Source organism: Mesorhizobium sp. KR9-304 (assembly GCF_040049215.1).
GTDB lineage: Bacteria > Pseudomonadota > Alphaproteobacteria > Rhizobiales > Rhizobiaceae > Mesorhizobium_K.
Map to the genome: position 1 here is coordinate 1 of NZ_JBDZDN010000001.1, position 112,096 is coordinate 112,096.

The 112,096-nt window shown below is 63.5% G+C and carries 104 protein-coding genes, 1 tRNA gene and 2 pseudogenes (1 of these 107 cut by a window edge); 36 read left to right on the forward strand and 71 right to left on the reverse strand.

Annotated elements, in window-relative coordinates; genetic code table 11:
• Window positions 1-129 precede the first annotated feature (129 nt).
• From ABLE71_RS00005 to ABLE71_RS00035, 7 genes and pseudogenes are all read right to left on the reverse strand, one after another.
• Window positions 130-1,317, reverse strand: a complete 1,188-nt coding sequence (locus ABLE71_RS00005) for a terminase family protein (RefSeq protein WP_348783606.1) — start codon at window positions 1,315-1,317, stop codon at window positions 130-132.
• A 49-nt stretch (window positions 1,318-1,366) separates the two neighbouring features.
• Window positions 1,367-1,921: a hypothetical protein gene (locus tag ABLE71_RS00010; protein ID WP_348781340.1), complete on the reverse strand. Its 555-nt coding sequence runs from the start codon at window positions 1,919-1,921 to the stop codon at window positions 1,367-1,369.
• Window positions 1,922-2,280: 359 nt separating this feature from the next.
• Complete coding sequence (locus ABLE71_RS00015) at window positions 2,281-2,886, reverse strand: hypothetical protein (protein WP_348781341.1); 606 nt, start codon at window positions 2,884-2,886, stop codon at window positions 2,281-2,283.
• A 497-nt stretch (window positions 2,887-3,383) separates the two neighbouring features.
• Complete coding sequence (locus ABLE71_RS00020) at window positions 3,384-4,364, reverse strand: IS1595 family transposase (RefSeq protein WP_348781342.1); 981 nt, start codon at window positions 4,362-4,364, stop codon at window positions 3,384-3,386.
• A gap of 197 nt (window positions 4,365-4,561) precedes the next feature.
• On the reverse strand, window positions 4,562-5,152 hold the full coding sequence (locus ABLE71_RS00025; protein ID WP_348781343.1) for a hypothetical protein: 591 nt from the start codon (window positions 5,150-5,152) through the stop codon (window positions 4,562-4,564).
• A gap of 196 nt (window positions 5,153-5,348) precedes the next feature.
• Window positions 5,349-5,627 carry a hypothetical protein gene (locus tag ABLE71_RS00030; protein WP_348781344.1) on the reverse strand — a complete coding sequence of 93 codons (279 nt, stop codon included), beginning with the start codon at window positions 5,625-5,627 and terminating at the stop codon, window positions 5,349-5,351.
• A 173-nt stretch (window positions 5,628-5,800) separates the two neighbouring features.
• Window positions 5,801-6,173: pseudogene (locus tag ABLE71_RS00035) on the reverse strand (transposase); the annotation flags it as partial.
• 122 nt (window positions 6,174-6,295) lie between these two features.
• Here ABLE71_RS00035 and ABLE71_RS00040 point away from each other — a divergent pair.
• A complete protein-coding gene (locus ABLE71_RS00040; RefSeq protein WP_348781345.1) occupies window positions 6,296-7,405 on the forward strand; it encodes a glycosyltransferase family 61 protein in 1,110 nt (369 codons plus the stop codon).
• 41 nt (window positions 7,406-7,446) lie between these two features.
• Here the strand turns inward: ABLE71_RS00040 and ABLE71_RS00045 are convergent, their stop codons facing one another.
• The 3 genes from ABLE71_RS00045 to ABLE71_RS00055 form a co-directional block, all read right to left on the reverse strand.
• Window positions 7,447-8,214 (reverse strand): prephenate dehydrogenase, encoded by a 768-nt coding sequence (locus ABLE71_RS00045; protein WP_348781346.1) that lies wholly within the window; start codon window positions 8,212-8,214, stop codon window positions 7,447-7,449.
• A gap of 249 nt (window positions 8,215-8,463) precedes the next feature.
• On the reverse strand, window positions 8,464-8,943 hold the full coding sequence (locus tag ABLE71_RS00050; protein WP_348781347.1) for a nuclear transport factor 2 family protein: 480 nt from the start codon (window positions 8,941-8,943) through the stop codon (window positions 8,464-8,466).
• 16 nt (window positions 8,944-8,959) lie between these two features.
• Window positions 8,960-9,337 carry a VOC family protein gene (locus ABLE71_RS00055; protein ID WP_348781348.1) on the reverse strand — a complete coding sequence of 126 codons (378 nt, stop codon included), beginning with the start codon at window positions 9,335-9,337 and terminating at the stop codon, window positions 8,960-8,962.
• Window positions 9,338-9,440: 103 nt separating this feature from the next.
• Here ABLE71_RS00055 and ABLE71_RS00060 point away from each other — a divergent pair, with 103 nt between their 5' ends.
• Window positions 9,441-10,301 (forward strand): AraC family transcriptional regulator, encoded by an 861-nt coding sequence (locus ABLE71_RS00060; protein WP_348781349.1) that lies wholly within the window; start codon window positions 9,441-9,443, stop codon window positions 10,299-10,301.
• 25 nt (window positions 10,302-10,326) lie between these two features.
• Here the strand turns inward: ABLE71_RS00060 and ABLE71_RS00065 are convergent, their stop codons facing one another.
• From ABLE71_RS00065 to ABLE71_RS00080, 4 genes are all read right to left on the reverse strand, one after another.
• Complete coding sequence (locus tag ABLE71_RS00065) at window positions 10,327-10,746, reverse strand: DoxX family protein (protein WP_348783607.1); 420 nt, start codon at window positions 10,744-10,746, stop codon at window positions 10,327-10,329.
• An 80-nt stretch (window positions 10,747-10,826) separates the two neighbouring features.
• The gene (locus tag ABLE71_RS00070) at window positions 10,827-11,618 is read right to left on the reverse strand and encodes a DNA-binding domain-containing protein (protein ID WP_348781350.1); all 792 of its coding nucleotides are present in this window, start codon (window positions 11,616-11,618) and stop codon (window positions 10,827-10,829) included.
• Between the two features lie 2 nt (window positions 11,619-11,620).
• Entirely contained in the window at window positions 11,621-12,496 is an 876-nt protein-coding gene (locus ABLE71_RS00075) for a DUF692 domain-containing protein (RefSeq protein ID WP_348781351.1), read from the reverse strand.
• A 63-nt stretch (window positions 12,497-12,559) separates the two neighbouring features.
• Window positions 12,560-12,841 carry a DUF2282 domain-containing protein gene (locus tag ABLE71_RS00080; protein ID WP_348781352.1) on the reverse strand — a complete coding sequence of 94 codons (282 nt, stop codon included), beginning with the start codon at window positions 12,839-12,841 and terminating at the stop codon, window positions 12,560-12,562.
• A gap of 179 nt (window positions 12,842-13,020) precedes the next feature.
• Between ABLE71_RS00080 and ABLE71_RS00085 the strand changes: the two genes are divergently transcribed.
• The 5 genes from ABLE71_RS00085 (at window position 13,021) to ABLE71_RS00105 (ending at window position 17,793) form a co-directional block, all read left to right on the forward strand.
• Window positions 13,021-13,557 carry a sigma-70 family RNA polymerase sigma factor gene (locus tag ABLE71_RS00085; RefSeq protein ID WP_348783608.1) on the forward strand — a complete coding sequence of 179 codons (537 nt, stop codon included), beginning with the start codon at window positions 13,021-13,023 and terminating at the stop codon, window positions 13,555-13,557.
• A complete protein-coding gene (locus ABLE71_RS00090) occupies window positions 13,557-14,192 on the forward strand; it encodes an NrsF family protein (RefSeq protein ID WP_348783609.1) in 636 nt (211 codons plus the stop codon). Before ABLE71_RS00085 ends, ABLE71_RS00090 begins: the two co-directional genes overlap by 1 nt.
• A gap of 208 nt (window positions 14,193-14,400) precedes the next feature.
• The gene (locus ABLE71_RS00095; protein ID WP_348781353.1) at window positions 14,401-16,551 is read left to right on the forward strand and encodes a PBP1A family penicillin-binding protein; all 2,151 of its coding nucleotides are present in this window, start codon (window positions 14,401-14,403) and stop codon (window positions 16,549-16,551) included.
• Between the two features lie 122 nt (window positions 16,552-16,673).
• Window positions 16,674-17,258: a DUF1214 domain-containing protein gene (locus ABLE71_RS00100; RefSeq protein WP_348781354.1), complete on the forward strand. Its 585-nt coding sequence runs from the start codon at window positions 16,674-16,676 to the stop codon at window positions 17,256-17,258.
• A complete protein-coding gene (locus tag ABLE71_RS00105) occupies window positions 17,251-17,793 on the forward strand; it encodes a DUF1254 domain-containing protein (protein ID WP_348781355.1) in 543 nt (180 codons plus the stop codon). Before ABLE71_RS00100 ends, ABLE71_RS00105 begins: the two co-directional genes overlap by 8 nt.
• A gap of 6 nt (window positions 17,794-17,799) precedes the next feature.
• Here ABLE71_RS00105 and ABLE71_RS00110 read toward each other — a convergent pair whose 3' ends face one another.
• A complete protein-coding gene (locus ABLE71_RS00110) occupies window positions 17,800-17,985 on the reverse strand; it encodes a hypothetical protein (protein WP_348781356.1) in 186 nt (61 codons plus the stop codon).
• Between the two features lie 195 nt (window positions 17,986-18,180).
• Here ABLE71_RS00110 and ABLE71_RS00115 point away from each other — a divergent pair, with 195 nt between their 5' ends.
• Window positions 18,181-19,158, forward strand: a complete 978-nt coding sequence (locus ABLE71_RS00115) for a DUF2336 domain-containing protein (protein WP_348781357.1) — start codon at window positions 18,181-18,183, stop codon at window positions 19,156-19,158.
• Window positions 19,159-19,161: 3 nt separating this feature from the next.
• Here ABLE71_RS00115 and ABLE71_RS00120 read toward each other — a convergent pair whose 3' ends face one another.
• From ABLE71_RS00120 to ABLE71_RS00130, 3 genes are read right to left on the reverse strand one after another with little or no spacing between them, the layout of a single operon-like run.
• Window positions 19,162-19,506: a DUF1491 family protein gene (locus tag ABLE71_RS00120; protein WP_348781358.1), complete on the reverse strand. Its 345-nt coding sequence runs from the start codon at window positions 19,504-19,506 to the stop codon at window positions 19,162-19,164.
• A 52-nt stretch (window positions 19,507-19,558) separates the two neighbouring features.
• Complete coding sequence (locus ABLE71_RS00125; RefSeq protein ID WP_348781359.1) at window positions 19,559-20,350, reverse strand: peptidoglycan-binding domain-containing protein; 792 nt, start codon at window positions 20,348-20,350, stop codon at window positions 19,559-19,561.
• Window positions 20,325-22,103 carry a PAS domain-containing sensor histidine kinase gene (locus ABLE71_RS00130; RefSeq protein ID WP_348781360.1) on the reverse strand — a complete coding sequence of 593 codons (1,779 nt, stop codon included), beginning with the start codon at window positions 22,101-22,103 and terminating at the stop codon, window positions 20,325-20,327. The genes ABLE71_RS00125 and ABLE71_RS00130 overlap by 26 nt, the downstream gene beginning before the upstream one ends.
• A gap of 444 nt (window positions 22,104-22,547) precedes the next feature.
• Here ABLE71_RS00130 and ABLE71_RS00135 point away from each other — a divergent pair, with 444 nt between their 5' ends.
• Entirely contained in the window at window positions 22,548-22,913 is a 366-nt protein-coding gene (locus tag ABLE71_RS00135; RefSeq protein ID WP_348781361.1) for a DUF5330 domain-containing protein, read from the forward strand.
• A 25-nt stretch (window positions 22,914-22,938) separates the two neighbouring features.
• On the opposite strand, the gene ABLE71_RS00140 is transcribed toward ABLE71_RS00135, so the two are convergent.
• Both ABLE71_RS00140 and ABLE71_RS00145 read right to left on the reverse strand, forming a co-directional pair.
• Entirely contained in the window at window positions 22,939-23,964 is a 1,026-nt protein-coding gene (locus tag ABLE71_RS00140; RefSeq protein ID WP_348781362.1) for a DUF1254 domain-containing protein, read from the reverse strand.
• 19 nt (window positions 23,965-23,983) lie between these two features.
• Window positions 23,984-25,420 (reverse strand): DUF1254 domain-containing protein, encoded by a 1,437-nt coding sequence (locus tag ABLE71_RS00145; RefSeq protein ID WP_348783610.1) that lies wholly within the window; start codon window positions 25,418-25,420, stop codon window positions 23,984-23,986.
• Window positions 25,421-25,609: 189 nt separating this feature from the next.
• Here ABLE71_RS00145 and ABLE71_RS00150 point away from each other — a divergent pair, with 189 nt between their 5' ends.
• Together ABLE71_RS00150 and ABLE71_RS00155 are read left to right on the forward strand one after the other, a co-directional pair.
• On the forward strand, window positions 25,610-26,290 hold the full coding sequence (locus tag ABLE71_RS00150) for a Crp/Fnr family transcriptional regulator (protein WP_348781363.1): 681 nt from the start codon (window positions 25,610-25,612) through the stop codon (window positions 26,288-26,290).
• A 94-nt stretch (window positions 26,291-26,384) separates the two neighbouring features.
• The gene (locus tag ABLE71_RS00155; protein ID WP_348781364.1) at window positions 26,385-26,810 is read left to right on the forward strand and encodes a SufE family protein; all 426 of its coding nucleotides are present in this window, start codon (window positions 26,385-26,387) and stop codon (window positions 26,808-26,810) included.
• Window positions 26,811-26,903: 93 nt separating this feature from the next.
• Here ABLE71_RS00155 and ABLE71_RS00160 read toward each other — a convergent pair whose 3' ends face one another.
• Window positions 26,904-27,686 carry a DUF6456 domain-containing protein gene (locus ABLE71_RS00160; RefSeq protein WP_348781365.1) on the reverse strand — a complete coding sequence of 261 codons (783 nt, stop codon included), beginning with the start codon at window positions 27,684-27,686 and terminating at the stop codon, window positions 26,904-26,906.
• Between the two features lie 2 nt (window positions 27,687-27,688).
• Window positions 27,689-28,114 (reverse strand): helix-turn-helix domain-containing protein, encoded by a 426-nt coding sequence (locus ABLE71_RS00165; protein WP_348781366.1) that lies wholly within the window; start codon window positions 28,112-28,114, stop codon window positions 27,689-27,691.
• Between the two features lie 217 nt (window positions 28,115-28,331).
• Between ABLE71_RS00165 and ABLE71_RS00170 the strand changes: the two are divergent.
• Window positions 28,332-28,592 (forward strand): annotated as a pseudogene (locus ABLE71_RS00170) (cytoplasmic protein); the annotation flags it as partial.
• A gap of 121 nt (window positions 28,593-28,713) precedes the next feature.
• On the opposite strand, the gene ABLE71_RS00175 reads toward ABLE71_RS00170, so the two are convergent.
• The 9 genes from ABLE71_RS00175 to ABLE71_RS00215 all read right to left on the reverse strand — a co-directional run bounded on the left by ABLE71_RS00175 (window position 28,714) and on the right by ABLE71_RS00215 (window position 35,779).
• Window positions 28,714-29,157, reverse strand: coding sequence for a MucR family transcriptional regulator (locus ABLE71_RS00175; RefSeq protein ID WP_348781367.1), 444 nt, complete (start codon window positions 29,155-29,157; stop codon window positions 28,714-28,716).
• Window positions 29,158-29,414: 257 nt separating this feature from the next.
• Window positions 29,415-29,804, reverse strand: a complete 390-nt coding sequence (mnhG, locus tag ABLE71_RS00180; protein ID WP_348781368.1) for a monovalent cation/H(+) antiporter subunit G — start codon at window positions 29,802-29,804, stop codon at window positions 29,415-29,417.
• Window positions 29,797-30,114, reverse strand: a complete 318-nt coding sequence (locus tag ABLE71_RS00185; protein WP_348781369.1) for a cation:proton antiporter — start codon at window positions 30,112-30,114, stop codon at window positions 29,797-29,799. The genes mnhG and ABLE71_RS00185 overlap by 8 nt, the downstream gene beginning before the upstream one ends.
• On the reverse strand, window positions 30,111-30,584 hold the full coding sequence (locus ABLE71_RS00190; protein ID WP_348781370.1) for a Na+/H+ antiporter subunit E: 474 nt from the start codon (window positions 30,582-30,584) through the stop codon (window positions 30,111-30,113). The genes ABLE71_RS00185 and ABLE71_RS00190 overlap by 4 nt, the downstream gene beginning before the upstream one ends.
• A complete protein-coding gene (locus ABLE71_RS00195; protein ID WP_348781371.1) occupies window positions 30,584-32,143 on the reverse strand; it encodes a Na+/H+ antiporter subunit D in 1,560 nt (519 codons plus the stop codon). Before ABLE71_RS00195 ends, ABLE71_RS00190 begins: the two co-directional genes overlap by 1 nt.
• Window positions 32,144-32,148: 5 nt before the next feature.
• Window positions 32,149-32,526, reverse strand: coding sequence for a Na+/H+ antiporter subunit C (locus ABLE71_RS00200; RefSeq protein WP_348781372.1), 378 nt, complete (start codon window positions 32,524-32,526; stop codon window positions 32,149-32,151).
• Entirely contained in the window at window positions 32,526-32,945 is a 420-nt protein-coding gene (locus ABLE71_RS00205; RefSeq protein ID WP_348781373.1) for a Na+/H+ antiporter subunit B, read from the reverse strand. Before ABLE71_RS00205 ends, ABLE71_RS00200 begins: the two co-directional genes overlap by 1 nt.
• Window positions 32,945-35,296: a putative monovalent cation/H+ antiporter subunit A gene (locus tag ABLE71_RS00210; protein ID WP_348781374.1), complete on the reverse strand. Its 2,352-nt coding sequence runs from the start codon at window positions 35,294-35,296 to the stop codon at window positions 32,945-32,947. Before ABLE71_RS00210 ends, ABLE71_RS00205 begins: the two co-directional genes overlap by 1 nt.
• A gap of 117 nt (window positions 35,297-35,413) precedes the next feature.
• Window positions 35,414-35,779, reverse strand: a complete 366-nt coding sequence (locus tag ABLE71_RS00215; RefSeq protein WP_348781375.1) for an SH3 domain-containing protein — start codon at window positions 35,777-35,779, stop codon at window positions 35,414-35,416.
• Window positions 35,780-35,894: 115 nt separating this feature from the next.
• Between ABLE71_RS00215 and ABLE71_RS00220 the strand changes: the two genes are divergently transcribed.
• Both ABLE71_RS00220 and ABLE71_RS00225 read left to right on the forward strand, forming a co-directional pair.
• Window positions 35,895-38,012, forward strand: coding sequence for a S9 family peptidase (locus tag ABLE71_RS00220; RefSeq protein ID WP_348781376.1), 2,118 nt, complete (start codon window positions 35,895-35,897; stop codon window positions 38,010-38,012).
• 77 nt (window positions 38,013-38,089) lie between these two features.
• Entirely contained in the window at window positions 38,090-38,473 is a 384-nt protein-coding gene (locus ABLE71_RS00225) for an SET domain-containing protein-lysine N-methyltransferase (protein WP_348781377.1), read from the forward strand.
• Window positions 38,474-38,511: 38 nt separating this feature from the next.
• Here ABLE71_RS00225 and ABLE71_RS00230 read toward each other — a convergent pair whose 3' ends face one another.
• From ABLE71_RS00230 to ABLE71_RS00250, 5 genes are all read right to left on the reverse strand, one after another.
• Complete coding sequence (locus tag ABLE71_RS00230) at window positions 38,512-39,159, reverse strand: VOC family protein (protein WP_348783611.1); 648 nt, start codon at window positions 39,157-39,159, stop codon at window positions 38,512-38,514.
• A 195-nt stretch (window positions 39,160-39,354) separates the two neighbouring features.
• On the reverse strand, window positions 39,355-40,305 hold the full coding sequence (locus tag ABLE71_RS00235; RefSeq protein ID WP_348783612.1) for a cytochrome c: 951 nt from the start codon (window positions 40,303-40,305) through the stop codon (window positions 39,355-39,357).
• A gap of 3 nt (window positions 40,306-40,308) precedes the next feature.
• Window positions 40,309-40,746 (reverse strand): cytochrome c, encoded by a 438-nt coding sequence (locus ABLE71_RS00240; RefSeq protein WP_348781378.1) that lies wholly within the window; start codon window positions 40,744-40,746, stop codon window positions 40,309-40,311.
• Window positions 40,747-40,899: 153 nt separating this feature from the next.
• Window positions 40,900-41,502: a superoxide dismutase gene (locus ABLE71_RS00245; RefSeq protein ID WP_348781379.1), complete on the reverse strand. Its 603-nt coding sequence runs from the start codon at window positions 41,500-41,502 to the stop codon at window positions 40,900-40,902.
• A gap of 101 nt (window positions 41,503-41,603) precedes the next feature.
• Complete coding sequence (locus ABLE71_RS00250; protein WP_348781380.1) at window positions 41,604-42,482, reverse strand: branched-chain amino acid aminotransferase; 879 nt, start codon at window positions 42,480-42,482, stop codon at window positions 41,604-41,606.
• A gap of 270 nt (window positions 42,483-42,752) precedes the next feature.
• On the opposite strand from ABLE71_RS00250, the gene ABLE71_RS00255 reads away from it, so the two are divergent.
• Window positions 42,753-43,469: a L,D-transpeptidase gene (locus ABLE71_RS00255; protein ID WP_348781381.1), complete on the forward strand. Its 717-nt coding sequence runs from the start codon at window positions 42,753-42,755 to the stop codon at window positions 43,467-43,469.
• Between the two features lie 12 nt (window positions 43,470-43,481).
• On the opposite strand, the gene ABLE71_RS00260 is transcribed toward ABLE71_RS00255, so the two are convergent.
• The gene (locus ABLE71_RS00260; protein WP_348781382.1) at window positions 43,482-45,077 is read right to left on the reverse strand and encodes a helicase HerA-like C-terminal domain-containing protein; all 1,596 of its coding nucleotides are present in this window, start codon (window positions 45,075-45,077) and stop codon (window positions 43,482-43,484) included.
• A 195-nt stretch (window positions 45,078-45,272) separates the two neighbouring features.
• On the opposite strand from ABLE71_RS00260, the gene ABLE71_RS00265 reads away from it, so the two are divergent.
• Both ABLE71_RS00265 and scpA read left to right on the forward strand, forming a co-directional pair.
• Window positions 45,273-46,715 (forward strand): methylmalonyl-CoA mutase family protein, encoded by a 1,443-nt coding sequence (locus tag ABLE71_RS00265; protein WP_348781383.1) that lies wholly within the window; start codon window positions 45,273-45,275, stop codon window positions 46,713-46,715.
• Window positions 46,712-48,832, forward strand: coding sequence for a methylmalonyl-CoA mutase (scpA, locus tag ABLE71_RS00270; protein ID WP_348781384.1), 2,121 nt, complete (start codon window positions 46,712-46,714; stop codon window positions 48,830-48,832). Before ABLE71_RS00265 ends, scpA begins: the two co-directional genes overlap by 4 nt.
• 56 nt (window positions 48,833-48,888) lie before the next feature.
• On the opposite strand, the gene greA is transcribed toward scpA, so the two are convergent.
• Window positions 48,889-49,365: a transcription elongation factor GreA gene (gene greA, locus ABLE71_RS00275; RefSeq protein ID WP_348781385.1), complete on the reverse strand. Its 477-nt coding sequence runs from the start codon at window positions 49,363-49,365 to the stop codon at window positions 48,889-48,891.
• Window positions 49,366-49,485: 120 nt separating this feature from the next.
• Here greA and ABLE71_RS00280 point away from each other — a divergent pair, with 120 nt between their 5' ends.
• On the forward strand, window positions 49,486-50,865 hold the full coding sequence (locus tag ABLE71_RS00280; protein ID WP_348781386.1) for a TIGR03808 family TAT-translocated repetitive protein: 1,380 nt from the start codon (window positions 49,486-49,488) through the stop codon (window positions 50,863-50,865).
• Here the strand turns inward: ABLE71_RS00280 and ABLE71_RS00285 are convergent.
• Genes ABLE71_RS00285 through ABLE71_RS00300 form a run of 4 tightly spaced genes read right to left on the reverse strand, consistent with a single transcriptional unit; the run spans window position 50,853 to window position 54,302 of the window.
• Window positions 50,853-51,869: an asparaginase gene (locus ABLE71_RS00285; protein ID WP_348781387.1), complete on the reverse strand. Its 1,017-nt coding sequence runs from the start codon at window positions 51,867-51,869 to the stop codon at window positions 50,853-50,855. The genes ABLE71_RS00280 and ABLE71_RS00285 overlap by 13 nt on opposite strands.
• 11 nt (window positions 51,870-51,880) lie before the next feature.
• Complete coding sequence (locus tag ABLE71_RS00290; protein WP_348781388.1) at window positions 51,881-52,378, reverse strand: hypothetical protein; 498 nt, start codon at window positions 52,376-52,378, stop codon at window positions 51,881-51,883.
• A gap of 23 nt (window positions 52,379-52,401) precedes the next feature.
• Entirely contained in the window at window positions 52,402-53,139 is a 738-nt protein-coding gene (locus tag ABLE71_RS00295; protein WP_348781389.1) for an SDR family oxidoreductase, read from the reverse strand.
• Complete coding sequence (locus ABLE71_RS00300) at window positions 53,136-54,302, reverse strand: acetyl-CoA acetyltransferase (RefSeq protein WP_348781390.1); 1,167 nt, start codon at window positions 54,300-54,302, stop codon at window positions 53,136-53,138. The genes ABLE71_RS00295 and ABLE71_RS00300 overlap by 4 nt, the downstream gene beginning before the upstream one ends.
• 153 nt (window positions 54,303-54,455) lie before the next feature.
• Here ABLE71_RS00300 and betI point away from each other — a divergent pair, with 153 nt between their 5' ends.
• From betI to betB, 4 genes are read left to right on the forward strand one after another with little or no spacing between them, the layout of a single operon-like run.
• Window positions 54,456-55,067, forward strand: a complete 612-nt coding sequence (gene betI, locus ABLE71_RS00305; RefSeq protein WP_348781391.1) for a transcriptional regulator BetI — start codon at window positions 54,456-54,458, stop codon at window positions 55,065-55,067.
• Between the two features lies 1 nt (window position 55,068).
• Window positions 55,069-56,067: a threonine/serine dehydratase gene (locus ABLE71_RS00310; RefSeq protein WP_348781392.1), complete on the forward strand. Its 999-nt coding sequence runs from the start codon at window positions 55,069-55,071 to the stop codon at window positions 56,065-56,067.
• Entirely contained in the window at window positions 56,060-57,712 is a 1,653-nt protein-coding gene (gene betA / locus ABLE71_RS00315; protein WP_348781393.1) for a choline dehydrogenase, read from the forward strand. The genes ABLE71_RS00310 and betA overlap by 8 nt, the downstream gene beginning before the upstream one ends.
• Window positions 57,713-57,752: 40 nt before the next feature.
• Window positions 57,753-59,216 carry a betaine-aldehyde dehydrogenase gene (gene betB, locus ABLE71_RS00320; RefSeq protein ID WP_348781394.1) on the forward strand — a complete coding sequence of 488 codons (1,464 nt, stop codon included), beginning with the start codon at window positions 57,753-57,755 and terminating at the stop codon, window positions 59,214-59,216.
• Between the two features lie 10 nt (window positions 59,217-59,226).
• Here betB and nadS read toward each other — a convergent pair whose 3' ends face one another.
• The 4 genes from nadS to ABLE71_RS00340 are packed head-to-tail and all read right to left on the reverse strand — an operon-like array spanning window position 59,227 to window position 63,682.
• Window positions 59,227-59,514 (reverse strand): NadS family protein, encoded by a 288-nt coding sequence (gene nadS, locus ABLE71_RS00325; protein WP_348781395.1) that lies wholly within the window; start codon window positions 59,512-59,514, stop codon window positions 59,227-59,229.
• Complete coding sequence (locus tag ABLE71_RS00330) at window positions 59,511-59,858, reverse strand: type II toxin-antitoxin system RelE/ParE family toxin (RefSeq protein WP_348781396.1); 348 nt, start codon at window positions 59,856-59,858, stop codon at window positions 59,511-59,513. The genes nadS and ABLE71_RS00330 overlap by 4 nt, the downstream gene beginning before the upstream one ends.
• A gap of 32 nt (window positions 59,859-59,890) precedes the next feature.
• The gene (locus tag ABLE71_RS00335; protein ID WP_348781397.1) at window positions 59,891-62,137 is read right to left on the reverse strand and encodes an AGE family epimerase/isomerase; all 2,247 of its coding nucleotides are present in this window, start codon (window positions 62,135-62,137) and stop codon (window positions 59,891-59,893) included.
• Between the two features lie 24 nt (window positions 62,138-62,161).
• A complete protein-coding gene (locus ABLE71_RS00340; protein ID WP_348781398.1) occupies window positions 62,162-63,682 on the reverse strand; it encodes a phosphomannomutase/phosphoglucomutase in 1,521 nt (506 codons plus the stop codon).
• 185 nt (window positions 63,683-63,867) lie between these two features.
• On the opposite strand from ABLE71_RS00340, the gene ABLE71_RS00345 reads away from it, so the two are divergent.
• Window positions 63,868-63,944, forward strand: a tRNA-Pro gene (locus tag ABLE71_RS00345).
• Window positions 63,945-63,951: 7 nt separating this feature from the next.
• Here ABLE71_RS00345 and ABLE71_RS00350 read toward each other — a convergent pair.
• From ABLE71_RS00350 to ABLE71_RS00415, 14 genes are all read right to left on the reverse strand, one after another.
• Complete coding sequence (locus tag ABLE71_RS00350) at window positions 63,952-65,568, reverse strand: ABC transporter ATP-binding protein (RefSeq protein WP_348781399.1); 1,617 nt, start codon at window positions 65,566-65,568, stop codon at window positions 63,952-63,954.
• Window position 65,569: 1 nt separating this feature from the next.
• Window positions 65,570-66,736: an ABC transporter permease subunit gene (locus tag ABLE71_RS00355; RefSeq protein WP_348781400.1), complete on the reverse strand. Its 1,167-nt coding sequence runs from the start codon at window positions 66,734-66,736 to the stop codon at window positions 65,570-65,572.
• Window positions 66,729-67,652, reverse strand: a complete 924-nt coding sequence (locus ABLE71_RS00360; RefSeq protein ID WP_348781401.1) for an ABC transporter permease subunit — start codon at window positions 67,650-67,652, stop codon at window positions 66,729-66,731. Before ABLE71_RS00360 ends, ABLE71_RS00355 begins: the two co-directional genes overlap by 8 nt.
• A 218-nt stretch (window positions 67,653-67,870) precedes the next feature.
• Entirely contained in the window at window positions 67,871-69,469 is a 1,599-nt protein-coding gene (locus ABLE71_RS00365; RefSeq protein WP_348781402.1) for a peptide ABC transporter substrate-binding protein, read from the reverse strand.
• Between the two features lie 230 nt (window positions 69,470-69,699).
• Entirely contained in the window at window positions 69,700-71,334 is a 1,635-nt protein-coding gene (locus ABLE71_RS00370) for an alpha-glucosidase (RefSeq protein ID WP_348781403.1), read from the reverse strand.
• Window positions 71,331-73,352: a glycogen debranching protein GlgX gene (gene glgX / locus ABLE71_RS00375; RefSeq protein ID WP_348781404.1), complete on the reverse strand. Its 2,022-nt coding sequence runs from the start codon at window positions 73,350-73,352 to the stop codon at window positions 71,331-71,333. Before glgX ends, ABLE71_RS00370 begins: the two co-directional genes overlap by 4 nt.
• Window positions 73,352-74,980 carry an alpha-D-glucose phosphate-specific phosphoglucomutase gene (locus tag ABLE71_RS00380; protein WP_348781405.1) on the reverse strand — a complete coding sequence of 543 codons (1,629 nt, stop codon included), beginning with the start codon at window positions 74,978-74,980 and terminating at the stop codon, window positions 73,352-73,354. Before ABLE71_RS00380 ends, glgX begins: the two co-directional genes overlap by 1 nt.
• Before the next feature lies 1 nt (window position 74,981).
• On the reverse strand, window positions 74,982-76,427 hold the full coding sequence (gene glgA / locus ABLE71_RS00385; protein WP_348781406.1) for a glycogen synthase GlgA: 1,446 nt from the start codon (window positions 76,425-76,427) through the stop codon (window positions 74,982-74,984).
• 27 nt (window positions 76,428-76,454) lie between these two features.
• Window positions 76,455-77,723, reverse strand: a complete 1,269-nt coding sequence (gene glgC / locus ABLE71_RS00390) for a glucose-1-phosphate adenylyltransferase (RefSeq protein ID WP_348781407.1) — start codon at window positions 77,721-77,723, stop codon at window positions 76,455-76,457.
• Window positions 77,724-77,738: 15 nt separating this feature from the next.
• Window positions 77,739-79,955 carry a 1,4-alpha-glucan branching protein GlgB gene (gene glgB, locus ABLE71_RS00395; protein ID WP_348781408.1) on the reverse strand — a complete coding sequence of 739 codons (2,217 nt, stop codon included), beginning with the start codon at window positions 79,953-79,955 and terminating at the stop codon, window positions 77,739-77,741.
• Between the two features lie 59 nt (window positions 79,956-80,014).
• On the reverse strand, window positions 80,015-82,483 hold the full coding sequence (locus tag ABLE71_RS00400) for a glycogen/starch/alpha-glucan phosphorylase (RefSeq protein ID WP_348781409.1): 2,469 nt from the start codon (window positions 82,481-82,483) through the stop codon (window positions 80,015-80,017).
• Between the two features lie 131 nt (window positions 82,484-82,614).
• Complete coding sequence (locus tag ABLE71_RS00405; protein ID WP_348781410.1) at window positions 82,615-83,391, reverse strand: ATP-binding cassette domain-containing protein; 777 nt, start codon at window positions 83,389-83,391, stop codon at window positions 82,615-82,617.
• Window positions 83,391-84,473 carry an ABC transporter permease gene (locus ABLE71_RS00410; RefSeq protein WP_348781411.1) on the reverse strand — a complete coding sequence of 361 codons (1,083 nt, stop codon included), beginning with the start codon at window positions 84,471-84,473 and terminating at the stop codon, window positions 83,391-83,393. Before ABLE71_RS00410 ends, ABLE71_RS00405 begins: the two co-directional genes overlap by 1 nt.
• Before the next feature lie 93 nt (window positions 84,474-84,566).
• On the reverse strand, window positions 84,567-85,601 hold the full coding sequence (locus ABLE71_RS00415) for a sugar ABC transporter substrate-binding protein (protein ID WP_348781412.1): 1,035 nt from the start codon (window positions 85,599-85,601) through the stop codon (window positions 84,567-84,569).
• Window positions 85,602-85,797: 196 nt separating this feature from the next.
• Here ABLE71_RS00415 and ABLE71_RS00420 point away from each other — a divergent pair, with 196 nt between their 5' ends.
• The 4 genes from ABLE71_RS00420 to ABLE71_RS00435 all read left to right on the forward strand — a co-directional run bounded on the left by ABLE71_RS00420 (window position 85,798) and on the right by ABLE71_RS00435 (window position 89,753).
• Window positions 85,798-87,027: an ROK family transcriptional regulator gene (locus tag ABLE71_RS00420; protein ID WP_348781413.1), complete on the forward strand. Its 1,230-nt coding sequence runs from the start codon at window positions 85,798-85,800 to the stop codon at window positions 87,025-87,027.
• A 1-nt stretch (window position 87,028) separates the two neighbouring features.
• Window positions 87,029-87,469: an RbsD/FucU domain-containing protein gene (locus ABLE71_RS00425; protein WP_348781414.1), complete on the forward strand. Its 441-nt coding sequence runs from the start codon at window positions 87,029-87,031 to the stop codon at window positions 87,467-87,469.
• Window positions 87,470-88,393, forward strand: a complete 924-nt coding sequence (locus tag ABLE71_RS00430; protein WP_348781415.1) for a carbohydrate kinase — start codon at window positions 87,470-87,472, stop codon at window positions 88,391-88,393.
• A 217-nt stretch (window positions 88,394-88,610) separates the two neighbouring features.
• On the forward strand, window positions 88,611-89,753 hold the full coding sequence (locus ABLE71_RS00435) for a DegT/DnrJ/EryC1/StrS aminotransferase family protein (RefSeq protein ID WP_348781416.1): 1,143 nt from the start codon (window positions 88,611-88,613) through the stop codon (window positions 89,751-89,753).
• A gap of 18 nt (window positions 89,754-89,771) precedes the next feature.
• On the opposite strand, the gene cysQ is transcribed toward ABLE71_RS00435, so the two are convergent.
• Genes cysQ through cysD form a run of 3 tightly spaced genes read right to left on the reverse strand, consistent with a single transcriptional unit; the run spans window position 89,772 to window position 93,425 of the window.
• The gene (cysQ, locus tag ABLE71_RS00440) at window positions 89,772-90,599 is read right to left on the reverse strand and encodes a 3'(2'),5'-bisphosphate nucleotidase CysQ (RefSeq protein WP_348783613.1); all 828 of its coding nucleotides are present in this window, start codon (window positions 90,597-90,599) and stop codon (window positions 89,772-89,774) included.
• Window positions 90,580-92,517, reverse strand: a complete 1,938-nt coding sequence (gene cysN, locus ABLE71_RS00445) for a sulfate adenylyltransferase subunit CysN (protein WP_348781417.1) — start codon at window positions 92,515-92,517, stop codon at window positions 90,580-90,582. Before cysN ends, cysQ begins: the two co-directional genes overlap by 20 nt.
• Window positions 92,518-92,519: 2 nt before the next feature.
• Window positions 92,520-93,425, reverse strand: coding sequence for a sulfate adenylyltransferase subunit CysD (gene cysD / locus ABLE71_RS00450; protein WP_348781418.1), 906 nt, complete (start codon window positions 93,423-93,425; stop codon window positions 92,520-92,522).
• Between the two features lie 319 nt (window positions 93,426-93,744).
• Here cysD and ABLE71_RS00455 point away from each other — a divergent pair, with 319 nt between their 5' ends.
• Window positions 93,745-95,073, forward strand: a complete 1,329-nt coding sequence (locus tag ABLE71_RS00455) for an O-antigen ligase (RefSeq protein WP_348781419.1) — start codon at window positions 93,745-93,747, stop codon at window positions 95,071-95,073.
• Here the strand turns inward: ABLE71_RS00455 and ABLE71_RS00460 are convergent.
• Window positions 95,045-95,833 (reverse strand): ABC transporter permease, encoded by a 789-nt coding sequence (locus ABLE71_RS00460; protein ID WP_348781420.1) that lies wholly within the window; start codon window positions 95,831-95,833, stop codon window positions 95,045-95,047. The genes ABLE71_RS00455 and ABLE71_RS00460 overlap by 29 nt on opposite strands.
• A 301-nt stretch (window positions 95,834-96,134) precedes the next feature.
• On the opposite strand from ABLE71_RS00460, the gene ABLE71_RS00465 reads away from it, so the two are divergent.
• Window positions 96,135-97,100: a hypothetical protein gene (locus tag ABLE71_RS00465; RefSeq protein WP_348781421.1), complete on the forward strand. Its 966-nt coding sequence runs from the start codon at window positions 96,135-96,137 to the stop codon at window positions 97,098-97,100.
• Window positions 97,101-97,187: 87 nt separating this feature from the next.
• Here ABLE71_RS00465 and ABLE71_RS00470 read toward each other — a convergent pair whose 3' ends face one another.
• Window positions 97,188-98,648: a DUF2793 domain-containing protein gene (locus tag ABLE71_RS00470; protein ID WP_348781422.1), complete on the reverse strand. Its 1,461-nt coding sequence runs from the start codon at window positions 98,646-98,648 to the stop codon at window positions 97,188-97,190.
• Window positions 98,649-98,949: 301 nt separating this feature from the next.
• On the opposite strand from ABLE71_RS00470, the gene ABLE71_RS00475 reads away from it, so the two are divergent.
• The 4 genes from ABLE71_RS00475 (at window position 98,950) to ABLE71_RS00490 (ending at window position 103,134) form a co-directional block, all read left to right on the forward strand.
• Window positions 98,950-100,812 (forward strand): nucleoside-diphosphate sugar epimerase/dehydratase, encoded by a 1,863-nt coding sequence (locus ABLE71_RS00475; protein ID WP_348781423.1) that lies wholly within the window; start codon window positions 98,950-98,952, stop codon window positions 100,810-100,812.
• Window positions 100,769-101,809, forward strand: coding sequence for a glycosyltransferase family 2 protein (locus tag ABLE71_RS00480; protein ID WP_348781424.1), 1,041 nt, complete (start codon window positions 100,769-100,771; stop codon window positions 101,807-101,809). Before ABLE71_RS00475 ends, ABLE71_RS00480 begins: the two co-directional genes overlap by 44 nt.
• 6 nt (window positions 101,810-101,815) lie before the next feature.
• Window positions 101,816-102,355: a sugar transferase gene (locus ABLE71_RS00485; RefSeq protein ID WP_348781425.1), complete on the forward strand. Its 540-nt coding sequence runs from the start codon at window positions 101,816-101,818 to the stop codon at window positions 102,353-102,355.
• A 74-nt stretch (window positions 102,356-102,429) separates the two neighbouring features.
• A complete protein-coding gene (locus ABLE71_RS00490) occupies window positions 102,430-103,134 on the forward strand; it encodes an ABC transporter ATP-binding protein (RefSeq protein ID WP_348781426.1) in 705 nt (234 codons plus the stop codon).
• 7 nt (window positions 103,135-103,141) lie between these two features.
• Here the strand turns inward: ABLE71_RS00490 and ABLE71_RS00495 are convergent, their stop codons facing one another.
• Window positions 103,142-104,158: a glycosyltransferase family A protein gene (locus ABLE71_RS00495; protein WP_348781427.1), complete on the reverse strand. Its 1,017-nt coding sequence runs from the start codon at window positions 104,156-104,158 to the stop codon at window positions 103,142-103,144.
• Between the two features lie 407 nt (window positions 104,159-104,565).
• Here ABLE71_RS00495 and ABLE71_RS00500 point away from each other — a divergent pair, with 407 nt between their 5' ends.
• Entirely contained in the window at window positions 104,566-106,875 is a 2,310-nt protein-coding gene (locus ABLE71_RS00500) for a polysaccharide pyruvyl transferase family protein (RefSeq protein ID WP_348781428.1), read from the forward strand.
• A complete protein-coding gene (locus tag ABLE71_RS00505) occupies window positions 106,872-107,642 on the forward strand; it encodes a glycosyltransferase family 2 protein (protein WP_348781429.1) in 771 nt (256 codons plus the stop codon). Before ABLE71_RS00500 ends, ABLE71_RS00505 begins: the two co-directional genes overlap by 4 nt.
• A gap of 57 nt (window positions 107,643-107,699) precedes the next feature.
• On the opposite strand, the gene rfbD is transcribed toward ABLE71_RS00505, so the two are convergent.
• From rfbD to ABLE71_RS00530, 5 genes are all read right to left on the reverse strand, one after another.
• On the reverse strand, window positions 107,700-108,587 hold the full coding sequence (gene rfbD / locus ABLE71_RS00510) for a dTDP-4-dehydrorhamnose reductase (protein WP_348781430.1): 888 nt from the start codon (window positions 108,585-108,587) through the stop codon (window positions 107,700-107,702).
• Window positions 108,584-109,651, reverse strand: coding sequence for a dTDP-glucose 4,6-dehydratase (gene rfbB, locus ABLE71_RS00515; protein WP_348781431.1), 1,068 nt, complete (start codon window positions 109,649-109,651; stop codon window positions 108,584-108,586). The genes rfbD and rfbB overlap by 4 nt, the downstream gene beginning before the upstream one ends.
• A gap of 59 nt (window positions 109,652-109,710) precedes the next feature.
• Window positions 109,711-110,265, reverse strand: a complete 555-nt coding sequence (gene rfbC / locus ABLE71_RS00520; protein ID WP_348781432.1) for a dTDP-4-dehydrorhamnose 3,5-epimerase — start codon at window positions 110,263-110,265, stop codon at window positions 109,711-109,713.
• Window positions 110,258-111,145, reverse strand: coding sequence for a glucose-1-phosphate thymidylyltransferase RfbA (gene rfbA, locus ABLE71_RS00525; RefSeq protein WP_348781433.1), 888 nt, complete (start codon window positions 111,143-111,145; stop codon window positions 110,258-110,260). The genes rfbC and rfbA overlap by 8 nt, the downstream gene beginning before the upstream one ends.
• A gap of 188 nt (window positions 111,146-111,333) precedes the next feature.
• Window positions 111,334-111,927 carry a biotin transporter BioY gene (locus ABLE71_RS00530; protein WP_348781434.1) on the reverse strand — a complete coding sequence of 198 codons (594 nt, stop codon included), beginning with the start codon at window positions 111,925-111,927 and terminating at the stop codon, window positions 111,334-111,336.
• A gap of 117 nt (window positions 111,928-112,044) precedes the next feature.
• On the opposite strand from ABLE71_RS00530, the gene ABLE71_RS00535 reads away from it, so the two are divergent.
• A protein-coding gene (locus tag ABLE71_RS00535) for an MBL fold metallo-hydrolase (protein ID WP_348781435.1) crosses the window boundary here: on the forward strand, window positions 112,045-112,096 show its 5' portion. 848 nt of this gene lie beyond the right edge of the window; 52 of the gene's 900 nt are visible here — the first part of the coding sequence; its start codon is at window positions 112,045-112,047; its stop codon lies off the right edge, out of view.

Consider the following 112,096-nt stretch of genomic DNA (forward strand, 5'->3'; position numbering starts at 1 on the left):
AAGACAATCCAGCTCCGACGCTTGCAGCACCGCAAGCTCGCCGCTTAACATCAATCCAAAATCGAGGCCAACACTCCGCTAAATCAAGCAGCCATCAGCGCCAAATGTTCAGACGACGGACACGCCAGCTCAGAAGTCGCGTATCCTCGGCACCGCGCCCGCCCTCGGCATCAACTCGCCGACCGCCCAGACCAGCGCGTCGACGCGGTCGGGCGAGCGGCCGCCGGATAGTCCGTCGGGGCCGAAGTCGCACATCTCGTCCTCCAGCTCGGCGAAGCGGCCGGCATGTTTCACCCGGCCCTGGCTGTAGAGCGCGGCAACAGGCTCGGCGCGCAGCCACTTTCCCCGGTTGGCCCTGACAGCCTTCACCGGCACCGTCGCATCCACGGTGCGGATCACCGCCGTCACCATGTCGCCGCCCTGGTTCACCTCGGCGACGATCGCGTCGGCCTCCAGCCGGTGGTAGAGCGCCACCGCCGCGCCCGCCCAGTCCTGCGGCTTGGCCGCCCTCACCGTCGCATCGGCCAGCACCACCGCCTTGCCGTCGGCGTCGAGCCCCGCCGCCACGATGCCGCAGGCGTCCGAGGTCTTTCGCGAACTCGCCGGCGGGTCAACCGCCACGACGATCCGCCGCATCTCGCCCGCCTCGCTGACCATCGCATCGGCCAGCATCTCGCGCGACCACAGCGCGTCCTCGCGGTCCTCGATCAGCTCGCCTTCCAGCTCCTGGCGGCCGAGCGGCGAGCCGCCGTAGCGTTTGGTCAGCGCCTCGACGAAGCCGGCGGCAAGGTTGCCCTTGTTCGCCTCGGTCGAAAGCCTGTCCGGCTTCACCTGGGGATCGGCGAGCAGCCTTTTCATCAGCCGCGTCGGCCGCGGCGTGGTGGTGATGATCTGCATGGGTTTGGGGCCCAGGCGCAGTCCGAACTGCAGCATGTCGTAAACCGCCTCCGCGTTTTTCCATTTGCCGAGCTCGTCGCACCAGGCCGCCTCGAATTGCGGCCCGCGCAGGCTCTCGGGGTCTTCCGACGAAAATACATGCGCCACCGCGCCGCTCGTCCACACCAGCCGGCGCCGCGTCGTCTCGTAGCGCGGCCGGTCCCTGCCCGACACCGCGAGGATCCCCGAGGGACCCTCGATCATCACCTCGCGCACGTCGCCGAGCGTCTCGCCGACCAGCGCGATCAGCCCGTATTTCTGCCTGGGGCGCGAAAAGGGCGGCAGCCCGCGCACCAGCCCGTCCACCCATTGGGCGCCGAGCCTCGTCTTTCCCGAGCCGCGCCCGCCCGTCACCAGCCAGCAAACAGGCGGTTCAGGCAGCGGATATTGTCTGGGATGCGCCTTGCCGAACCACGCGGCCAGCGCGCGCTCACCCTCCCGCCCCGTCAAGGCGCTCCGCGACCAGCCGTTCTGCGTAGTCTCGAGCCAACTCGACAATGCGCTCGTCGACGCGAGCGAGGATATCGGCGAGTTCGTCATCGCTTCTCGTTTCTTGTTCTTGGCCCTTTTCGGGCTGCAGTTTTCCGGCGCGCTCGGCGACCCGGATCATCGACCACAACGCGTCGGCGCGGGCCTTGTCGATGCGCCCGGTCCTGCGCGCCTCGGCCAGGGTCGCCCGCATCTCGTCCATCACGAGCGCGCCGATGTCACCGGGCGGCACGTCGGCCGCCGGATCGCTCATCGCCTCCAGGGCCTCCTCCCTCTCGTGCGCCGCTTCCTCGGCGAGCAGTTCCTTTATCTTGTGAACCCGCATGACGGTGCCGTGCGGAACGTGCAGCTTCGGCCAGTTCTCGCGGCTCGCGATCTCGCGTACCGTCGTGACGTGGACGCCGGCGATCTTGGCGATCCTGGGAAAGGTCGGCGGCAACAGGTCGCGCAGCTCACGCATACCCTCCCTCTTCTCCGCGCTGACGGGAGGATGCATGACAGTTTCTCCGATGAGGGGATTCTTCCTTCTCCCCTTGAGGGTGAGCCGCCGGTTCGCGCAGCGAATTCGTCATGCCAGTGGCATGACGAAAGGCCAGCGAACGCCGGGACGCTGCTTTAGCAGCGGGGACCCGGCCGGTGGCTCGGCGCGCAGCGCCGAGACGGATGAGGGGTACGGCGAAGGGGATCCCAAGACCCGCGACCCAGCCGCGCTTCCCACCCACACTTTTCCGACGATAGCAAAACACTACCAAACCACCGTCACGGCGTCAAGGCATATTTTCCTAATTATATACATGACAAAGCAACCCAAATCAGATACCGATTCGAGCCGACAGGCCGGCACTGAGACCGAGATTACGCCAAAGATGATTGAGACGGGCCTTGCTGTTTTTTTGGCCCATTCAGGCCGGGATTGTATTTTTCCAGCGTCGGATCGTGCAATGCTGCGCGAAATTTATCTGGCGATGGAGAAGTGCCGTCTAGGTGGTTGTTAAATCTGAACAGGTGTTGGTGCAGAGCATCCAAGGCATCGCTTAGGGCAGAGAGATCGGCCAAATCCTTTGGAGGTTTCGGAGGTTTATAGGGACTTTCCAATGGAACCTGCTGGATTGCGAAAACCCAGTCGTCCATTTCGACGGTCTGCCTAACCTCAAGATATACAGGGGTGTGGGCTACAAAGTTGCGGTGGGAAGAAAGCCAGAGAATGTATGAGTGGAGGACTTTCCAGTAGGGTCGCTCTTCGACGCACCGCGAACGAATTTCGAACAACTCATTCGTGAGCTTCAGTTGGTCGGAAAAATTGCGGAGGATAAAGAAATACAACTCTGGAACCCCGTCCACGTCATGGACCAGGATTTTGAATAGGCGAAAAACCTCGGTTTCAATCGTTGCCCATGTGCTGACAATGTGGCCGATTGCACGATATACGCTACGACCCTCGTCTAGGTAGTCTTTCACCATGACCACGAAATCCGATGACAAGAAATTCAACGATACGCTAAAGCGGATGCTGAAGACGCCGCCGAAGCCTCATGAAAAGGTTCCGCCCAAGGCGAAGCCCACGAAGAAGGCTACTGCAAAGTAGCGCCTTCCTCTTTGGAGGGCTGTGTCCTCTGTCGCTCAATCAGGTCCAACAAACCTTTCGCCATGAACTCGGCTTGTTGTAGGGGCATGACCAAGCGCCCTATGACCACTCGGTTTATGGGTCCGGGATTTGTGGCGTGATCCACCCGCCAAGATTCGAAGGTGATCTTGATGTTGCCATTAGCGACAAAAGTCCCCGATGCGGAGTCGGCATACACGTCGGGTGCATGGGGACTATCTAGGAATGCTGGCGAGTTGCTCATAGCTGTGTCCCCCCAAGGACGAGCGGTGGTGTACCGTGCTGCAACGGTAGATGATCCTTGGGGGCTTATCGAGTCTTCTTCCGAATCGAAAGAAGCTTCCTCGCCTTCTGCTTAGGCGTAATCGGCTTCACCAATCCGCCGATAGGTAAGACGCTTGCCTTCGATCATGGCGAGCAACTGGTCGTGGCGCTCGGTGTCAGTCACCTTGAGCGCAGCGCGGCGATTGTAGCGGAAATCGAACTCGGCAAGGTAGCGATGCAAGTGAGCTTCGCCACAGTGCTGATAGACGCCGACCATGCCGCGCTTGAACACCGAGAACACGCCTTCAATTGTATTGGAGTGGACAACCACATCGCCCTCGCGACGGGCATACTCGCCAATCGCGTGATTGGTAGTGCGGTGCGCGGCATATTCCTCGCCAGTGCGCGTGTAGAGGCGCGACGAGTCGGTATAGAGCGTCGTATCGCGCGACACGTTCTTGACCAGCACATCGCGCACGGTTGAGGCCGTGGCGTCGTTTAGATGGAACATGCGGGCTTTCCCGCCGCGCTCGACCAGACCGACGACAATGCGCTTCTGTGCGCCGCCAGACTTGCCACCCTTTGTGTAAGGCAACCCGTGGCGGTTTGGTGATTTGCGCGGCGTCTCGCGCTTGCCGATGTAGGTTTCGTCGGCTTCGACAGTTTTGCCTTCGCCACCAAGCGGGCCTGACGACACAACGTCCTCTTTCATCGCTTCGCGAATGCGGTGCGCCATAAACCATGCAGTTTTGTAGGTGACGCCCAACATGCGGTGCAGCTGGTGCGCTGACATGCCCTTCTTGCTGGAAGCGAGAAGGAACGTCGCCAGCAGCCACTTGTTCAAGGCGATCTTGGAACGCTCGAATACGGTCCCGACAGTCACTGTGAACTGTTCGCGGCATTCCATGCAGTTATAGAGGCCCGGACGGTGAGCCTTGCCATGCATGGCGGTAATGCGCGCCGGATCGATGTTGCCGCAATGCGGGCAGATCGGGCCATGCGGCCAGCGCTGAGCCTCAAGGTGCTCGCGGGCTGCATCCGGGTCGGTGAAGATTGGGCTGTCGAGTTTCATGGCAATTCCCCTATGCCGCGAAATTACGATCCGGCCCGTACTTTGTCAAGTATATAATTAGGCATATTTTCCTATTTCCGCGTGACATAGCAGACGTGACATAGCAGAATCGGCCACATACCCCAAACGAGACAGGCCGGCACTATGATCAAGGAACTTAGGAAAAGTTCCTATGACCGAAACGAGAGACGAGGTTGCTATAACTCCCAAGATGCGGGCTGCCGGTGAAGCGAAGCTATGGCAGTTGGAACGTTTTGTGGGTTCAGCAACACTGGTAACGGAGGTCTATCGGGAAATGGAGTTGGCTCGGGCGGATTGGCCGCGCCGTACAAATCGGGTCGCGGATAGTTTGAAGTGATGTGAACGAAAAGGCGGCGACCGAATCGGGACACGCTGTGCACCTCGTCGGCGATTTTTCGCAGTTTCGTAACGTCGAGCAAGTAGCGGTTCCAGTTAGTAGCGTCCTGCTTAGCGCCCTTTGTGAAAACAACCGCGATGTTTGCCCCGTCCTCAACGACTAGCGAAATGCCCGAGTGCATGAGGATGTTTCGATTCTGAGCCGCACGATCGAATGCATCACAGAAATGGTTGACACCCGAGATTATCTCGTCGCTTTCGCCCTTTTCGGCGACGGTGCGGCGAAGGAGATCAATGCGGAATGAGTTGTCGCGAAGCCTCGCAAAGAGGAAGGTCATCGTGTCATTGAACCCGAGGTAAGCCAGGAACAACCCTAGCAAGTGGTGTTCAGCGCGATTAAATGTAGCGGCAATCACGCCCAAGGCGTGCATCTGGTCCTTTACGTCAGGCAGATAGTGAGGCCATGGAGGATCGTGTGACACAGACGAAGCCCTCCGATGACAAGCGCAGTGATGCTGACATAGTCGCGTTGCGAGACGCTGCTGTTCGCCGCGCCCTCTCGACGCCACCGAAGCCTAAGCAAAACCCGGTGAATCAAAAAAGGGGAACGCTGGCAAAGAAGTCACGCTAGCGAACCTTGACGTGGCGATAGTCGGTTTCGCCGCACTCGCCACACGTCCAGTTTTCATGAACGATGCCTTGGCTGGTTGGTCCGCGCGTATCGGTAAGGCGGGCGGCTCTCGCCCCGCACATGCGACACACGTCGCCGGGCCACTTGTTGTTTAGCTTCGCCTCTAGGTCGGCGACTCTTTTCATCAATCCATCAACTTCGGCAGGCACTTCGCCCAGCCGCTTCCATATCGGAATGCGGTCTAGCATCTTATTGAAGTCTTCAAGGACACCCATGGATCAGCCCCTCCCGATCATTGAAACGATCAACGGCAGGATACAGGTTTCCTCAGCGGCAAGCGAATCGCAGCTTGGCCTGCTTGTGGAGCGCGACGATCTATTTTGCGGTGTGCTTCTTACGAACGCGCAGGCGAAGGAACTTGCGGGTCTTCTGCTTAGGCGTGACCGCTCTAGTAAGTTTGTTGATAAGTTAGCCGCTTGCCAACGCCGCCCTTGATCGCCGCTTCGGCGCGCTGACCATCGGTCCAGCCAAGCTTTGCGCGGCGATTGTAGCGGAAATCGAACTCGGCAAGGTAGCGGTGCAGGTGAGCCTCGCCACAATGCTGATAAACGCCGACCATGCCGCGCTTGAATACCGAGAACACGTTCTCAATCGTGTTTGAGTGAACCACAACATCGCCCTCGCGGCGGGCATATTCGCCAGCCGCGTGGTTGGTCGTGCGGTGCGTCGCATATTCCTCGCCAGTGCGCGTGTAGAGGCGCGACGAGTCGGTGTAGGGTCGTATCGCGTGACACGTTCTTGACCAGCACATCACGCCGGGTGGCGGCGGTATACGTGACAAAGAACCTGCAAGGGACTAATCCTGTAGCCAGGCCACCCAGATGAAACGAGCCCCGCTTGTCAGGCCGCGTTGCGTCTCAAACCCTGATGACGGACATCTTGCTTGAAGCTCTCCCGCCGCGCCCTACGATTTTTGCGAACGCTTCGCATTCTCCCGTCGGCAATCGACCTTTCCGACCCTATCATCGGAGCGGAGGCCGACGCTCACCCAGTTGTCCCTGAGTACTCTATCCCGCCTTTCGACGATCGCCCCATACGGCCCATAAGTACGCGCCCGAATGGCTGGGTGCGCATCTTTCGCGGCGATCTCCGGCTGGAATACACGACCGGGCTCATCTATTCCGGCCTCAGGCCGATCTTTGGTTCGACCGATGGTCTACACTCGGGCATTCCCCCAACCAGGCCCATTTCCATCTTCACCCGGCGCGTTCGGAAGCTTGAAAAGGCAGTTGTTCTCAAATCTCTATATGAGCAATCCTACTACCATTTTCTGTTCGACTTCGTTCCTAAACTGGAATTACTCGACCGGGCAGGAGTTGCAGATACTGTTCCGCTAATCGTCACGGAAGGACTTTCCAAAAGGAAATTCTTTTCCGAGGCAGTCGGGCTTGGACTCTTCGGCTCTCGGCCAGTCGTCGTGCAGGGAAAGAAAGAAGTCATCGCGGCCCGCGAGCTCTATGTCGTCAGGCCCGATGCCTATACCGAGCGGCAACTGAGTTTCCCGGCGAAGCGGCTCGGAGGCATTGCCGACTCGCGAGCTCGTGATCGGCTCTACGTCTCGCGCAGCGGCACGCCGGGTACAAGCCGGCAGATCGTCAACGAAGAAGATCTGGTCGCGCGATTGCGGGAACTTGGCTTTTCGGTGCTCGATCCCGGAACGATCTCCTTGGCGGACCAGATTGCCCGTTTTGCGCGTTCAAGCATCATCGTGGGGCCTCATGGCGCGGGTCTCGCAAACATCCTGTTCCGATACGGCGCTCCCATGGCCCTTGTCGAAATGATCAACCCGACAAAAAAGTATCATCACCATTTTTTCCAGATATCTGCCCATTGCGGGTATTTCTATCGCGCTACCCTGAACAATTCAGAGCGTGGTGACGAGCAAGTCGCCACGGCCAGTGCGGACATCGATGCGGTGGTCGCAGCGGTCCAGGAATCGATAGAATGGGAATCGTCTGTATACGATCGGACGATCGCCTCACCGTCGGGCTGACCTGCATTTGGCCGGAACGAGCCGCCGCGCACCTTGCTCCCCTATGCCTGCCCCTCCCCCAGCTCGGCTTCCAGCGCCGAAGCAAGCTGGAAAAATCGCCGGCGTACGTCCGCCGCATAGGGGTTCGCGCGCTCGATGGCCTCGAAAACCTCGGGCGCATCGTGGCGCACCATGCCGACGGCGGCGGTCAGCAGGTCGAAGCTCCTGGTGGTCATGCGGGTCGGCAGCGGTTCCATCTGCACCAGCACCTTGGCGATCAGATGCGTCAGCCCCTGCACCGTGGCCGCTTCGCGATCGTGGTCCTCGGGCGTGGTGACAATGACGTCGAGGCCAAGCCGCCTGCGCAGGAACGCGGCAAGCCGCAACCAGCGCCGGCCCCGTATCGGGCAGAGCGCGATCTTGAGGCCCTTGATGCCGCCTTGCGCGCTCTGCGGGCCAAACAGCGGGTGCGTCGCCACGATCTCGGCATGGTCGGGCAGCCCGCGCTGCATGATCGCGGCCGGCGCCACCTTCACCGATCCCACATCGAGCACCAGGGTTCCGGGCCGTAAGTGCGGCGCGACGGCGGCGACGATGTCCTCCATGCTCCCGACCGGCACGGCAAGCACCACGACCGCACAGCGCGCGACCGCCTCCAGCCCGGCCAGTTCGACGCCGAGCTGCGCGGCCACCGGCCCCAGCCCCGGCGCGGGATCGCAGGCAAGCACGCGGACATGGGGTCGGACATGACGCGCTATCAGTTGCCCGAACGCGCCGAAGCCTATGATGCCGACTGTCGTGCCGGATGTGAATCTGCCGCCCTCTGGCATGGACCGACCTCTCTTGCGGCCGCAAGGCCAGAGGCCGGAAATTCAACCGCTGGCCATGCAGCGGTTGAACAAATGACAATGCCCCGCCGCTATGAGAGCGGCGCGTAATAGATCCCGGCGATGAGGAATGCTGTTGTCATGGCGCGCTCGATAGCCACCCGGCAATGTCCTGTCAATTGTTTCGGGGCCGGGTAAGTGTCCGGCAAGGTCGCGCCTCGGCTCCATGAACTGTCCGGTCCCGTCCGGGCGTCATCGCGTAAGCTCCGGCACCCTCACCCCCTCCACCCACACGCTGATCACCGTCTCATCCCCCGGCTCCTTGCCGATGGCAACGGGCGTGATCTGCGCCTGGATGCATTTCCACGCGCCGCGCTCATAGACATAGGTGTCGGTATAGGTCGTCATGCCCGTCTCGTCGTGGCAGGGATGGCGCAGCACATGCTTGTTGGTGGCGCGCACCAGCGCGACGTTGCCGACCACGGATATCAGTTCGTCGCGCGTGTCCCAGTAGACGATGAAGCCGGGGTCGAACCCCCTCGCCCACGCCTTCAGATAGTCCGCGCGGCCGACCCGCATGCCGTCGCTGCGGATCGCGATGAAGCTTTGATGCAGCAGCGCGTCATGCGCCGCCACATCGTTGTTGATGAAGTTCTCGATGAAGCGGGCGTTGATCGCCCTGAGATCGTCGATCGCTTTCGGCGAGGCGAGATAGGCGTCGGTCGGGGTCATCGTCGCTCCGCCCAGATCACTTGGCCGCGCCGCAATAGGCTTCCAGCCGGTAGCCGTCCGGATCGACCACGAAGGCCGCGTAATAATCGTCGCCGTAGTCGGCACGCAGCCCCGCCTCGCCATTGTCCTTGCCGCCGGCGCCCATCGCGGCCTTGTGGAAATCGGCGACGGATTTTCTCGATGGCGCGTCGAAGCAGAAATGCAGGCCCGACGCCATGTCCGAAGGCACCGGCCGCTCGGCCTTCTGCACCCACAGCACCACCGACCCGTCGCCGTAACCCAGCGACGTCTCGCCGTCGCTCAGCAAACGGTAGCCCAGCGGCTTCAGCGCCGCGTCGTAGAATATCTTCGAGCGCGCGACGTCGCGCACCCCGATCGACACATGGTTGATCATCGTGTTCTCCATGGTTTTCGGCCGGCCTCAACTGCCGCCGTTGTGTCAGGAGCATGCCTGCGGGCGGTTTCCGGCGCTTGGGGAAAATTGCTATGTTCGGCCCATGAGCCAGATCGCCCGCGAGACCGTCGCAAACGCCGCACTCTCCTCCCGCCGCCTGGCCGGTGGCGCGGGCTGGTCGCTCTACGAGATCGTCTGCCACGCGGGTCCGCAAGACCGCCCCTTCGAGGAGCGCCATGGCGGCGTTTCGATCGCCGCGGTCGTCTCCGGCAGCTTCACCTACGCCTCGGATGCCGGCCGCGCCCTGCTCCATCCCGGCGCCCTGCTCTTCGGCAATCACGGCGCCTGCTATCGCTGCGGCCATGAACACTCGACCGGCGACCGCTGCGTTTCCGTGCAGTTCACGCCCGACTATTTCGGCGAGATCGCGGCAAGTGCGGCCGGCTCGTCGCGCTTCCGCTTCCCCGCCGCCATGCTGCCCGCGCGGCGCGGCGCGCTTCCCCACACGGTGCTTCTCGAAGCGCTGGGCGGCATGCGCGATCCGCTCGACATGGAAGAACGGGCCGTGCGTTTTTTCGCCGCCGCCGTCCGCACGCTGTCAGGCGAAACCACCGCGGTACAGCACGCCTCCGCGCAGGATCTCAGGCGCGTCAGCCGCGTGCTCGGCCACATCGAGGCGCATTCCGCCGAGCCGCTCGACCTCGACCGGCTCGCCTCGATCGCCGCGACCAGCAAGTTCCATTTCCTGCGCATCTTCCGCCGCGCCGTCGGCCTCACGCCCTATCAGTTCCTGCTGAACACGCGCCTGCGCCGGGCGGCGCTGCGGCTGCTCGCCACGCCCGACGCCGTGTCGGCCATCGCCTACGACACCGGTTTCGGCGATCTCTCCACCTTCAACGCCGCCTTCCGCGAGCGTTTCGGCGTCGCGCCGCTCGCCTTCCGGCGCAACGGCGCGCTCCACTGATCATGACTGGAAACGATGAGCCGATCTAGCGCCGGCGCTCCCTGAAAGCGTCGAGCGCGATCTTGCCGCCCCCGAACACGACCAGCGTCAGCGCCATCGCCGCCCAGGGCAGATGAAAATTCGCCCAGCCCTCCGGCACTGTGATCTGAATTACGGCGGTCATGACCAGCAGGCCGAATGCCGCGAAGCGCGTGAACAGGCCGGCCACCAGCAGGATCGGCAGCACGATCTCGGCGATGCCCGCGCCGTAGGCCGCGGCCATCGGGAACGGATAGGGATACTGGCTGCCGAAAATGTGCAGCTTGAATTCGGCGCCGAACAGGAACTCCGCGCCGCCCGAGAGCTGCAGAAAGCCGTCCCATTTGGTCAGGCCCGACTTGTAGAACGGCACCGCCAGCGCAAGCCGCAGCGCCAAGAGAGGCAGCGAGCGCGGGATAGCCGCCATCCAGCCCTCGACCCGCGCCGGCAGCGACGTCCAGCCGCTCCGCGCCGCCGGAGCCGTTTCGGCCGATGTCGTTTCGCTTATCATTTGATTTCTCCGTTGTCCGTCGCCCCGTTGTGGGTCGCGCTGAACGCGCCGAGCGACACGAGGCCGACCAGTGCGGCTCCGAAGTCGAAACCGGAATCGGAATCGGCCTCGATTGCCCTTTGCGCCGCATCGGCCAGCGTTTCGCCTGCCAGCAGCGCCCCGGCGAAGGCCGCGTCGCGCGCCGGCACCACATGCACCGACACATCCATCCCCGGCCGCACGACCAGCACTGCCTCGGCGCACCAGTGACGCACCGGCTCCACATGATCGCCCTGGTGGGCGGCCCAGATCGAGCCGGCCGGATGCGCCGACATCACCAGTTCGGCCGACGGATGCCGCGCCAGCCGCGTCCGGCCCAGCGCCTCCGGCGCGATCGTTGCGAGGCCGGCGGCCGTCATGGCGTCGGCGTCGGCGGCGTGATAGGCCCGCGTCCAGGCGGCCTCGACGCGGGCGACGTCGGCCAGGTAGGGCACGCCGCCAGCCGGCGGAAATGCGGCGATGAAATCGGCAAAGCCGTCACCGTAAAGAAACAGCAGCGGCGATCGCGGCTTGTGCGCGTCGGCATAGGCGCGCGCCATGCCGGCGAAGAATTCTTCCCCGACCAGCCGCGCGGTCACCGGAAAGCGCTTTTCCAGCGCCTTGGTTAGGCCGACGAACACGTTGTTGCGATAGACCGCGAAGCGCAGCGCATCGGGCTCGCCCCGCGCAGAGGTGACGCCATCCGGCACGCCGGCCCCGGTGTCGAGCAGCGCTTGCGCGAAGGCGTCCTGGCTGGCCTCGAATCCCATCGTCAGGCTGCCCGTGCGTCGCGTCGTGCGGCCTGCGCATCCAGCGCCGCGTCGACCCTTCGCGCCTCTCCATGCAGCGTGTCGAAACCGGGCACGTCATTGTCCCATTCCACCAGCGTCGGCAGCGGCCCGGTCCGCCTCAGCAGATATTCGTAGAGCGCGAAAACGTCGTTCCTCACCTCTGTCGCATGCGCGTCGATCAGCAGCCGATCCCCGGCCCCATCCGCCGTTTCGTCATAGCCCGCGAGATGCACCTCGCCGACCTTGTCGACGGGGAAGCGGTCGATATAGGCGTAAGGGTCGAGCCGGTGGTTCACCGCCGACACCATCACATTGTTCACGTCGAGCAGCAGTCCGCAGCCGGTCCTGTCCGCCACCGCCGCCAGAAAGTCGATCTCGTCGATCGTGCTCTCCGCAAACAGCACATAGGTCGACGGGTTTTCGAGCAGCATCCGGCGTCCGAGCGCCTGTTGCGTCTCGTCGACATGGGCACTCACGCGCGCCAGCGTCTCGTCCGTATAGGGCAGCGGCAGGAGGTCGTTCAAAAACCCCTCGTCATGCGTCGACCAGGCGAGGTGTTCGGAAAAGCTCTGCGGCCGGTAGCGTTCGACCAGCGCCTTCAGCCGCGCCAGATGCGCCTTGTCGAGCGGCCTTGCGGCCCCGATCGACAGCGCGACCCCGTGCAGCGAGAGCGGATAGCGCTCCCTTATCGCCTCCAGCCAGCGATGCGGCGGGCCGCCCGCGCCCATGTAGTTCTCGGCATGCACCTCGAAGAAGCCTATGTCCGGTTCGCCGTCGAGGATCGCCTGGTAGTGCTCGGGCTTCAGGCCGAGCCCCGCCCGGGCCGGCAGCCCAGTGCCTTTGTCCAACGCCTGCATGATGGCCTCCTTCCGGTGCGAAACGGGAGGCCGCCGTGGCGGCCCCCCGAAACGGTCGTCGCTTCACATCGCCTCGAGCATGCCCATGTGGCCGTCGACGTTCATCGTCGTGCAGGTGCCGGCCGGCACGGCCTTCCAGGCATTGGCCTGATAGTCCTTCGTCGAGGTGCCCGCGCAGGTCGTGCCCGCGCCGGCGGCGCAATCGTTCTGTCCGGCCAGCGAAATGCCGTAGCACTTCTCCTTGCCGTTCATGTATTCCGCCGACACCGGCGCGGCGTAGGCGGCGGTCGTCAGGGCCGCGGCGAGCGAGCCGGCGAGTGCGAGGGCGATCGTGTTGTGGTTCATGGTGAATACCTCCATCGATGAAACGCGCCGGCGAATGCGCGGCGGCATCGGGTCTTTCGTCCCGGCGGAGTCCGGCGTTACGCGATCACCGCTTCGTGATCGACTTTTGTCGGTTGGTGGAGGATATTCCGCGCCGATGTAACAAGCGCGGTTCGGGCGCGAATAGCGAGGGTGTGCGGTTGGAGGGCAAAGGAGAGACCGATCTTGCCGGGCTCCTGAACGCCGCCCTCCGGGGCGACGAGCATGCTTATGCCGAATTCCTCCGCCGTGCAGCCGGGCTGGTGCGCCGCTTCGCCCAGAGACGCATTACGCATGGCGGGATCGATCCGGAGGATGTCGTGCAGGAAACGCTGCTTGCGGTCCATTTGAAACGCCACACCTGGCGCACCGATGCGCCGGTGGGTCCTTGGTTGTTCGCGATCGCTCGCTTCAAGCTCATAGACGCCTTCCGCAAGGCCGGGCGCAGCATCGAAATCGTCATGGAGGACGGTTTCGATGCGCCGGCGCCGGAGCCCGAGGAAAGCGCCAGCGAACGGGAGATCGGCCGCGCGCTTGCTTCGCTGCCGCCGCGCGAACGGGAGGTGGTTTCGGCGATATCCGTGGATGGGCTTGAGATCGGCGATGCGGCCAGGGCGCTGAACATGACGGAGGTCGCCGTGCGCGTGGCCCTGCACCGCGGCCTCGCCAGGATCGCCAGGAATTTCGGACAAGGATGATGGAAACGGAACGGCTCATCAGGACATTGGCGCTCGACGCGCCGCGCGCCGCCCCCATGGGCCGGGCGTGGGCGGTCGCGCTCGCCGCCGCCCTTGCCGGCGCGGCGATCGTCTTTTTCTCCGTCGTCGGCCCGCGCCCCGACATCGCCGCCGCGGCCGAAACCTGGCGTTTTCTCTACAAGTTCGTGGTCACCATCGCCCTCCTGGCGGCCAGCCTCTGGGCGCTCGCCGCGCTCGCACGGCCCGGGGGGATGTCGCCCGCGCGCCTCGCCGCATTGCTCGTCGCGCCCTGCCTGCTCGCGGCTTCGGTCCTGATCGAGGTGGCGGCCCTACCTTCCGACCAGTTGGGGCCGCGCCTGCTCGGCAACAATGCCCTGCTTTGCCTGACCTTCATCCCGCTGATCGGCGTCGGCCCCGCCGCCGCGTTCCTGCTGGCGCTGCGCCACGGTGCGCCGACATCGCCCGCGCTCGCCGGCGCGGTGGCGGGTCTGGCCGCCGGCGGTTTGGCGGCGACGTTCTATGCCGCGCACTGCACCGACGATTCGCCGCTTTTCGTGGCCACCTGGTATCCGATGGCGATCGCCATTCTTGCGGCCGCCGGCGCGGCCGCCGGTCGCCTGGTCATTCGCTGGTGATGGAAGCAGCAAGTCGGGCCAACCGTATCCCTTTTGCCATAGCTATGCGGATTCCGCATAGCGCGGCGGGATAGGCCGCCATCCCCCTTGTCGTAGCGTCAAAAATCAGTGACAAGACGGCACTGATGGGGGACTTGCTTGGGTGCCCTGAATTAGCCTCCGTCGCTCTTCAGAATCGACCGCAAGCCCGTGCCGGATGCCGTCTCATATGAATCGCCCAGTGCCACCGCGTAGATCGAAAAGCCCTAAAGCCACTCGGCTGATGGCGATCGACGCGTGGATCGATTCGACGCTCTACGAGGCGGGCTTCATTGCCAGCGAGTTCTGGGAATCGCTTACCATCTTCTTCCGCCGCTTCCGTTTCACCGGCTGGAAGCGCGTCGGCTTCGAGCTCATGGGCGAAGGTTTCACCATGGGCGCGGCCGGCTGCGTCGTCATGCTGGCGCTCGCCATGCCCGCCTTCGAGGAGACCGAAGGCAACTGGCGCGCGCAGGATGACTTCGCCGTCACCTTCCTCGACCGCCAGGGCAACGAGATCGGCCAGCGGGGCATCATCATGCGGGAATCGATCCCGGTCGATGAAATGCCCGACCACGTCATCAAGGCCGTGCTCGCTACCGAGGACCGCCGCTTTTTCGAGCATTACGGCATCGACTTCCTCGGCCTCTTCCGCGCCATGTCGGAAAACGTGCGCGCAAATTCGGTGGTCCAGGGCGGCTCGACGCTGACCCAGCAACTTGCCAAGAATCTCTTTCTCTCCAACGAGCGCACCATCGAGCGCAAGGTCAAGGAAGCCTTCCTGGCCGTCTGGCTGGAGGTAAACCTCTCCAAGAAGGAGATCCTGCAGCTCTATCTCGACCGCGCCTATATGGGCGGCGGCACCTTCGGCATCACGGCGGCGGCCGACTTCTATTTCGGCAAGTCGGTCAAGGATCTGAACCTCGCCGAGGCCGCCATGCTGGCCGGCCTGTTCAAGGCGCCGGCGAAATACGCCCCGCACGTCAACCTTCCCGCCGCGCGCGCCCGTGCCAACGTCGTGCTTACCAACCTCGTGCAGGGCGGCTTCATGACCGACGGCCAGGTGCTGCAGGCGCGGCTGCGTCCAGCCGACATCGTCGATCGCGGCGACCGCAAGACCCCGGACCATTTCCTCGACTGGGCTTTCGAGGAAGTGAAGCGGCTGACCGCCAAGTCCGGCGTGCGCTCGATGGTCGCGCGCACCACCATCGACATGAACCTGCAGCACGCGACCGAGGAATCGGTCGAGTACAATCTGCGCCAGCACGGCAAGGAATACGGCGTCACCGAGGGCGCGGTGGTAGTCATGGAGGCCGGCGGCGCCGTGCGGGCCATGGTCGGCGGCCGCGACTACGGCCAATCGCAGTTCAACCGCGCGACCAAGGCGCTGCGCCAGACCGGCTCTTCCTTCAAGCCCTATGTCTACGCCACCGCTATGGAGCATGGCTTCACGCCCGACTCCATCATCTCCGACGGGCCTATCGTCTGGGGCAAGTGGGCGCCGAAGAACTACGGCCGCAGCTACGCGGGCGGCGTCACCCTGACCGAGGCGCTGGTGAAGTCCTTCAACACCGTGCCGGTCAGGCTCGCCAAGGACCACCTGGATATCCCGCCGATCAAGGCGATGGCCGAGGCGATGGGCGTGGAATCGACGGTGAGTTCGCACAAGACCATGGTGCTCGGGATATCGGGCATGACGGTGATGGATCAGGCGACCGGCTACAGCGTGTTCCAGAACAACGGCTATGCGGGATTGCGCCACGGCCTCACCCAGGTCCTCTCGCGTTCCGGCAAGGTGCTCTACGACTGGGAGAAGGACGCGCCGAAGCCGCGGCGGGTGCTCTCGCCGCTTGCGGTCGGCTACATGAACTCGATGATGGTCCAAGTGCCGGAACGCGGCACGGCGCGCCGCGCCGCGCTCCCCACCATCCGTTCGGCGGGCAAGACCGGCACGACGCAGTCCTACCGCGATGCCTGGTTCATCGGCTACACCGGCAATTATCTCGCCGCCGTGTGGCTCGGCAACGACGACTTCTCCGTCACGCGCCGCATGACCGGCGGCTCCCTGCCGGCCATGGTGTGGAACCGGCTTATGACCTACGCCCACGAGAACGTCGACCTGAAGCCGATCCCCGGCATCGAAAACCCGTTCGTCGACGCGCAGGTCGTCGCCAAGGCGGAGGCAAAGCAGCAGAAGCAGGAAGCCGAGATCAGCAATATCGAACGCCGGCCGGTGCTCACGGGGGCGACCACCAGGGCGTTGCGCGCCATCGCCGACATCTTCCACAACTCTCCTGTCATCGACGGGCCGCCGGAACCGGAGACGCTTTCGGCGCTCTGATCCGTTCGGTCCACCCGCCAGGATTGTCGGTTCCGCGCTTCGGTTCGCCTCCCTTGCCATCTATGCTCGCCGCGGGCTATCCGGGGCGGCGCAGTTCCAATCGGCGACCCCCCGGCGACCACATGCTGAAAACCGCCCTCGTCACCTTCGTCGTGCTCGCCGCCTCAATCGTCGGCGGCGGCGCCAGCGTCTGGTACACGCTGAAGGCCAATGAGAGCGTGGGCGCGGTGACTATCGGCGAGTGGACAGCCTTCCCCTCCATCGGCACGCCCGACGCCGACCCCTATTCCAAGGCTCGCGTCGCCCGCGAGGGGTTGCTGGCGCTCGGCCGCGCCGAGGGCCTCTCCTTCTCGGCGCAGCGCGATTCCGCCGGCGAGGCGTTGCTGCGCGATTGCATCTACCGCATCGAAGGCCCGGTGCCGGCGGCGCGATTCTGGACGCTCTACGCTGCGGACTCCGCCGGCGCCGTCATCCGCGCCGGCGAGCTTCGTTCCGCCGCGCTGCATTCCAACCAGCTCATCCGCCTCGCCGACAATTCGGTATCGATCACGGCAGGCGCGCGTCCCGCCCCCGGCAACTGGCTGGCGCTGTCGGGCGCCGGACCGATGACACTGGTGCTGACATTCTTCGACACGCCGATCGCCGCGGCCACCGGCGCCTCCGACATCGTGCTCCCCTCGATCGTCAAGGCCGGCTGCAATGCTTAGGCTGTTTTACCTTGTTCTGATCAGCCTCGTCGGCGCCGGCATCGTGCATATCGCGGTGCTGCTCCTGCTGCCGCGATTCTCCGAGCGCGACGCCTGGTCGAGCCTCGCCGAGGCGGGCGATTTCTACAAGGCCGTGCGCATCGACGCCGGCGATGGCAGCCCGCCGGTCGTGAAGGCCGTCGATCCGCTCTTCCACGCCGCGGCGTGCCGCTTCGATCTCGACGAGGGTCCGGTCCATGTCCGCGCGCCCGGCGCCGTGCCGTTCTGGTCGGTGTCGATTTACAACCGGGCCGGCCAGAACGTCTATTCGTTCAACGACCGCGCCACCGAAAACGGTGCGCTCGATTTCGTCGTCCTGACGACGGCCCAGATGATCGAGGTGCGCAAGCAGGTGCCCGAGGATTTCCAGCGCTCGATCTTCGTCGAGGCGCCGATCGGCGAAGGCATCGTCGTGGTGCGCAGCTTCGTGCCGGACCCGACCTGGGAAGAGACGACGTCCGAGTTCCTCGCCAGGATCGCCTGCACCAAGGAATAGGCGAAACTAGTGCCTCGGCCGCGGCCAGTTGCGCTCGGTGTTTTCGCGGTCGGCGGCGGTCTCGCCCGCCTCCTCGCCCTGCCGCTCGTAGCGTATGCCCGGAAAGATCACGATCGACGCCGTGTCGCCCGCGGCGAGCGGTTTTCGGTTGGTGGCCGCATCGCGCGGCGCAAATGCCAGTACGCTGCCCATGACTGCGATTTCCCTCGGCTTGACCCGGAGCAACCACGCAACGCCTCCGTCTTCATAAGGCCAGCAGACGGTTAACAGGACTTTAACGGATCGCGGCTAATTTGAGGCGGATCGGCGGATCGGCAGATCGGCAGATCGTTCTGCCTCCCTGCCCGGTCGGTCGTGTGTCGATTGGTGTTGCGTCAGGCGTACAGAGTGTCCTCTTCAGACTTCCGGCAGATCACCATCAAGAACGAGGCGCAGAAGGCCGAACGGCTTTTCCGCGCGGCGGTTTCCGCCTTCTGCTCGCTGACGCGTCCGTCGCGTCGAGAGATCGCCCAGGTTGATGATCTCGCCCTGCCGCTGTTCGACCTCGTTTCCGTGGAATCGAAGCGCTACGTCGCGGCCGCGCTCTCCGAATGCCCCTGCCCGCCCGTGGCGCTCATCAAGCGCCTTTGCGATGAAAGCGTCGACATCGCCGCCCCACTTCTCATCCGCTCGCCGGTGCTTACCGACGTCGACCTCATAGCGCTCATCGGCCGCCATGGTCACGGCCACGCCCGCGCCATCGGCCGGCGGCCCGGCCTAAACCCGGCCATTGCCAGGCTGGTCGCCGCGCTTGAAAACAAGGTCGTACCGCTCCGGCCCCGCGACGCGGCGCCGGTCCCGCAACCGGCCATGCCGTCGCAGGAACCCGCCGACGCCGGACCGGTGCTCGAAGACCCCGCGCCCGGCACGGCCGTCGAGGATGTCCGGCAGCGGCTGCGCGCCATGATGCGGCCGGCCTCGGCAAACTTTTCGGCAACCGCCCGCACCGTCTACGAGCGACTGCGCGAGACGGCGCTCAGCGGCCATGCGCCGTTTTTCCAGACGGCGCTTGCCGACGCGCTCGACGTGGAGTTTGCCGCGATCCGGGACAGTGCCGGCCAGTCCTCCTGCGCCTGGCTTCTCGACGCGCTGCGCATGCTCGACGTCGGCGACGAGAAGGCTTTCCTCGTCACGGCGGCCATCTATCCTTCGCAATTTGGCGACCTGCAGGCGATCCGCCTCTTCCTGTCGCGCTACGCCGCGATCAGCCGCGAGGAAGCAACCTTGCGCATTGCCCGCTGGAAGACGGGATCGGAACCGGAAGCGCCCGGTCTTCCGCCGCACGCCGATTCCGATCTGTCCGCCGAGATTCGTGTGGCAGGGTAGATCTCAGGACTCGGCCACCGAGATAAACTCCTCGACCGCCCCCTGCCCCGGCTCGATCTCGACCACCCATATGTCGGGATCGAAGCGCTTTTCCTTCTCCAGCCGCGCGTCAAAAGCGGCTTCGTCTTCCAGCGCGTAGCGGGTGAAATACCGTTCGTCGGGTTTGGCCGTATCGTAGCTCGTCTGCGGCGCCGGTCCGAAAAGCTGCGCGCCGCCCAGCCTGTCGCGCACGATCACGAACACGGCGCCGGCCTCGGTCGCGCCGCGCTTGACGATCGCCGCGAAGCCGCCGCCGGAAAAGACGCGCCTGACCAGCGCCGAAACCCAGAAATCCGTGGTGACCCGCATCGGCCTGCTCTAGTGGAGCGCCGCCCGGAAAGCCATAGCAGCCGAAGACCGCCTACTTGATCAGCCCGATTTCCTTCATCTTGGCATAGACGGCCCGGTCGGCTTCGCCCGTCACCTCCAGCCCGAAAAGCGACTGGAATTCCCTGATCGCGGCGGCGGTCCTTGCTCCCATCAGGCCGTCGACGTTGATCGCGTCATTGCCGAATTCCTTGAGGCCCGCCTGCACCTTGGCGATGCGCTCGTCGCGCACCAGGGCCGCCGGCTTGGCGGACGCATCTTCGCCCGCTTCAATCGCGGCGGGCCGCGCCACTGCCGGCTGGGCTGCCTCCTCGCGCGGCGCCGGCGACGGCAGCACGGCGGGCTTCTTCACCGAACCCGTGCCGAGCTGGTCGAGCAGGCTGTCGTCCACGGTTCCCGTAACCCTCAGGCCCATCTTGGACTGGTAGGCCGCGATCGCCACGCGCGTGTTCGGGCCGAACAGCCCGTCGACCTCGCCGCCGTAGAAGTTCAGCTCCCTCAGCGTCTCCTGCACCTCCTTGACCGTCGGGTCGCCCACGACCTGCCGCGGCTGTTGCGGCCGCTCGATCAGGATCGTCGTCTCGTCGGGCAATGCCGGCGCGCCGGGCCTGAGAAACTCGCGGGTGGCGAAGAAGGCGCCCGAATGGGCATGCGGCTGGTACCACAGCGCATTGGCCGAGACGAAGCTCAGCGCGACCAGGAAGGCGGTCGTGCCGCCGACCAGCGTCGGGTTGCGTGCGATCAGCCCGAGCAAGGCGCTCGCGCCGTCGGCGAGCGACCAGGCCCAGGGCTCGTGCTCGTCAAGCTGTCTTGCGGAACGTGCCATGGAAGTCCTCTTTGCCCGCCTTCATCGCTACGATTTCGGCCGTTTTTACGGCGCTCTCCCTCGGTGGCGCGTCGACCGGCAGGCTGATCGTCACCGTCGTGCCATGGCCGGGCTCGCTCTCGATCGTCATCGTGCCGTGGTGGAGCGCCACCAGCCCCTTGACCAGCGACAGGCCGAGACCGGCGCCCTCGAACCGTCGCGTATAGTCGTTCTGCACCTGCGTGAACGGCTTGCCGATCCTGGCGAGGTCGTCCGCCGACATGCCGATGCCCGTGTCCGACACCCAGAAATGCAGGCGCGAGCCGATGCGCTTGCCGCCGATCGCCACCGTGCCGCCGGCCGGCGTGAACTTGATGGCGTTCGACACCAGGTTGATCAGCATCTGCTTCACCGCCCGCTTGTCGGCGTGGACCTCGCCGATCTCCGGCGGGATGTCGACCCGCAGACCGAGTTCCTTGTCCTTCGCCTGCTGCTGCAGCATCGAACGGCACATCTCGACGGCGTCGCCGAACCGGAAGGGCTCAAGGTCGGCCGTATAGGCGCCGGATTCGATCTTCGACACGTCGAGGATCGAGTTCACCACGGCAAGCAGGTGGCATCCCGACTCGTGCACCAGGCCGACATATTCCTTCTGCCTCGGGTCGGCGAAGCCGCCGAGCATGCCGTGCAGCAGCATGTCGGAAAAGCCGATGATGGAGTTCAGCGGCGTGCGCAGCTCGTGGCTGACGGCGGCGAGCATGCGGCTGTTGGCCAGTTCCGAACTCTCCACGCCGTCGGCCGAAGCCGCGAGTGCGGCGCGCAGGGCAGCCGTCTCGTCATTGGCGCGCAGCAGCGCCGTGACGCCCGCGACATCGATTGCGGGCCGCATCATTTCGATGACGAAGGGACGGTAGTCGGCGGCGATGGCGCCGTCCGGGTCCGGAACCCTCACTCTCGCCTCGACGCGCCTGTAGCCTTCGTTCTCGCGCAGGTCGGCCAGCGCGCACAGATAGGCGACGCGGTCGGCGACATGCACCCGCTCGAACAGGCCGCCCGACAGCAGCAGTTCGGGCGCCACGCCGAGGATTCGGCGAGCCTGCGGCGAGGCGTCGACAACCTCCCCCGCGCCGTCGAGGCGAAGCGCGACGGCGTCGATGATGTCCTCCAGCGGGCGGGCCGCTGTGGCATCGTCCTTCTCGTCCAGCCACGCGACGAAGCGCGGAACGACGAAGGCGAGATAGCCGAGCGGGATCAGCCAGTGCGCGCCCCCGGCCACGGCGCCTGCCGCGAAATCCGATGCGAACAGCGCCTGCAGCGGCAGGGCGGCCAGCGCCGAGCCTACGCCCACCAGCGCTGCCTGCGGCGTGCGCCTTGTCCACCACGCTTCGAAGGGCAGCGCGGCCAGCGCCAGCGCCGCCGGCGAAGCGATGCCGCCGGCGGCGGCGGCGATCGCGGCCAGGGCGACGATGCCGAGCGCAAGCGCAGCCGTTGCCGCGACATGCGTCCTGCCGGAGACCGCGACCGCGGCGGCGATCAGGAAGGCCGCGCCGAAGATCGCGCCGACCGCGGCGAGCGTCGCCTGAATGCCGATGAGCGGCGGGAAGAGGATGGCTGCGGGCGCGGCGGTCAGGAAGGGGGCGACGAGCATGACGCCGATGAAGCGCCGCTGGCGAAGGCGCTCGGCCGGATCGCGCACCGAGCCGCGGACCAGGCGTTCGCAGCGCGCAGCGACGGCGTCAAGCAGCTCACCTGTTCTGGTCCCGGAAAGACGCACTCAACGCACCCGTACAATGCCCGCTTCGCGGGTCGCCTTGTTTGACATCGAAAGTCGCATCGAGCCTTTAAGGAATGAATAAAGGTCAAGGCTTTGACGCCCGCGGCGCGGCGAATATAGGGACTGGCGCCCCGCAAACCGCCAGCGATTCTTCCTATGGTAAACGGAGCATTGACCGTGTGCGGCCGCACCGCGACGCCGCAATATGCCGTGTCGGCCGGCCTGGTGGTTAAAAATCAAGGCTTTGCTTGGTCAATGAATGGTTACGAGCGGGCTGCGCATTTCCAGACGGTTCGACACAAAGCAGAATCGATAAACTCTGAATCGAATTTGCCTCGAATGTTATTCTGCCATGCAAGCCGTCCTTCGGCTGTCTGTGGCAAGGTTGCCGGCGATGAGACCTCTTGCGGCGTTTTCGCGGGCGAGAGGCAAGAGGGCGGACCAATGGGCTTCCTGATCAAAATGGCGTTCTGGTTCTCGCTGGTGCTGCTGGCGCTGCCGCTCGATCCGGCCGGCACGAACGGCGCCGGCGTGAGCCCCATCCAGGCTTTCTTCGCCGCCCGCGAGGCCGTCGACGACGTGTCCGGCATCTGCGAGCGCAAGCCCGGTGTCTGCGAGGTCGGCAAGGCCGCGATGCAGACCATCGGGGTCAGGGCGCGCGAAACCGCCCGAATCGCCTACGAGATGCTCGAGGAGAACGGCGCGCCGACCGACGAGATCGGCCGGATGCTCGCTTCCGAGGATGCCCCGACCCAGGCCGTCGAGCCGACCGATGGCGCCGCGACCGGCAGCGTGACCCTGTCGAACTGAGCCACGGACCCGAGCGAAAAAGCCATCAAGTCCTGGAGCTGGGCCGCGGCTCCGGGAATTGCCAGCTTCCATCCAGGATTTCCTTGCGCGGTCTGTATAGCCTGACGGTATAGTTCCAGCCCTTCATGACCGGCAGGCAGTTGGCGATCTTGCCGTCGCAGCCGCCGAACTGGATAGCGATCGCGCCGTCGCTGCCTTTCGTGCCGGTGATGCTGTTGACCGTGTAGGCGTCGTACGGGTTCTTCTCGAAGTAGCCTTCGCCGTTGTAGAGGCTGACCGACCAGAACGCGTCGACCGGCACCGCGCCGACGTCGAGCTTGTAGACGGTCGTGCCATCATTCTTGTCCGGGGTCACGTTCAGATAGACGGCGTCCTTGTCCGGATTGCCACCCCAGCCCATCGCGGAGCCGACCAGGTGCCGCACCGGATCGACCTCGTCCTTGGTGCCGAACGCCTTCTTGAAGTCGGGCAGTGCCGAGCCGAGCGACAGCAAGGCGTCGCGCGTGGCCTTCTGGCTCGCGGCATCCCAGTCGGGCAATACGAGCGAACCTGCGCCTTGCTGGCTGACCGAAATTGCGTCCTGCAAGGCGTGGACCTTGGCGAGGTCCTCCGGACTGCTGGGATCGACAAGCGTGCGAATGCCGAACAGGACATAGCGCGTCCCCACCCCGTCCTTGTCAAAGACATGCGGGCCGGCGCCGTAGACCGTGGTGGCATAGTGATCCTGGCTGACCGCCATCAGCGACATGAAGCGCGCGCCGGCGTCCGGCAGGGTCACCGTCACCGGGCCGGCGTCGAGGTCGAAGACCGCCGAGGAATACAGCGTATCGCGGTTGAGGCGGATCACCGTCTGGGCATCGATCGGGGCAGGTTCGCGATGGTGGAGCAGCTTTCCAAGTCCGCCGGCCTCCTTGGCCAGGTTGCCCATGTAAAGATCGGACTCCGCCCTTGCGAAGTTGTCGACCGTCACCTGCTCGGCGGCCGATGCCTGCTGCCCCGCCAATGCGGCGAAACCCGCCGCGAGCGCGAGCGCCTTCATGCTGATCCCCATAGGCGTCCCTCCACTGTAATCAGTTCACGCGCTTTAGCGGCGGCGCCTTCCATCCGCCGTCCAGCGCTTCCTCCTTCGGCCAGTAGAGCCGCATGACCATGAAGAACGGTCCTGCCGGCGCCGGCAGCCAGTTGGGTTCGTCTTCCGCACCGGGCGACTCGTGCTGGATGTGGAGCGTCAGGCCGCCGTCGGCGTCCTTCGCGAGGCTCGGCAGCATCGGCGAATTGATCAGGTAGCGGTCAAGCTTGTTGGCCGAAAGCAGGCTCTCCGGCAGCTTGTACATCGTCAGCGACCAGAAGGCGCTGACCGGCGGTAGTCCGTCCGGCGCGAAGCGCAGCGTGTAGCGGCTCGATCCGTCCATCGGCTTGTTGTCCGCGTCGACGAAATAGACCGGATAAAGCGCTTCATCCTTCGAATTGCCGTAGATGCCGAGGACGGCGGAGGACATGCGGGCGAGATAGTCGCCGTTCAGGAACGCGCGGGTGCCGAAGCCGTCGGCGCTGCTCTTCTTGCCGGTGTCGAGTTCCGTTTCCTTGAATTGTTTGAACGCGGCCCATGCGTCGGCCATGCCGGCCTCCACCGCGCCCCGCATCTCAGGCGGCAGCGCATCCGGGTAGAACGGCTTGCCGGCCTCGATGCCGAGCCTGGCGAAGCGCGCCCTCAATTCCGTTTCGGCCGGAACGGCCGGGCAGAATTGCATGACGAAGTTCAGCACGTCGAAGAACTTTGGCGAGGTCTTCTGTTCGTCCGGAGTGAGCGGCTTCATGAAATCGACGGCGGGGGCGGCCGCCGGCGCTGGCTGACCGAGGAAGGTCGAAAGCGTCTCAACCTTGTATCCCGCTTGTATCTTCTTGACGTTTTCGATGTCGTCGGGACCGAAGAGCTGCGTGCGATAGAGCACGAACGCCAGTTCGGTTTCGCAGTTGATCACGTCCTTGATGCCTGCCGGTTTCTCGCCATTCCAGCCCGGCCCGGCCAGCAGAAAGCTGCCCGCGCCGTTGCCGGTCGCGCGGCTGCCGACATAAGCGAAGTTGAAGGTGTACATGTCGATGAACTGGATCGAGTAATACCGGCCTTCCTCGACCTCGGGCACCGTCAGCACCAGCGGCTCCGCCCTCAGGTCCGCGCCGACGAAGGAATAGGGCGTGTCGGAGTTCGGCGTCTGGATCGCCTTGTCGTCAGGCGTATAGACGCGCGCCGTGTTGTGGATCTCGTTCCAGCCGCCTTTATATTCGGGGTTCTCGGTACCGACAAAATAGGAGTACTGGATGCGGTAGCTATCGACGAGCGGGAAGCCGTAGATATAGGCTTCCTTGGCGATCGCGCGGGCTTCTTCGGCAGATAGGTCTTGAGCGTGCGCCGGTGTCGGAGGCAGCGTGCGGCTCGCTGCAAAGGCCAGGACCGCGGCCGACCCGATCAGTGCGTTTCGGCGTGTGAGCAACAAGACAGGCTGCATTGAATCAGGAAATGTAGGCAACACTAGGCTCCGATTGGTAGCTGCATCAAACTAGGGTCTGTTGAGTATCAACAGACCCTAGAGCGAGCGCTTGTCAGGCGGACATTTTCTGCTCGACAACAGACTACTAATCCTACACGGAAAATATATCCTGATTGTCCCAAAGAGGACAGACGTGGAAATTTTTCGATGGCTCATATCGGCAAGGCAGCGGCTTCGCAAATTATGAGCGGCAGCGGATGGCTTACAGCCGTGCCGCCGGAGGTGCGGGCCGAAGTCCTGCGGCGGTCCAATCTCCTCCACTTTGCGGCCGAGGAGCCGGTTTTTCGTCTGGATGATCCGGCCGGCGGAATCTACGGTCTGGCAAGCGGAACAGTAAGCGTCAGCGTTGCACCCGCCGGCGCGACACCACGTCTTGTTCTCCTTGGCATTCCCGGCCACTGGACAGGGGAAGGTTGCTTCCTGACCCGCAAACCCCGGCGTGCGGACATGAAGGCGGTGGTCGACACGACCATGCTTCATCTTCCGCTGGACGCCATGGACAAGATGGCGGCAAAAAATCCGCATTTCGTACACCATGTCGCCCAGATCCTCATGATGACGGTCGAGTTCCTGTTCAGGGTGATTCACGACCTTCAAAAGGCGGATGCGGCCAAACGTATCGCGGCAGTGCTTCATCGTGCGACGTCGAGCGGCGAGACGCCCGTTCCCCTGACGCAAACCGAAGTGGGCATCATGGCGAACGCCTCGAGGAAACAGGTAAACGCGGCGCTTAGGAAGTTCAGTGAAACCGGGTGGGTTCAAAACGGTTATCGCGCGATCACCGTTACGGATGCAGTCGCACTTCGACGTTTCGCCGGATCCAACTGACCGCGTGGGAGACGCCGCTCGCGATGGCGATACGCACTAGCTGTCCCCGCCCTTTTTTCGTGACCTTAGCCTTCGCCGGGCCTATATCCTGAACATGGCGACCATTGAGGCGATCCGCGACGACTTTACCTTCCTCGACGAGTGGGAGGACCGCTATCGCTATGTCATCGATCTGGGTGCGGCGCTCCCCCCCTTCCCCGACGAAGCGCGCATCGACGCATACAAGGTGCCCGGCTGCGTCAGCCAGGTCTGGCTGACCACCAGGGTCGGCGGCGGCCCCGATCCGGTCGTGGAGTTCCAGGGCGATTCCGATGCCCATATCGTGCGCGGCCTCGTCGCCATCATGCTGGCGCTCTTCTCCGGCCGGCCCGCCAGCGAGATCGTCGCGACCGACGCCGAAGCCCTGCTCAAGGAACTCGGGCTCCACGAACATCTGACGCCGCAGCGCGCCAACGGCCTGCGCTCGATGGTCAAGCGCATCAAGCGCGACGCCGAAGCCGCGCTGAAGCAGACGGCGTGACGCAACCTCCTCTTCTCCCCGACGGGGAGAAGGTGGCCGCCCTGAGCCTGTCGAAGGGGCGGCCTGATGAGGGGACATCGAGACAGGTGCTTCCTACGTGATCGACGGCCGATAGTCCGCCGCGCCCCAGTGCAGCATTTGCTGCGGCCGCCTCGCGCGCCCGCTGTCGGGATTGTAGTGCCGGCTAAGGATGCCGAGCGCGGTCTTCAGAACGATCTTTCCCGAGCGCACCGGCCAGCCGCGTTCCATCTCAACCGTCTCCATTCCCTTCAGGAAACAGCAGACGTCGATCAGGATGCCGGACAGTTCCGGCCCAACCGCCCGGATCGCGTGTTCCACGCGGATTCGCGCGGCGAGTGCGGCATCAGTCAGTTCGACGATGCCGCCGTCGCGCCGACCAGACGAGACGCTGGCGACCCAGTTCGCGCCCATCCTCGGCATGATCTGGCCGCGCGTGCAGTCGGCGCGTAGCCGCTCGCCGGCCTGGAACTCCGCAGCGCTGAGAAAGGGGGAGCCGTCCCTGCCCTTGCGCCGCATCAGTTGGCCGAGCGGCGATTCCGACCAGTTGACGGCGACGATGTCGCGCCCAGTCTCCGTGTCGACCGTCATCGTGCCGATGTCGCGGCGGTTCTCCGCCTGCTTGGGCTCCGCCGTCGAGGCGAGTTCGATCTTCCCGCCTGCCATTCTTAGCTCTCCCTCCCGCACCATTTCCGCCAGGAGCTTGCGTTCGGCACAGACCGTGCCGCGTTCGCCAGCGTCGAGAAGCACGCTCCCTCTCGCGGCAGCGTCGGCGATCGTGGCGGTGCCCTGCGTCAAAAAGCGCAGGACGCGCGATCTCGCCCCGGCGTCGTTCCGTCCAGGCATGATCTTTGCCATCGTCACAGCCCCAGCCGGTTGCCGAAGGCGGCGAGCGCGACCCGCTCGGTCATGGTGATGATACGGTCGAAATCCGTATCGTCGCGTAGGTCCTCGACCAGATGGCAGGCATAGAGCACGGTCGTGCGATCGCGTCCGAAAGCGCGGCCGATGTCGGTCATGTTCAGCTTGAGCACGACATGCGCGACATACATCGCGACCTGTCTCACCCGTGATATGCCGAGGCTGTTGCGGCCCGGCTTGCGAAGCTCCTTGCTCGACACGTTGAACAGAGCTGCGGTGATGTCGATCATGCCCTCGCACAATTCGAGCGCCCGCTCGTCGCGCGGCCCCGCCGCCCGGTTTGCAAATATCGTCTCGGTGATGCCCTTCCACGGTGCATCCGCTATCTCGGAATCGTCTGCCGCTTTGATGGATGTGAGTCGCACTGAACTTTTCCCCCTCGTTGTGATAGGAATAAGTTCTTATACCGGCAAGCGTCACTCCTGTGAACAAACAAGGAACATCGAATCAACGGTAAACATTCTAACTAACGGTTTTTGTTCCGTATTTTTCGCAGCCGTTAAAAATTTTGCCCTGGTTTTCTCCCCGCTCCGCCGCCCGCGCTCATAGTCCGGCATCGGACAAACGCAGGGATTCATCGGGATGAGCGGACTTCGCGGGGACGTAGAGGCCTTTCTGGAAAGCAAGGAATCCAGGGCTTTGGAGGCAAGGCAGATGGCGGCGCTGCAGATCGCCTGCCATTTCGACCTCGCTCAGGCGCTGAAGACGGGGCCCGAGGCCCGCGCGCTGATCGTTTTGCGGCTTGAACGGATGATAGAGCGCGAACGGCAGCGCGGCATGCGCAAGCATTGGAGCTACGATCTCAACCGGCACATCGCGCTCAAGCAGGCGCTGGACAGGCTACGCCCGCCGGAATCGACCGCCCCACCGTCGAGGGCCTCAGTAGATCGCAGCACGAGAATTATAAAAAGAAGGCGGCACCCTGCGGCGCCGCCTCATATTTCTGCGAAAAGCTTGCCCGACACTAGCGGGACGACTTGGTCGCTGGCGATTTGCGCTTGCGCCCAAGACCCATCTTCTTAGCCAGCTGCGAACGGGCGGCGGCATAGTTCGGCGCCACCATCGGGTAGCTCGCATCCAGGCCCCACTTCTCGCGATACTGGTCGGGCGTCAGGCCGTAGTGCGTCATGAGGTGGCGCTTGAGCGACTTGAACTTCTTTCCATCCTCGAGACACACAATGTAGTCGTCATGTACCGAACGCTTCGGATTGACAGCCGGCTTCTGTTTGTCGGCCGGAGGCGGCTCGGTTCCGCCGCCCACCCGACCGAGCGCCGCATGTACGTCGGCGATCAGGTTCGGGAGTTCTGCGGCGGGCACCGGATTGTTGCTGACATAGGCTGCCACCACATCCGCGGTCAGCTCGATCAGCATCTCATTGTTTCTGGTAGGCGATTCGGCGATTTCCATGTTCTTCAGGCCCCAACTTGAAAGATCTCTTTTGCTTGCCCCTTTAATGTAGAGCGGGGCCGCGCGCGTGGTTGCACAGGGTTGTCCTATGATTCGCGTCACGTGCTCTTATGAAACGCGCGATAATGCAAGTCAATTGGATGTTGGATCACTATTGTAGGATAAATCCATCTTTTGCTGGTATATCCCGGCTATTTTTGGGTCCTTACTGAAACTCTTGAGAGGTTTCTTACGTAGGCGCCGCCCTTTACCCTAGGTCAGGGCTGGCTAGAGTTCCGTAAATCAGCGACCGACGCCGAACTGGCCTCCTGCTCCAGAGCCGTTTGCAATTCATCGCGCTCTGAATGTTCCCACAAAGCGTAGCCGGCGCGATGCGCCGCCTTGGCCAGCAGATGCGACGAAATGGGCACGGTAAGGAGGAAGAATACGATACCGGCCAAAGCCCTCAGCGAGATTGCCGGGTCGTCCGCATGCACGGCGAGCGCGAGAAGCACCACGCAGGAACCCAGCGTGCCCGCCTTCGAGGCTGCATGCATGCGCGTGTATAGGTCCGGCAATCTCAGCAATCCTACCGATGCGGTGAGCGAGAAGGTCGAACCGACGAGGATCAGTGCGGCAGCCAAATAGTTCTGGAGTGCGTCAATCATGCTTCTTCTCTGTCAATACTTCCGAAGCGGCCTTGCTTCGGCTCAAGACAAAGCGCGCGAACGCCACCGTCGCTAGAAATCCGACCAATCCAAGCGCGATGGCGATGTCGACGTTGAAGGTCACGCCGCTGCCAATGCCGGTCACCGCGAGGAATCCGACGCCTATTGCGACCAGCATATCGAGCGCCAGAATCCTGTCGGGCAGTGTCGGCCCCTTCAGCACGCGCAAGACGGTCAGAAGGAAAGACACGCTCAGAATGAGCAAAGACATCAGAACGACAGTCCCGAGGAAGCCTTCTGCAGAAATCATCGAAACGCCTCCTCGATCTTGCGTTCGAAACCATACCTGATTTCGCGGATGTTCTTCTCTACGTCCGAACAATCGATGGCATGTATGAAAAGGGTCGTCCTGTCCTCGGAAACATCGACCGACAGGGTTCCGGGGGTGAGCGTTATCAGGTTTGCGAGCAAGGTGATTTCGAAATCCCGGTCGACCGAAAGCGGATAGGCAAATATGCCCGGCCGAATTTGCATTTTTGGTGACGTCACCAGAGTAGCCACGCGCCAGCCCGAGAGAACGAGTTCTTTGATGAACAGTACCGCAAGCGATACTATTTTGCCGCCGCGGTAGGTTCCCTGACGCGTCTCCAACTGCTCGCGGACGAGATAAAGAGCGAGCCGGCCGAGCAGCAGGCCGAGCACAAAGTTCGCTAAAGTGAAGGAGCCGGTCAGCGCCGCCCACACGAGCGCCAGCAATATGTTGTTGAGGTAGCGCGACATCAGCTTCCTCCCGCCGGAAAAACCGCCCGAACATAGGCCGTGACGTCGATCAAGCCGGCCGAAGCAAGCTCGGCAATGCGGATGAACTGCTCCGGGATAATGCCAAGTACGACGATCGGGATCGTCAGCGAGACGAGCGGAGCGTAAATCGCCAGCCTCGGAACTGACTTGATCGTCGAGTCAACCGGTCCGGCTTTCTGCGCGTCCCTCCAGAACGCCAGCACGAAGACGCGCCCCAGCGCGATCGAGGTCATGAACCCGGTGGCCAGGATGGCGCCGGCAAGCAGCCATCCGCCGCCGTCGATCGCAGCTTTGGCAAGCATCACCTTCGGCCACAGACCAGAGCCCGGCGGCAGGCCGGCGGCGGCGAGAAAGATCAGGAGGGCGACGGCCGTGAGAAAAGTGCTCTTGCGGTAAATCCCGCCAAGTTCGGTGAGCAGGAAGCTGCCACCCATTTCCCTCATCGCACCCGCCAGCAGGTAGAGCGCCGACATGACCAGCATGGAGTGGACGGCATAGAGGATGGTTCCCGAAACGCCGAGCGGACTGCCGAGCGCCAGTCCCGCCAGCATGATGCCAACGCCCGAGATGACCAGGAAACCGAACATCCTTCTCACGTCCGTCTGCGCCAGCGCGCCCATGACGCCGCAGATCATCGTCAAGATCGCCACCCATTCGATGACCTCCGAAAGGGCCGCCCGCTCGACAGGAAAGATCATGACCAGCGAGCGCAGCAGCGCATAGACCCCGATCTTGGTCAAAAGCCCGCCGAAGAGTGCGGCCGTCACCAGGCGCGGCGTATGATACGCGGCTGGAAGCCAGAAATTGACCGGAAACGCCGCTGCCTTCATGCCAAAGGCGAGCAGGTAGAGCGTTGCGATCGTCATCAGCGGCGCAGAACCGCGCAGGCCGGCAGCCTTCACGGCGATGTCTGCCATGTTGAGCGTACCGAAAGCCCCGTAGAGATAGGCCGTGGCGATCAGGAACAGCGCGGTCGCGAGCAGGTTCAGTATGCCGTACTTTGTGGCTCCGTCGATCTGCGCGGGTTCGGAGCCGAGGATCAGAAGACCGAACGAGGCGATGAGAAAAACCTCGAACCAGACGTAGAGGTTGAAGATGTCGCCGGTGAGGAAGGCTCCGTTGACGCCGGCCATCATCAGCATCAGGAACGGGTAGAAGCCGTACCGCCGGCCCGTCGTGTCGATATCGCGTGCGGAGGACAGGGCGCAGATCAGGGCAACGAAGGTCGCGACCACCGCGAAGCTGGCGCCGAGTGCGTCGGCGGCAAAGGAGATGCCGAAGGGGGGCAGCCAGCGCCCCATGGTCATTACCAACGGGCCATCTGACAGGACGCGGACCAGAAGTGCGGCGTTGGCCGCCAGCATCAGCAGAAGACAGCCGGACGCATATGCCGCCTGCCATCGCAGATGGTGCCTCAGCATCAGAAGCAGTGCCCCGGCGGCGATTGCGATGACCACCGGCGCGATTACCAGCCAATCGCCTGAGGCAACCGGCCCTGAGAGCACGGCTCCGAGCGCGCCCGGGTCTGTCGCGGCCATTCGAACTAATAGCCCATGGGCGGAAGCGCATCGTCTCGCGGTTCCGAGATGCGCATGCCGATCGTGTCGTCGACGCCGATCTCCTGATAGGCGCGATAGGCGAGCACCAGGATGAAGGCGAAGAACGAGAAGGAGATCACGATGGCGGTCAGGATCAGGGCCTGCGGCAGCGGATTCGCGGCGGGACCCGGCAGCAGATCGAGATTTCCAGGAATAATCGGCGCGGTCTCGCGCATGATCCGCCCGCTGGTAAAGATCAGCAGATTGACCGCGTTTCCGAAGATCGCAATGCCGAGCACGATGCGGATCACGTGACGCGACAGGATCAGATAGATTCCGACCCCGAAGAACAGCGCGACGAGCAGCGAGAATACCGCTTCCATCAGCCTTCCTCTCTGTCCTCGAGCGCCAGCGCGATCGAGGTGATTGAGCCCACGACAACGAAATAGACGCCGATGTCGAAGAGCATCACGGTGGAAAGATCGACTGTGACGCCAAGGATCGCCGGCGAGATCCATAGGCCGGTCAGGAACGGCACGCCGAAGGCGCATGAAACCAGGCCGGAAAACGCGGCGAGCAGCAAACCGAATCCGGAAATCGCCATCGGATGGAAGTGAAGCGCACGGCGCACGGTCGGCACGCCGTAGGCGATACCGTGGATCGCGAAGGCCGACGCCGCGATCAAGCCGCCGATGAACCCGCCCCCCGGCTCGTTATGTCCTCGCAGGAGAACGAAGACCGAGAAGAGCAGCATCAAGGCCGTCAGGTATGGCGCGGCGGTGCGGAAAATCAGCGACCGCATCAGCGCTTCTCCATGACGGCTTGCGGATCGGCCGCGGGGACCGAGCGCACGCGGATCAGCGCCAGGATCGCCAGCCCCGCCACCATGACGACCGCGATCTCGCCGAGCGTGTCAAGGCCGCGGAAATCGACGATGATGACATTGACGATGTTGCGGCCATGCGCGAGCGCCAGCGAATGCGCCTGGTAGAACTGCGACAGCGTGTCGTCGAAGGGAAGTTGAGTCACCTTGAGGAGCAGGAGCCCGAAGCCGGCGCCGCAAGCGGTCGCCACGGTCAGGTCGAGCGCCTTTTCCCGCGCTGGCCGATGGTCGGAGGGCGACAGCTTCAGCCGGGTCATGACGAGCGCCAGAATGACCACCGACAGCGTCTCCACCATGAACTGGGTGAACGACAGGTCCGGCGCGCCGAAGAGCATGAACAGCAGCGCGACGGCAAAGCCCTGGATGCCGAGAGACACGATCGCCGTCAACCTGTCCTGCGCGTAGAGCACGGCGCCAAGCCCGATCACGGCGATCACGACGATGGTCCACTCGTGCAGCAGCAGCCTCGGGACCTCCGGCATGGCAGGCAGTTCGCCATAGGCGACCATCGGAACGAACAGCGCTATCGCCACGATGACGAAGGTGACGGTCAGATAGATGTCCAGCCGACCGTTCTGGACGACGCGGGTCACAGCGAAGGAGAGGCGCAGCAGCCCACGCATGACCTGGTCGAATCCGCGATCGGGACCCCAGCCGATAGCCGCAAGAATGTTCGCCATGCTCTGGCGCAGACGATCCTGCGACAGATATGCGGCAACGCCCAATACGATGGTGGCGATCGACAGGTAGAGAGGCAAGCCGGCATGAGGCACCGAGGATGCCGTGACTTCGACGGTTGCGCCGACAACCGCGCTCGCCATGGGGCTCGATCCGAACGCATGAACCGTGCCGGAAAACAGGCCGGCCCCTAGTCCCGAAACCGCGAGCACAAGCGGCCCGCTCCAAAGCAGCAAGGAGCCTTCGTGCGGATTCTTCGGCATGTTGCCAGTTGTGCCGATAAAAGGTTTCAGCCCGACCGTAAAGGCGATGGCGAACATCAAAGCATTGCCGACGATCGCAACCCCGCCCAAAAGCATCGGCCAGGTTTCTCCTACGGCAAGTCCTGCGTAGATTTCTTCCTTGGCGACAAATCCGAAGAACAGCGGCAATCCGCCCATTGAAAATGCTGCCAGCAATCCTGCGGCAAACGTGATCGGCATTGCACGCGACAACCCGCCGAGACGCCTGATATCGCGCGTGCCCGCCTCATGACCGATCGAGCCCGCCACCATGAAGAGCGAGCCCTTGAAAAGCGAATGCGCGACGAGATAGAGCACCGCGGCCTCTATGGCCCTCTCCGAACCGAAGCCGGTCAGCATGACAAGTAGTCCGAGGGACGCAACGGTCGTATAGGCGAGCATCATCTTGAGGCCGGTCTGCCTTATGGCAAGCGTCGCGCCGACCAGCAGCGTCACTCCACCGAACATCGGAAGCAGAGTTTCCCAGGCCACGGTGTCGCCGAGCACCGGATTGAGGCGCATCAGCAGATAGACGCCCGCCTTCACCATGGTCGCCGAATGGAGGTAGGCCGACACCGGCGTCGGGGCCTCCATAGCGTTTGGCAGCCAGAAATGGAACGGAAACTGCGCCGATTTGGTGAAGGCGCCGCCGAGCACGAGCAGGAGTGCTGCGAGGTAGAGCGGGCTTTGACGGACCAACGGACCCGAGGACAAAAGCGACGACAGTTCGGTCACGCCGGTGATCGACGCTATCACCAGCAGCCCGGCAAGCAGTGACAGCCCGCCCATGCCCGTCAGCACCAGCGCCTGCAATGCGGCGCGCCGCGCGGCTTCCCTGTCGTGATCGAAGCCGATCAGCAGAAAGGAGGTGATCGAGGTCAGTTCCCAGAACATGAAGAGCATGATGAAGGAATCGGAGACGACCAGTCCCAGCATCGCTCCCATGAACAGCAGGATGAAGGAGAAGAACCTGCCTTGGTGAGCATGGCCCTTCAGATAGCCGCCCGAATAGAGGACGATGAGGGTCCCTATCCCCGTGATCAGCAGGGCGAAGGTGAGCGACAGCCCGTCCAGGTACCATGAGAAGCGCACGCCGAGGCTTGGGATCCAATCAAAGCCGCCGGCCACCGGCCTTCCCTGAGCGATCGGTTCGAGAAAGCCGACCAGGTGCAGGAAGATGAACAGCGGCACTGCCGCTAGCGGCCAGGCGGCGTTGTGTTTGAGCGCACGGCAAAGCAAGGGCGCCGCCAAGGCCCCCAGGAACGGCAGCAGCAGTGCCAGAAATGTCAACGAATGCGCGCCTGTCCCCATCCCTCTTTCCAGCCTGCAGGCCGATGCCGGCCTATCCTCCTTCCCCCGGGATAACGGGTCGAACTGGATGCGACAAGCAATTGGGGGCTGTTAGCGCACAGAATATGGCTGCCAGGCTCAATAAGGCGTGATGTACCTGCCATAGACCCAGCCGGTCACGAAATTGCCGTTCCGGGCCGGGTCATGCCAGATCTGGCACCAGAGATAGCGCACCAGCTGCTCCTGCTTCCATTCGGGCTGGCCGGAAATATCGAGCAAATTCACGCCGCCGGTGCATTTTCCCGTCATCTGCAGCACCGTGCCGTTTGGATAAGCGGCCTGCTTCTGCGACTCCCCCGACGGATATTTGCGCACGTTCAGCGTGTCGCCGAAGGACACGTTGGTCACCTGCCAGGCTGCGAAGGTCGCAGCCGTTGCGTGGGCTGTGGCAAGGCCGACCGTCGCGATGGCGAGTGCGGCCACGGTTCTGAGACGGGAAATCATCGTTTCTCTCCTTGGGTCTCCCCGTTGGTATGCAAGGAACCTAGACATCGGCCCTTGAACCGGCACTGATCGGCGTGTTCATTCGGCATTCAAGAATCTTCGGCAGCGAGACGCAATGACCGGCCAGCCACTTTTTCCAGATATCGAACCGCCGAAAACCGACGAGCGCCCGGTCAAGGATACGCATCACGGCAACACCCGGATCGACGAATTCGCCTGGCTGAGGGCCAACAACTGGCAGGAGGTGTTCAAGGATCCGTCGGTGCTAGATTCGGCCATCCGGGTCCATCTGGAAGCCGAGAATGTCTACCAGGCCGCGATGATGGCCGACACAGCGGACCTCAGGAAGCAGCTCTTCGACGAGATGAAGCGCCGTATCAAGGAGGACGATTCCACCGTTCCGATGAAGGACGGGCCGTTCGCCTATGGCTCTTCATATAAAAAGGGTGGCGAACAGCCGCGCTTCTTCCGCACCCCGCGCGACGGCGGGGCCGAGGAGATCATCCTCGACGGCGACGCGGAGGCCGAAGGAAAGGCATATTTCCGCATCGGCGGCAGCGATCATTCGAGCGACCATCGCCGCCTGCTGTGGGCCTTCGACGACAAGGGTTCCGAATTCTACTCCCTGCGCGTCCGCGACATCGCGACAGGTCGCGACATGGGCGACGAAGTTCCGGACACGAGCGGCGGCGGCGTGTGGAATGCGGCGAACGACGGTTTCCTCTACACCCGGGTCGACGAGAATCACCGCCCCTCCAAGCTGTTCTTCCACGCTTTGGGCGCCGATGTTGCACAGGATCGCCTGGTCTACGAGGAAAGCGATCCGGGCTTCTTCATGGATGTCGACGGCTCGCGCACGAACGAGTGGATATTCGTCTCGATCAACGACCATGAGACTTCGGAATTCAGACTGCTGAGGACCGACGATCCGACCGCTACGCCCAAGCTGGTCGCCGCGCGCGAAACCGGGCTGCAGTACGATCTTGAAGAAGGCGGAGACGTCTTCTTCATCCTCACCAACGCCGACGGCGCCAAGGACTTCAAGATCATGACCGCGCCGGTTCCCGATCCGGCACGCCCGAACTGGCGAGAGCTCGTGGCCCACAAGCCCGGCCGCCTGATCCTGTCGCTGCTGGCGTTCAAGGATTTCCTTGTCCGTCTCGAACGCGAGGATGGGCTGCCGCGCATCGTCGTCCGCGACCGGGCGACAGGCGCCGAGCACAGCATCTCCTTCGACGAGGAAGCCTATTCGCTGAGCTTGCTCGGCGCTTACGAGTACGACACCGCAATCATGCGGTTCTCCTACTCGTCGATGACCACGCCCGCGCAACTCTTCGACTACGACATGCGCACCCGCGAACGCACGCTCCTGAAAACACAGGAGGTCCCTTCCGGCCACGACCCGGACCACTACGTCACCCAGCGCGTAGTGGCCCCGTCGCATGATGGCGAGCTCGTGCCCGTGTCCCTGATCTACCATCGCGGCACTCGGCTCGACGGCTCCGCGCCGGCGCTGCTCTACGGATACGGCTCTTACGGGATCACCATCCCGGCTGGTTTCAACACCAATATCCTGTCGCTCGCCGATCGAGGCTTCGTCTACGCCATCGCCCATACGCGCGGCGGCAAGGACAAGGGATTTTCCTGGTACGAGGACGGCAAGCGCGAGAAGAAGACCAACACCTTCCTCGACTTCGTCGCCGTGGCGCGCCATCTCGTCTCGGCCGGCTATACCTCGCATGACCGCATCATCGCGCAGGGCGGCTCGGCCGGCGGCATGTTGATGGGCGCGGTCGCCAACATGGCGCCCGACGCGTTTGGCGGCATCATCGCGGAGGTGCCGTTCGTGGACGTCCTGACGACGATGCTCGACGACACGCTGCCGCTGACGCCGCCCGAATGGCCCGAATGGGGCAACCCGATCGCTTCGGAAAATGACTACAGGATGATCGCCAGCTACTCGCCCTACGACAATGTCTCAGCACTGGACTACCCGCCCATCATGGCGGTCGCGGGACTTACCGATCCGCGCGTCACCTATTGGGAGCCCGCCAAGTGGACCGCGCGTCTCAGGGCGCGAAAACGTGGAACGAATCCGGTGCTGTTCAAGATACACATGGATTCAGGCCATGCCGGGGCCTCCGGACGCTTCTCCAGGCTGGAGGAGATCGCCTACGTCTACGCTTTCGCCCTGAAGGTTGTGGGCAGGATGAACTGGGAAAAACTGGCCTGACCTGGTCTGTTTGAACTCGCCATCGCAGCGTCGAGACGATAGGAGGCGCAATCGCCTGCCAGCTCCGGAATCTCCCAATGCTTCTCATCGACACCTATCTCGACAAATCGCCGATCCAGGGAATGGGCGTGTTTGCAAAACATGACATCGCCAAGGGCACCGTGATGTGGCGGCTCGACGAACGCTTCGACCGGCTGATCGAGGTCCATGTCTATGAAAGCATGACGGGGCCGGTAAAAAGCTATCTCGACCGCTATTGCTATCCGCGCCGCAGCGATCCGCGCTTCATCGTCTTCGAGGCGGACGATGCGCGCTACATGAACCACGCCGACGATCCGAACTTCGGCTTCGTCTCCGAAAACGAGGCGGTCGCGCTGCGCGATGTCACCGCCGGCGAAGAACTCACCTGCGACTACAATGTCTTCTTCGAAGACGGCTTCGACTTCCTCGGCGACCGCTAGCGCCCCTTGGGGCGGTGCCCGGAGATTCGAGGATATGTTCAATCGGCCGGACCGGCAAACAGTATGAGATTTCCGTCCGGGTCCAGAACAATAAAATTTCGGGCCCCCCACGGCTCTTTCTTGAGCGTCTGGTGAAAATCCACTCCGGCGACTTGGAAGTCCAGAAAGAGTCGCTTGATCTCGCTTGCTGTGTCGACCGTGATTGAGGCTGAGAGCAGATGTTCACGTTGTCGTATATCGTCAACAAACACAGGCTCGCAGACCAGCCGCATTGCGATCTGCGCTTTGTCACGTATAACCTGCCCGTAAAATGGTGGGTCCCCATAAACGAAATCGATTGCAAAGCCGAGTTTGTCCTCGAAAAAGCCACACGACGCTTTGATGTCAGAGACGAACAGTTGCGCGGAGGCGGAACTCAGAATGGGGCGGGGTGCGGTCTGTCTGCTTTCAGTGGTCATGGCATGGGCTCCTGATTTGAGCGCCTGCCACCCCTCGAATCCCAATTGACGCGCGACAAGTTCTTGCGCGTCATTTAGCTTGAAGCTGGATTTCAGTATCTGAGTATCGTCGAGGTGCTGAAATCGTGGCAAAGCAGCCCGTATCTGGGCCGCGACCGGATAATACCGCTCGCGATGCCACCGCAAATACTGCTTGGCTTGCTTCTTAAGGTTTTCGAGGTTCGGCATAGGCGCTACCTTTGAAATTCGCAGGCGGGCATTGCCCAGTCGGCCAAGGCCGGTGCACCCTACGTAGCGCGCGATTTCAAAATGCAAAATTCGCGTGAGATCGTCAAGAACCACGCCTTAGTGCTCTCCTGCGACCAATAGTGCGAAACAGAACTTAGGATTTTCGCGACAATCTCATTCACGCTCGCCCTGGGCTTAGCCAGCAGGCGAGGCCCTCGCCGGGTAACCGTTCGGATGCGGCGGGATGGCCTTCAGATAGGCGGCGATCGCCTCACGGTCGGCAGGTTGCAGCCGCGCCAGATTGCGCTGCACCTCGACCATAGTGCCGCCCACCGAATCGAATTCCGGCGTGAAGCCTGTTTCGAAATAGCTTGCTATGTCGCTTTGCGACCAGTCGCCGATGCCGCCCTCGCCCGAAGTGATGTTGGGAACGATGCCCTCGCCTTCCGCGGCCGCGGCGCCCGACAACCAGCGGGTCTTGTCGGCGCCTCCAGCAAGATCGCGCGGTGTGTGGCATTCGCCGCAATGGCCGGGTCCCTCGGCCAGGTAGCGGCCGAGCGCGACCTGTTGCGGCGCATCGGCGGCAAGGGCGACGACCGGCTCATCGCTCAGATAGAGCAGCTTCCACAAACCAAGCCCGCGCCGGAGGTTGAACGGAAACGAGAGCCTGTGGTCAGGCGCATCGCCGGACACCGCCGGCAGTGTCTTCATGAAGGCCTGGAGGTCGGCGACGTCAGCTGGATTCATGCGCGCGTAGGATGTGTAGGGAAACGACGGATAGAGGTGGCTCCCGTCGGGCGCTACGCCGCGCATCATCGCGTTTGCGAAATCCTCCTGCGACCAGTTGCCGATGCCGAACTGCGGATCGGAGGAGATGTTGGGCGCCACAAAAGTTCCGAACGGCGTATCGAGTTCGAGCCCGCCGGCAAGCTCGAGCCGGGCATCGCCTTCGGACTTCGGGCGCGCATGGCAGGAGGTGCAGCCTCCCGCCCAGAATATCCGTTCGCCTCGGGTCGCATCGCCGGCGCCCAGTTCGGCAAGGGTCGCGGCATCAAGCCTTTTCGGCTCCGTCAACAGCCAGAACGCCGCCGCGCCGATGCCGCCAAGCACCAGCGCGGAACCGATCAGCTTTCGCCAAAGGCCCAGTGGTCAGCCTTTCTTGACGCGGAAGGCCTCGTGGCAGCTCTGGCAGCTCTGGCCTATCGAACCAAGTTGCGGTTTCAGCGCTTCCAGATCTTGAGCCGGAGCGGCAGCCGCGGCAGCCGTGACTTCCTTGAACTTGTCCACCTGAGCCTGGAACCCGGCCGGATCTTCCCAGATCTTCGGGGAAGCGGTCGTATCGCCCGTGTCACTTCCGGGAGGGAACGACGCGGCGACGTCTATCAGCTGCACACTGTCGTTGAGTGCCGTCAATGCCGCCTTGACGGCCTCGGCATCGAAGTCGGCCTCGCCCTGGACCATCTTGACCAGCACGCCGACCTGCTTTCCATTCTCCTTCATCACCGCCTTGCGGTCAGCGATCACATCGGCGAATGCCGCGGTCGTTGCGAGCGCGAGAGCCGAGATGGCGAGTATAAGCTTTCTCATTAATCCCTCCGGGTTGTGGTATCTGGTAGTGGCAAGACGCTAACGAAAAAGCCGCACGGAAAAACCCGAACTCTCCTTCACGGTTGCGTGATGTTCACGACGCACCGGGGCCGGGAATAAAAAAAGCCCCGGACGAACCGGGGCTGAGAGAAGTCAGCCTTTGGCCGCTTCGTACATTTCCAGCACGTGATCCCAGTTGATCAGGCTGTCGACGAACGCTTCCAGATATTTCGGCCGGGCGTTGCGGTAGTCGATGTAATAGGAGTGCTCCCACACGTCGACGCCGAGGATCGGCCTTGCGCCGTGGACCAGAGGGTTCTCCCCGTTCGGGGTCTTCGAGATCGCGAGCTTGCCGTCCTTCACCGACACCCATGCCCAACCGGAACCGAACTGCGTGGTGCCGGCTGCGATGAAATCGGCCTTGAACTTGTCATAGCCGCCGAGATCGCTGTCGAAAGCCTTCTGCAGCGCGCCCGGCAGCTTGTTGCCGCCGCCGCCCTTCTTCAGCCACTTCCAGAAGTGGATGTGGTTGTAGTGCTGTGCGGCGTTGTTGAAGAGCGGTGCGTTCTTTCCGAACGACTGCTTGACGATCTTGGTCAGCGACAGGCCGCCCATCCCGGCTTCGGCTGCGAGCTTGTTGCCGTTGTCGACATAGGCCTTGTGGTGCTTGTCGTGGTGATATTCAAGCGTCTCCTTGGACATGAAAGGCTGCAATGCCTCGTAGTCGTAGGGCAAAGGGGGCAGTTCAAAAGCCATGATGATACTCCTTCTATGACATAATCCCGGCATCTGCCGGATATGTTCGGGGGAATTGCCGGGACAACTCTCCCCGAGTGGTTCCGTTCCTTATCCGACGCTCAACCCGCGAGCGTCGAATGCGCCCATTCCCAATACAGCTCCCGCGCCCTCTTGGCGACCGGACCGGGCTGGAGATGACGATCCTCGATCCGGGTCACCGGTACGATCTTGGAATGGTTGCCCGTCGAGAAGATTTCGTCGGCCTCCAGGAAATCGCGGACGCAGAGTGTCTTTTCTGCAGTCTGGACGCCATGCTCAGCAAGCAGCGAAATGGTGCGCGCCCTCGTTATTCCCGAAAGAAACGTTCCGTTCGGCGCAGGCGTAAGCACCACTCCATCCCTGACCAGGAAAATGTTGGAAGAGCCGGTCTCGGCAACGTTGCCCAGCATGTCGAGCACGAGTGCATTGTCGAAGCCGCGCAATTTGGCTTCGAGGATGGCGCGCCCGTTGTTCGGATAGAGGCAGCCGGCCTTGGCATTGGTGGGCATCGTCTCGATGGTCGGGCGGCGGAAGGGCGAAACGGTCAGCGAAAACCCGTCCGGCGAGATCATCGGGGACTCGTAGAGGCAGAGGCAGAACCGGGTCGACGCCGGATCGGACGGCACACCCATGTAGCCACCGTGCTCGGCCCAATACATCGGCCTGATATAGACCGCGGTCTTGCCGTCGAACCTCTTCAGCCCCTCCCAGGTGAGGCCGACGATTTTTTCCGGCGCCATGGTGGGCTTCAGGCCAAGCGCAATCGCCGACGAATTCAGGCGTTTCGCATGAAGGTCGAGATCTGGCGCCACGCCTTCGAACCATCGCGCGCCATCGAAGACGCTCGACCCCAGCCACATCGCGTGGCTGCGCGGACCGAGCAGCGCCACGTTGCCCTCATACCAGTCGCCGTCAACGTAAGTCCAGGTCGTCGTCTGCGCCGGGGTCGCCAGGGTCATTGGAGGAGCATCCGTCTGTCGGTGGCGGTTATGACAATATTTTCTTGCCTCGCGTCAACCATGCTCGCGCATGAATCGTTGAGGCCAGGCGGCGTCCGGCGACGCCTCCGCGGGCCGCACGTTGCCGAATGGCAACACGCGCGTCCAATCACAGCTTTGCCTTTCTTTGCCCAAGCTGAGGACAGAATTGGAACCGCCTATCGCCCTCGTCGCTTAATGGGACGCGCCGATACTCGGCAGCCGCCGTTTCAGCAGAGAGCAAGAAGATCGATGTCCGCAGACGCCTCCATTCCCCGCCTTACTCGACGCGGCTTTCTCGGCCTCGCCGCGGTCGGCGGCGCTTTCGCGCTGTCGGCTTGCGCAACCGTCGACCAAGGCCCGGCCTATATCGAGCCGCCGGAGGACCTCGGTCCATCGTTCGGCAGCTACGTCACCATGTACGGGCCTATGTACGATGAGGGATTCGAGATACCGGCCGTGCCGATCGAGCGGATGGACGCACAATTCCTGCGTCAGGTCGTTCGCGACCCCACCGGTGAGCCTGCCGGCACGATCGTGGTCGATACGTCTTCGCATTTCCTCTACCTCGTACTCGGCGGCGGCCAGGCCATGCGCTATGGAGTCGGGCTCGGCCGCGCCGGCTTCGAATGGGCCGGGCGCGCCAACGTGCAATGGAAGCAGAAGTGGCCGAAGTGGACGCCCCCGAAGGAAATGATCGCGCGCCAGCCCGAGCTGGCAAAATACAGCGAGGAGAATGGCGGTATGCCGCCCGGCCTCGACAATCCGCTCGGCGCGCGCGCCCTCTACATCTTCCAGAACGGCGAGGACACGCTCTACCGCGTGCACGGGTCGCCGGAATGGAGCTCGATCGGGAAATCCGTCTCGTCAGGCTGCGTGCGCCTGATGAATCAGGATATCATCGATCTGTACGACCGCGTTCCGGGCCAGGCGCCGATCCTGGTCACCAGCGGGATTGGAATGTCCTGAGCTGTCTGCAGCTCAGAATCCTTTCTTGAGGCTGCCGAGTATTCCCCTCACCAGCGCGCGCCCGACCGACGACCCGACCGAGCGCACGACGGATTTGATCGCGGCTTCCGCGACCGTCTGCCGGTTGGACGGGCGTGGGGTGCTGGTGCGGCGGCGCGGTGCGGGCTGCCGGTAGTCGTCATCCTGTCTGTAACGATCGTCTGTCGGCTGGCTGCCGCCGCCGAAATCCGGCAGCGTCCAGCGGGTGCGGCCGGTTTCCGGCTGCTGATCGCGCTGCGAGGCCTGCTGTTCGGCTTCCTGGGCGTCGGCGGCTTTCTTCTGCAGGATTTCGAAGGCCGATTCACGGTCGATCGTCTTGTCGTACTGGCCCGCCACCGGGCTTAAGGCAATCAGCTTGGCGCGCTCCTGCGGCGTGATCGGGCCAAGCCGCGATGCCGGCGGGCGAATCAGCGTGCGCTGGACAATCGACGGCACACCCTTGGCTTCGAGGGTCGAAACCAGCGCCTCGCCGGTGCCAAGCTGGGTGATCGCCTTGGCGCAGTCGAAGTCCGGGTTGGGGCGGAATGTGTCGGCCGCCGTCCTCACCGCTTTCTGCTCGCGCGGCGTGTAGGCCCTGAGCGCATGCTGCACGCGGTTGCCGAGCTGAGCCAGCACGGTTTCGGGCACGTCGAGCGGATTTTGCGTGATGAAATAGACGCCGACGCCCTTGGAGCGAATCAGCCGTACCACTTGCTCGACCCGGTCGATGAGAACTCTCGGCGCCTCGTCGAAAAGCAGATGGGCCTCGTCGAAGAAGAAGACCAGCCTCGGCTTGTCGGGGTCGCCCACTTCGGGGAGCTCCTCGAACAGCTCCGACAGAAGCCAGAGCAGGAAGGTCGAGTAGAGGCGCGGGTTCATCATCAGTTTGTCTGCGGCGAGCACGTTGATGGCGCCGCGTCCGTCGCGCGTGGTGCGCATGATGTCTGCAATCTTCAGCGCCGGCTCGCCGAAGAAATTGGCGGCGCCCTGCTGTTCCAACACCAGCAGATTGCGCTGGATCGCGCCGACCGACGGTTTCGTGACGTTGCCGTAGCGGCCGGATATTTCGTCGGCGCGGCCGGCGATGTTGGCGAGCAGAGCCTGCAGATCCTTCATGTCGAGAAGCAGGAGGCCTTCCTCGTCGGCGATCTTGAAGGCGATGTTCATGATGCCTTCCTGGGCCTCGGAGAGGTTCATCAACCGTGACAGGAGAAGCGGCCCCATCTCGGAGACCGTTGCCCTTATGGGATGGCCCTGCTCGCCGAACAGATCCCAGAAGATGACCGGAAATTCCTGGAACTCGTAAGGGTCGAGCTTCACGGCCGCGGCCCGGGCGACGAGGAAATCCTTGGGCTCGCCCATCATGGCGATGCCCGAGAGATCGCCTTTGACGTCGGCGCAGAAGACCGGCACGCCCTGGTTGGCAAAGCCCTCGGCCAGGATCTGCAGCGTCACCGTCTTGCCGGTGCCGGTCGCGCCGGTCACCAGACCGTGCCTGTTGCCGTATTTGAGAAGCAGTTGCTCCGGCTCCTGATAGCTGTCGTCCGGCTTGCGGCTAGCCCCGATGAAGATGCTCGTGTCGTCCGCCATGTACCGCTTCTCCAATGCTTCGACGCGCGCAAACTAGCCCTGCGCATCTCGGTAAAACGTATAGTTGCGCATGCGCGGAGCGACAATGGCAAAGCTTGCAGCGGTCGCGGCCGGGTGTCGAGTTTGCATTTGCGGCGCCGCTGCGCTGGCTTTAGTGTCTCGGGCGCCGGTCGAAGCGGCGGCAGCGAGGATGGAATGAACTTGGCTAAAGTGCTCGGCGGTCTCGATTTTCCGGCCGCGAGTCGTGAGAGATGGCAATCCCTTGCCGAAAGCGCACTAGCAGGAAGCAGTTTCGAGGATGCGTTGGTCACTCGCACGGATGACGCCATCCGCATCGAGCCGATCCATGCGCGCGACACGGATGCGCCATTTCTGCCGCGCCGGCGCCCTGATGCCCCGTGGCTCGTCGTGCAGCGCATCGACGACCCGGACCCCAAGCGCGCCAACAGGCAGGCGCTTGAAGACGTTTCGCATGGCGCGACCGGCCTGGCTCTTGTCTTCGAGGGCGCGCCGAACGCCTTCGGCTACGGCCTTCCGGCGGCGCCCGAAACGCTCGACGCCGTGCTCGCCGGCATACCGCTCAATCGCATCCACCTTCGCATAGACGTGCATCCCGCGAGCCGGGCGATGGCGGACTGGCTGGTCGCCTACCTCGCCAGGCAGCGTGCGGAACCGGCCAAGCTCAGCCTTTCCTTCGGCATCGACCCGGCGGCGATCTTCGCCGGCACCGGGCGGCTTTCAATGACGATCGAAGCCTTGCAGGCGTCCATGCCCCAATCGCTGGCGCATTTCTTCGCGGTCGGCGTACCCGGCGTGCTGCTCGAAGCCGATGGCCGCGTCTTCCACAATGCGGGCGCGACCGAGGCGCAGGAACTAGGGGCGATGCTCGCATCGGCCGCCGATCACCTCAGGCTGTTCCAGGATGCGCGGCAGGCGCTTGTCTACGCCGCGCCTCATATCGGATTTGCCGTCAGCGTCGATCAGGACCAGTTCCTGTCGATGGCCAAGATACGGGCGCTGCGCAAGCTGTGGGTGAGGATGCAGGACGTTTGCTCGATACCGCCATCCACGGCGACCATTCACGCGGAAACATCCTACCGTATGTCAACTGCGGCCGATCCGGAGACCAACATCCTGCGCTCCACGATCGCCTGCTTCGCGGCCGCGGCCGGTGGCGCGGACACTATCTCGGTGCTGCCGCATACGATCGCGCACGGCCTGCCAGCGAGCCTGGCGCGCCGGATTGCTCGCAACACGCAGCTCGTCATGGCGGAAGAAAGCCGCATCGGCTTCGTCGCCGACCCGGCATCCGGTTCCGGCAGCGTCGAGGCGCTGACCGATGCGCTGTGCGAGAAGGCCTGGGACGCGTTTCGTCTGATTGAGACGGAAGGCGGCATCCTCAGAAGCCTTGCCGGCGAACATCTGCAGCGCCGCATCGCCGCCGCCCGCGACGAGCGCGTGCGCCAATACCGTGCGGGAGAACGGGAGGTCGTCGGAACGACCGTGTACCGGCTCGAGAAAGAGAAGCCGGCGGACACGCTTGCCGCGGAAAGACGACCGATGCCGACCGACGGCGCCGTCTTCTGCGAGCGCCTCGACAGCCTGCGGATCGACCAGTTGATCGCGGAGCAGTCATGATACCCGATTTCGGCGGCATCGCATGGCGCGATCCAAAATCCACCCGGCGAAAAGTCTCGGGCGCGGACTGGGATACGCCGGAGGGAATCCCGGTGAAGCGTGCCTACGGCGAGCGGGATCTCTCCGGCCTGCCCTTCCTCGACACCTGGCCCGGTATCGCGCCCTATATCCGCGGCTCCTACGCGACCATGTATGTCCGGCAGCCCTGGACGATCCGCCAGTACGCCGGCTTCTCGACAGCGGAAGAATCCAACGCATTCTACCGGCGCAACGTAGCGGCTGGACAGAAGGGGCTTTCCGTCGCCTTCGATCTCGCCACCCATCGCGGCTATGACAGCGACCATCCGCGCGTTGCGGGCGATGTCGGCATGGCCGGCGTCGCCATCGACTCCATCCTCGATATGCGCCAGCTCTTCGACAAGATCCCGCTCGGCGAGATGACGGTGTCGATGACCATGAACGGCGCGGTGCTGCCAATCCTGGCGCTCTACATCGTCGCCGCCGAGGAACAGGGGGTCGCCCAGAAGGACCTCGCCGGGACCATACAGAACGACATCCTCAAGGAGTTCATGGTCCGCAACACCTACATCTATCCGCCGAAACCCTCGATGCGGATTGTGTCCGACATCTTCGCCTACACCTCGCGCAAGATGCCGAAATTCAACTCGATCTCGATCTCCGGCTATCACATGCAGGAAGCCGGGGCGACCGCCGACCTGGAACTTGCCTACACGATTGCCGACGGCATCGAATATGCGCGCGCCGGGCTGGCGGCAGGCCTCGGCATAGACGATTTCGCGCCGCGGCTTTCCTTCTTCTTTGCGATCGGCATGAACTTCTTCATGGAGGTCGCCAAGCTGCGCGCCGCGCGCCTTTTGTGGTCCGCCCTCGTCCAAAAGAATTTTTCGCCAAAAGATCAGCGTTCGCTGTCGCTGCGCACGCACTGCCAAACCTCGGGCTGGTCTCTCACCGCGCAGGACCCATACAACAACATCGCGCGCACGATGATCGAGGCGATGGCTGCCACCCAGGGACACACGCAGTCGCTGCACACCAACGCCTTCGACGAGGCGCTCGCACTGCCGACCGACCACTCCGCGCGTATCGCGCGCAACACGCAACTGATCCTGCAGAAGGAGTCGGGAACAACGCGCGTGATCGATCCGTGGGGCGGCTCTGCCTATGTCGAGCGGCTGACGCATGAACTCGCAGCCCGTGCCATGACCCACATCGAGGAAGTCGAGGCGTTGGGCGGCATGGCGGCGGCCATCGAGCAGGGCATCCCCAAGGCGCGCATCGAAGAGGCCTCCGCGCGTACGCAGGCGCGCATCGATTCCGGCGCTCAGTTGTTGATCGGCGTCAACGCATGGCGTCCGGACAAGGACATCGCGGTCGACGTGCTGAAGGTGGACAATGCCGAGGTGCGCGCACGCCAGCTCTCGAAGCTGCAATCGCTCAAGGGCACGCGCGACGTCGCCTCCGTCGAGCAGGCGCTCGATGCGTTGACGGAAGCCGCACGAAGCGACGGCAATCTGCTTGAGTTTGCCATCCGCGCGGCGCGCGCCAGCGCCACGGTCGGCGAAATATCGCTCGCGCTGGAAAAGGTGTTTGGCCGCCACGCGGCGACGGTCCAAACAATTTCCGGTGTCTATCGCAAGGAGTTGGGAGACAATCCCGCAGCCGACCGCGTCGCCGCCAAGGTTGAGGCCTTCGAGCACAAGACCGGCAGGCGCCCGCGTATCCTCGTGGCCAAAATGGGACAGGACGGCCACGATCGCGGCCAGAAGGTCATCGCCACGGCCTTCGCCGATCTGGGCTTCGACGTCACCGTCGGCGCGATGTTTCAGACGCCCGCCGAAATCGCGAAACTTGCGGTCGAGCACGACGTCCACATTGTCGGAGCGTCGTCTTTGGCCGCCGGGCACCTGACGCTCATCCCGGAATTGCGCGAAGAGCTCGACAGGCTGGGCGGGGATGAAATCGCCATCGTGGCCGGCGGCGTCATCCCGCCCCAGGACTACGACGCAGTGCGCAAGGCAGGCGCGGCGGACATCTTCCCGCCCGGAACGGTGATCCCTGAGGCGGCGGAGAGGTTGATGGATAGGCTGCTCGGCTGACTTCTTGCGGGATCATGTCGTGAACGTGGAAGAGTGAATGACCTGCGGGCTGACGCTCAATCTCGTGGCTCCATCCCGACAATCTCCCATTCCTTGCCGTTGACCACGGCCACATCCCCCAAACCCTTGCCAAACAGCGCCCGCGCCATCGGCGAGACATGCGAGACGCTCCCCTTGGCGGCGTCGGCTTCGTCCTCGCCGACGATCTTCCAGTCCTTCCGGTGTCCGTCTTCATCCTCGATCGTCACCGCCATGCCAAAGCGAACGACCTTGCTGTCGGGATCGGGCGCAGAAAGTTCCGCGCTCTCGCGGCGTGCGGACCAATAGCGCAGGTCGCGCGACAGAACCGCGATGCGCTCGCGGTCCGAACCGGCCTCCGCTTTCGCCAGGTCCTCGCGCAGCCCAGCGATCGCGTCCTCGATCATGGCAAGCCCCTTCGCCGTGACAAGGTTGCGCTCCGCACTGACCGGACGCTCGCCGATGTCGGCGGTCGCAGCCTCGTTGTCGTCCTCGCGGGTGAAAGCCCTGCTCATCAAGGCAGCTTATTCCCTCCGCCGCGCAACTCAAGCTCGTATGGAGGGCCGTTCCGTATCCTGGCCGATATCCTGGCACGCTTCCTGCGTTGCACGGACAAGGCAAAGGAACCTGTGCCGATGTTGAACAGACGTGGTCTTCTGAGCGCCACAGCCGGATTCGCGGTGGCCGGTTTGGCGCTGCCCGACAAGCTGCTGGCCGCCGGCCTGTCCGGTATCGAGCTTGCGGCAATGCGCGGGTCGATCGACGCGACCGACCTGGGCGTCCGGCCCGGAGCGTTCGACGACCAGAGCAAGGCTTTTGCGAAGATGCTGCAGCAGGCGGCGGATCGCGATGCGCTGGTCTTCCTGCCCCCCGGAACCTATGCGGTGTCGAACCTGACGCTCCCGAGGCATGTGCGGCTGTCGGGCGTGCCGGGCGCAACGCGCATCGTCTATGGCGGCGACGGTCATCTGATGCAGGCCGAGGACGCCACCCATATCGAACTGACCGGCCTGGTGATCGACGGCGCCAACCGCTGGCTCGGCGATCACGCTCAAGCCATTGTCGATTTCCGCCGCGTCGAACACGCCGTCATCGACAACTGCCGCATCGTCGGCAGCGGCAAATACGGCATCGCCTTCGAGCGCGTCGGCGGCCGCATCGAGCGGTCGGCGATCTCGGGCGCATCCGACGCCGGCATCTATTCGGTGGGCGGGACGGGCCTTGCCGTTACCTACAATACGGTCTCCGATTGCGCCAATGGCGGCATTCTCGTCCACCGCTGGCAGGCCGGCGACGATGGTACGATCGTCACCGGCAACCGCGTCGAACGCATCGCCGCGCGCAGCGGCGGGACCGGCCAGTACGGCAATGGCATCAATCTTTTTCGCGCCGACAAAACAGTGGTTTCGGGAAACATCGTGTCGGATTGCGCCTTCTCCGCGATCCGGGCCAACAGCGCGAGCGACATCCAGATATCAGGCAACACCTGCTCGCGCTCCGGCGAAACCGCGATCTACGCCGAGTTCGCCTTCGAAGGCGCCGTCATCCACGGTAACATCGTCGACGGCGCGGCGAACGGCATATCCATCGTGAATTTCGACAAGGGCGGTCGAATGGCCGTCTGCTCCGGAAACGTCGTGCGCAATCTCTCGACCGAAGGTCCCTACCCCGCCGACGCGCCTGGCTTCGGCGTCGGCGTTACCGTCGAAGCGGATACGGCCGTGACGGGCAACATGGTGGAGAACGCGCCGCTTTACGGCATGAAAATCGGCTGGGGACCCTACATGCGAAACGTGGTCGCGACCGGCAACGTCATTCGCAGGGCCGACACCGGCATCGCGGTCACGGTGGTCGACGGTTCAGGCTCCGCGGTCATCTCCGACAACGTCATTTCCGAGGCTCGGAAAGGCGCAGTGGTCGGTTACCGGTGGTCGGATGCCGTCACCGGAGACATGGCTTTGAATGGAAATGCCGGCTACGCCCACCTGACCGTCGAGCGCAATCACGTGAGCTGACCGGAAATCGCCTCGGTCGGCTGCACCCGTCCGACCGGCTCGCCCTTTCGGCTTGGGACGGCGGGCCGGGCCAGCACGGCAAGTCTTTCCGACAGCGCCTCGTCCGACTTGAGCAGCATTGCCAGCACGGCGGCAACCATCGCCTCGGCGGCGCGACCGGCGCCGTCGTCGCATTTCAGCGCGATGCCCAGCCCGAGCTCCGGCAAAGCCGCGCAATAGACTCCCTCGGCGCCGGTCTTGACGAAAATGCTTCCGGGCGCCGCCTGCATCAGCGCCAGATCCGCCGCCTGCGAACCGGAGACGAGGAACGGCTCGGCCATGCATGCCGCGACCAGTCGCTTCGCGGCCTTCGCTCGCGCCGTCGACAGGCCCTGCCCCGTCGCCAGTCTTGCAAAACCGAGGGCAAGGCTGCTGATCGGGATAGCGTAGGTCGGGATCGAGCAGCCGTCGGTCGCACTGTTATCGGCATCGTGCGGCGCGCCCGTCACATTCTTCATCACCTCGCGGATAGTGGCCTGATACGGGTGCTCAAACGAGACATAGCCCTGGTGCGCCAGGTTCATGTGTCTGCACGCGCACAAAAATCCTGAATGCTTGCCGGAACAGTTGTTGTGCAACTGGGACGGCGACCGTCCTGAACGCGCAAGCACTACGGTGGCCTCATGGGCGAGCGGCCAATGGGCGCCGCATTCCAGCGCCGTTTCATCGAGCCCGATTCTCGCAAGCATCGAAGCGGCGAGATCCACATGGGCGCTTTCGCCCTTGTGGGAGGCGCAGGCGAGCGCCAGCTCCCTGTCGCCGAAGCCGAAAGCGTCGGCCGCGCCGCTCTCCACCAGCGGAAGCGCCTGGATCGCCTTCACCGCCGAGCGCGGGAAGACGGGCTGCGAGACGTCGCCGATCTCGACAAGCAGCTTTCCTGCGCCGTCGCAGACGGCGATCGCGCCGCGATGGGCGCTCTCGACATGCTCGCCGCGCAATATCTCGACCAAAACGGGATTGGACATGGCGCCTCGCTCTACTGGTCGAACGCGTCGAAAAGCACGCGCCGCAACCCCTGGTCCTGCTCGCCATCGGCGACATTGGCGAAAACAATGTCGTCGATCAGCAGCCTGTCGCCCACCGCCACCAACGTCAGCCGGTCGGTCCAGTTGGCTTTCGGCGTCTTCGGAAACAGGTAGTTAATCTCGATTTCGAGGCGGCCCGATTTGTCGGTGATCTCGCCCGCCTCGCAGCCTTGCGCCACATCGGGAAACGCCTGGTAGGGAATACCGTCGCCGAAAGGCGGCTTCTCGTCGGGCGTCGCCTTGGCGATGACATCGTTGCGCGCCTTCGCCTCATCGACCAACTTCGCAAGAGAAGGCGTCAACAGCGCGAGCGTCGCCGCCTCGTCGTCACCCAGCCGCGCCTTGCAGAAAGCTGCGCCGACATCGCGCGGAGCCTCGGCCGCGAAAGCGCCGGCCGAGGACAACATCGTCGACGCGAACAGTGCCCCGACCAAGACTGCAAATCGCATCAGCTTCTCCCGAGGGCGCTTCCTTAGCCGATGATCCCAGCGGAAAGGAAGCCGCCATCGACCGAAAGCGTATGGCCGTTGATGTAGCTTGCTTCGGGCGACAGCAGAAACGCGACCGCGGCGGCGACTTCTTCGGGCTCGCCGTACCGGCCCTGGGGAATCTGGCGCATCCACAGCTTCCTTTCATCCGGTCCATGCAGCTTCGACACCATCGGCGTCTCGATCGGCCCGGGCGCGACGCAGTTGACGCGCACGCCGCGGTTGCCGAACTCCAGCGCCAGCACCTCCGACATCAGCTTGAGCCCGGCTTTCGAGGCGCCATAGGCCACGCGGCCCCGGTTGGCGCGCATGCCCGAAACCGAGCCGACATTGACGATCGAGAGCGATGCACCCATGCGCTCGAGCGCGGCCCGGGCGGCGATGAACGAGCCTACCAGATTGACGTCGAGTATCTCGCGGAACAGTTCCGCGCTGGTTTCGTCCGCCGGCAGGTCGCGCACAATGGCCGCGGAGTTGACCAGCCCGCCGATCAGGCCGAGCCGGTCGACGATCTCGTCGAAGGCCGCGCCAAGATCATCCTCGTCCGTAACGTCGGCGGAGAGGAATATCGCATTCTCGTCCGCGAAGGCGCTTTCGACCGAGGCAAGCGCCTCTTCGTCGGCATCGACCACCGCGACCGGCCAGCCGTCGTCGAGCAGCCGCTTCACCACGGCCATGCCGATGCCCGACGCGCCGCCCGTCACGATCGCCGGGTGTTTCATTTCACTCTTTCGAGGATCGAGACGTAGTTGGCGACCGCGGCGCCACCCATGTTGAAGATGCCGCCGAGCGTCGCCCGCGGCACCTGGATGCCATCCGCCTCACCCATCAGTTGCATGGCCGTCAGCACGTGCATAGATACGCCCGTCGCGCCGATCGGATGTCCCTTGGACTTCAGCCCGCCGGATGGGTTGATCGGGAGGCGTCCATCCATCCCGGTCTGACCTTCCAGCGCGACACGCCCGCCCTGGCCGCGCTTTGCCAGGCCCATCGCTTCATATTCGATCAGCTCGGCGATGGTGAAGCAGTCATGCGTCTCGACGAAAGAGAGGTCGCCGAGCGTCGCCCCTGCTTTGTCAAGCGCCCGGGACCATGCCTCTGCACAACCTTCGAAAAGCAGGATGTCGCGTTTCGACATCGGCAGGAAATCCTGCACATGCTCGTTGGCGCGGAAGCTGATCGCGCGGCGCATGGCTGCGGCGCTTTCGCCGTCGGCAAGGACGATTGCCGCCGCGCCGTCCGAGACAGGCGAGCAGTCGGTTCGTTTCAGCGGTCCGGCGACGAACGGGTTCTTCTCGCTTTCCTGCCGGCAGAAGTCGAAGCCCAGATCCTTGCGCAGCTGCGCGTAGGGATTGCCGACCCCGTTCCGGTGGTTCTTGGCCGCGATCGTCGCCAGCGCATCCGACTGGTCGCCGTGCCGCTGGAAATAGGCCTGGGCGATCTTGCCGAACACGCCGGCAAAACCGGCCGGCGTATCGCCATCCTCCGGAAGATAGGACGCCTTGAGCAGGTTCTTGCCGACCTCCGGCCCCGGCGTCGTGGTCATCTGCTCCGCGCCAACCACCAGTGCGATGCGCGCCGCGCCCGCATCGATGGCGCGAATTCCCTGCCGAACAGCAGCCGAACCGGTGGCGCAGGCGTTCTCGACGCGGGTCGCCGGCTTGAAGCGCAGCCGGTCATCCGCCTGCAGCACAAGGCTCGCGGTGAAATCCTGCGGCGAGAAGCCTGCATTGAAGTGCCCAAGCACTATCTCGTCCACGTCTTCGGGACCTATGCCGGCATGGTCGAGCGCATCGGTGGCGACCTTGATGATAAGGCTCTCGAGTGTCTCGCCATCCAGCTTGCCGAAGCGCGAATGCGCCCAGCCGACGATACAGGCAGTCATCTTTCTCTCCCGGCGCCGGGAAGCTTGTGGCGCCAATGCCAAAATGGACGCGCGGGCACGGCTCGTAAAGGGGCGCAAAGTTCATAGTCGCTGACGGAATTTTTGTTGATTGACCAGTCAATAAAAAATAACTTTGCCGGCAGGAGATTTTTTATGCCGAAAGTCGGAATGGAACCGCTGCGCCGCCGGGCGCTGATCGACGCGACGATCTCGGCGATCGGCGAGCGCGGCTCGCTCGACGTGACCATGTCCGAGATAGCGGGCCGCGCCGGCGTGTCTTCGGCACTCGCGCATCATTATTTCGGCGCCAAGGACGAGCTGCTGCAGGCGACGATGCGGCATCTGCTTGCCGAGCTGAATGCCGACACGCGCAAGGCACTCAACTCGGCGCAGACCCCGCGCGGACGCATCTCGGCCGTGATCGCGGTCAGTTTCTCCGACAAGCAGTTCCAGCCCGAAACCATAGCTGCCTGGCTCTCCTTCTATGTCGAGGCGCAGAAATCTATGGCGCTCAGGCGCCTGCTGCGCGTCTATGCACGCCGGCTCCACTCCAACTTGATGAGTGGCCTTGCCGACCTTCTGCCGCGCTCAGCCGCCGACCACGCCGCGGAAGGCATCGCGGCGCTGATCGACGGGCTCTACATCCGCCGCGCGCTGAAGGACGGCACGCCCAACGCCGCAAGCGCCGTCGGACTCGTCGAAGACTATCTCGAAACCAGGCTGTCCGGCTTCCGCGCCGGCAAACACCGATCCGGAGGCAAGTAGCATGCCTGTTGTCGTTCCCACCCTCGATCATCTCAGGCGTGCCTACGCCGTCACCTCGCAGGCCACGCAGGTCACCCCGCTGCTCGAATCCGCAGCCCTCGCCAAGGAAACGGGCGCCGCGCGTGTCTTCGTCAAGCCGGAATCGCTGCAATGGGCGGGCTCCTTCAAGGTGCGCGGCGCCTACTGGCGGCTGAAGCAGCTTTCGGCGGATGAAGCCAGGCGCGGCGTGGTCGCCTATTCGTCGGGCAATTTCGCGCAGGGGCTCGCCGCTGCCGGCCAGGCGCTCGGCATCCCGGTCACCATCGTCATGCCGATCGACGCGCCTGCCGCCAAACGCGACGCCACCGCCGGCTACGGCGCCACCGTCGTGCTAACCGATCATGGCGAGCGTGCCCGCGAGGAAGTCGCGTCCGAGCGCGCCCGCCAGATCGCCAAGGAGGACGGCCTCGTCCTGCTCCATCCCTTCGACGATCCGGAGATCGTCGCCGGCCAGGCAGGGGTCGGGCTCGAAGCGCTCGACCAGCTTGCGGCGAAGGGCGTGCGGGCCGATATCCTCTTCTGCCCGGTCGGCGGCGGCGGCCTGATCGGCGGCGTCGCGCTCGCCTTCCATTACCTTTCGCCGAAAACCGAGCTCATCGCGGTCGAGCCGGAAGGTTTTAACGGCATGGGCACGTCACTTGCGCATCATCAGATCGAAACCATGCCGCTCGGGCCAAAGTCGATCTGCGACGGGTTGATGGCGCGTCGGCCGGGCGAAGCGCCCTTCGCTGCCGTCAGCCCCACCGGCCTGCGCGGCGTCACCGTCACCGACACCTCCGTGCGCAAGGCGATGAAGACGGCCTTCGAGCGTTTGAAGCTCGCCTTGGAGCCCTCTGGCGCCGCCCCGCTGGCGGCTCTCCTCGACGGCAAGGCGGACGTCAAGGGCAAGACCGTCCTCGTCATCGCCAGCGGCGGCAACGTCGCGCTAGCCGACTTCCTGAAGCACGTCGAAAATGCTTGAGGCGGACTACGTCGTCATCGGCTCCGGCTCGGCCGGTTCCGCGCTCGCCTACCGGCTGTCGGAGGACGGCAAGCACTCGGTCATCGTCATCGAATATGGCGGCAGCGATTACGGCCCGCTGATCCAGATGCCGTCGGCGCTGTCGATCCCGCTCAACATGAGCCGCTACGACTGGGGGTTCGCCAGCGAGCCGGAACCGCATCTCGGCGGCCGCGTGCTGGCGACCCCGCGTGGCAAGGTGCTAGGCGGCTCCTCCTCCATCAACGGCATGGTCTATGTGCGCGGCCACGCACGCGACTTCGACCATTGGGCCGAGCAGGGCGCGACGGGCTGGGGCTTCGCCGATGTGCTCCCCTATTTCAAGCGAATGGAACACGCCAAGGGAGGCGAAGACGGGTGGCGCGGCGGTGCTGGGCCGCTCCACATCCAGCGCGGTCCTCGCAGGAATCCGCTCTACCAGGCCTTCGTCGAGGCGGGGCGGCAGGCAGGTTTCGAAACGACCGACGACTACAATGGCTCCAAGCAGGAAGGTTTTGGCGCGATGGAGCAGACCATCCATCTCGGACGCCGCTGGTCAGCCGCGAATGCCTATCTGAGACCCGCGCTCAAGCGCAAAAACGTGAGTCTCGTCAGCGGCTTCGCGCGGCGGGTGGTCATCGAGAATCAACGCGCGACCGGCGTCGAAATCGAGGCTCGCAAAAAGATTCAAGTCGTTAAGGCAAAACGCGAAGTCGTCATCGCCGCCTCGGCCGTCAACTCGCCCAAGCTGCTCATGCTTTCCGGCGTCGGACCGGCGGAAGAACTGAGGCGTCATGGCGTAGAGGTCGTTGCCGACCGCCCCGGCGTAGGGCGCAATCTGCAGGACCATATGGAACTCTACATCCAGCAGGAATCCATCCAGCCGATCACCCTCTACTCGGTCCTCAATCCGCTTTCCAAGGCGCTGATCGGCGCCGAGTGGCTGTTCTTCAAGACCGGGCTGGGCGCCACCAATCATTTCGAAGCCGCTGCCTTCGTACGCTCCGCGCCCGGCGTCGACTACCCCGACATCCAGTATCATTTCATTCCGGCCGCCGTGCGCTACGACGGCAAGGCCGCTGCCAAATCGCACGGCTTCCAGGCACATGTCGGGCCGATGCGCTCGAAATCGCGCGGTACGATCACGCTGCGCTCGCCTGACCCATGGGCGAAGCCGGAGATCCGCTTCAACTACATGTCGCACCCGGACGACTGGCGCGACTTCCGGCACTGCATTCGACTCACGCGCGAGATCTTCGGCCAAGCCGCCTTCGACCCCTACCGTGGCCGCGAGATTTCACCGGGCAGCCATGTCCAGAGCGACGACGAGCTCGACGACTTCATCCGCCAGCACGCCGAGAGCGCCTACCACCCCTGCGGCACCTGCAAGATGGGCAGCCTGTCCGACCCGACCAGCGTCGTCGACCCGGAATGCAAGGTCATCGGCGTCGATGGCCTGCGGGTCGCCGACTCGTCGATCTTTCCGCGCGTCACCAACGGCAATCTCAACGGCCCATCGATCATGGCCGGCGAGAAGGCAGCCGACCACATCCTCGGGCGCGCGCCGCTGCCGCCGTCCAATCAGGAGCCATGGATCAATCCACGCTGGCGGACGAGCGACCGCTGAACATGCTACACAGGCGCGACCGGCGCAAAGGAGTGTTCCGATGAAGGCCCAGCCTAAGGCATCGCACTACATCAACGGCAGCTTCGTCGACGACGAGCGCGGCGCGACCATCCCCGTCATCTACCCCGCCACCGGCGAGACGATCGCGATGGTGCATTCAGCGACGGAGAACATCGTCGAGCTTGCCATAGAGGCCGCCCGAGAGGCGCAGCCTGCCTGGGCCAGGTTGAAGCCGGTCGAGCGCGGCCGCATCCTGCGCCGCGCCGCCGACATATTGCGCGCCCGCAACGCCGAGCTCGCACGGCTGGAAACCCTCGACACCGGCAAGGCCATCCAGGAGACGCTGGTCGCCGACCCGGCGTCGGCCGCCGACGCGCTCGAATATTTCGGCGGAGCGGTTGGCAGCTACAACGGCGATTATGTCGATTTCGGCGGCTCCTTCGCCTATACGCGCCGCGAGGCGCTCGGCGTCTGCGTCGGCATCGGCGCCTGGAACTATCCGATCCAGGGTGCGGCGTGGAAGTCCGCCCCGGCGCTCGCCATGGGCAACGCCATGGTCTTCAAGCCATCGGAGAATACACCGCTCTCCGCACTGGCGCTCGCCGAAATCTACACAGAAGTAGGGCTGCCCAACGGCCTCTTCAACGTCGTGCAGGGTTATGGCGACGTCGGCGCCGGGCTCGCCAGCCATCCCGTCGTGGCGAAAGTATCCCTCACCGGCTCGGTGCCTACCGGCCGCAAGGTGCTCGGCCTCGCCGGCTCGCTGATGAAGCACGCGACGATGGAGCTCGGCGGCAAGTCGCCGCTCATCGTCTTCGACGACGCCGATGTCGAGAACGCCGTCGGCGGTGCCATGCTCGCCAATTTCTACTCGACCGGCCAGGTCTGCTCGAACGGCACGCGCGTCTTCGTCCAGGACGGACTGCACGATCGCTTCATCGACCGCCTGACCGAGCGCACCAAGGCTATCCGCATCGGCGATCCGCTCGACCCCGAGACCCAGATGGGACCGCTCATCAACAAGGCGCAGCACGAGAAGGTGCTGTCCTACGTCGAGATCGGCAAGCAGGAGGGCGCGACCCTGCAACATGGCGGCGCCGTACCGTCGCTGCAGGGCTTCGAGGCCGGCTTCTTCGTCGAGCCGACCATCTTCACCGGCGTCACCGACGGCATGCGCATCGCCCGCGAGGAGATATTCGGGCCGGTCATGTCGGTGCTGAAATTCGAGCGCGAGGACGAGGTCGTCACCCGCGCCAACGACACCGAGTTCGGCCTCTCGGCCGGCGTCTTCACCCGCGACCTGCCTCGTGCCCACCGCGTCATCGCCGATCTGCAGGCCGGTACTTGCTGGATCAATAATTACAATCTTGCGCCGGTGGAAATCCCGTTCGGCGGCTTCAAACAGTCGGGCATCGGCCGCGAGAACTCGCTCGCCGCGCTCGGCCACTATTCGCAGTTGAAATCCGTCTATGTCGAGACCGGCGACGTGATCAGCCCCTATTGAGGGGCGGCGGTTACCTCGCCAGGGCTTCCTCGACCACCTCAGGCGCGCGGTCGATGACCCGCAGAAGATTGGCAGCGATCCGATCAGGCGTACGGCGCTTCTGCTCCCAGTCCCTCAGAGTGGCCAGAGAAAGCCTGAACCGCTCCGCAAACTCCGCCTGGGTCAGTTTCTGCTTTTTTCTGATTGCGGCAACGTCGATCGCTTCGAACTCGATCGTGCCCGCAGGCTCAAGCCGTCCCTCTGAAATCGCGATGGCTTCGCGGGCGCTCTCGAGAAGTTCTTTGCCGAAGCGGCTCATTGTCTTCTTCCTCTTCCGTAATTCTCCGCCAGGACAGACAATTCTTTCGCCAGTTCGTTCACTTCGGCCCTGCTCAAATTGGCTCGCTGGCCTTTGTCGATCAGCGCCAGCAGGAAAACAGGGATATTCTCGCCTGCGAAGTAGTGGATCGTCCGATAACCGCCGCTCTTGCCCTTGTTCCGGCCTGCATGCCGCAGCTTTCGGGCGCCTCCGCTTCCAGCGATCAAATCTCCCGCTAGCGGATTCATGGCGATCGTCGCTGCGATATCGAATATATCCTCGAAAGTGAGTCCGGCAGCCTTAGCCTGCCTTTCGAAAACCGGCGTCCAGCTTACAGTGTGCATCTCATATACGGCACAGCCGTACCCCATTCAAGTCACAATCGCTGACTTCCAGTGTCCTCCGTCCCATCCAGATACTGCGTCAGCGCGCTGACCAGATGGTAGAAGATGCTGGCCGGCACTTCGGTCGCCAATGACCTGCCGCGCTCGTCTATCGGATCGATCCAGAGCCCGGTCGGGGCCGGGTCGATATGCCAGCGGAACAGTCGCCCGACGCGCGCCTCGACCTCCGGCTTGAGGTCCGGCCCGCCGCTCCTGTCCAACGCTAGCGCAGCCTTGATCACCTCGGTCTGGGGCCAGCTGCGCGACACGCGGTCGAGCGGGATGCCCTGACGCGACACCGCGCCATAAGCTAGTCCCGTCGCACGGTTCAGGCCGTTGGCGATCGCCGACGCATAGAGTTTTCTCGCGTAAGCCGTCATTTCGGGCCGGCCGCTCTTCTGCGCATAATCGACCAGCAGCGAGGCCCATTCGAAATGGTGGCCAGGCTCCGTCCATGTGCCCGCCTCGCCGGCTTCCGGCTTCCAGCTTTCGTCGAAGAACTCGCCGAGCGTCCAGCTTTCCGGATCGAAGAAGTGTTTTCGGAACAGCTCGACGATGCGCTCGGCGCGCTTCAGATGCGCCGGGTCGCCGGTCGCTGAATGCCAGGCGAGGAAAGCCTCCAGCAGATGCATATGCGGGTTGGAGCGTCGCGTCTTGTCGCGTGTCGGCGTCTCCAGATAGCCGCCGGCCTCGCCGTCTTGCAGATGCCCGTCGAGGAAGGCAAACGCCTCCTCGCCCAGCCGCAGCGCGTCCGGGTTGCCGCAGAGATGCGCCCAGGCGAGCGCCAAGAGCACGCAGGAATGATCGTAGGCATCCTCGACCGGATCGGCGACGCTGCCGTCGACATTCAGCGTGCGCACCCAGCCACCGCGTTCGGTGCGGCCGTTGCGCCCCATGAACTCCAGACCGTGTGCGATCAGCCGGTCAGCGGGTCCGTCCCAGCCGCGCGCCCTGGCGACCGCGAAGGCATAGACCTGTCGCGCCATGGTGCGCATGCGCTTCGGCTTCGCGATCGGCAGGCCGTCGAAGCCGAGCGCCTCGTGAAACCCGCCGTGGAGATCGTCGACGCCCTTGGTCGACCACAATGGCAGCGTCTCGTCGAACAGCCAGTGATGCACGCGCCGCCGCCAGGCGCCGCTAACCAGCACGCGATCGGGCGCCGGCGTGAAGCGCGTCTCCAGCCGGCCGCTCTTTTCGAGTTGCTCGACAATCTTCTTGACGTTCTGGCTGTGGCTCACCGGGGCGACGAAGGTCGCGTCCGGGGTCGAAACGATAGCCACATTCTTCAACCCGATCGCCGACAACAGGCTGCCGTCGCTGCGGAAATAGGAGTTCTCGCAATCGATGGCGACAACATCGCCGACGATCACATTGCCTTGCCTGTCGGCCGGCCCGGCGTCGAGCAGCGATTGCCACGAGCCGAGGTCGTTCCAGCGGAAACCTGCCGGGACCATGGCGATGCGCTCCGCCTTCTCCATGATCGCATAGTCGACCGAATCGGACGGGACCGCCTCGTAAAGGTCGAGCGGCATGTAGAGGCCGGAGAGATCGCTGGTCGCGGCTGCGAACGCTTGGCGCGCCGCATCCCATATTTCGGGCTGGAGCTTCATGAAAGCGTCGCGCATCGCGCCCGCCCGGAACAGGAAGATACCGGTGTTCCAGTAGAAATTGCCGCTGGCGAGATACTTTTCCGCCGTTGCCAGGTCCGGCTTCTCGACGAAACGCGACACATCGTGCACAGGGCCGCCTTCACTCACCTCGATATAGCCATAGCCGGTCTCGGGCTGCGTCGGCTTGATGCCAAAGACCACGATCCGTCCCTCAAGGGCGGCCGGCACGCCTTCTTCCACCGTCCGCCAAAACTGGCTGTCGGTGGAGATTTCATGATCCGAGGGCACCACCAGCATGACCGCGTCGCCATGCTCGGCCAGCGTCTGCAGCGTCGCGACGGCTACCGCCGCAGCGGTATTCCTGCCCACCGGTTCGAAGATAGCGCCGCCACCTGCGACGTCGACCTGCGCGAGATCGGCGCGGACGCGGCGCGAATGTCTTTCGGACGCAATAAGGTAGATCGGAGTCGCGCCAGCCGGCCTCGCCGCCAGCCGCCTCAGCGTCTTGGCCAGCATCGAGCCATCGCCTGCCAGGTCGTGGAACTGCTTCGGATTGTCCTCGCGCGACAAGGGCCAAAGCCGCGAGCCGACGCCGCCGCTCATCACGAAGCCGACGATCTTTTCGCTCATGTCCTGGCCACGGATTTCCGACCCTCAGAACGTCTGGTTGTAGGCGCCGACTTCCGGGTTCCGGCGCAGCACCGAGTCTATTGCCTCGAACATCTCCCGCCGCCTTCCTGCCGACACCGGGCTTTCCACCACCACCACCATCTCCGGCTTGTTCGACGACGCGCGCACAAGCCCCCAGGTCCCGTCTTCGGCCACCACCCGCACCCCGTTCACCGTGACCAGATCGGCGATCTTCTGGCCGGCGAACATCTCGCCTGCCGCCTTCATCGCCCTGAAGTCCGCCAGCACCCGATCCGCCACTTCATATTTCAGGTCGTCGTCGCAATGAGGCGACATGGTCGGCGTGCCGAATGTGGGAGGCAGAGCCGCGTAGAGTTCGGCCATCGACTTGCCGGGATTGCGATCGAGCATCTGGCACACGGCGATTGCGGTGACAAGGCCGTCGTCATAACCCCGTCCGATCGGCGGGTTGAAGAAGAAATGGCCGGATTTCTCGAAGCCCGCGATGGCGCCTAGCTCCGCGACGCGGCGTTTGATGTGCGAATGGCCGGTCTTCCAGTAGTCGGTCGAAGCACCGTTGGCCCTCAGCACCGGATCCGTCTGGAAAAGACCCGTCGATTTGACGTCCACGACGAATTTCGCGCCGGGGTGCAGCGACGAGATGTCCCGCGCCAGCATAACGCCGACCTTGTCAGCAAAAATCTCGTTGCCGAGATTGTCGACCACGCCGCAGCGGTCGCCGTCGCCGTCAAAGCCCAGCCCGGCATCGGCGCCCGTCTCCAGCACCTTGTCGCGGATCGCATGCAGCATCTGCATGTCCTCCGGGTTCGGATTGTAGCGCGGGAACGTATGGTCGAGCTCGATGTCTAGCGGGATTACCTCGCAACCGATGCGTTCCAGCGCTTCCGGTGCGAAGGCGCCGGCCGTGCCGTTGCCGCAGGCTGCGACCACGCGCAGTTTTCGCGCGATCTTCTTCCCCATCGTCAGGTCGTCGAGATAGGTTTTCCTGAAGTCGGCAACGAACTCGTATGAGCCGCTTCCGGCCAGGTCGAAATCGCCGTCAAGCACGATCTCCTTCAGCGCCGACATCTCCTCCGGCCCGAATGTCAGCGGGCGCTCAGCCCCCATCTTGACGCCGGTCCAGCCGTTTTCGTTGTGCGAGGCCGTCACCATCGCGACGGCCGGCGCATCGAGCGCGAACTGCGCGAAATAGGCCATCGGCGACAGCGCCAGTCCAACGTCCTTGACCCGCGCGCCCGCCGCCATCAGCCCCGATACCAGCGCCAGCTTGATCGACAGCGAATAGCTGCGGAAATCGTGCCCGGTGACGATATCCTGACCAACGCCAAGCCGCCGAATCAGTGTTCCGAGCCCCATGCCGAGCGCCTGGACCCCAACCAGGTTTATATCCGGCTCGCGCTGGGAGCCGGGATGGCCGAACCACCAGCGCGCATCGTATTCGCGAAAACCCGTCGCCTTGATCAGTGCGCTGGTCTCGAAGGCGAAGCTGTTCGGGCTTGCCTCTGCGACGATCTTGAACGACACGGGCAGGAACTCCAGATCAGAAACACGTTTCGGGTCCGCCGCAGCAGGCGCCGCTCGCCCCCGTATAGGCGGTGTCGCTTCGTCTTGGAACCGAAAAGCCGCGGCGAAACGCCCGACGCCCCGAAAACCAAGCCATTCGCGCTTGCAGGATCAGAACGTCGCGGCTATAAGCCCGCGTCTGGTCGCGGAGTGTAGCGCAGTCTGGTAGCGCACGTCGTTCGGGACGACGGGGTCGCAGGTTCAAATCCTGCCACTCCGACCAGTTTTCCTCACATTTTCAGCTCAGCAAACCGAGCTTGATCGACGGCGGCCGCCATCAGGGCGCGGGTATAGTCTTCGGCCGGCTGGTCGAATATCTGGTCCGTCGTCCCCTCCTCCACGATCTTGCCGGCCCTCATCACCACGACATAGTCGGCCATCGCCCGCACGACGGCGAGATCATGGCTGATGAACAGGTAGGACAGGTCGTGCTTCGCCTGCAGGTCGCGAAGCAGGGCAACGATCTGCTTCTGCACCGACCGATCGAGCGCCGATGTCGGCTCGTCGAGAATAACCACGCTCGGTTTCAGGATGATCGCCCGGGCGATGGCGATGCGCTGCCTCTGCCCGCCGGAGAACTCGTGCGGATAGCGATTGCGCGTGGAGGGATCGAGTTGAACCTCCCGCAGCGCCTCGACGGCCCGTTGGTCGCGATCGCGGCTGGACAGCGACGGCTCGTGGACAAGAAGGCCCTCGCTCACGATCTGCCCGACCGTCATTCGGGGCGACAGCGAGCCGAACGGGTCCTGGAAGACCAACTGAATGCGCTTGCGCAGGGGCCGCATTTCGCTGCGGTGGAGATGAGAGATATCGCGGTCGCCGAAGCGGATCGCGCCTTCGCTGGGTATCATGCGCAGCAGCGCGCGGCCAAGCGTCGACTTGCCTGAACCGGACTCGCCGACGACACCGATGGTCTGGCCGCGCTGCAGCCGGATCGAAACGCCGGCAACCGCGCGGATCACCAGCTTCTTTTCGAGAAAACCACCGCCGACATCGAACGTCACCGAGACGTCGCGTCCCTCGAGCAGGACCGGCGAGGATGGCGCTGGCGGCGGCTTGCGTCCTTCCGGCTCGGCGGCGAGCAGCATCTTCGTGTACTCATCCTCGGCAGCCGTGAAAATGCGCTCCGTGGTTCCCTCTTCGACGACCAGGCCCTGCCTCATGACATAGACGCGGTCGGCAAGGCGGCGAACGATGTTGAGGTCGTGCGTGATGAAGACGATCGCCATGCCGAGCTTCGCCTGCAATTCGGCAAGCAGCGTCAGGATTTGCGCCTGGATGGTCACATCCAGCGCGGTCGTCGGCTCATCCGCGATCAGGATGTCGGGACCGTTGGCGAGCGCCATGGCGATCATCACCCGCTGCCGCTGGCCTCCGGACAACTCGTACGGATAGGATCGCAAGCGGCGTTCGGGGTCGGGGATGTGCACGAGCGCAAGCAGCCGCAGCGCCTCGGCGCGGGCATCTGCCCGCGAAAGGTCCTGGTGCCTTCTTATCGCTTCGATCAACTGGTTCCCTATCGAGTAGAGCGGGTCGAGCGACGTCATCGGCTCCTGGAAGATCATGCTGATCTTCTTGCCGCGGATAGCGTTGATCTCCGATTTCTTGAGCGTGAGCAGGTTCTGGCCCCGGTAGTCGATGTGTCCCGTAGCCTTGCCGTTCGACGCCAGGAGCTGCATCGCCGCCATCATCGCCTGGCTCTTCCCCGAACCGGACTCGCCGACGACCGCGACGGTTTCGCCGGCATTGACATGCAGGTCGACGCCCCGAACCGCCTCCACCGTGCCGTCGATGGTGGCGAACGAGACCCGCAGGTCCCGGATCGACAATATGGCCTCTCCGGTCATCTCAGCGGTCCTTCGGATCCAGTGCGTCGCGCAGGCCGTCGCCCACGAAATTCAGCGCGAAGAGGGTCGATACCAGGAACACCGCCGGATACATCAGGAGCCAGTTGGCGCTGCCGATATTCGCGGCGCCGACGGAGATCAGCACGCCCCAGCTGGTCATCGGTTCCTGAACACCCAAACCAAGGAAAGACAGGAAGCTCTCCAGCAGAATGACCTGCGGCACGAGCAGTGTCATATAGATCACGACAGGGCCGAGCAGGTTCGGGATGATATGGCGCTTCAGGATGCCCCATTGCGAAACGCCCATGACTTCCGCCGCCTGCACGAACTCCTGACGGCGAAGCGATAGAGCCTGGCCGCGTACGATGCGCGCCATGTCGAGCCACAGCACCGCGCCCACGGCAATGAACATCAGGACGAAGTTCCGGCCAAAGAAGACGACCAGCATGATCACGAAGAATATGAACGGCAGCGAATAGAGTACGTCGACGATGCGCATCATGATCTCGTCGACCCTGCCGCCGATAAAGCCAGAGGCAGCGCCATAGAGGACCCCGATGGCCACAGCGACGAAGCCTGCGAGAAGTCCGATGGCCAGCGAGATGCGACCGGCGACCAGCGTGCGGGTCAGCAGGTCGCGCCCGATATTGTCAGTGCCGAACAGAAAATACTGCTGCTTCACCCCGGCGCTGAACACGGCCTCCTTGCCGTCTGCCGATTTGCTCTCGATCTTGGCGTCGTCGAACGTGTCCGAACGGTCGAGATAGCGGATGTTGCGGTCATCGATCTCGCGCGAGGATGTGACCGTGACGAACACACGCTCGCCTTCCTGCCGCCACTCCTTCAGGTCCAGCCGCATGCGCTTCACCACGTCGGTCAGCGACGTCTCGATAGTGTCCTCGGCGGGATAGGGAGAGAGACTCGGCGGCGTCCGGACGTAGTCCGCATAGATGGTCGAGTAGTTGTGCGGCGAGAACCATGGGCCCGCGACGCACACCACTCCCATCGCAATCAGGTAAAATAGGCTGATCATCGCCGCTCTGTTGGCCTTGAGCCGCAGCCATGCGTCGCCAAACGCCGAGCGGCCAGCGACGGCTACCTCGACCTCGGTCGGCGACGTGGGGCTTGGCCCGTCCGGGGAAACCGGGGTCGCGGCAACATCAGTCATAGCGAACCCTCGGATCGACGAAGGCGTAGAGAATGTCCACGATCAGATTGAACAGAATAGTGAAGACCGCGATCAACACCACGGTTCCCATGACGACGGTGTAGTCCCGGTTCAGCGCCGCCTGGACGAACTCGCGCCCGACGCCGGGGATTGCGAAGATCGTCTCGACGATGACCGAGCCGGTCATCAACGCGGCGGCAGCCGGGCCGGCATAGGACACGATCGGCAGCATCGCACCGCGCAATGCGTGCTTGACCACGACAGACCAGTCCGACAGGCCCATGGCTCGCGCCGTGCGGATGTGGTGCGAGCGCAAAGATTCGATCATCGAACCCCGCATAAGACGGGCAACGATGGCCATCTGCGGCAAGGCCAGGGTCAGGACCGGGCCTATCTTATTGATCAGCGCGCCGTCACCCCAGCCGCCGACGGGCAGAAGCTTCCAGGTCAGCCCGAACAGGAGCTGGATGAGCGGCGCTATGACAAAGGTGGGGATCGTGCTCCCGGCGGTGGCGGTGGCGATGACTGCATAGTCGCCGGCCTTGTTCTGGTTGAGTGCGGCGATGACGCCCAGCGTGCCGCCGACGAGCAGCGCAAAGACGAGGGCCGAGAAGCCGAGTTGGATCGACACCGGCAGGCCCGCGGCAAAGCGCTCTGCGACGGTGAAGTTCGGCAGCACGTAGCTCGGCCCGAAATCGCCGTGCAGCACGTTCTTCAGATAGCTCAGATATTGCGACACAAGCGGCTGGTCGAGGCCGAACTGACGCTCGATGTTCGCCTTGATCTCCGGATGGAGACCGCGCTCCTGGTTGAACGGGCCGCCAGGCGCGACACGTATCAGGAAGAACGCCAGGGTTACGATCACGAACAGCGTCGGAATCGCCGTCAGGAGACGCCGAATGACGTATAATATCATGGCCTAATTCTCCGACCGACGGCAGTGCACCAGCCACCGCGATCCACCGGCGCGACAACAATGCGCGGCCGGCCCAAACCGTTGCAGGAACTGCGCAGGGATCGTCTGGGCACGTCCACTCGAGTCGCGGCGCTTGGATCGGGTGCGAGACAGACAGGCGCCCCATCTCAAAGATCCAGGGGGCCGACGCACGGAATGCGCCGGCCCACCCACAAAGCTTACTCGGTCTTGCTGATGAACCGGGTCGGATGGCGATCCATCACATTGTCTTCCCAACCCACGATCTTCGGGGAAACCGCGTTCTTGAAGCTGTAGTAGAGCAGCGGAATCTGGCCAACCTCGTCGATCAGGACACGTTCAGCCTGCGACAGCAGATCGAGGCGCTTGGCCGGATCTCCGCCAGCCGCGGCGGCTTCCTTCATCAACGCCTCGAACTTCTCGTTGTTGAAGTTTGAATAGTTGTTGCCGGAGGCCTTCACCGAGATGCCAAGGAAGCTCTCGGGATCGCTGTAATCGGCGATCCAGCCGGCACGCGCGACATCGAAGTCACCCTTCGACTCGAGATGGGCGTAGTGCGTCTTGGTATCGGTGTTGAGCAAGGTCACTTCGATGCCGAGCGGCTTCAGTTGCTCCTGGATGGCGACCGCCGTGTTCTTGTGGTTTTCCGAGGTGTTATAACGGATTTCCATCTTCAGCGGCTTGTCGGGGCCGTAGCCAAGCTCTTCGAGCACCTTCTTGGCGTCGTCCTCTCGGTCGATCTGCGACTTCTCGGCGAAATCGGCCATGGCGGACGTGTAGCCCTCGATGCCGGGCGGGACCATCGAATAGCCGGGCAGCATCGAGTTGGACCAGACCTTCTCGGCCAGGAAGTCGCGGTCGATCGCCTCCGATACGGCATGACGAAGCTTCACGTTGTCCCAGGGCGCCTTGTCGGTCTTGATGGCGTAGTAATAAGTACCAAGGTACGGTCCCACGCGGATCTGGTCGCCGAATTTGGCCTTCAGATCGGCCAACTGCTCCGTCGGCAGGTCGGCATAGGTATCGATCTCGCCAACCTCGAAGCGCTTCATTGCAGCGGAGCGATCTTCGTTCGGGATATAGTTCACCACGTCGATCTTGACGTTGTCGGCGTCATAGAACTTCGGATTCTTGGTCAGCTTAATGTGGTCGTTCGGCACGAACTCGGTCAGCGTGTAGGCGCCGTTGGTGACGAGATTACCCGGCTTGATGAAGTCCGCGCCGAACTTCTCGACGTTGGCCTTGCTGAGCGCATAGGTTGACTGGTGCGTCAGCATTTCGATGAAGTAGGGCGTCGGGGACTTGAGCGTGACTTGCAGCGTGTTCGCATCGATCGCCTTGACGCCGAGCGTATCGGGCTGGGCCTTGCCGGTGTTGATTTCCTCCGCGCCCTGGATGACGTACAGCATCGAGGCATATTCCGCGGCCGTTGCCGGGTCCTGAAGGCGACGCCATGAGAATACGAAATCGTCGGCTGTGACCGGCGCGCCGTCCGACCAGGTCGCGCCTTGGCGCAGCTTGAACGTGTAGACCTTGCCATCGTCGGAAACCGTCCAGCTTTCGGCCGCGCCGGGGATCGCTTCGGACTTCACGTCCTCGGTCACCAGGCCCAAGAAAATGTCGCGGAGAATATCGGCTTCGTAGATGGTCGAGGTCTTGTGCGGGTCGAGCGATTCCGGATCGGCGGCGCTGCCGCGATTGTAGACGACCTCGGACCAGGCAGGCGCAACCAGCGCGCTGCCGGCCAGTCCCAGGCCGAAGGCGAACACGGTTGTCGCCTTAAGTAGAGATTTCAGCATTTTGGATTCTCCTCATGTTGGGTGCCCCCTCAGGGCACCGACGGCTGCTTAGCAGAGCCAGGCTCTTTGACCCGGGCTCCTGAGCGCCATTCTGCCGCCAACCTATCAGGCGCGCTTGCGATTTCAACAGAGTTCGAAGTTACGCAAAGGCACAGGGCGTCCGGCGACAGGCGCAAGAGGAGGTTTCGCCTTACTATACTTGCCATGGCGCGAGCGCACGAAAGATACTGCTAAAGGACCCGACCCAGGAAACATCCCAGAGGCTGCAGCTTGATGGCCGGGCCGTCCAGCCTTGCATTTCGCTCGGGAAGTTCGAACTCGTCGAAGACGAGCACACCCGGCGGCAGCGTCCACCGGCGCTCCTCCTGCGAGAAATTGAACACGCAGAGCAGCTTTTCGCTGTTGGCCTCACGAAAGAAAGCGAGCACGTCATCCTGACCGTCGATGAAGGCGATCGAGCCGCGGACGAGCGCCGCGTGACGTTTGCGAAGCGCAAGCACCGAGCGATAGCGCGACAGCACCGATATCGGATCGCCCCACTGGACATCGGCCGCGCGCCTGCGGTGTTCGTCCGGCACCGGCAGCCACGGCTTGCCTGTCGAGAAGCCGGCATTGGGCTTTTCTGCCTCCCAGACCATCGGCGTACGGCAGCCGTCCCTTCCCTTGAAGCCAGGCCAGAACCTGATGCCGTAAGGGTCGCGCAGATCCTCGAAGGCGATCTCTGCCTCCGTCAGTCCAAGCTCCTCGCCCTGATAGAGGCAGATCGAGCCGCGCAGGCACGCAAGCAGCGTGATTGCGAACTTGGCGAGGGCGTCGCTGTCTTCGCCCGGCCGTGTCCAGCGCGAGACGTGGCGCACGACATCGTGGTTGGAGAACGCCCAGCATACCCAGCCGTCGGCGACCCCCTTCTCGGACGCTTCGACGCAGCCGCGCACATGCGCGGCCGAGAATTGCTGCCCGAGCAGGTCGAACGTGTAGCACATGTTCAGCCGCTCGCCACCGCTCGTGTAGGCCGCGACGGTTTGCAGGGAGCGTGTTTCGTCGCCGACCTCGCCGACCGAGGCGCGCCCCTCATATTCGTCGAGCAACGCGCGGAACCGCTTCAGGAAACCGAGGTTTTCGGCTTGCGACTTGTCGAAGAGATGCGACTGATAGAGGTAGGGATTCGTCTCGGCGATCGTGCCGGCCATCGCTTCGGCAAGCGGCGGATTGTTGCGCAGCCAGCGGTCGTTGAAATAATAGTTCACCGTGTCGAGACGGAAGCCGTCCGCGCCCCTGTCCAGCCAGAAGCGAACCGTGTCGAGCAGCGCATCCTGCACTTGCGGATTGTGAAAATTGAGGTCCGGCTGCGCCGCCAGGAAGTTGTGCATGTAGTATTGCCGGCGCACCGAATCCCATTCCCAGGACGAGCCGCCGAACACCGAGAGCCAGTTATTTGGCGCTGTCCCGTCGGGCTTGGCGTCCGTCCAGACGTACCAGTCGGACTTGGCGTTGGTGCGGTCGGCGCGGCTTTCGACGAACCAGGGATGCTTGTCGGAGGTGTGCGACAACACCTGGTCGATGACGACCTTCAGCCCGTGCCGGTGTGCCTCGGCCAGCAGCGCGTCGAAGTCATCGAGGGATCCGAACATCGGATCGACCGCGCGATAATCGGAAACGTCGTAACCCATGTCCGCCATCGGCGACTTGAAGAAGGGCGACAGCCAGATCGCGTCGACGCCAAGCGAAGCAATATGGCCGACGCGTTGCAGCACGCCGTTGAGGTCGCCGCCGCCGTCGCCGGTGGTGTCCTGGAACGAGCGCGGATAGACCTGATAGATCGCGCAGCCGCGCCACCAGTCCGGATTGCGTCCCGCCTCGCTCATCGCCCGCCCTTCCCGCCAGCCGCCGCTTCCTCGATCGCCAGAGCGACCGTGCGGCCGGCAATCGTCCAGTCGCCCGACCCCCGTCCCTCGGGCAGGAGCCGCTTCCACCGGAATTCATCGCGCAACGGCAGGACGAAGGAAACCCCTTCGCGGTCGCCATTCAGCATGACTGCCAAGCGTCCGCCGTCGGGCGTCCCGTTGGCCAGGACCATCGAGAAACGACGCCGTCTCGGATCGGTCCACTGTTCGGTGCCGAGCGGCCGGCCGGTTTCGTCGAGCCAGGCCACGTCGGCGACGCCGCCGGCCGCCTCGCCGGTGAGTAACGCCATGTTGGCAAGCGCCGGCGCTGCCTTGCGGATTGCTGCGAGCGCGATCGTAAACTCCTCGATCGACTGATCTCGGCCGGCCCAGTCGAGCCAGGTCAGCGCATTGTCCTGCGCATAGGCGTTGTTGTTGCCCTTCTGCGTGCGGCCGAACTCGTCGCCTGCCGTCAGCATGATAGTGCCGCGGGACATGAACAGGGTGGCAAGCAAGGCGCATGTGTCATGCGCCCGCTGCACCTTCACCTTTGGGTTCGCGCTTTCGCCCTCTGTGCCGCAGTTCCAGGAAAAATTCTCGTCGTGGCCGTCGCGGTTGTTCTCCCCGTTGGCCTCGTTATGCTTTTTCTCATACGCGCTCATATCGGCGAGCGTCATGCCGTCGTGGGCGGCGACGAAGTTCACCGTACGCGTCTCCTTGGCCCCCCCGCTGGCGAAAATATCCGACGAACCGGCAAGCCGTGTCGCCAATGTGCCGATCGTATCGTCATCGCCTCGCCAGAAGCGCCTGATGTCATCGCGGTAGCGGTCGTTCCACTCGAGGAAGTTTTGGGGGAAATTGCCGAGCTGGTAGCCGCCCGGACCGATGTCCCAAGGCTCCGCGATCATGATGCGGTCGGCCAGCACGGGATCGGATCCCATCGCGGCAAGCAGCGGCGCCTGCGTGTCGAAGCCTTGCGGTTCGCGCCCGAGGATGGTGGCGAGATCGAAGCGGAAACCGTCGACGCCCGCATGACGCACGAAATGCCGGAGCGAATCGAGGATCAACTCCTGCACTACCGGCTGGCTACAGTCGATCGTATTGCCCGTGCCGGTGTCGTTGACCAGAGATCCGTCGTCCCGGTGGCGATAATAGGTTCTCGCGTCAAGGCCACGCAGCGAAAGCGTTGGGCCGAACACGTCGCTCTCGCCCGTATGATTGAAGACCAGGTCGAGGATCGTGCCTATGCCCGCTTCGCGTAGCGCCGCGACCGTATCCCTCAGCTCCAACAGCCCGCCCGGCGCGAGCCTCGGATCGAGCGCCATGAACGTCACCGGGTTGTAACCCCAGGAATTCCTCAGCCCCAGCGCCGACAGGTGCCGCTCATCGATCCATGCCGTCACCGGCATGAGTTCCACCGCGGCGATCCCGAGTTTCTGCAGATGCGCGAGGACGGCCGGATGGCGAAGGGCGGCAACCGTTCCCCTCATGCGTTTGGGGATCGCCGGATGCAGCATGGTGAACGCGCGGACGTTAAGTTCGTAGATCAGGCCGCCCGGGCGGAAGAGGGGCGGCCGAGGCGAGACTGGTTCCGGCAAAGCCCTGGCGATGGCCTTTGGCATCAGCGGCGCGGTGTCGCCGCCCTCGCCCCGCCGCGCCGACAGCCTGGCATCGAAGACATATTGCCGATCCATCTCGATCGCGTAGGGATCGGCGAGCAACTTGTCGGGATCGAACCACAGACCGCGCTCGGGCGCATACTCCCCGTCGGCGCGCAAGCCGTAGCGCGCGCCTTCCTTCAGACCGTGCACGAAAGCCGAGAAGACGCCATCCGCGCCGCGCGAAAGCTCGATTCTGTCGGTTTCGCGGCTCCCGCGCGCGTCGAAGGTCGACACCCACATGCGCGGGGCAGCCCCGGACCAGATGGCGAAACGGATGCCGTCCGGGGAGACATGCGCGCCAAGCCGCGGTTTTATCGCGGCCGCCCGCCCCACTTGCATCAGGTGATGACGCTTGGCTTGTTGCGGCCGGTGTGGCTGCGGATGCCGGCGATGTCGTCTGCGGCCGCGATCAGTGCGGCCAACGCCTCCTGCGTATCGAGGCCGTGCCGTGTCTTGTCTGGCTCGTATCGCTCTATGTAGACGCGCAGCGTCGCACCCGACGTACCCGTACCCGACAGGCGAAAAACGACGCGCGAGCCGCCCTCGAACAGAACGCGTATGCCCTGGTTCTTGCTCACCGAGCCGTCGACGGGGTCGTGGTAGGCGAAGTCGTCGGCCGCTGTGATCTTCATGCCGCCCACGCTTGTCCCGGGAAGTGCCGCCAGCTTGCCGCGCAGGCCTGCCACAAGCGCGTTGGCGCGGTCGGTTTCCACCTCTTCGTAGTCGTGGCGGGAGTAGTAGTTGCGGCCGTAGGTCGCCCAGTGCCTTTCCGCGATTTCCTTCACGCTCTCGCCGCGCGCGGCGATGATGTTCAGCCACAGGAGAACGGCCCACAGACCGTCCTTCTCGCGAACATGGTCGGAGCCGGTGCCTGCGCTCTCCTCGCCGCAGATCGTCGCCTTGCCCGCGTCCAGCAGGTTGCCGAAGAACTTCCAGCCGGTCGGCGTCTCGTACATACCGATGCCGAGCTTCTCCGCCACCCTGTCGGCCGCGCCGCTGGTCGGCATCGACCGCGCTATACCCTTCAGTCCCTTCCTGTATCCCGGCGCGAGACGCGCATTGGCCGCGAGCATGGCCAGCGAATCCGACGGCGTGATGAAGATGCCGCGGCCGATGATCAGGTTGCGGTCGCCGTCGCCGTCGGATGCCGCGCCGAAATCCGGCGCGTCGGGGCCCATCATCTCGTCATAGAGATGCTTGGCGTGGACGAGGTTCGGATCCGGATGATGCCCGCCGAAATCGGGCAGCGGCACGAAGTTGCGCGCCGTGCCCTTCGGCGCACCGAGCCGGTTCTCGAAAATCTCCTTGGCATAAGGCCCTGTCACGGCATGCATCGCGTCGAAGCGCATGCGGAAGCCCGCCTTAAACATTTTTCGGATCGCGTCGAAATCGAACAGGCTCTCCATCAGTTCGGCATAGTCCGAGACCGGATCGATCACTTCGACCATCATGCCGCCTGCGGCGACCGCGCCAATCCTGTCGATGTCGATCGGCTCGAGATCGGCGATCCTGTATTCGCTTATCTTCTTCGACCGCTCGAAGATCGCATCCGTCAGCTTCTCGGGCGCCGGGCCGCCGTTCTCGGCGTTGTATTTGATGCCGAAATCCTCGTGCGGACCGCCGGGATTGTGACTCGCCGACAGGATGATGCCGCCAAAGGCCTGGTATTTGCGGATGACATTGGATGCCGCCGGCGTCGAGAGGATGCCGCCCTGCCCGACCATCACCTTGCCGAAACCGTTCGCCGCGGCCATGCGGATGACGATCTGGATCACCTCGCGGTTGTAGAAGCGCCCGTCGCCGCCCAGCACCAGCGTCTTGCCTTCGCGACCCTGCAGGCTGTTGAAGATCGACTGCACGAAGTTCTCGACGTAGTTCTTCTGCTGGAAGACCGGCACCTTCTTGCGCAGGCCCGACGTGCCGGGCTTCTGGTCGTCGTAAGGCGTGGTCGAAACCGTCCTTATCATCTCATGCAGTCCTTCTCGCAACGAGCGAACGATAGAGCTCGATATATTTCGCCGCGCTCCGGTCCCATGAAACGTCGGCTTTCATTCCCTGACGCTGCATCGTGGACCAGGCCGCGCGGTCGGTATGAACCGCGATCGCGCGCTTGACTGCATCGAGCAGCGCATCGCTGCTCTCCGGATCGAACTGGAAGCCGGTCGCCACCCCCGCCGACAGAGCGGCCTCGTTGGCGTCGATCACCGTATCGGCGAGGCCACCCGTGCGCGCCACGACCGGCACGCAGCCATAGCGCAGGCCGTAGAGCTGGGTCAGGCCGCAGGGCTCGAAGCGCGACGGTATCAGGATCGCGTCGCAGCCCGCCTGCATCAGATGCGACAGCTCCTCGTCATAGCCAATGATGATGCCCACCCTGCCGACGTGTCGTGCCGCGCCGGCCAGCAACGCGCCCTCCAGCGCCGCGTCGCCCGAACCCAGCACGGCAATGCGGGCGCCGGTGGCCACGATGTCGTCCAGCGCTGCGACCAGTATGTCGATGCCCTTCTGCCAGGTCAGCCTGCTCACCACGCAAAAGAGCGGGCTATCGTCATGTACGAGGCGGAACCGCTCCTCGACGACCTTTCTGTTGGCTGCCCGGTTTTTCAGTGTCTTCTGCGAATATTTGGCCCTGAGGTGGATGTCGGTCTGCGGGTCCCAGATCGCGGTGTCTATGCCGTTGACGATGCCGTGCAGGTCGGCCGCGCGCAGCGAGACCAGCCCGTCGAGCCCCATGCCGAACGCCGGCGAGCGTATCTCCTGCGCATAGGTCGGGCTCACCGTCGTGATCGCCCAGGCCGCCTGCAGCCCGGCCTTCAGATAGCCGACGCCGCCGTAATATTCGACGCCGTCGAGGCTCATGGCGGCCGCCGGCAGGCCGAGTTCGCCGAAGATACCGGCGCCGAAACGGCCCTGGAAGGCGAGGTTGTGCACCGTCATCACCGAGGGCGTGCCCGCCGCCGGGCCGTAACGCATGTAGGCGAGAGTCAGCGCCGCCTGCCAGTCATGCGCATGAACGACGTCGGGCCGATATTTCGCGATCGCGCCCGCCGCGATGTCGGCTCCCGCAAAACTCAGCGCCGAGAAGCGCCGCCAGTTGTCGGGCCAGTCGGCGCCGATCGAATCGCCATAGGGTCCGCCCGGACGGTCGAAGAGATGCGGCGCGTCGAGCACCAAAAGGTCGAGGCCGGCGGAGGACGCGGCGAAGATCGTGGCCTTGCCGCCATGCATGGCGGGATATTGATGCAGCGGCGCGCTCGTCTCGACCGCCTTCAAGACCTGCGGATAGCCGGGAACGAGCGTCTTCGTCGCGACGCCCTGCTTTGCGAGCGCGACGGGCAGCGCCCCCGTCACGTCGGCCAGCCCGCCCGTCTTGATGAGCGGGAAGATCTCCGGCGTGACCGCTAGAACCTGCATTCAGTCCATTCCGTTTGCATACCGATCCTAAACTCCCAACTTGTCGATCATGTCCTGCGTGATCAGCGCTATACCCTTTTCCGAAACCCGGAAGCGCTTGGCGTCGAGAACCGGATCTTCTCCGACCACCAGGCCTTCGGGGATGCGCACGCCATGGTCGATGACTACCCGCTTCAGGCGCGCCTTTCGCCCGACATGGCAGTCGGGCAGCATCACAACCTGGTCGAGCGTCGAATAGGAATTGATGCGCGCGCCGGTGAAGATCAGGCTGCGCTTCAGCGAGGCGCCGGACACGATGCAGTCGCCCGAGACCAGCGACGACACCGCCATGCCCCGGCGGCCGTCGACATCGTGCACGAACTTCGCCGGCGGCTTCAGCTCGGCATAGGTCCAGATCGGCCAGTCGCGGTCGTAGAGGTCGAGTTCCGGCTCCACGTCGGTCAGGTCGATGTTGGCTTCCCAATAGGCGTCGATGGTGCCGACGTCGCGCCAGTATGCTTCGCGTTCGGCGCTGGAGCGGACGCAGGACTTGCCGAAGCGATGCGCCACCGCCTTCCCGTGCTCGACGATGTAGGGGATGATGTCCTTGCCGAAATCGCGCGTCGATTCAGGCTCTATGGCGTCGCGGCGAAGCTGATCCATGAGGAACTTCGTGCGGAACACATAGATGCCCATGGAGGCGAGCGCGAAATCGGGCTTGTCCGGGATGCCCGGCGGATCGGCCGGCTTTTCGACGAAGGAAATGATCCGGTCCGCCGCGTCGACATGCATGACGCCGAAGCCGGTCGCTTCCATGCGCGGCACTTCGAGGCAACCGACGGTGACATCGGCCCCCTGGTCGACGTGCTGGCGCAGCATCTGCTCGTAGTCCATCTTGTAGATGTGGTCGCCGGCCAGGATGACCATGAACTCCGGCCCGTAGGACTCGATGATGTCGATGTTCTGGAAAACGGCGTCGGCCGTGCCCTCATACCATTGCGTCTCGGAGACGCGCTGGCTGGCGGGAAGGATGTCGAAGCTTTCGTTCCGCTCCGGCCTCAGGAAGTTCCAGCCGCGCTGCAGGTGGCGGATCAGCGAGTGCGCCTTGTACTGGGTGGCGACGCCCATGCGACGAATGCCGGAGTTCAATGCGTTCGACAGTGCGAAGTCGATGATGCGCGTCTTGCCGCCGAAATAGACCGCCGGCTTGGCGCGCCGGTCGGTCAGTTCCTTCAGCCTGCTGCCGCGGCCCCCCGCAAGCACGTAGGCCATGGCATCGCGCGCCAGCGGTTGCGTGCTCTTGCTTGCCTCCACCATCCTTACCCTCCCAGGTCATTCATCCGTAGTCAGTTCGAGCATGATCGTCGACAGCGGCGGCAGGGTAACGACGGCCGACACGGCTCCCCGTCCGCCGGCTTCCGCCTTCACCGCGCCGTGGTTGCCCATCCCTGAGCCGCCATAGTCGACCGCGTCGGTGTTGATGATTTCGCGCCATGTTCCCGCCGCCGGCAGCGGCACGCGATAGTTCTGCCGCGGCACCGGCGTCAGATTCGAGATGACGGCGACCGGACTGCCTTCCGGCGCTTTGCGCAGCCAGGCGTAGACCGACGTCTCCTTCTCGTCGGCGAGCAGCCATTCGAAACCCTCCGGCTCGCAGTCGCGGGCATGCAGCGCCGGCCGCGAGCGGTAGAGATAGTTGAGGTCGCGGATCAGCCGCTGCACGCCCTGGTGCGGCGCAAACTGCAATTCGTGCCAGTCGAGCGCCCTCGCCTCGCTCCATTCGTTGCGCTGGGCGAATTCCTGGCCCATGAACAGCAGCTTCTTGCCGGGATAGCCCCACATGAAGGCGTAATAGGCGCGCAAATTGGCGAACTTCTGCCAGTCGTCGCCGGCCATCTTGGTGAGCAGCGTGCCCTTCCCGTGCACGACCTCGTCATGCGACAGCGGCAGCACGAAATTCTCCGAGAAGGCGTAGAGCAGGCCGAAGGTCAGCTCGTTGTGGTGGTGCTTTCGGTGGATCGGCTCGCGCGACAGATATTCGAGCGTGTCGTGCATGAAGCCCATGTTCCACTTGAACCCGAAGCCCAGGCCACCCTCATGGACGGGCTGCGACACTTTCGGCCAGGACGTCGATTCTTCCGCGATCGTCATGACACCCGGATGATGGCCATAGACCTCCTTGTTCATGCGCTGCAGGAATTTCACCGCTTCGAGATTCTCGCGGCCTCCCTTCTCGTTGGGGATCCACTCGCCCGATTTGCGCGAATAGTCGAGGTAGAGCATCGAGGCGACCGCATCGACCCGCAGCCCGTCGATGTGATATTTCTCGGCCCAGAAGAGCGCATTGTTGACCAGGAACGAGATCACCTCGCGGCGGCCGAAATTGTAGATCGCGGTGTTCCAGTCGGGATGGAATCCCTTGCGCGGGTCGGCATGCTCGTAGAGCGCGGTGCCGTCGAAGAGTGCCAGTCCGTGGGCATCGACCGGAAAATGCGCGGGCACCCAGTCGAGGATGACGCCCAGGCCGGCGCGATGGGCGCCGTCGACGAAACGGGCGAAGCCTTCCGGTTCGCCGAACCGGGCCGTCGGCGCGAACAGTCCGGTCGTCTGGTAGCCCCAGGACGGATCGAACGGGTGCTCCGAGATCGGCATGAACTCGATATGCGTGAAGCCGGTTTCGACCGCATAGGGGATCAGCCGGTCGGCAAGCTCGTCCCAGGACAGGAACGAGCCGTCGTCGTGCCGCTGCCACGATCCGGCATGGACTTCGTAGATCGAGATCGGCTGGCGGCGCAGATTTGCGGCTCGCCAGAAAGCGCGGTGCGCCTCGTCGCCCCATTCATGCGCAAGGGGCCCCGCCGTGATGGAGGCGGTGGCTGGGCGGAGCTCGGAGCGGGCTGCGTAGGGATCGGCCTTCAGCGGAACCAGCTCGCCATGCGCGCCAACGATCTCGTATTTGTATGCACGGCCCGGCGCGAGGTCCGGTATGAAGATCTCCCAGATGCCCGTATCGGCGCGATTGCGCATCGTGTGGCGGCGCCCGTCCCAGTCGTTGAAGTCGCCGACCACCGAAACGCGTTTGGCATTGGGCGCCCAGACGGCGAAGTTGAACCCCGTCGCGCCCTCGTGGTCGATCAGATGTGCGCCCAGCTTGTCGAAGAGCCTGAGATGAGAGCCTTCGGCGATATAGTAGTCGTCCATCGGGCCGAGCACCGGGCCGAAGGAATAGGGGTCCGTCACCCACCAGTCGCCGCCCGCGTTGCTCAGACGGTAGCGAACCGGCTGGCGCTCGCCGATGTCGATCCTGCCCTCGAAGAACCCGGCGTCGTGACGGCGCGCCAGTGCGCCGACCTCCTTGCCTTCCAGGGTAAATGCAGTCGCCGTGTCCGCATGCGGCACGAAACAGCGGGCAATGAACCCGTTAACCGTCTGCTGCACACCGAGCACTGCAAAAGGATTGCCGTGCACGCCGGCCACGATGGCCTCGACATCGCCGGAAGCTGCCTCAAACGATCGGGCTTTGGTCGCGACGGTGCGCGGCTTCTTCATCTCCCGACGATCCTCCCTGGACCTGGCAGCTTTCTCTGAGCTTGCCTCATGCAATCATATCATACGGCCACGTTCCAGATTTCATTCGCATACTGGCGGATGGTCCGGTCGGAGGAGAACCAACCCATCCGCGCAACATTGCGGATGGCGCGCGCGTACCAGTCGGGACTGTTGCGCCAGACCTGCTCGACCTCGCGCTGGGTCTCGGCGTAAGCGTCGAAATCGGCGGCGACCATGAACCAGTCGTGTTGGTAGAGGCCATCCAGAAGCTCGCGGTAGCGCTGCGGATCATCTGGCGAGAAGACGCCCGACGAGATCGCGGCCAGGGCCTGCGACAGTTCCGGCGAGCCTTCGATCACGCTGCGCGGTTCGTAGCCGTTGGCGCGCCGCTCGTCGACCTGTTCGGCCGTCAGCCCGAAGATGAAGATATTGTCGTCGCCGACATGTTCCTTGATCTCGACATTGGCGCCGTCGAGCGTACCGATGGTGAGCGCACCGTTCAGCGCGAACTTCATGTTGCCGGTGCCGGATGCCTCCATGCCGGCGGTCGATATCTGCTCGGAGAGGTCCGCCGCCGGCATCATGATCTCGGCCAGGCTGACATTGTAGTTCGGCATGAACACGACCTTGAGCAGGCCCCGGACCGCCGGATCGCGGTTGATCACTTTCGCCACGTCGTTGGCGAGCTTGATGATCAGTTTGGCGTTGTGATAGCTCGGCGCCGCCTTGCCGCCGAAAAACTTCACGCGGGGCATCCAGTCGCGTTCGGGGTGCGAACGGATCTGGTCGTAGAGCGCCACCGCTTCGATGATGTTCAGGAGCTGGCGTTTGTATTCGTGGATGCGCTTGATCTGGATGTCGAACAGCGCCGAAGGATCGAGCTTCACGCCGAGGCGCGCGGCCACGTAGTTGGCGAGCCGCTCCTTGTTGAAGCGCTTCACGGTGGCGAATTTTTCGCGGAAGGCCGCGTCCTCGGCGAACTTCTCGAGCTTCTTCAGTTCGGTGACGTCGTCGAGGAACTTGTCGCCGATCGCCTCGCGAGCCAAGCCCGTCAGGCCAGGATTGCTCTGGAACAGCCAGCGGCGCGGCGTAATGCCGTTCGTCTTGTTGTTGATCCGGTCGGGATAGAGCTTGTGAAGGTCCGCAAACACGGTCTCCTTCATCAGGTTCGTATGAAGCGCCGAGACGCCGTTGACGGAATGGGAGCCGGCAAAAGCAAGGTTGCCCATGCGCACGCGCCGTTCGCCGCCCTCCTGGATCAGCGATATCCGGCTGATCTGCGCGTCATTGAAGTTGCCGGCCGAACGCGCCTGCAGCAGGACTTCGGCGTTGATCGCATAGATGATCTGCATGTGACGCGGCAGCAGGCGCTCGAACAGCGGCACCGGCCAGCTTTCCAGCGCCTCGGGCAGCAGCGTGTGGTTGGTGTAGGCGAAAGTCCGCTTGGTTGCGTCCCAGGCCTTGTCGAAGTCGACGCCGTGGATGTCCATGAAGAGCCGCATCAGTTCGGCGACCGCAATGGCCGGATGCGTGTCGTTGAGATGGATCGCGGCCTGGTCCGGCAGCGACAGCAGGTCGCCGAACTGGCTGAGATGGCGCTGCACGATGTCCTGCAGCGACGCCGTCGAGAAGAAATACTCCTGCCTCAGGCGCAGTTCCTGCCCCGCCGGCGTGGCGTCCGCCGGATAAAGCACCCTCGAAAGGGCCTCTGCCTTGTTGCTCTCGCGCAGCGCTCCGATGTGGTCGCCGGCGTTGAACGCATCGAGCAGGATCGGGTCGATCGCCATAGACGACCACAGCCGCAGCGTGTTCACCCGACTGCCGCGCCAGCCCACCACGGGCGTGTCGTAGGCGACCGCCAGGACACGCTCGACCGGCTTCCACACGTGCCGTTCGAGCCTGCCGTCCTTTGAGGTGACGGATTCGACATGGCCCCCGAAACCGACCTCGAAGGAGCGCTCGCGGCGCTCGAACTCCCATGGGTTGCCATGGTCGAGCCAGTTCTCGGGAAGCTCGACCTGCCAGCCGTCCGATATCTCCTGGCGGAACATCCCGTTCGCATAGCGGATGCCGTAGCCATGCGCCGGAATGCCGACGGTCGCCATCGATTCCATGAAGCAGGCAGCGAGGCGGCCGAGACCGCCATTGCCGAGAGCGGCGTCCGGCTCCAATCCTGCGACCACGTCCAGTTCAACGCCGAGCGACCTCAAGGCGATGCGCATATCTTCCAACAGACCCAGGTTGGAGAACGCGTCGCGCATCAATCGCCCGATGAGAAACTCGAGCGACAGGTAATAAACGCGCTTTTCCTTTTGGTCGTACGCTTCCTTGGTGGAACTTATCCACTCGTCGATGATGCGGTCGCGCACCACCTTGATCGACGCCGTCAGCCAATCGTACGGCGTCGCCACCGTCGTATCCTTGCCGACCCTGTATTTCAGGGCCCTCAGAATCTCGGCGGCTAGCGTTTCGGGATCGGATGACGCCCGTATCGGCTGTGGGAGTCTGTGTGTCGTTGCGCGCGTCATGTCGCCTCAAAAGCTTTGCTGCCTCCCGCAAAGCGGCAGGGCCGAACATCCTCCCGCTGCAATGCTAACGATTTCCGGGACTTTCTCAATCGACCACGGAAGGCTTGATCAAATTTCTTCGCAGCGCTTCGTCACGCCGCCGCCGCGAGTTCAGGCGGCTGCTTGGCGCCCGTCATGAAGGCCACCGCGTCCGACATCGTGTATTCCTTCGGATTGATGACCACTAGGCGCCGCCCGAGGCGATGTATGTGAATACGGTCGGCGACCTCGAAAACATGCGGCATGTTGTGCGAAATCAATACGATAGGCAGGCCGCGCTTCTTCACGTCGAGGATGAGTTCCAGGACGCGCCGCGACTCCTTGACGCCAAGCGCCGCGGTCGGTTCGTCCATGATCACAACCTTCGAGCCGAACGCCGCCGCCCGCGCCACGGCGACGCCCTGGCGCTGGCCGCCGGACAGCGTTTCCACCGCTTGGCCGATATTCTGGATGGTCATCAGGCCGAGTTCGGTCAGCTTTTCGCGAGCCCGCTTTTCCATTGCCGGGCGGTCGAGCATGCGCATCCACTTGCCGACAAAGCCCGGTTTGCGGATTTCCCGGCCCAGAAACATGTTGTCGGCGATCGACAGCGCCGGCGACAAAGCGAGGTTCTGGTACACCGTCTCGATGCCGGCGTTGCGAGCCTCGATCGGCGACTTGAAGTTCACCGTCTTTCCGTCGAGCCTTATCTCTCCCTCGTCGGGCGTAACGGCACCGGATATCGCCTTGATAAGCGACGACTTTCCCGCGCCGTTGTCGCCGATCACCGCCAGGATTTCGCCCGGATAGAGGTCGAAATCCGCGCTGTTGAGGGCGGTGACCCGTCCGTAGCGTTTCACGAGTCCGCGCGTCTGGAGGATAGGTTCCATCAGCCTGCAACCCTTCTGATCCACTGATCGATCGCGACGGCGACGATAATCAACGCGCCGATGAGAAGATAGGTCCACTGAGGATCGGTCCCGATAAGCCTGAGGCCGAGCGAGAAAACTCCCACAATCAGCGCACCGAAGATCATGCCGAGGATCGAGCCGCGCCCGCCGAACAGCGAGATGCCGCCTATCACCACGGCGGTGATCGACTCGATGTTGGCGAATTGCCCCGATGTGGGCGACACCGAGCCGAGCCGGCCGATCAGAACCCACCCGGCCAGCGCGCATACGAGGCCCGAGATTACGTAGACCTGAATGAGCATCCGCGTCACCGGGACGCCGGAAAGATCGGCTGCTTCCGGGTCGTCGCCGACCGCATAGACATGGCGTCCCCATGCCGTGTGGTTCAGGACATACCAGAGGAACAGAACGAGCAGGAGCATCACGATCACGCCATAGGTGAAGACCGCTCCGCCAATGCGGAAGGTCGCACCGAACAGCTTGAGCAGGGGAGCCTGCGCGTCGATGTCCTGGGAACGGATGGTCTCATTGGCCGAGTAGAGAAAATTCGCGGCGAGAATAATCTGCCAGGTGCCGAGCGTGACAATGAACGGCGGCAGTTTCATCCGCGCGATGAGCACGCCATTCAGGTAGCCGCATGCCGCCCCGACGCCAAAACCGCACAGGATCGAGAGCGGAGCCGGCAAGCCGTAGCGGAACGTAAACTGGCCCATCACCACCGATGACAGAACCATGATCGCGCCAACCGAAAGATCGATGCCGGCGGTAAGAATCACCATCGTCTGCGCCGCGCCAATAATGCCGGTGATCGCTACCTGCTGCAGGATCAGCGTCATCGTGAAGGCGGAGAAGAACTTGCCGCCCAGGATGAGGCCGAAAAAGACCAGGGAAATAAGGAGCACAATCAGCGGGACGGCCGCCGGGTTCTTGTGGAGGAAGTGCTGAACCTTTTCGAGGGGCGACCTGCTGTGCGTATCGAAACTGGCCACCGAAGCGTCGCTGCCCGAGAGAACCTTCTCGAACTCCTGCGGCCGCCTGGCGTCTGCCGAAGCGTCGGTCATGTCATTTCCTCCCGCGGGATCTATGCCCCGTCACGCGGAGGGCGGTCGGTGCCGCCCTCCGCCAAAGAACAGTCTGCCTGAATTTGGGGCAAATCAACCCCAGCAGAGTTCCAGGCCCTTCTTGGTATCGATCGACTCGACGCCCGCGGCCGGCTTGTCCGTGATCAGCGTCGCGCCGGTGTCGAAGAAGGCCTTGCCTTCGGTGGCGGCGGGCTTCTCGCCGGTGTCGGCGAACTTCTTGATCGCCTCGATTCCCATCGCGGCCATCAGCAGCGGATACTGCTGCGAGGTCGCGCCGATGACGCCTTCAGCGACGTTCTTGACGCCCGGGCAACCGCCATCGACCGACACGATCAGGACATTGCCTTCCATGCCGACCGCCTTCAGCGCCTCGTATGCGCCTGCGGCGGCGGGCTCGTTGATCGTATAGACGACGTTGATGCCGGGATCCTTCTGGAGGCAGTTCTCCATCGCCTTGCGGCCGCCCTCCTCGTTGCCGTTCGTGACGTCATGGCAGACGTTGCGCGGATCGTCCTCGTCGCCGATCTTGTTGACGTCCTTGGTGTCGATGCCGAAGCCCGTCATGAAGCCCTGGTCGCGGAGCACGTCGACCGTCGGCTGGCTGGGGTTCAGGTCCATGTAGGCGATCTTGGCGTCCTTCGCAGCGTCGCCGAGCGTCGCCTTGGCCCAGGCGCCGATCAGTTCGCCTGCCTTGAAGTTGTCGGTGGCGAAAGTCGAATCGGCGGCATCGATCGGCTCGAGCGGAGTGTCGAGCGCGATGACCAGGATACCGGCGTCGCGCGCTTTCTTCACTGAGTCCACAATAGCTTTGGAGTCCGATGGCACCAGCAGGATGCCCTTGGCGCCGTCCGCGATGCACGACTCGATCGCCGCGACCTGGCTTTCATTGTCGCCGTCAATCTTGCCTGCGTAGGCTTTCAAATTCACGCCGAGTTCAGTCGCCTTGGCCGTCGCGCCTTCCTTCATCTTGACGAAGAAGGGGTTGGTGTCGGTCTTGGTGATGAGGCATGCGCCGACATCGGCGGCGGATGCGGCCGACGAAAAGGCCATCAAAGCGGCAGCCGCCGCTCCGAATACGGTCGATTTCAACAGTGCAGTCTTGGTCACGGTATCCTCCCGGGTTTGAAACTCTTTGCCGGCCGGCAAGCGCCGCCGCGGACATCCACAACTTTCCCTGTCGGATGCCTCGCCATCACGAAACATCAATCACGATGCCGAGTCAATAAATAAATCACTCTTATTTATTATTGACGAGAGAGTGCGGAGTCCGCATGCTGCGGTTTGAACGACGGGAGGAATGGGCGTGGAGAACAGCCCCACGAGGCACGGTTCGTCCGACGCTGCGAACGCCGCTCTCCATCACCGCGGCACGAACCAGAGCGGGATGCGCGACCAGAACGAGCGTCTGGTGCTCTCGCTCGTCCGGCAGAACGGCAGCCTTGCCAAGACCGAGATTGCGCGCATGACGCGGCTTTCGGCTCAGACTGTCTCCGTCATCATGCGCGAACTCGAAGACGAGGGTCTGCTGCTGCGCCAGCCGCCGATGCGCGGCAAGGTCGGGCAGCCGTCCATTCCGATGTCGCTCAATCCCGACGGTGCCTATTTCATCGGCCTCAAGATCGGCCGCCGCAGCGCCGAGCTGGTGCTCATCGACTTTCTCGGCCATGTCCGTGCCATGCTGCAGAACTCATACCGTTATCCGGCTCCGCGCGAGATCCTCGACTTCGTCAATTCCGGCATCAAGCGCCTCCGCGCGGGCCTGAACGCCACCCAGGACAAGCGGATCGCCGGCCTGGGGATAGCGATGCCGTTCGAGCTCTGGAACTGGGCCGACACAGCGGGCGCGCCGCGCGAGATCATGGACCAGTGGCGGCATCGTGACATCCGCGCCGATATCCAGGCGCTGTGCAGCTTCCCGGTGTATCTCCAGAACGACGCCACCGCCGCCTGTGGCGCCGAGCTGGTTTTCGGCCAGACCGGCAATCTGCGCGACTTCATCTATTTCTACATCGGCGCCTTCGCGGGTGGCGGCATCGTGCTCAACGGCCGGCTCTACAGCGGCCCGACCGGCAACGCCGGCGCGCTCGGGTCGATGCCGGTTCCCGGCGCCGACGGGCGTCCCACCCAGTTGATCGACGTTGCCTCGCTGGCGATACTGGAAAGAGCGCTCAACGCGCGCGGCATTGACGCTTCCTATCTCTGGACGTCACCCGACAAGTGGACGGACGACGGGCCGGAATTCGACGCATGGTTCGCCTCGGCAGGCGCTGCGCTTGCCTATGCCATCGTCGCTGCAGCCTCGGTCATCGACTTCGAGGCAGCGGTGATCGACGGCTGGATGCCTGCATTCGCGCGCCAGCGGCTCGTCGACGCCGCGCGGGCGTCGATCGCCAGGATCGATATCGAGGGCCTGCGGATACCTTCGGTGCGCGAAGGTACCGTCGGCATCCATGCGCGCGCGCTTGGCGGGGCCAGCCTTCCCCTGTCGGAACGATTCCTGGTCAGTGCGGCGGCAGCGCCGAGAGGGCTGTGACATGTTGATCGGCATACCGGCTTTGCTTGGACCAGACTTTCTGGCGACATTGCGGGCAATGGGGCATGGTGACGAGCTGGCCATCGTCGACGGAAACTATCCCGCCGACGAGCACGGACGGCGCGTCATTCGCGCGGACGGCCACGGCCTCGTCGCAGTCATCGACGCCGTCCTCACCGTCCTTCCGGTTGACGATTCCGTGCCGCAGGCGCTGTTTTGCGCATCGGTGAAGGGGGATCCGTCGATCCTCGATCCGGTCCATCACGAGATCATTGCGGTTTGCGCGCGTCATGCACCGGGCAAGGCTGTCACCCCCCTCCCCGGCGACGCGTTCTACGGGCGCGTAAAATCGGCCTACGCTGTGGTTGCAACGAGCGAGCCGCGCCTGTACGGCAATTTCATCGTCCGAAAGGGCGTCATCTACCCGAGGGAGCACGCCTAAATGATCATCTGCTGCGGCGAGGCGCTGATCGACATGCTGCCGCGCAGATCGACCCTCAACGAGCCGGCCTTCGCGCCCTATTCGGGCGGCGCCGTGTTCAACACCGCGATCGCGCTCGGCAGGCTCGGCGTGCCGGTTGAGTTCTTCTCGGGTCTGTCAACGGATCTGTTCGGCGAACAGTTGCGCACCACGCTCGCCGAGAGCAACGTCGGATCGCGTTACGCGCATCTTTCGAGCCGGCCGACGACGCTTGCCTTCGTACGTCTCGTCGACGGGCATGCGAGCTATGTCTTTTACGACGAGGGAACCGCCGGTCGCATGCTTTCCACGGCAGACCTTCCCGTCTTCGGGGGCAATGTCGATGCTTTGCTGTTCGGCGCGATCAGCCTCATCCCCGAGCCCTGCGGCTCCGCCTACGAGGCACTGATGCAGCGCGAGGCGCAAAACCGCGTCACCATGCTCGACCCCAACATCCGGCCGGCCTTCATTCCCGACCGTGAAAAACATCTCGCCCGCATACAGCGCATGATCGCCATGGCCGACATTCTCAAGCTGTCGGACGAGGACCTCGGCTGGTTCGGCGCGACCGGCGCTCCGGAAGATGCGATCACCCAATGGCTCGAACTGGGTCCCAAGCTTGTCGTCATGACACGCGGCAGCCAGGGCGCCGTCGGCTATACGAAAAGCCACAGGGTGACGGTCACGCCCAATCCGGTGCAGGTGGTCGACACGGTCGGGGCCGGCGATACGTTCAACGCCGGAATCCTGGCATCGCTGCATGAGCAGGGCGCCCTGTCGAAAACCCGTATCGCAAGCCTGTCGGAGACGGAAATCCGCGACGCCCTGACGCTCGGCGCTGCGGCCGCGGCCGTCACCGTCTCGCGCGCGGGCGCAAACCCACCATGGCGGCGGGAGCTCGTCTGAAGACCTCTTGGCCGGCCGAAAATACGATCACTTTATGTTTCGGAAGATTCGCCTGCCCGCATTCTGAGCTTTGAAAGCCTGCCGATCCGCCATTTCCGGTGCTGCGGTGCGGTAACGCACCGGGCTTGGCACGCAAACTATCCAGGCGTCAGGCTGCTTTTTCGCCAAAATCTTGTCTGCTATCAGCGGCTTATATCTGGGCAACGACGAGACGGGCATGCAATTCATCGACTTGGGCGCGCAGCGCGAGCGGATCGGCGACCGGCTGAAGGCCGCGATAGATCGCGTCGTCGAAGACGGCCGCTACATTCTCGGGCCGCAGGTGGCGGAGTTCGAAGCCAAGCTTGCTGACTATATCGGCGTCAAGCACTGCGTCGCCTGCGCCAACGGCACCGACGCGCTGCTTCTGCCGCTCTATGCGTCCGGCATCGGGGCGGGCGACGCGGTCTTCGTGCCGAGCTTCACCTTCGCGGCAACAGCCGAGGTCGTGGCGCTCGCCAAGGCCGAGCCGGTCTTCGTCGATGTCGACCCGGACAGCTACAACATCGACATCGAGAGCCTCGAAGCCGCTATTGCGATGATCAGGGCTGAAGGCCGCCTGAAGCCGAAGGCGATCATCCCCGTCGACCTGTTCGGGCTCGGAGCCGACTACGATGCCATCATGCGAATCGCCGAGCGCGAGAATCTGCTGGTGATCGAGGATGCCGCACAGGCGACCGGCGGCTCGGTCGGAGACAGAATGTGCGGCTCGTTCGGCCATGTCGGTGCGACGAGCTTCTACCCAGCCAAGCCGCTCGGCTGTTACGGCGACGGCGGCGCGATGTTCACCAACGACGATGCGCTGGCCGCGAAACTCCGCTCCTTCGCCTTCCACGGCAAGGGCGAGACGCAGTACGACAACATCCATGTCGGCATCAATTCGCGCCTCGACACGCTGCAGGCAGCGATCTTGCTCGAAAAGCTCGCCATCCTCGAAGAGGAAATGATCGCGCGCCAGGCGGTGGCGAAGCGCTACGCGGATGGTCTTGGCGACGTGGTCAAGGCGTCCGACAACCTCGACGGCACCCGCTCGGCCTGGGCGCAATATGCGATCGAGACGCCGAACCGAGACGCGCTCAAGGCGCACCTGCAGGAAAACGGCATTCCCTCGGTCATCTACTATGTGAAGCCGCTGCACAGCCAAGTGGCTTACCGCGACTTTCCCGCGGCGCCCGGTGGCCTGCCGGTTTCGGAAGCGTTGCCGGAAAGAATTCTCTGCCTGCCGATGCACCCCTACCTGACATCAGAGGATCAGGACCGCATCATCTCGACGATCCGCAACTTTGTCGGCAGCAATTCGAAGCTCGCGGCAGCGGAATAGGTCGCCGCCTGTGGCCGGTCACGCCGGCAGCACGGACGCTTCTACCCCACCCCTCGCTATGAAGAACGGATTGGCGAAATCGGCATCGTGCGGCTGGTTGCGCTTGCCGTAGGCGAGCGGCCTGCCGTCAAGCATCGTCGTCAGCCCTCCCGCCGCGCGCAGGACGGCGTCGCCGGCGGCGGTGTCCCATTCCATCGTGCGGCCGAAGCGCGGATAGATATCGGCCTCGCCGTTGGCCAGCAGGCAGAATTTCAGCGACGAGCCGACCGAGACGATCTCCCCGGCGTCGATGCCGCTGATGAAGCTGTCGGTCTCGGGCGTCCGGTGCGAACGGCTGGCCACGATCGTCAACGGCCCGGAGCCCGTGCGCACGTGGATTGCATGGCGGGCGGAAACCTCGTCGTTGGCGTCCAGTTCGAGGAGCTCCGCGCGTCCCGGCCGGCCCGAAAAGAAGCGCCGGTTGCACGGCGCGTAGACCACGCCGATCTCGGGAACGCCCTCCCGCACAAGCGCTATGTTGACCGTGAAGTCGCCGCTGCGCTTGACGAACTCCTTGGTGCCGTCGAGCGGATCGACCAGGAAGAAGGCCTCCCCCAGATCGGCCGGCAGGATGCCCGCCGCCGCTTCTTCCTCGGCCACGCAGGGGATCGACGGGAATGCAGCGCGCAGGCCTTCGAGAATGATCGCTTCGCTCGCGCGGTCGGCCTCGGTGACCGGCGAAGCGTCGACCTTGTGGTCCACCGCGCAACCGGCATGGAAGATCTCCATGATCCTGCGGCCGGCCACCAGCGCCAGATCTTCGAAAACAGACAGGATGGTTTGATCGTCAGATGCCGCTGCCGCCATCGTATTGTTCTTGTGCACTGTCGCGCTCGTCCAGCCAGGTTTCGAGGATTTCTACCATCTCTTCCGGCGACTTGCCGAGCGTCCGAAGGTGAATTTCGGGATTCTCCGGCGTCTCGTAGGGCGAATCGATGCCGGTGAAATTCTTCAACTCGCCGCCCAGAGCCCGCGCATACAGCCCCTTCGGATCGCGCTTAGCGCATTCCTCGAACGGCGTGTCGACGAAGACCTCGATGAATTCGCCCTTCGGCATCAATTCGCGCGCCATCCTGCGTTCGGCCCGGAAAGGCGAAATGAAAGAAACGATCACAATCAGGCCGGCATCGGCCATCAGCTTCGCCACCTCGGCGACGCGACGTATGTTCTCGACGCGGTCGGTATCGGTGAAACCGAGATCGCGGTTCAGGCCGTGGCGCACATTGTCGCCGTCGAGGATATAGGTGTGGCGGCCCGACGCGTGGAACTTCTTCTCCAGAAGGTTTGCGATCGTCGACTTGCCGGACCCCGAGAGGCCGGTGAACCAGAAAACCGCCGGCCGCTGGTTCTTGGCGAGCGCGCGCTCCCGCTTGCCCACGTCGAGCGCCTGCCAGTGGATGTTTTCCGCCCGGCGCAACCCGTGCAGGATCATGCCGGCGCCGACGGTGGCATTGCTGATGCGGTCGATCAGGATGAATGCGCCGGTCGCCCGGTTGTCGGCGAAGGGATCAAAGGCAATGGGAGCCTGTGTCGAGAGGTTGCAGACGCCGACCTCGTTCATTCCGAGCGACTTCGCCGCTTCTTGCGCGAAATTGTTGACGTTGAGGCGGTGCTTCAGGTCAGTGACCGTCGCGCTCACCTGATCGGTTTCGGTGCGCAGCAGGTAGGAGCGGCCGGGTTGCAGCGCGTTCTCGTCGAACCAGACGATGTTGGCGGTGAACTGGTCGGCGACCTGCGGACGCGCCGTCGGCGACACCAGCATGTTGCCGCGCGAGATTTCCACTTCGCCGTCGAGAACGATGGTGATCGCCTGCCCGCTGACGGCAGCTGCAAGGTCGCCTCCGTGGGCGACGATGCGCTTCACCCGCGCGGCCTTGCCCGACTTCGCCACCACGACCTCGTCGCCCGGCGCAACCGTGCCCGACGCGACCGTGCCGGCGTAGCCGCGGAAATCGAGATTCGGGCGGTTCACATATTGGACCGGAAAGCGGAACGGGAGTTCGGCGACCGCGTCGTCCACCACCACGGTCTCCAGATGATCGACAAGCGTCGGGCCGGAATACCAGCCGATCCGCTCGGACGGCGTGGTGACGTTGTCGCCGTAGCGCGCCGAGATCGGAATCGGGACGATCGACTTGAAATTCAGGCTCTTGGCGAACTCAGCGTAGTCCTTCGCGATCGTCTCGAAGACGTTCCGGTCGAAATCCACGAGATCGATCTTGTTGACCGCCACCACGACGTGCCTGATCCCGAGCAGCGAGGCGATGATCGAATGGCGGCGCGTCTGGGCGACGACGCCCTGGCGCGCGTCGACCAGCACGATGGCCAGATCGGCGGTCGAAGCGCCGGTCGCCATGTTGCGCGTATACTGTTCGTGGCCCGGCGTGTCGGCGACGATGAACTTGCGCTTCGGCGTCGAGAAAAATCGATAGGCGACGTCGATGGTGATGCCCTGCTCGCGCTCGGCCTCGAGCCCGTCGACCAACAGGGCGAAATCGACGTCGTCGCCGGTGGTGCCGTGCTTCCTGGAATCGCGCTCCAGCGCGGCCAGCTGGTCCTCGAATATCTGCCGCGTGTCGGACAGCAGCCGGCCGATCAGCGTCGACTTGCCGTCATCGACCGAGCCGCAGGTCAGGAAGCGCAGAAGCGACTTGCGCTCCTGCCCGGCAAGATAGTCGCGTACGTTGTCAACCGCAGCAATGCTTTCGGCCAGGGTGTGGCGCATGCTCAGAAATACCCTTCGCGCTTCTTTTTTTCCATCGAGCCGGCTTCGTCGCGGTCAATGAGTCGGCCCTGCCGTTCGGAGGTTGTGGCCGTGAGCATTTCGCTGACGATCGCTTCAAGGCTGTCCGCGTCGGATTCGATCGCCCCCGTCAGCGGGTAGCAGCCGAGCGTTCTGAAACGCACCAGCCGGTCCTCCACCGCCTCGCCGGGCCTGAGCTTCATGCGCTCGTCGTCGCGCAATATCAGCATGCCGTCGCGTTCGACGACCGGGCGCTTCTTGGCAAAATAGAGCGGAACGATCGGAATGTCCTCCTGCAGGATGTACTGCCAGATGTCGAGTTCGGTCCAGTTCGACAGTGGAAAGACGCGTATCGATTCGCCGGGAGAAACGCGGGTGTTGTAGATCTTCCACATTTCCGGCCGCTGGTTCTTGGGATCCCAGGTGTGCTGAGCGTTGCGGAACGAGAAGATGCGTTCCTTGGCGCGCGACTTCTCCTCGTCGCGGCGCGCGCCGCCGAAAGCGGCGTCGAAGCCGTATTTGTCGAGCGCCTGGCGCAGCCCCAGCGTCTTCATCACATGGGTATGGACGTTCGAGCCGTGGTCGAACGGGTTGATGTTGTCGCGCACACCGTCCTCGTTGATGTGCACCAAGAGGTCGAAGCCGAGCTTCTTCGCCATGGCGTCGCGGAACTCGATCATTTCCCGGAACTTCCAGGTGGTATCAACATGAAGGAACGGAAACGGCGGCTTTGCCGGATAGAACGCCTTCATGGCGAGATGCAGCAAGACCGACGAATCCTTGCCGACCGAATAAAGCATGACGGGCTTGGCGAAGGACGCGGCCACTTCGCGGAATATGTGGATAGCCTCGGCCTCGAGGCGGTCGAGATGGGTCAATCTGGCGAGCATTGGAGGCCTTTACAGAGCCTTGGCGCTTCCGGAAACGGAAAACGTGCCAAGGTCACGATTTTCGCCGGATATTCTCACAAAAGCTCGATTTCTCAAGCGGAAGCTGACTAAAGATCGACCGATAGCCGCGCGGATTTTGCGCTGTCGCGAGGATGTCTGGAAAGCTGTTCTATCCTTGCTTGGTCCAAGACTACCAGTGCTTATGTGCCTGACGCGCGTCACTGGCTCAGTCGGGGTGGCGGGAGGTTCCGCACTGGACTATCGTTTTTTTTGCGAGACCCGAAATTCACTGGCAGCATGCGTTAACCACCGGAAGCGAATGCACAATAAAAAAAGCGGCAACGAGAGTGCTTCACTTCTGAGCCGGCTGCTCGTCCACGACGACCGCCGCAGCGAGATCTTCACCTATGTTTGTTTCGCCTGCGCACCGATCGCCGGCTCGGTCGTAAGTTTCGCGGTCAACATCGGGGCCGCCGGCGGCGTCCTGGAAGTGCTGAGACGCATCATCCCCGTGAGCCGCGACCGCTTCATGCGCTACCTTGCGGCGCCGATCTACGTCTACTGCGCGGCCTACCTCGTCGCTCTTGCCGTGAATCCGGCGCCGCGTTGGGCCGACGCCTTGCCGGTGCTGACCTTCCTTCTATTTCCATTCCTCTATTCGAGCTGGTGCCTGTCGAGGAAGGAAACCATCGCCCGGAGCGTGATCAACGCGAGCATGATCGGCTGCCTCGGGGCGCTGGCGCTCGCCGTCTTTCAGTTCCATTTCCAAGGCATGAGGGCCGAGGGCGGCGCCGGCAACGCCATCGTCTTCGCCACCGTCACCTGCCTGGCCGCATCCGTCGCACTCGCCGGGGCCTTTATCAGGCAGGGCATGGCGACCGTGCCGCTTTTTGGCGCCTATTGCGCCGGCAGCATCGCCATTCTTTATTCAGGGTCGCGCATCACCTGGCTCGCGCTTTTCCTGTCGACTGCGGCCGTTCTGTGGATCTACCGCGAACGCAGGCATGCCTGGAGTTCCGCGCTGGCCGTCTGCTGCGCGGCTCTGGCCGTTGGCGCGGTCACCTTCGCCGGAGCCCAGGTCGTGCCGGCCCGCGTCCAGGCTCTTGCGGATGACTGGCGGCAGATGAGCGAGTACCACAATTACGATTCCTCGCTCGGCCGGCGGACGGAGCTATGGCGGATAGGCCTCTCGGCGGTCCGACTGCGCCCGATCGTCGGACATGGTCCCCAGTCGACGAGGACCCTGATCAATCGGGGCTTCGAAGAGGTTGGGCTCGACGTCCATTTTAGCCATTTCCACAACGGCCTTCTCAACGCCTGGGTGGAGGCCGGCATCGTCGGCGCGCTTTCGCTTGCCGCAATCTTCGTCGTCGCGGCCTGGCTCGGGGTAGGAACGCTTGCGCGAACCACGGCCGCCGAGGCGAGATTGGGCGCGGTCATGCTGATCGTCGTGGCGACGACCTATTTTGTCAGCGGCCTGACCGGGATACTGGTGGGCCATGACATAGCCGACGCCGTGCTCGTGGCCTTCCTGGCGGTGGGGGCCTACCTGGCGGCGGGAACCTCGATGCTGGGACAACAGGCGTCGCGGCGGGACCCGGCCGAGGAACAGTCCCTGCTCAGAGCTGAAACACGATCTGGCGGTTGAATTTGCCGAGCGCGACCAGCGCCCCGGCAAGCAGAACCGCGGTGATCGACAGCGCGGCAGTCCATGACTCCAACGGCACCATGCCGTCCACGATGGGCATGCGGATGATGTCGATATAGTGGGTCAGCGGATTCCAGTAGTAGAGGAAGCCGAGCAGGCCGCCCGCTCCCGGATCGGTCCAGAAGATGGGCGTGACGAACATCAGCAGCCGGGTGGCGTTGACGACGATGAACTGGAAGTCGCGGAAGTAGGCGCCGGCGATGCCGAACAGCACCGCCACCGCGGGCGCGGCCGCCAGCAGCAGCAAAACCGCGGGCACGACCGACAGCAGCGCGGGCGTGACCGCAAAGCCGCTGTAGAGCAGGACCGCGACCGCGCCGAGCAGCGCATAGAAGGATCTTATCGATATAACCAAGGTCTGCCGCATGACATATATCGAGAGCGGCAGGACGGTGCCCTTGATGAAGTTCTCTTCACGCGCGAACAGCGTGGCGCTCATCGACAGGACGTCGCTGATGAACAGCCAGACGAGCATTCCGGTCGCAACGTAGGCGACAAAGTTGGGCGACCCTGCCCGGTTACCCAGAACCAGCACCAGCGTCCCGACGAAGAGCAGGTAGTTGAGCAGCGGCCAGATCGGCCCGAGCATGGTCTGGCGATGGGAGTCGGCGACGTCTTCCGACGCCAGCGCCCACCATACCCCCCTGAGCTTCAACGCGGCGCCCAGGTCGGCAAGGCCGCGTCGCGCGAATTCGAGCATCGTCACTCCACGAAATCAGCGTCGGCTGCTAGCACATCCGCCGTTGAACGCAAACGAGAAGGCGTTTTGGCGACGAATGGAAGCCGTCGCGGCGGTGGCGCAGCCGCATCTTTCATGACGGGCCGTTGTGGCCGCTACCGGGACGCAAGCGTACCAAGAAGGCGCGGATTGAAGGTTGGGGCAATACTGCCTAGAACGCTCCATCGGCGTGAAACCTGCAGGCTGGCGCGTAGCCCTATCCCAGTAAGTCTCGCCTTGTTCAGAACCATGGCGCTTCTACTGCCCGCGAGGTTGAAAAACGATGCCCGAGTTAATCTTGCACGCTGGCGCCGGAAAGACCGGGACGTCGTTGCTCCAGGTGCTGTTTGCCCGGCATGCTGAGCAACTTGAACGCGACAAGGTTATCTACCCTCGCGGGTTTCTGTCCGATGAAGCTGCGGCTGGCTACATCACCTCCGGAAATGGCGTGGCGATGGCAAACTACATCCGGCCGCATCTGCCCCACGATATTGGCGACAAAGAAGCGTTCATTGGTGACCTCGGTCGCGAACTTTCTGGCGCCCGAGGCAAGCACGTTCTCTACTCCTCGGAGTTTTTGGTCTTCGAACCCGGCGAAAGGTCAAACGCTATCGCGACTGTTGCGGCCAGAAACGGCTATACCCCAAGGGTAATCTACTTTGTCAGGGACTTTGGCCCGGCTGCCTTCTCGACCTACTCGCAGTTGGTCAAGCGGCACGGAGAGACCCGCTCGTTTTCAGAATTCATCAACGACTGGAATCCGCATTACCGTGAGCGCATAGAGCAAGCGTGCGCGGTATTCGGCCCTGAACGAGTGGAGGTCTACAACTACGACGAGAAGCGGGACGAACTGGCGGCGTTTTTCTTTCGAACGCTTCTCCGCTGCCAGGTCGTGCCACCGGAAAATCCGATAGTGAACAGATCGCTCTCAGCCAAGGAAACAGAACTCCTGCGCTACATGAACGCAGCGCTGGCAAGCAACGCTGCACAGGCAACCTTCTTGAGTGATGCGCTGATGGAGATCGCCACGGAGACGGTGCCCGAACCGTTGCTCCTGACGCAGAGTGAGGCAGACCTTTTGGAGAGCAGCTTCCAGTCCGATCTAGCATACATAAATGGATTGATCCGAGGGCGTCCCTGCGTGATTGCCCAGGCAGTTGGCGACCAACGTCAACAGATCGAACTTACGGAATTCGAGCGCGCAACTGCGGCAATCCTGGCAAAAATCGTTTCCGTAATCGTCAGGTAGGTAGCCGCGTTGCTCCGCGGCTACTAGCTCTCGGGTCCGCCTCGATGGCCGGTCCAAATGCCAGCCAGCACGGTGGACAAGCCATCGTCACAGGTACACACCGCCGTTTGCGGCGCTGCCGGCCGCGTTGCCAGGCAGGAATGACGCCCCACCCCCACCCGACGAAATGATCGAGTTTCCGTCGACCGCGTATCTCGTGCCGGTCGCCGACCCGGCGAAGGTGGAGCTGCTGCAGTAGACGGCGGCAAGCACCTCCGCGAACGCGAAGGCATTGGAGAAGGCCGGCGTGCCGCTCAGGGTGAAGTCGGAATCGAAGGCATTGATCAGCGCGTTGCGGGACGAGCGCCAATGCCACACCGCGTTTCCGACGATGGAATATGCCGCCCCGGGAGCAACAGTCGCGCGGCCGAAGCTGAAGGCGAAGACATGGGCTGCCGCGCACGCCCCGAACCGGATGTTGGCGCCGATCGCGGTTTCGGAAAAGTTGCGCGTGTCGACGCAGTTGCCGGCGCCGGCGGACGTGCGCAGTTCGAACCCGTCAACGGTCCATGCCTGTCCTTCCGCATTCGAGACCGCGTGGCCGCTGGCGGGGCTGAGGATGCAGCTGGCGGGAGTCGCGGTGTTTCCCTGCAGCGTGAACGTTCCGCTGCCCGCCATCTTGGGCAGCACGACGGGAACCGTCCAGGTCCCGTCGCCGACGTGGATGGTGACGTTGTGGACGGAACAGTCCAAGGCCGCGGCAACGTCGAGCGCATGGCCGATCGTCAGGAAGGCGCTGCCCGCGCTGTCGGCCAGTCCGGTGTTGCCGTCGCTGCCGTCTGTACGAACGTGATAGACCCGGCTTGCGCCTAGCAGCTCGCGCACATGCCTTTTCGCGACGACCTGGTTGTCGTCGCTGAGTGGCAATGCGGCGGGCAACCTTACGCGGCCGGTTGCCCCGTCGACCTTCAGGGCTTCCGTCCAGGCAGCGCCGTCAGCCGAGACCTTCACGCGCCAGTCGTCGTCGCCCGCAAGACCGAATTCGGCCCGCCCGGAATAGCCGGACTGGAAGACAAGCGAGGCGGTGTCGCCGGCTGCGGCCTTGTTGATCTTCAGCCTGTGGTCGCCGGTCTCCTCGTCGAACAGCGTGGCCGGGCTCTTGACCGCCAGCCTGTTTGTCGAGTCCGCCGTCGCGTTCACTCCCACCAGCGGCGCTGGATTCACGCTGTGGACGGCGGCATCGATCCAGGCGGCCCCGTCGTAGCTGATCAGCCGGTCTTCGTCAGAGACCCAGGCGAGCCAGCCGGCTTTGGGGGTTGGAAAAGCCCATGCGCCGTCTTGCCAGGCCGCCACCTTGCCATCCTTGCCTGCCCACGCGCCGGTTCCGCCGGCTGCGACGAGGTAGCGGTCGCCGTCGGCCGGCGAGGCAGGCGGCGTGGCCAGATCGCGATCGGCAACCGCGAGATGCACCAGCGCGTCCAGGCTCCTGATTGCTTCGTTGTGAGTCACATGCTTCTGGGCCTGCGAGGGCATGATATAGGGAAGTTCAAGATTTGCTGACTGTTCCATGGCGGTTCCTTCGATCCATTGGTCCGCCTATGGTAAGCTGCCGCTCGACACCGTGGATAAAGTTCCACGTTTTTTCATCGTTTCTTGCCCTTCGGCACGAAGCGATTTGCCTTTGGCAATGCTTTTCGATACTCGCGAGGCGATCCTTTCCACCTGCCCAAATCCAATACATGCCTAGTCCCATAAGTTCATCGATACTTCGCCCGGCCGCGCTGATGTCACGGGACGTCGGTTTTTTCCGTAACCGAACTGCGTTGAACGTCGAGGGCGGCGTTTTTCTGGACCGGGAGGTCTAGGGTCCGTGCACGGGGGACGGTTCAGCCGGCGTATCGCCTCCCTGCCGCGCGGCACGAAGAAGTTGCTGTTCGTCTGCTTCGACGTACTGGCGCTTGTCGCCATGCTATGGCTGAGCTTTTCGCTGCGGCTCAATAATGTCTTCGTCCCCAATGTCGAACAGGCGCTGCTCATGCTCGCGGCGCCGGCGATCGCGCTGCCGATCTTCATCCGCATGGGATTGTACCGCTCCGTCCTGCGTTTCCTTCCGGAACGGGCGATATGGACGATTCTCAGCGCGGTCACGGTGGCGGCGCTCGCCTGGGTGAGCCTGGCCTTCCTGACTCAGATGACCGGCCTGGAGGGTGTTCCGAGAACCGTGGCGCTGTTTTATTGGGCGTTGAGCGTCGTGGTGATCGCCGGCAGCCGGTTCGGGGCGAAGTGGCTGCTCTGGCCGTCGCCGGCCATGCCCACGACGGCCCCGCGCACCTTGATCTACGGCACCGGCAACCCGGCGATGCAGCTGGTCAACGCGCTGACGTCGACCCGCGAGCGCAACGTCGTCGGTTTCGTCAGCGACGATGCGAACCTCGAGGGAATGGACATGCTTGGCCTGCGGGTCTACCCGATGTCGGGACTGGAAGCGGTCGTGACCAATTTCGGCATCGACGAGATCATCCTCACGACGACGACGCCGAACGGCGCCGTCCGGCGCGAACTGGTCGCGCGTTTCGGTTCGTTGCCCGTCAAGTTCCGGATCCTGCCGGCGATTACCGATCTGGCGGCCGGAAAATACTCGATAAGCGACGTCCGCGACATCGACATCGACGACCTGCTGCGCAGATCTCCGGTGCCGTCCGATCCGGAGTTGATGCGCGGCATCATCGAAGGCCGGGTCATTCTCATCACCGGCGCGGCCGGCTCGATCGGCTCGGCGCTCAGCCGAACGGTGGCGAAGCTCAATCCGGAAAAGCTCGTCCTCATGGACTTCAACGAGCACGGGCTCTACGAGATTGGACGCGAACTCGCCAAAAACGCGAAGTTTCCGGTCGTCCGCGTGCTCGGCTCGGTTGCCGACGCCGCGCTGGCGAGGCAGGTTCTTTGCGAACACAGCGTGGAAACCATCTACCACTGCGCCGCGTTCAAGCACGTCTCGATGGTCGAAGCTAACTGCGTCGAGGGGGCGAGGAACAACGTCCTCGGGACTTGGACAATCGCCGAGGCCGCCTATGAATGCGGCGTCAGGAATTTCATCCTGATATCGTCCGACAAGGCAGTGCGGCCGGCCAGCGCGATGGGCGCGACCAAGCGGTGGTCCGAGCTCATCGTGCGATATCACGGCACGCGCAGCGGCAATTCAGGCAGCGAGCGCAACTTCGCGTCGGTCCGCTTCGGCAACGTCATCGGCTCAAGCGGCTCCGTCGTCCCGCTCTTCAAGGAGCAGATCGCAGCCGGAGGTCCCGTCACGCTGACCCACCCAGACATGACCCGCTACTTCATGTCCGTGCGCGAGGCAGCCGAACTGATCATCCAGGCGACTGCCTTGTCCACGTCGGGAGACGTTCTGCTGCTCGAGATGGGCGAACCCGTCGCGATCAAGGATCTGGCCGAGGACATGATCCTGCTTGCCGGCCGATCGGTGCGCAACGCGCAAAACCCGGACGGCGACATAGAGATCGTGACGATCGGCGCCGCCGAGGGAGAGAAGCTTCACGAGGAACTCTTCTACGATCCGTCCGGCGTGACGCCGACCTCGCATCCCAAGATCTTGCGCGGCCGCCGCCCCAACGGATTGTCTATTGACGTTCCAGCCAGGATCGCCAGCATCCGCGACCGGATCGAGGCGCGTGACGAGCCTGCGGTCCGGCAAATGCTGTTCGATCTGCCGTAGCCGTCGCCGCATCAACCATTTCGATCGAATGCAGGAAGCGCAAGCATTGTCGCCCGGCCAGACACCAGAGCAGCCTCCAGACACGGTGGCCATATTGCTGGCGACGAGGGACGGCGCGGCGTTCCTCGACGATCAGCTTCGCTCGCTCACCGGGCAGACGCACAAGTCGATCGACATATGGGCCTCCGATGACGGTTCCACCGACGGTACGCTGAGAATTCTCGCGGATTGGCGCGAACGATGGACCAGGGGCACCTTCCACCTCGCCAACGGCCCCAGGAACGGATTTGCCGAGAATTTTCGTTCTCTCCTCGCCAACGACGCTATCGAGGCCGACTATTTCGCGTTCTGCGACCAGGACGATCTCTGGGAGGCCGGTAAGCTGGAGACGGCGCTTGCCTGGATGCGGACGCAGGACGCCTCCCTGCCGCTCCTGTTCTGCTCGAGGACGCTCACCATTTCCCAGGCCGGGCAGGCCATCGGCAAGTCGCCGCTGTTCCGGCGCCAGCCCTCCTTCCGCAATGCGCTCGTGCAGAGCCTGGCGGGCGGCAACACGATGGTGTTCAATCGGCCGGGGCGTAATCTGCTGGCGCGAGCCTCGCGCCGGGCCGGCTTCGTTAGCCACGACTGGTGGGCCTACCTATTGGTGACGGGCACCGGCGGCGTCGTACACTATTGCCCCGAGCCGCTCGTGCGCTACCGCCAGCACGCTGGCAACCTCGTCGGGGCGAACACATCCTGGACCGCGAGGCTCGCACGGCTGAAGTTCCTGCTCGGCGGTGGTTTCGGGAGGTGGAGCGACACGAATCTCGACGGCCTCGAAAAGAACCGCGACCTGCTCACCCCCGACGCGGCAGCGTCCCTGGAACTCTTCGTCCGTGCGCGGCGGAGCAGTTTTTTCACTGCGATGGCCAGCCTTCGCAAATCGGGCGTATACCGCCAGACGCCGCGCGGCACGTTAGCCCTGTGGGCGGCGGTCGCGCTCAAGCTGATGTAGCCTCCCGTGAAGCGCGTCCTCGATCTGGCCTTGGCGCTCCCGCTCGCGCTGCTTGCCGGCCCCGTCGTCCTTGCGGCGGCGGCCTGGATCAGGCTGACCTCGCCGGGGCCTGCGATCTTCGCGCAGGAAAGGATCGGAAAGAACGAAGCGCGTTTCCGCTGCCTCAAGCTCAGGACCATGTACCGGGGCACCAGGTCGCTGCCCACGCACGAGATTGGCGAACATGCGGTGACGCCGGCCGGCCGCATCCTGCGAGGGATGAAGCTCGACGAGCTGCCGCAACTCTGGAACGTGCTGAGGGGCGAGATGAGCCTGGTCGGGCCGAGACCCTGCCTGCCCACACAGAAGGCACTGATCGAGCGGCGCCGCGACCTCGGCGTCTACGCGCTGAAGCCCGGCATGACCGGGCTTGCCCAGGTCGAGGGCATCGACATGTCGGATCCGGAAAAATGCGCCGGAAAGGACGCGGAATATCTCAAAAACCGCTCGCTCGGAATGGATATGAAGATCCTGCTCATGACACTGGCGGGAGGCGGTCTGCGTTGACGCTTGCGCGATTCTATCCGTCCCGACGCCCTGCCCCCTTTCTGGGGCGGGGGAATCCTGCTTGAGTTCCCGCCATGGTTTTTATCCGCGCCCATAATATCGGCCTCAGATACCCCGTGCCCAGGCACGTCAGGTTGAGGACCCAAGGCGTCACCCGGGTAGGCGGCCTTTTCTCGGCGCCGGGGCAAGGCGCGCGCCATGTCACCGCGCTCGACGGCATCAGCTTCAAGCTGAAGCCGGGCGACCGCCTCGGCCTGGTGGGCACCAACGGTGCAGGCAAGACGACGCTGCTCAAGGTCCTCTATGGAATCTACGAGCCGACTTCGGGCTCGATCGAGAAAAAAGGCAGGGTCGACGCGCTGTTCAACATCGGGCTCGGTTTTCGCAACCTTGCGAGCGGGCGCAGGAACATCGTTGTCAGGGGACTGATCAACGGCTGGAGCCCCGCGGAAATCGAGGACCGCATGGAGGACATCATCGCCTTCAGCGAACTCGGCGACTTCATCGACATGCCGTTGAACACCTATTCCCAGGGCATGTCGGCGCGCCTGGCCTTTGCCATCGCGACGAGCTTTCATCCCGAAATCCTGCTCATGGACGAATGGATCGGCGCCGGCGACAAGGATTTTCAGGAGAAGGCGAAAGCCCGTCTCGATGCGATGATCGACAAGGCAGGCATCATCGTGCTCGCCTCCCACAACGACGCGCTGATCAAAAAGGTCTGCAACAGGGTGATGACCCTGGAGCATGGCAGGATAAGGTCTCTGGAGGCGATATGACCGCAAGTCACAAGGAACGGCGCGTCAGTCTCGCCAGAAGCAGCGCTGCTTCGCACAGAACGGGAGACTTGGTGGCAAGGATCGAGGCCTGAAGCCGGACGATCCATTTGCGGCGCCGGCAGACGAACGGGTCGCCAACGACGATGTCGCGATAGTCCCTCGCAATCTTCAACAGCTCGTCCAGATGAGGGCCAAACACGGTCCCGCGCGCCGTGCGAGGCCGGCAGATGGCCTGGAACGCCTCGCCAATGAACGCCCTGTGGAAGCGGGGAATAAGCTGATCGCGCAGCACGAACCGGTTGCGGGGCGGGTCGTTCGGGAACGTTTGAAGGAGCTTCTTGAAGTAGCGAAAGCGGCTGCGGCTCATGCGTATGCTGAATGAGGTGCTCGCCGAATGCATGCACCAGATCGTCACCGGACGGTCCACGAATATGTTCGTGTAGCCGGCCCGGAACATCCTCAGGAACAGGTCGTCATCCTCATATCCCATGAACTGCGGATCGAAGCCCTCCACGGCCTCGAAAGCCGGGCGGGAGATGATCGACGCGGAAGGGAGGACGAACATATCCTCCCTGATCAGCCTGAAGACATCCGCTTTTGGATGCATGGTGTATGCCTTGACCGTCGCCGTACGTACGACCTGCGCGTCGCCGTCGGCCTCGATGAGGTCGGCATAGGCCCATCCGAATCTGCTGTCCGGTGAAACCGCCTTGCGGAGCACTTCTATGTGGTCCGGCAGAAAGAGGTCGTCCTGGTCGAGGAAACAGACGTAGGGCGAAGACGTGGCGGCGACGCCGGCGTTGCGAGCCGACCCCTGGCCGCCATTGTCCTTGTCCAGCACCTTGAAATGCATCTCTTCGGCGAGCGCCTGCAGGAAAGCCGCCTCCTCCGGCTTCGAACCGTCATTGACGACGACAAATTCCGCCGGGGGCATCGTTTGCGACAGAACGCTCTCGACAGCCCGGCGGATGAATTTCGATCCGTCGTAAAAGGGGATGACGACCACAACGTCGGACGCCGACACTGGCCGCCCCCGAATCAAATCGCGACCATCCGGAACTTCTTCGCCGACGGACCTTGGGCGGCCTTTGGCTATTGTGCCCGCCCCTGGCCTGCCCGCCATCCGTGGCTGTGAACGCAACGCCAAGTTGTTCGTCCTCCGACCAAGTTCACGATCCTGGATAGTCTAGCGCATGACCGCGGCAAACGCGCCTATATTCAATGTCGTCCGTGCATCCCCGAAAGGACTTGCGGGCCGGTGGGGGGCTTTTGTCGTTTGTGGCGTTCGGATATCGTCATACCTGCATGGGCCTGTTTCGGGAGGGGACGAAGAAGAAACCTACGAATGGCGCCCGTGCATCCGCGGCCCCTACCCGATAAGTACATCTAATCTCAATTCTATGGGCTCAGAAGCCCGTCGCCGAGGTCTGCTTGATCGATATCAAGCCGGACGGTCGAAACTTGATACCAGAGCCGATTGAAATGACCCAAGAGGATGCCTTTCTGCAGTTCCTGCGTTCGATCAGCGGACGACACGTCGACTTCTTTCCCAATCCCGGCAATGCGGGCGACGGAGTGATCGCCTACGCTACTTACGAGATGTTTCGCAGATACAACATCTCGGTGACCCCGCACAGACAGGAAGAGACAGTCGGCGCCGATCTTGTGCTGGCGGGCGGAGGCGGGAATCTCGTCGAGGGTCGCTACAATCAAATGGCGGATATCATACGTCGCCACTCTCACGTCGAACGCGTTGTACTGCTTCCCCATACCATCGTCGGCTTCGCCGACGTCCTGGCGCAAACGCACACAAATCTGACGGTGTTTTGCCGGGAACCGGTTTCGTACGACCTCGCATTGGCCAATGGAGCCAGCAAAGAGCGCACATTCCTGTCTCAGGACATGGCTCTCTTTCTATCCGATGATCACTTCAGCGAATTCTTCCAGCCGGGTTCGGGAACGCTGAGGGCGCTTCGCAAGGACGGCGAATCCGCCAAAACCATCCCGGTGGGACCGGACAACATCGACTTGTCGCTGTCATGGAACGGCGATTTGTGGGGATCCGGAAGATTTTCGATGTACGTCACCAAGAGCCTCGCTGCGTATTTGGCGCGCTATGCCCTGGTTCAGACGGATCGAATGCATCTGGCGATTTTGGGTGCACTGCTGCAAAAGCAGGTTCACCTGCTCCCGAATGCCTATTTCAAGAGCGAAGCTGTGTTTCGGCATTCCTTGCAGGAGCGCTTCCCGCAGTTGAGATTTATCGACGATCCCTCGGCAATCGAACCGGCTGGGGAAGACACGGGAGTTCTCGACGCGGAACTCAGCCCGGGGGGAGCGCATCTCGAGCCGGCGCAAACCGGTCGGCGACCGCGTCCCCAACGCGGTCCGTCTATCGGTTTTCGCCAGTTTCTAGATCGTAGGGCGAAGAAGCTCCTCAGCCCGCATTTGCGCCGGCAAGCTCACCCCAATTCGTTCTTGCCCGCTTTCGGTGCCGCGCTGTTCGAGACCGCCGATCTTCGGCTGCAAAGACTGCGCTTCTTTTCCCAGAAAGACTATTTCGAGCAGCATCCGGACGTTGCCGTGTCAGGAATGCGGGCATCCGATCATGCACTTCGATACGGCATGTCCGAGAATCGCAGGGTGTTCAAACCTCAGACCATTGCGCGCGTCCTGGCTAGGGCGCCTGTGCCAACAGCTGTCGAATTCAAGCAAGGCCACCCTCCATCGAGCGCACTTCAGCAGAAGCCCGTCAGGCTGTACGTCAGTTCCCTTGGGAACCGGTACATGGCCGAGATCGCCGAGGCCCTGGCCGGGGACCTCCGGCAGGTGGGCATCAATGCTAGCATTGGGAACGAGCAGGATCGGATAGAGGATATTGGCGGAGCGAGACTCTTCGTCGCGCCTCACGAATTCTTCAGCCTGGGACGTGGCAGGGAGTGGCTTAGGCCCGACGTTTTCCGCAGCGCATTCCTCTTCAATACCGAGCAAGCGCAAACGCATTGGTTCGCCACCACGATGCCTGCAATCCTGGCCGCTCGTGGTGTCTTCGACCTGTCACCGCAAAATGCGTCCGTGTTCCGGGAAGCAGGGATACCATCCATGCATTGGGAGCCCTCCACCAAACCGAGGGCCGTCTGGCTGCGAGATACCGATTGGGAGCATCCTCTGATCCGGGTCCTGCAGACACACAAATCCGAACAGGAGAGCGCGAACTGGGATACGCGCCCGATCGACATCTGCTTTTTCGGGAACGAATCGCCCCGCAGACATGTTGCGCTTGCTCGTTATGCGGAACCCTTTTCACAGTATTCGACCTATATATACTGCCGAGGCCAGGCCCGTGGACCGATGTTGGAGCGGTCGCAAGAAGAGCCGCTCACGCGGATCGCCGGCTTCGTTTCCAGCCGTTCCAGGATCAGCTTGAACATCCACCGCGATGATTTTCCTTATTTCGAATGGCATCGGATGGTGCATCACGGGATGGCGTCGGGCGCCGTCGTCGTGACCGATCCGTGTCTTCCTCATCCGACATGGAAGCCGGGCATTCACTATGTCGAGGAGAACGTTCGGCAAATTCCCAACGTGATCGATTGGCTGCTCAAAAGCCCCGATGGGCGGTCGAAGGCCAAGGAGATCAGGAGCAATGTCGCCAACCTGCTGTCCCAGCCCGTCGGCGTCCGCGACCCCGCGGCGGGAGCCGCGACTTTGATAGGCCAGGTTATGGGTTGGATGAAATGACCGGACTGATACAGATCGACGGCGCTGTCGTGCTGGATGTGATTTTCGAGAGCGTTCGCGATGCTGCGACGGCGCCCGACCTCGTCACGGTCGCAGTCAGCCTTTTCAACTACGAGAGGTTCCTCGGCAAATGCCTCGACACCGTCTCACAGCAGCTGCATCAACATATCGACCTGATAATCGTCGACGACGCCTCCGATCAGGACGACTCGCTTCGTGCAGCGCAAGAGTGGCTGAGCGCAAACGGTCACCGATTCGCACGAGCCTTGCTCGTTCGTCACGCGCGAAACCAAGGGCTCGCCCAGGCTCGAAACACTGCCTTTACCCTTTCGCGATCGGACCCGGTCTTCGTGCTCGACGCGGACAACCAGATCTACCCGCGTGCGCTCAGCCGATTGCTGGGAATGATCCAGGCCGGCAATAGCGCTGCGTATTCCCAGCTCGAATTTTTTGGCGAGGAGAAGCGCCTGGGTTATGCGGACTTCTGGAGCCAGCAGAAATTCAGGCGCGGAAACTATGTCGACGCCATGGCCATGGTCTCCAAGGCTTCCTGGAAGCAGGTTGGTGGCTATACGCCCATGGATGGCTGGGAAGACTATGACTTTTGGTGCAAGCTGATCGATGCAGGGCTGGAAGCGGTGTTCGTTCCGGAAATCCTGTGCCGTTACCGAGTTCATTCAAGCTCGATGCTGCGCACCGACACTGCGAGAGCAGATGAAAGCGTGAGGATGCAGATGGTCTCCAGGCATCCGTGGCTTGACCTGTAGCGGCGCTCCCGCTCCGTCGCTTGGCGACAAGGATGCATTCCTCGGCAATCGAAAACATCAGTTGCCGCCGACGAGCCGCGCCACCGCGCTCCAGCAGGATTCCCGCCATGCGGGCGGGCGCCAGCCGTAAACGTCGAGGAGCTTCTGGCACGACAGGCGCGAATTCAGCGGCCGGCGCGCCTTGGTCGGGTAGTCCGCGGTCGCTATCTCCTCGACCTGCGCCGAGGGTCCGCCGAGCCTGGCGCTTGTCGCGAACACATGCCTGGCGAAGCCGGCCCAGCTGGTGGCGCCCTGCCCGGCGAGGTTGAAGATTCCATGGCGGCTTGCCTGCCGGTCGGCGGCGACGGTTTGCGCGATCCGCAGCACGCCTTCCGCGATGTCCGCCGCCGAGGTCGGGTTGCCCCATTGATCTGCTACGACGCGGACGCGATCGCGCTCCTTGGCCAGCGCCAGCATGGTCTTCACGAAATTCCGCCCGTACGGGCTGTAGACCCAGGCGGTGCGCAGGATGACGTGGCGCGGGTTGGCTGCCGCGACCGCCTTCTCGCCCTCGAGCTTGCTCAGGCCATAGACGTTTCGCGGATCGGTGGCGTCGCTCTCGGCATATTCGCCTGGGGCGTCGCCGGAGAATACATAGTCGGTGGAGAGATGTATGATCGCGGCGTCGACCTCGGCCGCCGCTTGCGCTACCGCTCGCGCCCCGGCCGCGTTGACCGCGAAGGCGACGTCCGGCTCGTCTTCTGCCTGGTCGACCGCCGTATAGGCCGCCGCCGAGACGACGACGTCGGGCCTTGCCGCCAGGATCGACGCCCTCACCGTGCCCGGTTCCAGCAAGTCGAGCTGCGGCCGTCCGGCCAGCTTGACCTCGATCCCGGCATGAGCGGCCGCCCTGTCCGCTAGGCTTCGCGCGACCTGTCCGTCGCGGCCGATGACCAGAACTCTCACGTTGCCGCCGTCACGGCAGAGCCGAGGCGTTCGCCTGCATATCTGCCATCGCGGATGGGCTTCCACCACCAGTCGTTGTCGAGATACCAGCGCACCGTCCTGGCGAGGCCGCTCTCGAAGGTCTCGGCAGGCTGCCAGCCGAGCTCGCGGCGGATTTTCGAGGCGTCGATCGCGTAGCGGCGGTCGTGGCCGGGGCGGTCGGAAACGAAGGTAATGAGATCGCGGTAACTGCCGCCGGCACGCGGCTTCATCCGGTCGAGCACGTCGCAGATCGTTTCGACGACCACCAGATTGCTTCGCTCCGAGTTGCCGCCGACATTGTAGCTCTGGCCGGGCAAGCCCTTGGTCGCAACCAGTTCCAGTGCGCGCGCGTGATCTTCGACGAAGAGCCAGTCGCGCACATTGGCGCCGGTGCCGTAGACCGGTATCGGCTTGTCGTGAAGTGCGTTGAGGATCGCCAGCGGGATCAGCTTCTCGGGAAAATGGAATGGGCCGTAATTGTTGGAACAGTTGGAGACGACGACAGGCAGGCCGTAGGTCTCGTGCCATGCGCGGACAAGATGGTCCGACGCGGCCTTGGATGCCGAATAGGGCGAGGACGGCGCATAGGGCGTGTCCTCGGTGAATATCCCCTCGTCGAACGGCAGGTCGCCAAAGACCTCGTCGGTCGAGACGTGATGGAAGCGAAATCCGGGTTTCTTGTCGCCCGAGAGGCCCCGCCAGTAGCCGAGGGCGGCAGTGAGCAGACGAAACGTGCCGACGATGTTCGTTTCGATGAATGCGGACGGACCGTCGATGGAGCGGTCGACATGGCTTTCGGCGGCCAGATGCATGATGACGTCGATCTCGTGCCGGCGCAGCAGGTCGGCAACAGTCGAAGCCTCGCAGATGTCTGCCTTTGCGAAACTGTAGTTGGGGTAATTTTCGATCTGGCGAAGCGATTCGAGGTTGCCGGCATAGGTCAGCTTGTCGACATTGACGACGCGATGGCCGGGGTTGCTGGAAAGCAGGCGGCAGACCGCCGACCCGATGAAACCTGCCCCTCCGGTGACCAGAATGTTCATCCGTCCTCTGCCGCTCTTGGTGGCCGCGTAAAACCCCCTATAGGCAAGCCGATTGCAACCTATTCGAAAACGTCGGCATCGGCGAGCAGCGGCGCATTGCGGTCCTTGTCGGACAGCGTGACGCCAGATGCGGGTATCAGCCAATCGATGCCGATCGCCGGATCGTCGAACCTTATCGATCTCTCGTGCTCCGGCGCATAACGCTCGCTCACCTTGTAGAGGACTTCAGTATCGGGGACGAGCGTCACGAAGCCGTGCGCAAAACCCTTGGGGACCAGTATCTGGTTCCATTTCTCCGCCGACACCTCCAGCCCCAGCCAAGCGCCGAATGTCGGGGAATTCCTGCGGATGTCGACCGCCACATCAAGGATCGTGCCGCGCACGACCCTGACCAGCTTGTCCTGCGCAAAGGGCGGAAGTTGATAGTGAAGCCCGCGGAGAACGCCGGCCGCCTTTGACAGCGAATGATTGTCCTGGACGAAAGCGAGGTCGATCCCCTTCTCGGCCAACCGCGCCGCGCTGTAGGTCTCCGAGAAGAAGCCGCGATGGTCCTCGGATCGAGCGGGCACTATCTCGTAAACGCCAGGCAGTGCGAGTTGCCTCACCTCAATCATCTTGCTGCGTCAACTCGGTCATGCGCCGCCTGAGGTATTGCGCATATTCATTGCTGCCCAGCCGGTCGGCGCGCTCCATGACGCGCTCTGGTTCCAACCACCCCATCTCCACCCCGATCTCCTCCGGGCACGCGATCTTTATGCCTTGCCGGTTTTCGATGGTCCGGACGAAGGAAGAAGCGTCATGGAGGCTGTCATGCGTGCCCGTATCGAGCCAGGCAAAGCCGCGGCCCAGCCTGTGGACCTGAAGATCGCCGCGTTCGAGGTAGGCGTTGTTGACGGCCGTGATCTCCAACTCGCCTCGCGCCGAGGGGGTCGTGGACGCAGCGATGTCGACGACGTCGTTATCGTAGAAATAGAGGCCCGTCACCGCCCAGTTCGACTTTGGCTCGATCGGCTTCTCCTCGATGTTCAGCGCCCGACCGGTGCTGCGGTCGAAGCTGACGACGCCGTATCGCTGGGGGTGGTCGACCTGATAGGCGAAAACCGACGCGCCGCTCTTGCTTGCGGCCGCCTGCTGGCAGATTCGCGACAGGCCTTCTCCGAAGAATATGTTGTCGCCGAGGATCATGGCGACGTTGCTGTCGCCGATGAATTCCCTGCCGATGATGAAGGCCTCGGCGAGGCCTCTCGGCTCGGCCTGCTCGGCATAGGAAAGACGGAGGCCGAACTCTGACCCGTCGCCAAGCAGATCGCGGAATGCCGGCAGATCGCGCGGCGTGGAGATAATGAGAATGTCCCTGATACCCGCCAGCATCAGCACGCTCAGCGGATAGTAGATCATCGGCTTGTCGTAGATCGGCAGGATCTGCTTCGACACCGCCAGGGTAAGCGGGTAAAGCCGGGTTCCGCTCCCCCCCGCCAGAATGATCCCCTTCATCGTGTGGCCGACTTCAATTGCGGGAATGACGATGGGGGAGGAAGGGAACGCTCAGGCAACAAATTGGACGGCATTCGCGCCAACACGACCTGCAAGGAGCCCCCGCTTCCCGGCCCGGCTTATCGGCTTTGACCATGACGGTCAATGACGCGAACCGTTTGGTCCGGAACCGCCCGCGCTTGCGCTGCTCAACCCCGCTTGGGCAGCAGCGACCACACGGCCGGAACCAGTGCCGCGGCCAAGGCAACCTTGATCAGGTCGGGCACGACGAACGGAACGACGCCGAACGTCCACGCCTTGTCGGCGCCGATCAGGGTCGCCAGCCACGCAAAACCCATGGCCAGCATGATCGCGTCGGCCGCCAGCATCACGCCGAACAATTTGATCGGGTTGCGGTCGAATCCACGATCCGCCGCCCAGCCGACGATCGCAGCCATCACAACGAAACCGGCAAGGTAACCGCCGGTCGCACCTAGCATATAGGCGATTCCGATGCCCTTCTCCGGCGTGCTCTGGAACACGGGGAAGCCCATCGCGCCCTCCGCCAGATAGAGGAGGAGGGTCGCAACGCCGAGCCTGAAGCCGAAGCCCGCCGCGATCAGCAGCACGACGAGCGTCTGCAGCGACATGTCGACCGGCCCGAACACGACTTTGGTCTTGGCCGAAAGCGTCAGCAGCAGCGTGCCAAGCACGGCCAGAAATATCTGCGCGCCCAGGCGCGCCGCGCCCTTCTCAGGCAGAGCAAGATCGACAAGCGGACGAGCGGTGACTGCAATTGCCATGATTTTTCCGTTCATTCGAAATCGGCCGACACTCGACCCTCTGGTTTCCGTATATTTGCTTCCGTGATAAGCGGCAATCGGTTTCAGCCGTTTGCTTCGGCTTCAGGTGCGATCTTTATGGCCTTGGATTTCGACCTCAGCTTCGAGCCTGCCTACGGCGAGCCGGTCA

What these genes read in the sequence shown, in the direction of transcription:
- ABLE71_RS00010 (WP_348781340.1), bottom strand. Translation starts at nt 1,921, where the DNA reads ATGCATCCTCCCGTCAGCGCGGAGAAGAGGGAGGGTATGCGTGAGCTG.
- ABLE71_RS00015 (WP_348781341.1), bottom strand. Translation starts at nt 2,886, where the DNA reads ATGGTGAAAGACTACCTAGACGAGGGTCGTAGCGTATATCGTGCAATC.
- ABLE71_RS00020 (WP_348781342.1), bottom strand. Translation starts at nt 4,364, where the DNA reads ATGAAACTCGACAGCCCAATCTTCACCGACCCGGATGCAGCCCGCGAG.
- ABLE71_RS00025 (WP_348781343.1), bottom strand. Translation starts at nt 5,152, where the DNA reads ATGCACGCCTTGGGCGTGATTGCCGCTACATTTAATCGCGCTGAACAC.
- ABLE71_RS00030 (WP_348781344.1), bottom strand. Translation starts at nt 5,627, where the DNA reads ATGGGTGTCCTTGAAGACTTCAATAAGATGCTAGACCGCATTCCGATA.
- ABLE71_RS00045 (WP_348781346.1), bottom strand. Translation starts at nt 8,214, where the DNA reads ATGCCAGAGGGCGGCAGATTCACATCCGGCACGACAGTCGGCATCATA.
- ABLE71_RS00050 (WP_348781347.1), bottom strand. Translation starts at nt 8,943, where the DNA reads ATGACCCCGACCGACGCCTATCTCGCCTCGCCGAAAGCGATCGACGAT.
- ABLE71_RS00055 (WP_348781348.1), bottom strand. Translation starts at nt 9,337, where the DNA reads ATGATCAACCATGTGTCGATCGGGGTGCGCGACGTCGCGCGCTCGAAG.
- ABLE71_RS00060 (WP_348781349.1), top strand. Translation starts at nt 9,441, where the DNA reads ATGAGCCAGATCGCCCGCGAGACCGTCGCAAACGCCGCACTCTCCTCC.
- ABLE71_RS00065 (WP_348783607.1), bottom strand. Translation starts at nt 10,746, where the DNA reads ATGGCGGCTATCCCGCGCTCGCTGCCTCTCTTGGCGCTGCGGCTTGCG.
- ABLE71_RS00070 (WP_348781350.1), bottom strand. Translation starts at nt 11,618, where the DNA reads ATGGGATTCGAGGCCAGCCAGGACGCCTTCGCGCAAGCGCTGCTCGAC.
- ABLE71_RS00075 (WP_348781351.1), bottom strand. Translation starts at nt 12,496, where the DNA reads ATGCAGGCGTTGGACAAAGGCACTGGGCTGCCGGCCCGGGCGGGGCTC.
- ABLE71_RS00080 (WP_348781352.1), bottom strand. Translation starts at nt 12,841, where the DNA reads ATGAACCACAACACGATCGCCCTCGCACTCGCCGGCTCGCTCGCCGCG.
- ABLE71_RS00090 (WP_348783609.1), top strand. Translation starts at nt 13,557, where the DNA reads ATGGAAACGGAACGGCTCATCAGGACATTGGCGCTCGACGCGCCGCGC.
- ABLE71_RS00095 (WP_348781353.1), top strand. Translation starts at nt 14,401, where the DNA reads ATGAATCGCCCAGTGCCACCGCGTAGATCGAAAAGCCCTAAAGCCACT.
- ABLE71_RS00100 (WP_348781354.1), top strand. Translation starts at nt 16,674, where the DNA reads ATGCTGAAAACCGCCCTCGTCACCTTCGTCGTGCTCGCCGCCTCAATC.
- ABLE71_RS00105 (WP_348781355.1), top strand. Translation starts at nt 17,251, where the DNA reads ATGCTTAGGCTGTTTTACCTTGTTCTGATCAGCCTCGTCGGCGCCGGC.
- ABLE71_RS00110 (WP_348781356.1), bottom strand. Translation starts at nt 17,985, where the DNA reads ATGGGCAGCGTACTGGCATTTGCGCCGCGCGATGCGGCCACCAACCGA.
- ABLE71_RS00120 (WP_348781358.1), bottom strand. Translation starts at nt 19,506, where the DNA reads ATGCGGGTCACCACGGATTTCTGGGTTTCGGCGCTGGTCAGGCGCGTC.
- ABLE71_RS00125 (WP_348781359.1), bottom strand. Translation starts at nt 20,350, where the DNA reads ATGGCACGTTCCGCAAGACAGCTTGACGAGCACGAGCCCTGGGCCTGG.
- ABLE71_RS00135 (WP_348781361.1), top strand. Translation starts at nt 22,548, where the DNA reads ATGGGCTTCCTGATCAAAATGGCGTTCTGGTTCTCGCTGGTGCTGCTG.
- ABLE71_RS00140 (WP_348781362.1), bottom strand. Translation starts at nt 23,964, where the DNA reads ATGGGGATCAGCATGAAGGCGCTCGCGCTCGCGGCGGGTTTCGCCGCA.
- ABLE71_RS00145 (WP_348783610.1), bottom strand. Translation starts at nt 25,420, where the DNA reads ATGCAGCCTGTCTTGTTGCTCACACGCCGAAACGCACTGATCGGGTCG.
- ABLE71_RS00150 (WP_348781363.1), top strand. Translation starts at nt 25,610, where the DNA reads ATGGCTCATATCGGCAAGGCAGCGGCTTCGCAAATTATGAGCGGCAGC.
- ABLE71_RS00155 (WP_348781364.1), top strand. Translation starts at nt 26,385, where the DNA reads ATGGCGACCATTGAGGCGATCCGCGACGACTTTACCTTCCTCGACGAG.
- ABLE71_RS00160 (WP_348781365.1), bottom strand. Translation starts at nt 27,686, where the DNA reads ATGGCAAAGATCATGCCTGGACGGAACGACGCCGGGGCGAGATCGCGC.
- ABLE71_RS00175 (WP_348781367.1), bottom strand. Translation starts at nt 29,157, where the DNA reads ATGGAAATCGCCGAATCGCCTACCAGAAACAATGAGATGCTGATCGAG.
- mnhG (WP_348781368.1), bottom strand. Translation starts at nt 29,804, where the DNA reads ATGATTGACGCACTCCAGAACTATTTGGCTGCCGCACTGATCCTCGTC.
- ABLE71_RS00185 (WP_348781369.1), bottom strand. Translation starts at nt 30,114, where the DNA reads ATGATTTCTGCAGAAGGCTTCCTCGGGACTGTCGTTCTGATGTCTTTG.
- ABLE71_RS00190 (WP_348781370.1), bottom strand. Translation starts at nt 30,584, where the DNA reads ATGTCGCGCTACCTCAACAACATATTGCTGGCGCTCGTGTGGGCGGCG.
- ABLE71_RS00195 (WP_348781371.1), bottom strand. Translation starts at nt 32,143, where the DNA reads ATGGCCGCGACAGACCCGGGCGCGCTCGGAGCCGTGCTCTCAGGGCCG.
- ABLE71_RS00200 (WP_348781372.1), bottom strand. Translation starts at nt 32,526, where the DNA reads ATGGAAGCGGTATTCTCGCTGCTCGTCGCGCTGTTCTTCGGGGTCGGA.
- ABLE71_RS00205 (WP_348781373.1), bottom strand. Translation starts at nt 32,945, where the DNA reads ATGCGGTCGCTGATTTTCCGCACCGCCGCGCCATACCTGACGGCCTTG.
- ABLE71_RS00210 (WP_348781374.1), bottom strand. Translation starts at nt 35,296, where the DNA reads ATGGGGACAGGCGCGCATTCGTTGACATTTCTGGCACTGCTGCTGCCG.
- ABLE71_RS00215 (WP_348781375.1), bottom strand. Translation starts at nt 35,779, where the DNA reads ATGATTTCCCGTCTCAGAACCGTGGCCGCACTCGCCATCGCGACGGTC.
- ABLE71_RS00220 (WP_348781376.1), top strand. Translation starts at nt 35,895, where the DNA reads ATGACCGGCCAGCCACTTTTTCCAGATATCGAACCGCCGAAAACCGAC.
- ABLE71_RS00225 (WP_348781377.1), top strand. Translation starts at nt 38,090, where the DNA reads ATGCTTCTCATCGACACCTATCTCGACAAATCGCCGATCCAGGGAATG.
- ABLE71_RS00230 (WP_348783611.1), bottom strand. Translation starts at nt 39,159, where the DNA reads ATGCCGAACCTCGAAAACCTTAAGAAGCAAGCCAAGCAGTATTTGCGG.
- ABLE71_RS00240 (WP_348781378.1), bottom strand. Translation starts at nt 40,746, where the DNA reads ATGAGAAAGCTTATACTCGCCATCTCGGCTCTCGCGCTCGCAACGACC.
- ABLE71_RS00245 (WP_348781379.1), bottom strand. Translation starts at nt 41,502, where the DNA reads ATGGCTTTTGAACTGCCCCCTTTGCCCTACGACTACGAGGCATTGCAG.
- ABLE71_RS00250 (WP_348781380.1), bottom strand. Translation starts at nt 42,482, where the DNA reads ATGACCCTGGCGACCCCGGCGCAGACGACGACCTGGACTTACGTTGAC.
- ABLE71_RS00255 (WP_348781381.1), top strand. Translation starts at nt 42,753, where the DNA reads ATGTCCGCAGACGCCTCCATTCCCCGCCTTACTCGACGCGGCTTTCTC.
- ABLE71_RS00260 (WP_348781382.1), bottom strand. Translation starts at nt 45,077, where the DNA reads ATGGCGGACGACACGAGCATCTTCATCGGGGCTAGCCGCAAGCCGGAC.
- ABLE71_RS00265 (WP_348781383.1), top strand. Translation starts at nt 45,273, where the DNA reads ATGAACTTGGCTAAAGTGCTCGGCGGTCTCGATTTTCCGGCCGCGAGT.
- scpA (WP_348781384.1), top strand. Translation starts at nt 46,712, where the DNA reads ATGATACCCGATTTCGGCGGCATCGCATGGCGCGATCCAAAATCCACC.
- greA (WP_348781385.1), bottom strand. Translation starts at nt 49,365, where the DNA reads ATGAGCAGGGCTTTCACCCGCGAGGACGACAACGAGGCTGCGACCGCC.
- ABLE71_RS00280 (WP_348781386.1), top strand. Translation starts at nt 49,486, where the DNA reads ATGTTGAACAGACGTGGTCTTCTGAGCGCCACAGCCGGATTCGCGGTG.
- ABLE71_RS00285 (WP_348781387.1), bottom strand. Translation starts at nt 51,869, where the DNA reads ATGTCCAATCCCGTTTTGGTCGAGATATTGCGCGGCGAGCATGTCGAG.
- ABLE71_RS00290 (WP_348781388.1), bottom strand. Translation starts at nt 52,378, where the DNA reads ATGCGATTTGCAGTCTTGGTCGGGGCACTGTTCGCGTCGACGATGTTG.
- ABLE71_RS00295 (WP_348781389.1), bottom strand. Translation starts at nt 53,139, where the DNA reads ATGAAACACCCGGCGATCGTGACGGGCGGCGCGTCGGGCATCGGCATG.
- ABLE71_RS00300 (WP_348781390.1), bottom strand. Translation starts at nt 54,302, where the DNA reads ATGACTGCCTGTATCGTCGGCTGGGCGCATTCGCGCTTCGGCAAGCTG.
- betI (WP_348781391.1), top strand. Translation starts at nt 54,456, where the DNA reads ATGCCGAAAGTCGGAATGGAACCGCTGCGCCGCCGGGCGCTGATCGAC.
- ABLE71_RS00310 (WP_348781392.1), top strand. Translation starts at nt 55,069, where the DNA reads ATGCCTGTTGTCGTTCCCACCCTCGATCATCTCAGGCGTGCCTACGCC.
- betA (WP_348781393.1), top strand. Translation starts at nt 56,060, where the DNA reads ATGCTTGAGGCGGACTACGTCGTCATCGGCTCCGGCTCGGCCGGTTCC.
- betB (WP_348781394.1), top strand. Translation starts at nt 57,753, where the DNA reads ATGAAGGCCCAGCCTAAGGCATCGCACTACATCAACGGCAGCTTCGTC.
- nadS (WP_348781395.1), bottom strand. Translation starts at nt 59,514, where the DNA reads ATGAGCCGCTTCGGCAAAGAACTTCTCGAGAGCGCCCGCGAAGCCATC.
- ABLE71_RS00330 (WP_348781396.1), bottom strand. Translation starts at nt 59,858, where the DNA reads ATGCACACTGTAAGCTGGACGCCGGTTTTCGAAAGGCAGGCTAAGGCT.
- ABLE71_RS00335 (WP_348781397.1), bottom strand. Translation starts at nt 62,137, where the DNA reads ATGAGCGAAAAGATCGTCGGCTTCGTGATGAGCGGCGGCGTCGGCTCG.
- ABLE71_RS00350 (WP_348781399.1), bottom strand. Translation starts at nt 65,568, where the DNA reads ATGACCGGAGAGGCCATATTGTCGATCCGGGACCTGCGGGTCTCGTTC.
- ABLE71_RS00355 (WP_348781400.1), bottom strand. Translation starts at nt 66,736, where the DNA reads ATGACTGATGTTGCCGCGACCCCGGTTTCCCCGGACGGGCCAAGCCCC.
- ABLE71_RS00360 (WP_348781401.1), bottom strand. Translation starts at nt 67,652, where the DNA reads ATGATATTATACGTCATTCGGCGTCTCCTGACGGCGATTCCGACGCTG.
- ABLE71_RS00365 (WP_348781402.1), bottom strand. Translation starts at nt 69,469, where the DNA reads ATGCTGAAATCTCTACTTAAGGCGACAACCGTGTTCGCCTTCGGCCTG.
- ABLE71_RS00370 (WP_348781403.1), bottom strand. Translation starts at nt 71,334, where the DNA reads ATGAGCGAGGCGGGACGCAATCCGGACTGGTGGCGCGGCTGCGCGATC.
- glgX (WP_348781404.1), bottom strand. Translation starts at nt 73,352, where the DNA reads ATGCAAGTGGGGCGGGCGGCCGCGATAAAACCGCGGCTTGGCGCGCAT.
- ABLE71_RS00380 (WP_348781405.1), bottom strand. Translation starts at nt 74,980, where the DNA reads ATGATAAGGACGGTTTCGACCACGCCTTACGACGACCAGAAGCCCGGC.
- glgA (WP_348781406.1), bottom strand. Translation starts at nt 76,427, where the DNA reads ATGCAGGTTCTAGCGGTCACGCCGGAGATCTTCCCGCTCATCAAGACG.
- glgC (WP_348781407.1), bottom strand. Translation starts at nt 77,723, where the DNA reads ATGGTGGAGGCAAGCAAGAGCACGCAACCGCTGGCGCGCGATGCCATG.
- glgB (WP_348781408.1), bottom strand. Translation starts at nt 79,955, where the DNA reads ATGAAGAAGCCGCGCACCGTCGCGACCAAAGCCCGATCGTTTGAGGCA.
- ABLE71_RS00400 (WP_348781409.1), bottom strand. Translation starts at nt 82,483, where the DNA reads ATGACGCGCGCAACGACACACAGACTCCCACAGCCGATACGGGCGTCA.
- ABLE71_RS00405 (WP_348781410.1), bottom strand. Translation starts at nt 83,391, where the DNA reads ATGGAACCTATCCTCCAGACGCGCGGACTCGTGAAACGCTACGGACGG.
- ABLE71_RS00410 (WP_348781411.1), bottom strand. Translation starts at nt 84,473, where the DNA reads ATGACCGACGCTTCGGCAGACGCCAGGCGGCCGCAGGAGTTCGAGAAG.
- ABLE71_RS00425 (WP_348781414.1), top strand. Translation starts at nt 87,029, where the DNA reads ATGTTGATCGGCATACCGGCTTTGCTTGGACCAGACTTTCTGGCGACA.
- ABLE71_RS00430 (WP_348781415.1), top strand. Translation starts at nt 87,470, where the DNA reads ATGATCATCTGCTGCGGCGAGGCGCTGATCGACATGCTGCCGCGCAGA.
- ABLE71_RS00435 (WP_348781416.1), top strand. Translation starts at nt 88,611, where the DNA reads ATGCAATTCATCGACTTGGGCGCGCAGCGCGAGCGGATCGGCGACCGG.
- cysQ (WP_348783613.1), bottom strand. Translation starts at nt 90,599, where the DNA reads ATGGCGGCAGCGGCATCTGACGATCAAACCATCCTGTCTGTTTTCGAA.
- cysN (WP_348781417.1), bottom strand. Translation starts at nt 92,517, where the DNA reads ATGCGCCACACCCTGGCCGAAAGCATTGCTGCGGTTGACAACGTACGC.
- cysD (WP_348781418.1), bottom strand. Translation starts at nt 93,425, where the DNA reads ATGCTCGCCAGATTGACCCATCTCGACCGCCTCGAGGCCGAGGCTATC.
- ABLE71_RS00455 (WP_348781419.1), top strand. Translation starts at nt 93,745, where the DNA reads ATGCACAATAAAAAAAGCGGCAACGAGAGTGCTTCACTTCTGAGCCGG.
- ABLE71_RS00460 (WP_348781420.1), bottom strand. Translation starts at nt 95,833, where the DNA reads ATGCTCGAATTCGCGCGACGCGGCCTTGCCGACCTGGGCGCCGCGTTG.
- ABLE71_RS00465 (WP_348781421.1), top strand. Translation starts at nt 96,135, where the DNA reads ATGCCCGAGTTAATCTTGCACGCTGGCGCCGGAAAGACCGGGACGTCG.
- ABLE71_RS00470 (WP_348781422.1), bottom strand. Translation starts at nt 98,648, where the DNA reads ATGGAACAGTCAGCAAATCTTGAACTTCCCTATATCATGCCCTCGCAG.
- ABLE71_RS00490 (WP_348781426.1), top strand. Translation starts at nt 102,430, where the DNA reads ATGGTTTTTATCCGCGCCCATAATATCGGCCTCAGATACCCCGTGCCC.
- ABLE71_RS00505 (WP_348781429.1), top strand. Translation starts at nt 106,872, where the DNA reads ATGACCGGACTGATACAGATCGACGGCGCTGTCGTGCTGGATGTGATT.
- rfbB (WP_348781431.1), bottom strand. Translation starts at nt 109,651, where the DNA reads ATGAACATTCTGGTCACCGGAGGGGCAGGTTTCATCGGGTCGGCGGTC.
- rfbC (WP_348781432.1), bottom strand. Translation starts at nt 110,265, where the DNA reads ATGATTGAGGTGAGGCAACTCGCACTGCCTGGCGTTTACGAGATAGTG.
- rfbA (WP_348781433.1), bottom strand. Translation starts at nt 111,145, where the DNA reads ATGAAGGGGATCATTCTGGCGGGGGGGAGCGGAACCCGGCTTTACCCG.
- ABLE71_RS00530 (WP_348781434.1), bottom strand. Translation starts at nt 111,927, where the DNA reads ATGGCAATTGCAGTCACCGCTCGTCCGCTTGTCGATCTTGCTCTGCCT.